The sequence below is a fragment of the Streptomyces sp. HPF1205 genome, assembly GCF_020400825.1.
GTDB lineage: Bacteria > Actinomycetota > Actinomycetes > Streptomycetales > Streptomycetaceae > Actinacidiphila.
Genome location: NZ_JAINVH010000003.1, coordinates 115344 through 230686 on the forward strand (window position 1 = coordinate 115344; position 115343 = coordinate 230686).

Consider the following 115343-nt stretch of genomic DNA (forward strand, 5'->3'; position numbering starts at 1 on the left):
TCGGGCCGTTCTTCTGGGCGCAGGCGCAGGCGGGCCAGCCGGTGCCGACCCTCGCCGAACTCGCCCAGCAGCGCGGAGTGCTGCCGGCCGCGGACGCGGGCTCGTACCTCGTCATGGGCAACGACTTCGGGCGCCAACTGTGCGTCCAGTACGGGACCGCGCACATCGTGGCCGTGCCGCTGGAGGCGGGGCCGGGCGGGCAGCCGGCGCCGCCGCAGTTCGTCAACTCCAGCCTGCCGGAGTTCGCCCGCTGCCTGGCGCTGCTGGGCAGGATGTGGCGGCTGCGGATCGGGCTGACGCCGGAGCAGGCCGGGCGCTGGACGGTCGATTTCCAGGCGCAGTTGGCAGCGCAGGACCCGGCCGCGATCGCCTCGCCCGACAACTGGTGGTCGGTGCTGGTCGAGCAGATGTGGGACGGGTTGCTGTAGCGGTTCGCGCGGCAAACGGCGGTGGGCCGGGTGGAAGGCGGAGTCCTTCCACCCGGCCCACCGCCGTTTCCGGGTAGGCGCAGGGTGGGCAGTCGACAGGGCACGGAGTGTCGCGGCCCTTACAATTCCGGCATAAGCGAAAAAATAGGGAGCATATACGGGCGATGATGCGGCCAGGACTCGGAGCGTCCCGACGGCGAGGGGCAGAGGCGATGAGCAATGACACGACGGCTACGGCGGAGCGACGGGACCGGTTCGAGATCGTGCGCGGCCGGGGCTACCGGCCGGAGCAGGTGGACCGCTTCCTGGACGAGCTGTCCGAGGACCGGGACGCGGCGTGGGAGCGGGCCGCCCGGCTGACCGTGCTGGCCAACGAGATGGAGGCGGAATCCGCGGCCGTGCGCAGGCAGGTGGACGCCCTCGGCGCCACGGCCTTCGACCGGCTCGGCCAAGGCGCCGCGGAACTCCTGCGGCTGGTCGAGGAGGAGGCCGCGGCGGTACGCGACCGCGCCGAGACGGAGGCGCAGTACGCGAGGGACGCGGCGGACACCGCGCGGCGCACCCTGCAGGACGAGGCGCGGGCGGCCGCGTCCGCACGGCTGCGGGCGGCCGAGGACGAGGCCGAGGCCGTCCTGGACGAGGCCTGCGCGCGGGCCGCGGAGATCCTCGCCCAGGCGCGGGCCGAGGCGGAGGCCGTGCGCGGCGAGGCCGAGCGCTCCCTCGACGCCGTGCGGCAGCACGCCGGACAGGAATTCGCGCAGGCGCGGGCGCAGCAGCGCGAGCGGATGGACGCGCTGGAGCGGGAGATCGCCGAGCGCGAGGCCGGCGTGGACGGCGGCCTCGGGGAACTGCTCGCCGACGCCGAGCGCCGCCTCGAAGCGGCGCACCGGGAGCGGACCGGGGCGGAGGAGTCGCTGCGGGCGCAGCAGGCCGAGGCCGAGGCGCGGGCATCCGCGATGCTCGCGCAGGCCCGCGTGCACGAGGAGAGGGTGCGCCGCGAGGCGGAACGGGCGTTGCGGGAGCACGAGCAGCACCGGGACGAGATCCGGGCCCACCTCGCCCACATCCGGGCGACGCTGGCCCAGTTGACGGGCCGCGCCCAGTCCCCGGCCCAGTCCCCCGCCGAGGGCTCCCTGCCGGACCAGGGCGTCCCACCGGAACACGGCACGGCGCCGGATCACGGCACCGCGCCGGAGCAGGGCCCCCGGGAAACCGGCCCGGAAGGACGCTGAGGCGCGCGGCGCCACCCGCGGGGCCGGTCACGACGGTCGGGCCGTCGAGGCCGGTCATGACGGTCAATCCGGGCGGGCCGGCCGACCCGTCACGCCGTCGTCCGGCTCTACCGGCCCACCCACGTCCGCCGGCCCAGCCGGCTCCATGGAGTCCGCCAGGCCGGCAGCCCACCCATGTCCGCCAGGCCGGCCGGCTCCACCAGGTCCGCCACGTCCGCCAGGCCGGCCGACTCCACCAAGTCCGCGAAGCCCGCCCAGCCGGCCGGCTCCACCGGCTCGGCCCGCCCGACCCCGGTCAGGCCAGCGGCACCATCGCCGAGACGCGGAAACCGCCCTCCGGGGTGGGCCCGGCGGCGAAGCCGCCGCCGTGGGACGTGACACGCTCCCGCATGCCCAGCAGGCCGTGCCCGCCGCTGGGCAGAGGGGTCGCGGGGGTGCCGTCGGAGGGGCCGTTGGTGACCAGCACGGCTATCTCGTTGTCGCGGTAGGCCAGCCGTACGTGGGCCTTGGCGCCGGCGGCGTGCTTGTGGACGTTGGTCAGTGCTTCCTGGACGACGCGGTAGACGGTGGCCTCGACCGTGCGCGCGCACGGCCGGGAGTCCCCCTCGACGGTGAGCTGGACGCCCATTCCGGCGGCCTGCGACTCCTGGACGAGGTCGGCCAGCCGGTCCAGGCCGGGGCCGCCTTCGGGCTCCTCCGCGGCCGCGGCGGCGACGGCGGACCCGGTCGCGGGCGCGGACCCGGCGGCGGCCGGCCCGGCCGCCGCTCCCTCGGCCGCGGTGCGCAGCACCCCGAGCATCTGCCGCAGCTCGGTCAGCGCCTGCCGCCCCATGTCGCCGAGCAGCTCCGCGCTCGCCGACGCCTTGTGCGGGTCCTTCAGCGCCACCGCCTTGAGCGCGGCCGCGTGCACCACCATCAGGCTCACCCGGTGCGCGACCACGTCGTGCATCTCGCGGGCGATCCGGGTCCGCTCGTCCGCGCGGGCCCGTTCGGCGCGCTCCAGCGCCTTCTCCGCGAGCAGCTCCAGCTCGCGCTCCAGGCCGTCGGCGCGTTCCCGCAGGCTCTCCACCAGCCGCCGCCTGGCGCGTACGTACAGTCCGAGCAGCACCGGCGGGGCGGTCAGGCCGAGCGCCATCAGCACCGAGACGATCACGGTGACCGGCACCGACATGCGCGTGGCGTCGCCGTCGTCGCCCAGGTTGTGCTGGAAGCTGATGAAGGCGACGACCATGGTGCCGACGCCGTTCGTGCCGGCCAGGGCGGCGGTGATGCGGCGCGGCACCTCGGAGGCGGCCAGGGTGTAGAGGCCGACCAGGGACAGCACGAAGGCCATCTGCGCCGGGGTGACCGCGATGCCGACGAGCACCACGGCGACCGGCCAGCGGCGGCGCAGGATCAGCGAGGCGCCGGCCAGCAGGCCCAGCAGCGCGCCCGCGCCCGTCACGATGCCCGTCTTGTGCGCGAAGTCGGCGCCCTCGAACGCGGCCTCCAGCGCGGAGACGGCGGCCAGCGCCGCGTCCAGGAAGAAACTCCGCCGCCTGCGCCACCACCACCAGCCGGACCGGGGCGGTGGTCCGCCTGCCCCGTCCGGTACGCGCTCCCCCGTCGTACTCATGGCGTCCAGACTAAGTGGTGCGCCCCGGCCCGCCGCCGCCCCGTCGGGGTGTCCGCCAGGTGGGCGGCCGGTTTCGCGTTCAGCCCCCCGACCTATCCTGGACCCGTCGGACAGCGCGGTCCGCGAGCACGCCGTCGGTACGCACCCGCGGGCGCCACCACGTCCGGGCCCGAGCGGGACGTACGCCCGTACGGCGGCTGACCGTACACATCCCGTACGCCGCCCGAATGCCGTCGACCACTTCACTGCATCAAGGAGCCGCACCTGTGAGCAGCGCCGACACCGCCCCGGACAGCAGTACCGCCTTGCGAGCCGACATCCGACGCCTGGGTGAGCTTCTGGGCGGCACCCTGGTGAGGCAGGAGGGCCAGGACCTCCTCGACCTCGTGGAGAAGGTACGCGCCCTGACCCGAAGCGACGGGGAGGCAGCCGCCGCCCTGCTGGGCGAGACGGACGTGGAGACCGCCGCCAAGCTGGTCCGCGCCTTCTCCACGTACTTCCACCTGGCCAACGTGACCGAGCAGGTGCACCGCGGCCGCGAGCTGCGGGCCCGCCGCGCCGCCGAGGGCGGCCTGCTCGCCCAGACCGCCGACCTGCTCAAGGACGGCGACCCCGAGCACGTGCGCCAGACCGTGCGGAACCTCAACGTGCGGCCGGTCTTCACCGCGCACCCCACCGAGGCGGCCCGCCGCTCGGTGCTGAACAAGCTGCGCCGGATCGCCGCGCTGCTTGAGGAGTCCGACGGGCAGGCCGGTCACGGCGACCGGCGGCGGGCCGACCTGCGGCTGGCCGAGAACATCGACCTGCTCTGGCAGACCGACGAGCTGCGGGTGGTCCGCCCGGAGCCGGCCGACGAGGCCCGCAACGCGATCTACTACCTGGACGAGCTGCACGCGGGAGCGGTCGGCGACGTGCTGGAGGACCTGGCGGCCGAACTGGAGCGGGTCGGCGTGCCGCTGCCGCCCGAGACGCGCCCGCTGACCTTCGGGACCTGGATCGGCGGCGACCGCGACGGCAACCCCAACGTCACCCCCGAGGTGACCTTGGAGGTGCTGATCCTGCAGCACGAGCACGGCATCACCGACGCGCTGGAGGCGATCGACGACCTGCGTGGCGCCCTGTCGAACTCGATCCGCAACTCCGGGGCCTCCCAGGAGCTGCTGGACTCCCTGTCCGACGACCTGGTGACGCTGCCGGAGATCAGTCCGCGCTACAAGCGGCTGAACGCCGAGGAGCCGTACCGGCTGAAGGCCACCTGTGTGCGGCAGAAGCTGGTCAACACCCGCGAGCGGCTGGCCAAGGGCACCGCGCACGTTCCGGGCCGCGACTACCTGGGCACCAGCGACCTGGTGCGCGACCTGCGGCTGATCCAGGACTCGCTGCGCGCCAACCGCGGCGGGCTGATCGCCGACGGTCGGATGGACCGCACGATCCGCACGCTGTCCGCCTTCGGGCTGCAGCTCGCGACCATGGACGTGCGCGAGCACGCCGAGGCCCACCACCACGCCCTGGGGCAGCTCTTCGACCGGCTGGGCGAGGAGTCCTGGCGGTACGCCGACATGCCGCGCGACTACCGGCGCAAGCTGCTCGCCAAGGAGCTGCGCTCGCGCCGCCCGCTGGCGCCGACGCCGGCCCCGCTGGACGCGGCGGGCGCCAAGACGCTCGGGGTGTTCCACAGCGTGCGCGAGGCGTTCGAGCGGTTCGGGCCCGAAGTGGTGGAGTCGTACATCATCTCGATGTGCCTGGGCTCGGACGACGTCTTCGCGGCGGCGGTGCTGGCCCGCGAGGCCGGGCTGATCGACCTGCACGCCGGGGTGGCCAAGATCGGCATCGTGCCGCTGCTGGAGACCACCGACGAGCTGAGGATCGCCGACAAGCTGCTGGACGAGATGCTGTCCGACCCCTCCTACCGGCGGCTGGTGTCGCTGCGCGGGGACGTGCAGGAGGTCATGCTCGGCTACAGCGACTCCTCGAAGTTCGGCGGCATCACCACCTCGCAGTGGGAGATCCACCGCGCCCAGCGGCGGCTGCGCGACGTCGCGCACCGGCACGGGGTGCGGCTGCGGCTCTTCCACGGCCGCGGCGGCACGGTCGGGCGCGGCGGCGGCCCCTCGCACACCGCGATCCTCGCCCAGCCCTGGGGCACGCTGGAGGGCGAGATCAAGGTGACCGAGCAGGGCGAGGTGATCTCCGACAAGTACCTGATCCCCTCGCTGGCCCGGGAGAACCTGGAGCTGACGGTGGCGGCCACGCTCCAGGCGTCCGCGCTGCACACCGCGCCCCGGCAGTCCGACGAGGCGCTGACCCGGTGGGACGCCATGATGGACGTGGTCTCCGAGGCCGCGCACGGCACGTACCGGGGCCTGGTCGAGGACCCGGACCTGCCGGCGTACTTCTTCGCCTCCACCCCGGTCGACCAGCTCGCCGAACTGCACCTGGGCTCGCGCCCCTCGCGCCGCCCGGACTCCGGGGCCGGCCTGGACGGCCTTCGGGCGATCCCGTGGGTGTTCGGCTGGACCCAGTCCCGGCAGATCGTCCCGGGCTGGTACGGGGTGGGCTCCGGGCTGCGGGCCGCCCGCGAGGCCGGGCTCGACTCGGTGATCGACGAGGCATTCGCCCGGTGGCACTTCTTCCGCAATTTCCTGTCCAACGTCGAGATGACGCTGGCCAAGACCGATCTGCGGATCGCCCGCCACTACGTCGAGACCCTGGTGCCCGAGGAGCTCAGGCACGTCTTCGCGGCGATCGAGGCCGAGCACGACCTGACCGTGCGCGAGGTGCTGCGGATCACCGGCGAGTCCGAACTCCTCGCCGCCAGCCCGGTACTGGCCCAGACCTTCCGCATCCGCGACCAGTACCTCGACCCGATCTCCTACCTCCAGGTCAGCCTGCTGGCCCGCCAGCGCCAGGCGGCCGCCTGCGGTGAGGAGCCCGACCCGCTGCTGTCCCGCGCACTGCTGCTCACGGTGAACGGCGTGGCCGCGGGCCTGCGCAACACGGGCTGACACCGCGAACCGCACGACGCGGCCCCCGCTCCCGCAGATGCGGGGCGGGGGCCGTCGGGCTTACGAGCCGGGAGGGCCCGGAGGCCCGGAAGCCGTCGGGCTCGCGGACCGGGAGGGGCCGCAGGAGCGGGGGTCTGAAATGCTGCCGTGTATGTGTGGGCCGCCAGGCCCGTAAATATACGATTTCAGACCCCCGCGCCGCAGACCACGACCCCTCACGGAAAACCCTCAGTTCTTGCGGTGCCCGATCAGCCGCGGCTCGGTCTCCAGGCCGGACAGCCCGTTCCAGGAGAGGTTGACCAGGTGGGCGGCGACCTCGGCCTTCTTGGGGCGCTGGGCGTCGAGCCACCACTGGCCGGTCAGCGCCACCATGCCCACGAGCGCCTGGGCGTACAGCGGGGCGAGCTTGGGGTCGAAGCCGCGCTGTTTGAACTCGTGGCCCAGGATGTCCTCCACCTGGGTGGCGATGTCGCTGATCAGCGAGGCGAAGGTGCCGGTCGACTGGGCCACCGGGGAGTCGCGGACCAGGATCCGGAAGCCGTCGGTGTACTGCTCGATGTAGTCGAGAAGGGCGAAGGCGGCCTGTTCCAGCAGCTCGCGCGGGTGGCCGCCGGTGAGCGCGCCGGTGACCATGTCCAGCAGCCGCCCCATCTCGCGGTCGACGACGACCGCGTAGAGCCCCTCCTTGCCGCCGAAGTGCTCGTAGACGACGGGTTTGGACACGCTCGCCTTGTGGGCGATCTCCTCCACCGAGGTGCCCTCGAAGCCTCTCTCGGCGAACAGGGTCCGCCCGATGTCGAGGAGCTGCTCGCGCCGCTCCTTGCCGGTCATCCGGACCCGTCGCCCGCGCCGCGCGGCCGGTCCCCCGGCGGCGGCGGTGACGCCGCCGCCTCCCCTGCCGTCTCGTGGGTCGCTCACATCCCCATCATGCCGCTTCTTTGATTTCCTCTTTACGCGGGGCGTCGGTGCGCCGGGACTCGATCCGCGCGGCGTCCGGCCAGCGCACGTCGTACGCCCAGCCGGCCTGCTCGAACCAGCGGATGACGCGGGCGCTGGAGTCGATCTGGCCGCGCATCACGCCGTGCCGGGCCGAGGTGGGGTCGGCGTGGTGCAGGTTGTGCCAGGACTCGCCGCAGGACAGGACGGCCAGCCACCAGACGTTGCCGGAGCGGTCGCGGGACTTGAAGGGGCGCTTGCCGACCGCGTGGCAGATGGAGTTGATCGACCAGGTCACGTGGTGCAGCAGCGCGATCCTGACCAGGGAGCCCCAGAAGAAGGCGGTGAAGGCGCCGTACCACGACATGGTCACCAGGCCGCCGACCAGGGGCGGCAGCAGCAGCGAGACCATGGTCCAGAACCAGAAGTCGCGGGAGATGCGGCGGATGGCCGGGTCCTTGATCAGGTCGGGCGCGTACTTCTGCTGCGGGGTCTGCTCCTCGTCGAACAGCCAGCCCATGTGCGCCCACCACAGGCCCTTCATCAGGGCGGGGACGCTCTCGCCGTACCGCCAGGGGCTGTGCGGGTCGCCCTCGGCGTCGCTGAACTTGTGGTGCCTGCGGTGGTCGGCGACCCAGCGCACGATCGGGCCCTCGACGGCCAGCGAGCCGGCGATCGCCAGGGCGATCCGCAGCGGGCGCTTGGCCTTGAAGGAGCCGTGGGTGAAGTAGCGGTGGAAGCCGATGGTGATGCCGTGGCAGCCGAGGAAGTACATGCCGACCATCAGGCCGACGTCGAGCCAGCTCAGGCCGCGGCCCCAGGCCAGCGGCACGGCCGCGGCGAGCGCCAGGAACGGGATGCAGATGAACAGCAGCAGCGTGATCTGTTCGATCGACCGCTTGCTCTCGCCGCCTCTGGTGGCGAGCGGCACCTGCCCCTCGCCCGAGGGCCCGGGTTCCCGGGACTCCTTGATCACGTCCGTCTGTGTGGTCATGTCTGTCCCTTGTCGGAAGTGGTTGTGGCCAGGTCGGGCCGGTTGCGCCCGGAACCTACGGCTCCGTAAGTATTGCAGTGGCGCGGGCCGCGCAACAGGACCACCTGGGGCGTGGCCCATGAGCGCAGTTCTACCCCGGATCCGGGCGGATCACCGTCGCGGCGACCCCGACTCGTACGGCATGATGGTGCCGTCCAGCCCGCCGGGGCCCGGGAACGGGCCGGACACGCCGGGTTGATCCGCCGTGGTGTAATTGGCAGCACTGGGGCTTTTGGTGCCTTAAGTCCGGGTTCGAGTCCTGGCGGCGGAGCGGAGAACGGCCCCCGGCCGGCAACCGGGCGGCAGGTGCACCGGGCCCCCGGCCCCTCGGTAAGCTGCGGATGTCCAACACCTGAAGCCGAGGAGTCTCCCCCGTGAGCCCCAACCGCCCGGCTGCCGTCGTCATCCTCGCCGCGGGTGAGGGCACGCGCATGAAGTCGGCCACCCCGAAGGTCCTGCACCCCGTCTGCGGCCGTTCCCTGGTCGGCCATGTCGTCGCGGCCTCCCGCGCGCTGGACCCCGAACACCTCGTCGTGGTCGTCGGCCACGGCCGCGAGCAGGTCGCCGAGCACCTCGCCGCCATCGACCCGGACGCGCGGACCGCCGTCCAGCACGAGCAGCTCGGCACCGGCCACGCGGTCCGCACCGCGCTGGACGAACTCGCCCGGCAGGGCGTGGCGCTGCCCGAGCGGGGCACGGTCGTGGTCACGTACGGGGACACCCCGCTGCTCACCACCGCCACCCTGACCGCCCTGGTCGCCGCCCACGAGGCGGACCGCAACGCGGTCACCGTCCTGACCGCCGAGGTCCCCGACCCCACCGGCTACGGCCGCATCGTGCGCGGCGCCGACGGCACGGTCACCGCGATCGTCGAGCAGAAGGACGCCGACGAGGCGCAGCGCGCGATCACCGAGATCAACTCCGGGGTGTACGCCTACGAGGCGGGGCTGCTCGCCCAGGCGCTCGGCAAGGTCACCACGGACAACGCGCAGGGCGAGGAGTACCTCACCGACACCCTGGCGATCCTGCGCGCCGACGGCCACGCGGTGGGCGCCCACACCGCCGCCGACCACCGCGAGATCGCGGGCGTGAACAACCGGGTGCAGCTCGCCGAGGCCCGCCGGGTGCTCAACGACCGGCTGCTGACCGCGGCCATGCTGGACGGCGTCACCGTCGTCGACCCGGCCACGACGTGGGTCGACGCCACCGTGACCTTCGCGCCCGACGCCGTGATCCACCCGGGCACCCAGCTGCACGGCGCCACCTCGGTCGGCGAGGGCGCGCAGGTCGGGCCCAACTGCACGCTCACCGACACCGCGGTCGGGGCCGGCGCGAAGGTGTCCAACACCGTCGCCGACCAGGCCGAGATCGGCGAGGGCGCGAGCGTGGGCCCCTTCGCGTACCTGCGCCCCGGCACCAGGCTGGGCGCCAAGGCCAAGGCCGGCACCTACGTGGAGATGAAGAACGCCGTCATCGGCGAGGGCACCAAGGTGCCGCACCTGAGCTACGTGGGCGACGCCACCATCGGCGAGTACACCAACATCGGCGCGGCCAGCGTCTTCGTGAACTACGACGGCGAGGCCAAGCACCACACCACGATCGGCAGTTACTGCAAGACGGGCTCGGACAACATGTTCGTCGCGCCCGTGAACGTCGGCGACGGCGCCTACACCGCGGCCGGCTCGGTGATCACCAAGGACGTACCGGCCGGTTCGCTGGCCGTCGCGCGCGGCCAGCAGCGCAACATCGAGGGCTGGGTGGCCCGCAAGCGCCCCGGCAGCGCCGCGGCGCAGGCCGCCGAGCGGGCACGCGGGGAGACGTCGCAGGCGGAGTGAGGGTGGTCTCACGGGCGTCCCGAGGTGCACAGGTGCGCCGGATCGGGCGTACCGTGTGTGGTGCACACAATTCCGCCAGCACGCCCGACTCGGGGCGTCGCTGTGTCGAACACCAGTCGAACACATAGGAGACGGTGCAGTGACCGGGATCAAGACGACCGGTGAGAGGAAGCTGATGCTCTTCTCCGGCCGCGCCCACCCCGATCTGGCGGAGGCGGTGGCACGCGAGCTGGGCGTGGAACTCACGCCCACCCGCGCTTTCGACTTCGCCAACGGCGAGATCTACGTCCGCTTCGAGGAGTCGGCCCGCGGGGCGGACTGCTTCCTGATCCAGAGCCACACCAATCCCATCAACCAGTGGGTCATGGAACAGCTCATCATGATCGACGCTCTGAAGCGGGCCTCCGCGCGGAGCATCACCGTGATCGTGCCGTTCTACGGCTACGCCCGGCAGGACAAGAAGCACCGCGGCCGCGAGCCGATCTCGGCGCGGCTGGTGGCGGACCTGTTCAAGACCGCGGGCGCCGACCGTATCCTCACCGTCGACCTGCACACCGACCAGATCCAGGGCTTCTTCGACGGGCCGGTGGACCACCTGTTCGCGCTGCCGATCCTGGCCGACTACGTGGGCGCCAAGGTGGACCGCGCCAAGCTCACCGTGGTCTCCCCGGACGCGGGCCGGGTACGGGTGGCCGACCGGTGGTGCGACCGGCTCGGCGCGCCGCTGGCGATCGTGCACAAGCGGCGTGACCCGAACATCGCCAACGAGGTGAAGGTCCACGAGGTCGTCGGCGACGTCAAGGGCCGGGTCTGCGTGCTGGTCGACGACATGATCGACACCGGCGGCACGATCTGCGCCGCCGCCGACGCGCTGTTCGCCAACGGCGCCGAGGACGTCATCGTGACCGCCACGCACGGCGTGCTCTCCGGCCCGGCCGCCGACCGGCTGAAGAACTCCAAGGTGAGCGAGTTCGTGTTCACCGACACGCTGCCCACCCCGGCGCAGACCGACCTCGACAAGATCACCGTGCTGTCGATGGCCCCGACCATCGCCAACGCGGTGCGCGAGGTGTTCGAGGACGGCTCGGTGACCAGCCTCTTCGAGGACTCGCACTGACGCCCCGGGGCCGCGTGCCCGGGGCCTGATTTTGGTACGGGGCCTCCCCGCCGGTTACGCTGTCCGCGTTGCTCGGCGAGGGAGGCCCCGGCATGTCCGGACCGCCTCCGTTATCGACGCGCTCCTCGTATGTGGTCCTCGTATGCGGAACGGCCCGTCGTGTGGGCCGGGCGACCCCGAGTCCCGCTTTTCCCTCACGAGGAGTTCCGAGCACCATGGCCGAGGTAAAGATCGCCGCCGAGCCGCGCACCGAGTTCGGCAAGGGCGCCGCCCGCCGCGTGCGCCGCGCCAACAAGGTCCCCGCCGTCATCTACGGGCACGGCGCCGACCCCAAGCACGTCTCCGTGCCCGGCCACGAGCTGCTGCTCGCCCTGCGCACGCCCAACGTGCTGATCTCCCTGCAGATCGACGGCTCGTCCGAGCTGGTCATCCCCAAGGCCGTGCAGCGCGACCCGATCAAGGGCTTCCTGGAGCACGTCGACCTGCTGGCCGTCAAGCGCGGCGAGAAGGTCACCGTCGAGGTCCCGGTCGTGACCGAGGGCGAGCTGGCCCCGGGCGGCAACCTGCTGGAGCACATCCTCGGCGCCCTGCCGGTCGAGGCCGAGGCCACCCACATCCCCGAGTCCGTCGCCGTCTCGGTCGAGGGCCTGGAGGCCGGCGCCTCCATCCTGGCCAAGGACATCGAGCTGCCCCGCGGCACCACCCTGGCCGTCGAGGAGGACGCGGTCGTGCTGCAGGTCGTGGCCGCGCAGGCCGAGGCCGTCGAGGAGGCCGAGGAGGGTGCCGAGGGCGAGGCCCCGGCCGCCGAGGCCGGCGCCGAGGGCTGAGCCCTCACCGGCACCTTTCGCGGCGCACCGCGCCGCACCGCGAGCCGCCGCCGTACCCTCCAGGGTGCGGCGGCGGCCGCGTGCCGGACGCACCGCACCGCTCGACGCGGCCGCACCGCACCGCAGCCGCATCCCCCGGACACGGAGATGGTCATGACCGACAACACAGGCCCCTGGCTGGTGGCCGGCCTGGGCAACCCGGGGCCCGAGTACGCGGGGAACCGGCACAACATCGGCTTCATGGTGGCCGACCTGCTGGCCCGCCGCATGGGCGGCACCTTCAAGCGCGCCCAGAAGGCGCAGGCGCAGGTCGTCGAGGGCCGCGTCGGCCCGCCCGGGCCCGCCGGCCGCCGGGTGATCCTCGCCAAGCCCATGTCGTACATGAACCTGTCCGGCGGCCCGGTGACGGCGCTGAAGGAGTTCTACAAGGTGCCGACGGAGCAGATCGTCGCCGTCCACGACGAGCTCGACATCGACTACGGGACGCTGCGGCTGAAGCTCGGCGGCGGCGACAACGGCCACAACGGGCTGAAGTCGATCACCAAGTCGTTGGGCCCCGGCTACCTGCGGGTCCGGGCCGGCATCGGCCGCCCGCCGGGCCGGATGGACGTGGCCGCCTTCGTGCTCAAGGACTTCTCGTCCACCGAGCGCAAGGAGCTGGAGTGGTTCGTCGACCGGGCCGCCGACGCCGTGGAGGCGCTGATCACCGAGGGTCTGGAGCGGGCGCAGAGCACGTTCAACGGCTGACCCGGGCCGCCCACGCGAGCACCCCAGGTTGACCCCGCGGTGTGCGATGGCCAAAGATCGCCCGCATGGCTGAACGGAGCGCCTCGGCGTGGGTCGTGCGGGGTACCCGCGTGTTCGGGCTGGCGTTGCTCGCGCTGCTGATCCTCGTGTCCGGAGGATGGGAGTCGTGGAAGACCGCGCACTACGTGATGCTGACCAAGGGGCGCGAGCGCGGCACCGTGACCCTGGTCGACTGCGGCGACACCAGTTGCACCGGCCCCTTCGCGCCGAAGGACGGCACGGGCACGGCGCGCTCCGAGGTGACCGTCAGTCTGCCGGTGCGCCGCCACGTCGGCGACAAGGTGCAGGTGGTGATGAAGCCCGGTACGCGGACGGCGATCCGCTCCGGCTGGGGCGGGATCCTGTTCGCCTGGGTGCCGCTGGGCGGGGCGCTGCTGCTGGCCGCGGTGGTCGTCGGCGGAGGACTGCGGCTGGCGCGCCCCGCGTGGGTGCTGGCCACCGCGGGGGCGGCGGTGCTGCTGGGGGCGTTCCTGACGCTGTAGGGGCCGTACGGTGCCGTACGGGCGCCGCGGCGCCCGTACGGCACCGCGGGCGCTATTCCCGCGCGTCCTTCAGCGCGACCGGTTCCAGGAACTCCAGGCGGTTGCCGACCGGGTCCTCGGAGTAGAACCGCTCATGACCGGGCAGGTCGTAGTCCCAGACCACCTTCGCGCCCTTGTCCCGCAGCCGCTTCGCGAACTCGAAGATGCCGCTGACGCGGATGCCGGGGTGGGCCTTGCGGGCCGGACGGAAGTCCTCCTCGATGCCCAGGTGCAGCACCGCGCCGCCGGCGGCGAACCAGCACCCGCCGCGCGCCGCGAGCACCGGCGGCTTGTCCAGCTCGGTCATCCCGAGCACGCCCGCGTAATAGGCCCGCAACTCCGGCTCGCTGCCGGGCGGCGCGGCGAGCTGGACGTGGTCGAGTGCGCTGATCACGAGGACTCCCGGGACGTCGCGGAGGCGGTGGGGGCGGCGGGTACGGCGGTGGCAGGGGCGGCCTTGCGGGCCACCGCGAAGATCCGGCGGAAGGGGAAGACGGTGCCGTGCGGCCCTGCCGGGTACGCCTTCCTGAGCAGGTCGCGGTACTGCCCGGTGAACTCCTCGACGGCGGCGCGGTCGTCGCCGAGCGCGGTGAGCACCGGCCGCAGCGCGGTTCCCTTGGTCCACTCCAGTACCGGGTCCTCGCCGTGGAGGAGCTGGACGTAGGTCGACTCCCAGACGTCCACCACCTCGCAGCCCAATTCGGTGAGGCGTTCGAGGTAGTCGGCGGGCTGCAGGATGTGGACGTAGGCGCGGCCGCGGCCGTCGAGCCGGGAGCGCCAGCGCGGCGTGTCGCACAGCTCGGCGAGCAGGGCGTGGCTCGGAGCGGTGAAGTTGCCGGGTACCTGGAAGGCGAAGGTGCCGCCGGGGGCGATGCGGTCCAGCCATATGGGGAAGCGGTCGGCGTGGCCGGGGACCCACTGCAGGGCGGCGTTGGAGACGATCAGGTCGTAGGGCTCCTCGGGCACCCACACCGCCGCGTCGGCGTGGCGGAACTCGATCAGGCCGCCGCCCGGCGTCGGGCCCGCGTACCGCTCGGCGGCCCGGAGCATCTCGCGCGAGCTGTCGAAGCCGGTGATGCGGGCCGCCGGCCAGCGGTCGGCGAGCAGCGCGGTGACGTTGCCCGGCCCGCAGCCGATGTCGGCGATCCGGGGCGCGCCGCCGCCGGGAAGTGCGGTGATCCGGGTGAGTAAGTCGAGGAACGGACGAGTGCGGTGGGTGGAGTGGCGCAGATACTGCTGCGGGTCCCACGTCGGCGCTGCTTGCATCGTTCGTACTCCCTGGGGTGGTGCGGAGTCGCCGCTCGAAGCGGAGGGCCGGATTCTGCCCTGCGCCTCTCAGGCTCCTCCCGGGATATCTTGATGTCAAGAGACTTCATATCGACAGACCTATTACACTGATCGCCATGGAGGACGAGGTCGACCGGCTGGTCGCTGCATGGCGCCGAGAGCGCCCCGACCTCGACGTGGGACCGCTGGAGGTGCTCAGCCGGGTCAGCAGGCTCGCCCGGCACCTGGACCGGGCCAGGCGGCTGGTGTTCGCCGAACACCGCCTGGAGCCGTGGGAGTTCGACGTGCTCACCTCGCTGCGGCGGGCGGGCGCGCCGTACCAGCTCTCGCCGGGGCAGCTCCTCACCCAGACGCTGGTGACGTCGGGGACCATGACCAACCGGATCGACAGGCTGGCCAAGAAGGGGCTGGTCGAGCGGCTGCCCGACCCCACGGACCGGCGCGGGGTGCTGGTCCGGCTGACCCCGGAGGGCCAGGACCTGGCCGACCAGGCGCTGTCCGGGCTGCTCGCCCAGGAGCGGGCCCTGCTGGGGGAGCTGACCGAGCGCCAGCGCGCCGACCTGGCCTCGCTGCTACGACAGCTGACCGCGCCGTTCGACAACGTGCCCGGCTGACGGAAGCTGCTCCACGGGCCCCACCCCGGCCCTGCGGGCCAGCGCGACGGCGGCGAGCGTGGAGTGCACGCCCAGCTTGCCCAGCACGTTCTGCATGTGGGTGCGCACGGTGTGCGGGGACAGGAACAGCCGCTCGGCGACCGCCTTGCGCCCCAGGCCCGCGACCATGCACCGCAGCACCTCCTGCTCGCGCGGGGTCAGCGACTCCACCAGCCGCTCGCTCTCGGTGCGGTGCCGGCGGGCCGCGGTCAGCTCGCGCAGCACCCCCGTCAGCAGCGCGGGCGGCAGGTGCGTCTCGTCGCGCAGCACCCCGCGGACCACCGCGAGCAGCCGCGACAGCGAGCAGTCCTTGGCGACCCAGCCACTGGCCCCGGCCTGCAGCGCGCGGGCCGCCCGCGTCGGGTCGTCGCGCTCGGCGAGCACCACGGTGCGGGTCGCCGGGTACTCCGCGCGGACTCGCTCCACCAGCGCCAGTCCGTCCAGCACGGGGTCGCGCGGCTCCAGCGAGCGCTGCCCGTCCAGCGGCGGAACGGCCTGGAGCGTCTGCGGCCGGGGCCCCGAGCCCAGGTCCGCGTCCACCAGGAGGACGTCGTAGCGCCGGTTGTCGGTCGCCGCCCGGTCCAGGCAGCGCTGGGCGGCGGGGCCGCTGCCCGCCGCCGAGACGTCGACGTCGGGCTCCGCCGCGAGGGCGGCGGCCAGCGACTCGGCGAAGATGCGGTGGTCGTCGACGACCAGTACGCGGATACGTCCCACGGACACCACTCCCGGTGGTTGGCCCATCCCCCTGAGGGGCGTTGCTCGCTTGGAGCCCGGCACCGGGAGCCGGGGACCGCCGTCCCCACCCCAGGTGCCGGACCCCGTGCGTCTCGCCCCCTGATGAGCGCCGGCCCCCACCGGCGCTGTGGGAAAAGCGTAGGGGCTACCGCACGCGGTTGGCGCCGTCTTGCCGGAAGTTTCCTGTCGCGGCCGAGCAATTGCTTCCCGCAGGTGCGGACGGGGTGCGCGCCGGGGCCGCGGCGGTCGCGCGGCGCAGCGGACTCACCACAGCCGGTGCGCGCCCGGGCCGGGGACCGTGACGAACGAGGTGGACCGCGCGAGCGCCCCGGCCACCGCCGCGCCCACCGCGTCCGCCGTGTCGGCCGTGGTCAGCACGATCGCCGAGCCGCCGAAGCCGCCGCCGGTCATACGGGCGCCCAGCGCGCCCGCCGCGACCGCGGTGTCGACGACGACGTCCAGTTCGCGGCAGGAGACCTGGAAGTCGTCGCGCAGCGAGGCGTGGCCCGCGGTGAGCAGCGGGCCGATCTCGGGGGTGCGGCCGGCGTCGAGGAGGGCGATGACCTCCTCGACGCGGCGGTTCTCGGTGACGACGTGGCGCACCAGGCGGCGCAGCCCGTCGTCCGGGAGGGCGTCGAGGGCCGCGTCGAGGTCGTCGAAGGCGATGTCGCGCAGGGCCGGCACGCCGAGCAGGGCGGCGGCGCGCTCGCAGCCGGCCCGCCGTTCGCCGTAGGCGCCCTCGGCGTGCGAGTGCTTGACGTGGGTGTCGACGACCAGCATGGCCAGCCCCTGGGCGGCGAGGTCGAAGGGGACCTGCCGCTGGGCGAGCGCGCGCACGTCCAGGTGCAGGGCGTGTCCGGCCGTGCAGCAGGCCGAGGCGGTCTGGTCCATCATGCCGACGGGCGCGCCCACGTAAACGTTCTCCGAGCGCTGGCACAGCAGGGCCAGGTCCTGGCGGGACATCTCGACGCCGTGCAGCTCGGTCAGGGCCAGGGCCGTGACGACCTGGAGGGCCGCGGAGGACGACAGCCCGCCGCCGACCGGGACCGTGCTGTCGAAGTGCAGGTCGGCGCCGCCGACGGGGTGCCCGGCCTCCCGCAGCGTCCACAGCACGGCCGCGGGGTAGCGGGCCCAGCCGGTGGTGGTGCCCGGCGCGAGGTCGTCGACGCGCAGCTCGACGACGCCGCCGGCCATGTCGGCGGAGTGCAGCCGCAGCAGGCCGTCGTCGCGCCGCGCGACCGCGGCCCGGGTCGTCTGCTGGATGGCGAACGGCAGCACGTAACCGTCGTTGTAGTCGGTGTGCTCGCCGATCAGGTTGGCCCGGCCGGGCGCCGCCCAGGCGCCTTCCGGGGCACGCCCGAAGGCTTTCGTGAAGGCGGTCTCGAACGTCGGGTCGCTCATCGGGCGTTCTCCCCCAGGGACTGTGCGAAGGTCCAGGCGTCGCGGATGATTTCCGCGAGGTCGGTACGGGTGGGCTGCCAGCCCAGCCGCTGCCTGGCGCGCTCGGCTGAGGCGACCAGGACGGCCGGGTCGCCGGGCCGGCGCGGCCGGGTGACGGCCGGGATCGGGTGGCCGGTGACCCGGCGGGCGGTCTCGACGACCTCGCGGACGGAGAATCCGCTGCCATTGCCGAGGTTGCAGATCAGGTGCTCGCCCGCGGCCGCCGCGTCGAGCGCCAGCAGGTGGGCGCGGGCCAGGTCGGCTACGTGGATGTAGTCCCGCAGGCAGGTGCCGTCGGGCGTCGGGTAGTCGTCGCCGTAGACCGCGATCGCCTCGCGCCGGCCCTGGGCGACCTGGAGGACCAGCGGGATCAGGTGTGACTCGGGATCGTGCCGCTCGCCGTGGCTGCCGTACGCGCCCGCGACGTTGAAGTACCGCAGGGAGACCGCGGCCAGGCCGTGGGCGGCGCACTCGGAGGCGATCATGTGGTCGACGGCGAGCTTGGTGGCGCCGTACGGGTTGGTGGGCGCGGTCGCCGCGTTCTCGGTGATGGGGACCTCGGACGGCTCGCCGTAGGTGGCGGCGGTCGAGGAGAAGACCAGGGTGCGCACGCCGGCCCCGCGCATGGCGGCGAGCAGTTCGATCGACCCGGCGACGTTGTTGCGCCAGTACTTCTCCGGGTCGGCGACCGACTCGCCGACCTGGGAGGAGGCGGCGAAGTGCAGCACCGCGTCGTACGAGCCGTCGAGCACCTTGGCGGCGTCCTGGACGCGCCCCTCGACGAACTCCGCGCCGCGCGGCACCCCGGCGCGGAAGCCCGTGGACAGGTCGTCCAGCACGGTCACCCGGTGCCCGGCCTCGACCAGGTGCGCGGCCACCACCGACCCCACGTATCCGGCGCCGCCGGTGACCAGCAGCTTCTTGACGGCGGTGCTCTTCGGGTCGGTCACGCGCTCGCTACCTCTCGCAGTCGCTGGGCGGCGGCCTCCGGGGGGACGTCGTTGACGAAGGCGCTCATGCCCGACTCGGAGCCCGCGAGGAACTTCAGCTTGCCCGACGTGCGGCGGATCGTGAAAAGTTCCAGGTGAAGGGCGAAGTCCCGGCGGTCGGCGCCGCCCAGGGGCCCGGCGCCGAAGGGCGCCTGGTGCCAGCCGGAGATGTACGGGGTGGGCGGCTGGCCGGGGCCGAATATGCGGTCGAACCGGCGCAGCAGCTCCAGGTAGAGGTGCGGGAACTCCGCCCGCGCCTCCTCGTCGAGCGCCAGCAGGTCCGGCACCCGCCGGTTCGGGTAGAGGTGCACCTCGTAGGGCCAGTGCGCCGCGTACGGGACGAACGCCGTCCAGTGCTCGCCGGCCAGCACGACACGGCTTCCGTCGGCCTGCTCGGCGGCGAGGACGTCGTCGAACAGGTTGCCCCCGGTACGGGCCTTGTGCTCGGCCAGGCGGCTGAGCATCAGGCTGGTGCGCGGGGTGACGAACGGGTAGCCGTAGATCTGCCCGTGCGGGTGGCCGAGAGTGACGCCGATCTCCTCGCCGCGGTTCTCGAACGGGAAGACCTGGACCACGCCCGGCAGCTGGGACAGGTCCCGCGTGCGGTCGGTCCAGGCGTCCAGCACCAGCCGGGCCCTGGCGGGCGTGAGGTCGGCGAACGAGGCGTCGTGGTCGGAGGTGAAGCACACCACCTCGCAGCGGCCCTTGTCGCCGGTGAGCGAGGGGAAGCGGTTCTCGAAGACCACGACCTCGTAGTCCGACGCGGGGATCTCGGTGAGCCGGCCGTCGCGCGAGGGGTCCAGCGGGCACTCGTCCGCGGGCGGGTGGTACGTGCGCCCCTGCCGGTGCGAGGCGATCGCGACGGTGTCGCCCAGCAGACGGTCCAGGCGCAGTTCGGAGGTGGTGGCGACGGACTCCAGCGGGCGCAGGTCCGGGGCTTCGCGGACGACCGCGTCGGCGGAGTCGTAGTAGATCAGCTCGCGGCCGTCCGCGAGCCGGGTCGACGTCTTCTTCACCCTCGGGCACCTCACCCAATCACCCCAACAGAACCGCACACAATGAACCACAATGGCACAGCACAGTCAATGCGCGGCGGCCGTGAAGTTTGCGGGCGTCGCTACGGGATCGCAAGGGGCACCAAGGGGTCCCGGCCGAAGAAAACAAAGCCGAACAGAACGGCCCGGCCCGACCGGGAGAAGGGGGCGCGCGGGCGGGGACGCGGGGCGCCGCGCAGGCCGCGGCGGGACGCCGCGCGAGGACGCGGGGACGGGCGCGGGGACGGGGGCAGCCTCGCGCGGGGGCGCCGAACCGCGCGAGGACGCCTCCGGGCCGGGCCCCCGAACCCGGCGTACCCCGCGTACCGCACGGACCCCGCCTGCTCCCGCGTACCGCACGGACCCCGCCTGCTCCCGCGTGCCGTACGGGCCCCCGCGGTGCGCGCCGCGGCCGGCTCAGTCGGCCTCGCCCGACGCCCTGCGCAGCAGCCCGGTACGGGCGGCCAGGGCAGCGGCCTCCAGGCGGGAGCCCACCCCCAGCTTCATCAGGACCCGCTGGACATGCGTGCGGGCGGTGCTGGGGGCGATCCGCATCCCTGCGGCGATGAGCCGGGTGTCCTCGCCCTCGGCGACCCTGACCAGCACCTCGATCTCGCGCGGGGTGAGCATCTCCAGCAGCCGCGCACCCTCGTCGTCGGGCTGCCGGGCCGGGTTGAGCAGTTCGGCGAACGCCCCCTGCAGCAACTGCTGGGCGATCGCCACCTCACCGGCCCGGGCCTTGGCCATGGCCCGCTCGACGCCCTCGATCCGCTCGTCGTGGCGCACGTAGCCCGACGCGCCCGCCGCGAAGGCCGCCGCGATCCCGCGCGGGTCGGGCACCGGCCCGAGCACGATCACCGCGACGCCCGGCCGCTCCCGCTTGATCCGGGCCACCGCCTCGAAGGCGCCGGGCTCGGCCGGCGCGGAGGTGCCGAACAGGCACACCTCGGGCGACCTGCTGAGCACCAGGTCGGCCGCGCCCGCCGCCGGCGCGGCCGCGGCCAGCACGCGGTGCCCGCGCAGCTTGAGGGCCGAGGCCAAAGCCTCGGCCAGCAGCCGGTGGTCGTCGACCACGACGAGCCGTACGCCCATGTCGGGTATCCCCAATCCCCCCGGGGCCGGGAACCGCCACCGGCCCCCCGTCCCCTACGCATACCGCGGCCGAACCGGTCCCAACCGTGCCCCCGCCGCGGCACCGGCCCGCCTCGCGGCGAAGCTACACCGGTCGGTGCAGCGCGTGCGCCCCCAACCGGTGATTCGGCCCGGCAATTGGGGCCGCCCACCGGCAGGGGGCGCACAAGGGTCCAGCCGCGGGAAATCGACGGGAATTCGCCTGATCAGCCGAAGACGATCAGGTACTTCTGATCGCTCTCACCCGCGTAGATGGTCTTGTTGACGACGTAGAACTGCCCGTCGTTCCATACGTAGTAGCTGTGCAGCGACGCCATGTCGAGCCTGTCGTAGGCGTCCTGCGGGAACGCGGCGTACGGGCTGATGGCACCGGTCGCCGGGTCGAGCGTGACCAACTGGCCCTGCACCCCGTAGTCCGGCGCCTCGTAGGCCAGCAGCTTGCCGTCCACGAAGTCGACGCCGGTGATCTCCTTCTTGGCGCCCGGCTTGGCGACCCACTTCGGTTGGCCGTCGCTGAGGTTGAACGCCGAGATGCCGCTGACGTACTGACCGTTGCCCGTCTTGGTGTCCAGCGTCAGGTAGAGGGTGTCCTGGCTGACCAGGACGTTGTGCACGGCCTGCTTCTCGGTGCCGTCGTCGTCGATCCGGTACTTGTCGGTGCCGAGCGAGACCCTGGACTGCAGGCGGCCATCCGCGAGGACCGCCACGTCGGTGAAGGTGGTCTCCTCTGTGCCGAGCAGCACCACCACCGGGTCGGTGGACACGATCGCGTTGACCTCGGTGCCGGTCGGCGCCTCCCAGGTCCACTTCGCGGCGCCGTTCTTGGCCGGGTCGACGACCTGCACCTTGTACGTGCGGTAGTCGCAGTTGACGACGGCGACGAACTGCTTGCCGCCGGCGTAGCCGTCGTCCTCGCAGTTGCCGTTGCCGGACTGCCACAACTTGGTACGGTCGCTGATCCGGTAGCCGATCGAGCCGTCCAGCCAGTCGATGCCGACCGTGTCCCCGCTGATCGCCATCTCGCTGTAGTCGAACTCGGTCTTCCGGCCGGTGGAGCCCGGCAGTTCCTGCGTCCACAGCGGCTTGCCCGCCGCGAGGTCGATCACCATGATCTTGTCGCAGCTCGCGCCGTACTGGATGGCCGTCTTGTTCTGGTACGTGTCGCGGGCCGCCGTGCAGTCGCCGCGCGAGGGCGCGGGGATCGTCCAGGCGGTGGCGCCGGTGGTCCGGTCGTAGCCGACGACCTTGTCGATCTCGTTCTTCACCACGTACTTGTCGGTGAACCAGATGCCCAGCGCGTCCTTCAGGTTGTCCTTCTGCGCCACCGGGTCGGCGGTCTTGTCCCACTTGAACGCCAAGCCGGTGTTGTGGGTGGGCCCGGTGGGCTTGCCGCTGGAGTGCGAACTCGGCCCGGGCTTGGCGTCGTTGTCCTTGCCTCCGCCGCCCCTGGTGGCGAGGAAGACGCCGCCGCCGATGACGAGCACGGCCGCGACCACGGCGGCGACGATGACGACGATCCGGTTGTTGTTCCGGCCGCCGCCGGCCGGGGCGCCCTGGTACGGCGGGGGCTGCTGACCCGGGTAGCCGTACCCGGGAGCGGGCGGCGGGGTCTGCGGGTACGGCTGGCCGTAGGGCTGCTGCGCGTAGGGCTGTTGACCGTAGGGCTGCTGGCCGTACGGCTGCTGCTGGCCGTAGGGCTGCTGCTGCGCGCCCGGGTAGCCGTAGCCGCCGGGGGGCGGCGGCGGGCCCTGCGCGGGTGCGGGCGGGGCGGGCGGGGCGGGCGGCGGCGGCACCGGCGGCTGGGCCGCGGGGAACGCCGACTGGGTCGGCGCCGCGTACGGGTTCTGCGCCGGGGGTACGGGGGCCGCCGGGGGGGCCGTCCAGCCTCCCGGCGGCGGGGGCGGGTTGTCGCCCGCCGGGCCGGGCGCGGGCGCCGGGTAGCCATAACCGCCGGGAGGCGGCGGCGGGTTTCCTGGCGGCGGGGGCGGCTGCGACATGCGGTCCTCTTCGCGCGGTGGAACTGAGTCGGATGAACGGGAATTCTTTCTATCACCCGGGCACCCTTGACCCCGTTGGCCGCGGCTGGACCGTTACCGGCCCGCTACACGTCCTCCGCCAGTTCCAACCACCGTGTCTCCAGGCCCTCGCGCTCCTCGCCGATCGCCCTGAGCTCCGCGTCGAGGGCGGCCACCTTCTCGAAGTCGGTGGCGTTGTCGGCGATCTGGGTGTGCAGCTTGCTCTCCTTGTCGGCGAGCTTGTCCAGTTGCCGCTCGATGCGCTGGAGTTCCTTCTTCGCCGCACGGGCGTCGACCGCCGGCCGCTCCCTGGCCGCGCCCTGCGGCTGCGGTGAGGCCGCGGCCGCCGCCTCGACGGCTTTGCGGCGCCGTTCCAGGTACTCGTCCACACCGCGCGGCAGCATCCGCAGCGTGGCGTCGCCCAGCAGCGCGAACACCCGGTCGGTGGTGCGCTCCAGGAAGTAGCGGTCGTGGCTGATGACCACCAGGGAGCCGGGCCAGCCGTCGAGCAGGTCCTCCAGCTGGGTCAGCGTCTCGATGTCCAGGTCGTTGGTCGGCTCGTCCAGGAACAGCACGTTGGGCTCGTCCATGAGCAGCCGCAGCAATTGCAGCCGGCGCCGCTCGCCGCCGGAAAGGTCGCCGACCGGCGTCCACTGCTTCTCCTTGCCGAAGCCGAACCTCTCGCACAGCTGCCCCGCGGTCATCTCGCGGCCCTTGCCGAGGTCGACCCGCTGCCGTACCGACTCCACGGCCTGCAGCACCCTTTGCTCCGGGTCGAGCTCGGCGACCTCCTGCGACAGGTAGGCCAGCCGTACGGTCCTCCCGACCGTGACGCGGCCGTGCGCGGGCTGCCTGTCGCCCTCGCTGTACGCGGCCTCCGCCATGGCGCGCAGGAGGGAGGTCTTGCCCGCTCCGTTCACGCCGACCAGGCCGATCCGGTCGCCGGGGCCGAGCTGCCAGGTCAGGTGCCGGAGCAGTTCCTTGGGCCCGGCGGTGACGGTCACGTCCTCCAGGTCGAACACGGTCTTCCCGAGCCGGGAGTTCGCGAACCGCATCAGCTCGGCGCTGTCGCGCGGCGGCGGCACGTCCGCGATCAGGGCGTTGGCGGCCTCGATCCGGAAGCGCGGCTTGGACGTGCGGGCCGGGGCGCCGCGCCGCAGCCACGCCAGCTCCTTGCGCACCAGGTTCTGCCGCCTGGCCTCCTCGGTGGCGGCGATCCGCTCCCGCTCGGCGCGCGCGAAGACGTAGTCGCTGTAGCCGCCCTCGTACTCGTAGACGTTGGCGCGCTGTACGTCCCACATGCGCGTGCACACCTGGTCGAGGAACCAGCGGTCGTGGGTGACGCACACCAGCGCGGAGCGCCGCGTCCGCAGGTGCCCGGCGAGCCACGCGATGCCCTCGACGTCGAGGTGGTTGGTCGGCTCGTCCAGCACGATCAGGTCCTGCTCGTCGATGAGCAGCTTGGCCAGCGCGATACGGCGCCGCTCGCCGCCGGACAGCGGCCCGATCACGGTGTCCAGGCCCTGCGGGAAGCCCGGCAGGTCCAGCGCGCCGAACAGCCCGGTCAGCACGTCCCTGACCCGGGCGTCGCCGGCCCACACGTGGTCGGGACGGTCGCCGACGATCTCGTGCCGGACGGTGGCCCCGGGGTCCAGGGCGTCGTGCTGGGTGAGCACGCCCAGCCGCAGCCCGCTGAGGTGGGTGACGCGGCCGCCGTCCGGCTCCTCCAGCCGGGACAGGATCCGGATCAGCGTCGTCTTGCCGTCCCCGTTGCGCCCGACGACTCCGATGCGGTCGCCCTCGGAGACCCCCAGGGACAGGTTCTCCAGCAGCTGCCGGGTGCCGTACGTCTTGTCGACGGCTTCGACGTTGACCAGGTTGACGGCCACTTGCGTTGTTCTCCAGCTCACTCGTGGGTGCGGCGGTCCAGCCTAGTCCGGTCCGGCGGCCGGTCCGCCGGGCTCGGCGTCACGCGACGACGACGGCGGCCCCTGGTGCGGGCGCCGCCGCGACCCGGGCCGCGGGGCCCAGCGTCGTGGCGATCTTGGCGGCGGTGTCCGCGTCGGGCGCGAGGAAGGCGCAGGTGGGTCCGGAGCCGGAGACAAGTGCGGCGAGCGCGCCGGCCCGGGTACCGGCCGCCAGGGTGTCCGCGAGGCCGGGACGCAGCGACACGGCGGCCTCCTGCAGGTCGTTGACCAGGCATCCGGCCAGCGCGTACGGGTCCCCGTCGCGCAGCGCCGCGGCCAGCTCCGGGTCGGCGACGGGATCCGGCACCTCGCCCGCGAGGTCGCCGCCTCCGCCCTCCCGCCGCAGCCGGTCGCACTCGGCGTACACCGCGGGTGTCGACAGGCCGCCGTCGGCCACCGCGAACACCCAGTGGAACGTTCCGCCGACCTCCAGCGGGGTGAGCACCTCGCCGCGCCCGGTGCCCAGCGCCGCCCCGCCGACCAGGGCGAACGGCACGTCGCTGCCGAGGTCCGCGCAGATCGCGAGCAGGTCGGCCCGGTCGGTGTCCAGGCCCCACAGCCGGTCGCAGGCCAGCAGCGCGGCGGCCGCGTCGGCGGACCCGCCGGCCATGCCGCCGGCCACCGGGATGTCCTTGACGAGGTGCAGGCCCACCCGCGGCTCCAGCCCGTGCCGCGCGGCGAGTGCGGCCGCCGCCCGTGCCGCCAGGTTGGTCGCGTCCAGCGGGATCGCGTCGGCGCCCGGCCCCTCGGCGGTGATCCGCAGCTCGTCGGCGGGCGCCGCGGTCACCTCGTCGTACAGTCCCACCGCGAGGAAGACGGTGGCCAGGTCGTGGAAGCCGTCGGCCCGGCGCCCGCCGACGGCGAGCCGCACGTTGACCTTGGCCGGGACCCGTACGGTGACGGCCCCCGTTCCTGACCGCCTGATCGCCGGGGCGGGCGCTGCGGATTCGCTGGGACTCACGGGCGGGGGCTCCTCGGGGCCTGCTGCGGGCGAACGGTGTGCGGGTGCGGGCACGCGTACGGGCACGGGCACACCGTACACAGCGCGGCGGCCCGCGCCCGGCGGTGGCTCACGACGGCCCGTGCTCGGCGATCGCGGCGAACTGCGCCACCGTGAGCGACTCGCCCCTGGCCTGCGGTGAGACGCCCGCGGCCAGCAGCGCGGCCTCGGCGGCGGCGGGCGAGCCGGCCCACCCGGCGAGAGCGGCCCGCAGCGTCTTGCGGCGCTGGGCGAAGGCGGCGTCCACGACCGCGAACACCTCCTGCCGGGAGGCGGTCGTGGCCGGCGGGTCGCGGCGGACCAGCGACACCAGGCCGGAGTCCACGTTGGGCGCCGGCCAGAACACGTTGCGGCCGATCGCCCCGGCCCGCCTGACCTCGGCGTACCAGTTCGCCTTCACCGACGGCACCCCGTACACCTTGCTGCCGGGCTCGGCCGCCAGCCGGTCGGCGACCTCGGACTGCACCATCACCAAGGTGCGCTCGATCGTCGGGAACGCCGCCAGCATGTGCAGCAGCACCGGCACCGCCACGTTGTACGGCAGGTTCGCCACCAGTGCGGTCGGCGGCGGCCCGGGCAGCTCGTCCACCAGCATGGCGTCGCTGTGCACGAGCGTGAAGCGGTCCGCGCGGTCCGGCATCCGTGCCGCCACCGTGTCCGGCAGCGCCGCCGCCAGGACGCCGTCGATCTCGACCGCGGTGACCCGGTCGGCGGCCTCCAGCAGGGCCAGGGTGAGCGAGCCGAGACCGGGACCGACCTCCACCACGACGTCGTCCGGCCGCACGGCGGCGGTCCGCACGATCCGCCGCACGGTGTTGGCGTCGATCACGAAGTTCTGGCCGCGCTGCTTGGTGGGCCGCACCCCCAGCGCGGCCGCCAGCTCGCGGACGTCGGCCGGCCCCAGCAGCTCTGTCGTGCTCACACGGCAAGGCTAACGGTTCGCCGCGAGTGGTCACCGGCGGTGGGCGGGGGTGCGGCCGGGGGGCGGACGAGGGGGCGGACGAGGGCGCGGCCCGAGGAGCGCGGCCGGGGAGCGCGGCCGGGGAGTGCCGTCGGCCCGCCCCGGTCAGTACCCGAAGACCCGCGCGGTGTTGGCCGCGATCGCGCCCGCCAGGGCGTCCTCGTCGACGCCGCGGACCTCGGCCATTGCCCGCAGGGTGAGCGGGATCAGATAGGGCGCGTTGGGCCGCCCCCGGTACGGCACCGGGGTCAGGAACGGCGCGTCGGTCTCCACCAGCAGCCGGTCCAGCGGGGCGACCGCCACCGCGTCCCGCAGGTTCTGGGCGTTCTTGTACGTGACGTTCCCGGCGAACGACATGTAGTAGCCGCGCTCGGCGCACACCCCCGCCATCGCGGCGTCCCCCGAGAAGCAGTGGAAGACCACCGTCTGCGGCGCCCCTTCCTCCGCCAGGATCCGCAACACGTCCTCGTGCGCCTCCCGGTCGTGGATGACCAGCGCCTTCCCGTGCCGCTTGGCGATCGCGACATGCCGCCGGAACGAGTGCTGCTGGGCGGCCACGCCCTCCGGCCCGGTGCGGTAGTAGTCCAGCCCGGTCTCGCCGACCCCCCGTACCTGCGGCAGCGCGGCCAGCGCGTCGATCTCGTCGATCGCGGCGTCCAGCGCCGCCGTTCCCCCCGCGGCTCGCCCTCCCGGCGCTCCCGCGCCCCGGGACGCGCCCTCGGGGTCGCCGTGCACGATCCTGGGCGCCTCGTTGGGGTGCAGGGCCACCGTGGCCCAGACGTTCGCGTACTCCTCGGCCGTGCGCGCCGCCCACCGCGAGCCCACCAGGTCGCAGCCCACCTGGATCAGGGTCTCCACCCCGACAGCGGCCGCCTTCGCCAGGGCCGCCGCCACCGTGCCGCCCTGCATGTCCAGATGCGTGTGGGAATCAGCGACCGCCACCCGCAGCGCCTCGGGCGCCGGCGGTACCGCCTCGCCCTCGCTGCCCTTCTTCTTCGCCATGGCCACGATCCTAAGGACCCCGGGCGCACCGCCCGGTCCTGCCCGGGCCGCAGGGACTCGCGGACCTCAGGGGCTCACGGACCCAGGGGCTCGCGGACCTCAGGGACTCGCGGACCTCAGGACTCCCGGACTCCCGGACTCCCGGACTCCAGGGACGGGGACAGGTCCCTGGTTCCGCGCCCGCCCGCCGCTCGGGCCGGGCGCCGTATCACCTCACCCCGTCACGCGGGTCACGGGGACGTGGGCCGGCCAGGACGCGAGCCCTCGTCCCGCGTCTCGCGCCGCTCCCGCGGTTTGCGGCGCAGGAAATGCAGGGTCGGCCAGTGCCGCGTGCGGTGCACACCGCGTTCGTGGTGCTCCTGCGACCACTGCGCCGCCACCGCGTCCGACACCCGCCCGGGCCGCATGATCCGCACGTGGTGCCCGTCGCAGTTGCCGCACGTCGGTCGGGTCAGGGGCGACGGCACCTTCCGCCCTTCGGCCAGGTACGTGACGTACGGGCTGCCCGCCGGGTCGGTGTGGTGCTCGATCTCGTAGGTCTGCTCCCAGCCGTACCCGCAGTTCATGCAGGCGAACGAGTACGCCTCCCGGCCGTTCGCGCCATTCGCGCTGCCGGTGCCGGTGCCGCTCGTGCGGTTCGTGCGGCTGGTGCGGCCTATGGATCCGTCTGCCCGGCCGGTCTCCGTGCCGGCCTGTGTGAATTCACTCATGGCAGCTCCCGCGTGCCCTCCGGGCACCGTGCCCGGACCGGGACTTCTCACCTTCCAGCGAACGCCCCTTGTCCGCCCTCCACATCCTCCGTGCCCAACCCTTGGGCCACTTTTGGCCTCAATGAGGCGTCTGTGGGAAGGATGACGCCTATTGCTTTACCCTGTCCCAAGTTTAGGCCGCCGGGCGGCGGATCACCCGGCCGCCGGCGGGGCGTGCTTGGCCGCCACGACCGCGTCGAAGACCTCGCGCTTGCGCACCCCCGCCTCGGCCGCGACGGCCGCGATGGCCTCCTTGCGCGCCTCGCCCGCCTCCTCCCGCGCCCGCACCCGGCGGACGAGTTCGGCGGGGTCGAGGCCGCCCGGCTCCGCCGGCGCCGCGCCCTCGACGACGACGGTGATCTCGCCGCGCACCCCCTCGGCCGCCCAGCGGGCGAGTTCGGCCAGCGGCCCGCGCCGCACCTCCTCGTACGTCTTGGTCAGCTCGCGGCACACCGCCGCCCGCCGGTCGGGGCCGAAGACCTCGGCCATCGCCGCGAGCGTGTCCGCGATGCGGTGGGGGGCCTCGAAGTACACCAGCGTGCGGCGGTCGGCGGCGACCTCGCGCAGGCGGGCCAGGCGCTCCCCCGGCTTCCTGGGCGCGAACCCCTCGAAGCAGAAGCGGTCCACGGGCAGCCCGGAGACGGCCAGCGCGGTGAGCACGGCGGACGGCCCCGGCACCGCGGTGACCCTGATCCCGCGCTCGACGGCCGCCGCGACCAGCCGGTAGCCGGGGTCGGACACCGACGGCATCCCGGCGTCCGTGACGAGCACCACCCGGGCCCCGCCGGCCAGCGCCTCCACCAGCTCGGGCGTGCGCCCCGCCTCGTTGCCCTCGAAGTACGACACCACGCGCCCGCGCACCTCGGCGCCGAGCGCCTGCGTCAGCCGCCGCAGCCGGCGGGTGTCCTCGGCGGCGACGACGTCGGCCCCGCTCAGCTCGGCCACCAGCCGCGGCGGGGCGTCGGCCGGGTCCCCGATGGGCGTACCGGCCAGGACCAGTACGCCGCCGCCCCCGGAACCCGGCACGGCGCTCCCGTACGGGCCGCCGGGCCCGGCACCGGGCTCGTCGCCGTAACCGTCGGGGGTGTCGCTCACGGAGTCGCTCACCCGGCAACCGTAGCCGGTGACCGCGGGGGCGCGGCCCGCAGCGCCCCGCACCGCCCCGCAGCGCCCCGCACCGCCCTTCAGCGCCCACGCACGCCCCGACGGCCCGCACCGGCCACGCACCGCTCCGAGAGCCCCCGCGAGCCCCCGCGCGGACCCGTGCGGGGGCGCCGGTCACGGGCATGCGCCGGACAATCTCACCCGGCCCCCGCCGACCTCATCGCTTTCTCAGGCCGTTTCCCTACGATGGCCCGGTGACGAGTGAGACCGCGACGGAGTCGACGCCGGCCCGTACCGACGAGACCGCGCACCCCGAGGTGGCGCACGAGGGCAGCCCGTGGGCGCGGCGGCTTCGCAGGTTCGGGTACAGCGAGCGACCGCACCAGGACACCCGCGAGCGCCTGGTCCCGCCGTTCCCCGAGCCGGGAACCCGGGTCTGGGAGGCGCTGGGCCTGGGGCCCGCCCTGTCCCGCCGCCTGGCGAGGTGGACCGGCTGGCTGGGGCCGCTGCTCGTCTCCGTCCTCGCCGGGGGCCTGCGCTTCTGGCACCTGGGCAGCCCGCGCGCGGTCGTCTTCGACGAGACGTACTACGCCAAGGACGCCTGGGCCCTGCTCAAGCTGGGATACGAGGGCACGTGGCCGGACGGCAAGGTCTCCAACCCGCAGATCCTGGCCCACCCGCAGGTCATCCCGCTGTCGGACGCCCCCGGGTACGTGGTGCACCCCCCGATGGGCAAGTGGGTGATCGCCCTCGGTGAGTGGATGTTCGGCCTGAACCCCCTCGGCTGGCGCTTCATGATGGCGCTGCTGGGCACCTTGTCGGTGCTCATGCTGTGCCGGATAGGGCGGCGGCTGTTCCGTTCGACCGCCCTGGGCTGCCTGGCCGGACTGCTGATGGCGGTGGACGGCCTGCACTTCGTGATGAGCCGGATCGCCCTGCTCGACCTGGTGATCATGTTCTTCGCGCTGGCCGCGTTCGGCTGCCTGCTGATCGACCGCGACTGGGCCAGGGCCCGGCTGGCGGCGGCCCTGCCGGTCGACGAGACGGGCTTCGCCGGCCCCGACCAGCGCGTCGCCGCCCGGACGGGGCTCGGCTGGCGCCCGTGGCGGATCGCGGCCGGCTTCTTCCTCGGCCTGGCCGCGGCGAGCAAGTGGAACGGCCTGTACTTCCTCGTCTTCTTCGCCGCCCTGACCCTCGCCTGGGACATCGGCGCCCGCCGCCTGGCCGGCGCCCGCCACGCGCACCTGACCGCCCTGCGCAAGGACGCCGGCTGGTCGCTGCTGTCGCTGTTCCCGACCGCCGTGGTCACCTACCTGGCCACCTGGACCGGCTGGTTCCTGTCCGACAACGGCTACGGGCGGCACTGGGCGGACGGCCGCGGCGGCACCTGGTCCTGGATCCCGGCGCCGCTGCGCAGCCTGTGGCACTACGAGTACCAGGTCTACCAGTTCAACGTGTCCCTCCACACCCCGCACCCGTACCAGTCCAACCCGTGGAGCTGGATGGTGCTGGGGCGCCCGGTCTCGTACTACTTCGAGTCCCCCAAGAACGGCCAGGACGGCTGCCACGCCGCCACCGGCTGCTCGCGCGAGATCCTCGCGCTGGGCACCCCGCTGCTGTGGTGGTCCGCGTGCTTCGCCCTGCTGTACCTGCTCTACCGCTGGATCATGCGCCGCGACTGGCGGGCCGGCGCGATCGTGGCGGCGGCCGGCGCGGGCTGGCTGCCCTGGTTCCACTACCAGGACCGCACGATCTTCTACTTCTACGCGGTCTCCTTCGTGCCCTACCTGTGCCTGGCCGTCGCCATGATGGTCGGCGCCTTCCTCGGCCCGCCCGGCTCGTCGGAGCCGCGCCGCATGTGGGGCGCGGTCGGCGCGGGGACTCTGGTGCTGCTGATCATCTGGAACTTCATCTACTTCTTCCCGATCTACACGGGCATGACCATTCCGTACCACTCCTGGCAGGCCAGGATGTGGTTCGACTCCTGGATCTGAGGGTCCGGCGGGGCGGGGCGGGGTCGGGCCTGCGGGCGCGGGCGTCGGCGCGGGCGGGCGCGGGCGCTGGCGCGGGCGGGCCGTGCGGTGTCCGCGGGCGGTGCCCTAGGGTCGGGCGCGTGCGCATGCTGATTCTGGGCGGGACGGGACTCATCGGCCGGGCCGTGACCTCACAGGCGCTCGCCGGCGGGGCAGAGGTGACGCTGTTCGGGCGGGGCAGGACGGGCGCCGAACTGTTCCCCGACGTGGCGCGGCTGACCGGCGATCGGGAGAGCGGGGACTACGGGGCTCTGCGCGGGGGCCGCTGGGACGTGGTCGTCGACGTGAGCGGGTTCGTGCCGCGGCACGTCGGGGAGGCCATGGAGGCGCTGGGCGACCGGGTCGGGCGGTACGTGTTCGTCTCCAGCCACGCCGTGTACGCGCGGGAGGGGGCGTCCCCCGGCGCGGACGAGGACGCGCCGCGCAAGCCCCCGGTCCGGTCGGTCCGGCACAAGGCGGACCTGGACGACTCGACGTACGGGCCGTCGAAGGTGGCGTGCGAGGACGACGTGGTGGCACGGTACGGGACGCGGGCGACGATCGTGCGGCCGGGCAAGGTGGCCGGTCCCGGCGACTGGTCGGACACCTTCACGTACTGGGTACGGCGGGCCGCGCGCGGCGGACGGGTCGCGGTGCCGGGCGACCCCGCGCAGCCCGTGCAGGTGGTGGACTCCCGGGACTTGGGCCGCCTGGTGGTGCGGCTGGCCGCCGACGAGCGTCACGGCGCCTTCCAGGCGGTGGGCCCGGCCGAGCCGGTGACCCTCGGCGGGCTGATCCGGACCTGCGCGCGGGCGGCCGGCACCGAGGTCGAGATCGTGCGCGTGCGCCCGCCGCGCGTACCAGCGATGTTCCCGCTGATCCGCGCGGACCGGATCTCCCAGCAGCGCAGCGCCGACCGGGCCCGCGCGGCCGGCCTCACGGCGACCCCGCTGGAGGTGACCGCGGCCGACGTCCTCGCCTGGGACCGCGAACGCGGCGAACCCCCGCTGTCCAAGGGCTGGACCGAGGCGGAGGAACGGGCGGTGCTCGCCGCGTACGCCGAATCCGCCGGCTGACGCGCGGTCGGCGCCCGGGCGGCGCCCGCGACTTGACCGCTTCCTGACCTCACCCTGGCGCGTGACGGCCGCACCGGCCCGGACGTCGCCCGGGCCCGAACGGCTGCGTGCGCGACGCACTTAGTACGCAGCCGTGCCCGGAATGAGACCTTCAGCACCAGAAGCCTCACGTAAGGTGCGATGGGAGCGCGTTCTTTTGAACACGTTCAAAGGGGAGGGGTCCTATCGCATGCCCGTGTCGCGGGGTGTCAAAGCAGGCATCGTCGGAACGGTTTTCGCCGGGATGCTCGGCGTCGCAGGGTTCGGCGCCTACAACGTCTACACCGCTCTGGACGGCGGCGGAGGCGGCGGCGGGAGCGGGAACGGGAACAGCGGGACGTCGTCGGCCGACGCGGCGGCGACACAGGCGCCGCTCACGACGAAGCAGGCCGCCGACACCGCGGACGACTTCCTGGGCGCGTGGACCCGCGGCGACATCGCGGCCGCGGCGAAACTCACCGACGCCGCCGACCAGGCGACCGGAAGCCTCACCGATTTCCGTACGAACGCCCACGTCACCGCCCTGCGGGCGACGGCGAGCACCCGGTCGGCGGCCCAAGTGGCGAGCAACACCGTGCCGTTCACGGTGGACGCGACCGTCACGTACCAGGGGCTGACCGACCGCTGGACCTACGGATCGTGGCTGCAGGTGTCGCGGGGGCCCGACGGCAAGCCCGCGGTGCACTGGGTGTCCGCCGTCCTGCACCCCGGCCTCCAGGACGGCGAGACGATCGTCACGGGGCGGGCCAAGACGCCCGACCTGGAGATCCGCGACCGTGGCGGGGTCGTGATGACGGCCGACAAGTACCCGTCGCTCGCCGGCATCTTCGGCGACTTCAAGGCCCGGTACGGCACGAAGGTGAACGGCGGCACGCCCGGCATCGAGACCTACGTCGAGGACGCGGCGACGGGGACGGAGAAGCAGACGCTCAACGTGCTGCGCAAGGGCAAGGGCGCGCGGCTGGACACCACGCTGGACGCGCACCTGCAGGCGGCGGCGGAGAAGGCGGTGGCCGGCACGAACCAGGCGGGCGTCACCGCGCTGGACGCCGACACCGGGGGCGTCCTGGCCGTGGCCTTCAGCCCGGCCGGCGGATTCGACACCCCGCTGCTGGCCCAGGTGGCACCCGGCTCGACGTTCAAGGTCGTCACCGCGGCCGCCCTGCTGGAGCGGAACATGACTCCGTCGTCCCCCGCGCCGTGCAAGAACGGCGACAACTACCACTACGGGCGCGCTTACCGGAACGACGGCGGAATGAACAACCTGAGCGCCGACCTGGACTGGGACTTCAAGAAGTCCTGCAACACCGGCTTCATCAAGCAGGCGGGGAAACTCGGCGGCAGCGGGCTGGTCGACACCGCCGCGCAGTTCGGCCTCACGCAGAGCTGGAACGTCGGTACCGCGGTGACCGATCCGTCCGTACCCGGCGGGACGGACGACGAGCTGACCTCGGAGATGATCGGCCAGGGGCAGCTCAAGATGAGCCCGCTGATCATGGCGTCGGTGGCCGCGACCGCGCGCACCGGCGACTTCCACCAGCCGCGCTTCGTCAGCCCGGCCCTGATCGGCAAGCCGCTGGCGAAGGCGGCGGGCATCCCGTCCGCCACGTCCCGGCAGTTGCGCACGATGATGCGCGACACCGTCGTCAGCGGAACGGCCGCCGGCCCGATGAGCGGCTTCGGCCCCGACTCCGGCGCGAAGACGGGCTCGGCGGAGATCGACGGCGCCGCCAACCCGAACGGCTGGTTCCTGGCCTACTCGGGGCACGTCACCGCCGCGGCCCTCGTCGTCGGTGGCGGCCACGGCAACACCTCCGCCGGCCCGATCGTGGCGGCGGTCCTGCGAGCCGCGCACTGACCCACCCCGAAGGCAACCGTACGGGCGGTCATCCCCACGGGACCGCCGGTCGTACGGGACAGGCGGTCGTACGGGACAGGCGGTCGCGGCCGAAGGACGCGGCGGCGCGCGGGAGGCGGGTGCGCGGGTTCCGGGGGTGCGCGGCGCGCGGCTGCCGCCAGGCCGGGGCCCGGCCAATCGGCCGCACCGTGAGAGGTGAGCGGCGGGGACGGGGGCGACGGGCGCGGCCGGGCCCGCGGTCTCACTCGCCCCGCAGCGCGTCCATGAACGCCGGGTTGCTGACCAGGACGCCGCCGTCGACCGGCAACGTCACCCCGGTGATCCAGGCCGCGTCACGCGAGGCGAGGAAGGTGATCGCAGCGGCGATGTCCTCGGGCTCCCCGACCCGGCCGAGCGGATACGCGCCCGCCGCCGCGTCGAGCACCGCGTCGCGGCCGGCCCAGGCGGGTGTGCGCACGGTACCCGGCGCGACCAGGTTGCAGCGCACTCCGTCGGGCGCGGCCTGTACGGCCAGGCCGCGGGTGAGGGACACCAGGGCCGCCTTGGCCGCGCTGTACGCGTGGTTGCCGAAGTACGAGAGGCCGTTCACCGAACCGACGTTGACGATCGCGCCACGCCGGCCGGGAGCGGCCGCGAGGTGCGGCAGCGCGGCCCGCGCGCAGCGCATGGCGCCCACCAGGCTCACGTCCAGGTCCTGGTGCCAGTCCTCGTCGGACTCGTCGGCGAAGTCGGCCGGGTGCACGCTGCACGAATAGGCGTTGTTGACCAGGACGTCCAGCGTCCCGAAGGCGGCGACGGCCCGTTCGACCGCCGCGTCCACGGAGGCGCGGTCCGCCACATCGCACTCGGCTGCCTCCGCGCGCCCGCCCGCCTCCCGAATGGCCGCAGCGGTGGCCTGCGCGGCCTTCCCGTCCCGGTCCGCGATCAGTACGGCCGCCCCCTCGGCGGCGAACCGCCGCGCCGTCGCCTCCCCGATCCCGCGCGCGGCACCCGTCACCACCACCCCGTACCCGGCGAACCGCCCACCCGCCCCTCCACCTCCCCCGAGCCCCGCGGCTCCACCCACTCCAGCACCCCCACCGGAGCCCGCCCTCGCTCCTCCACCCGGCCCCGCAACTCCACCCACCCCGTCCCCCGCGGCTCCACCCACTCCAGCATCCCCACGGGAGCCCGCCCTCGCCCCTCCACCCGGCCCCGCAACTCCACACACCTCGGCAGCCACACCTCCACCGAGCCCCGCGGGTGCATCGCTCTCCGCAGGCCTGGCCCGGCCCGCTCGTGCGCTCAGCCCTGCCGGCTCATCCGTCCCACCCGCACCCGCGGTTTCCTCACGTTCCGTCATCGGCTCAGCGTAGGCACTCCCGAACAGCCCTGACCAGGGCCTGGGCCCGCGGGTCCGCCGTGACGTTCTTCTGCATGCCGTTGGTGACGTAGCCGAAGCCCGTGCCGCTTTCCGGGTCGGCGAAGGCGAGGCTCCCGCCCCGCCCGGGGTGGCCGAAGGAACCCGGGCCCAGCAGCGGGGAGGCCGCGCCGTGCAGCATGTAGCCCAGGCCGAAGCGGGTGTTGACCACCAGGACGCGGTCGGGGCCGTCGGACTCGACCGTACGGGCCGCGGTGAGTGTCGCGGGCACGAACAGCCGCCTCCCACCGCCGTCCACGTCACCCACCAGCGCGGCGTAGAAGCGGGCCAGCCCGCGGGCGGTGGCCGTCCCGCCGGACGCCGCAAGCTCACCGGCCCGGTACGCCGGGTCGTTCTCGTCCGGCGGCGGGGATATCGCCGCGAAAGCACGGCGGGTGAGCGAGTCGGGGTCGGCGTAGGCGTCGTGCACCGACTGCTTGGTCCGCGCCCGCAGGCTCCCCGAGACCCGCACGTCCGGCACCGCGACGTCCCCGATCCGCCCCACCCGGTGCGTCTGCGACCGCGGCAGCCCCAGCCACAGTTCCAGGCCCAGCGGGCGGGCGATCTCCTCGGCGACGAACCGCCCTATGGTCCGCCCGCTCACCCGCAGCACGAGCTCGGCCAGCAGCCAACTGAAGGTCTGGGCGTGGTAGCCGTGGGCGGCTCCAGGCGGAAAGAGCGGCGCTTGGGCGGCCACCGCGCGCGGCCCGGACACCCCGTCGAGCGCCTGGGCCGGTGTCAGCGGCGTGTCCAGGGCGGGGACGCCGGCCCGGTGCGCCAGCACGTCCCGTACCGTGACGCGCTCCTTTCCGCGCGCCTTGAACTCCGCCCAGTAGGCTCCGACCGGCGCGTCCAGGTCGAGCTGGCCGCGCTGGTGGAGCAGCAGCAGGCAGGCGGCGGCCACGCCCTTCGTCGCCGAGCGGACGGTCTGCGCGGTGTCCTGCCGCCACGGGGGCCCGCCGTCGAAATCGCTGGTGCCCGCCCACAGGTCCACCACCTTGCGGCCCTGGTGGTAGAGCGCGAACGCGGCACCCCGGTCGCCGCGCCGCTCGAAGTTGCGCGCGAAGGCGTCGCGGACCGGCTCCCAGCCGTCCTCCGCCGTCCCGTGGACGTCCCCGTGGTCCATGAGTGGTGCCTCCCGCGCCGTGCCCGCTGACCGTACGGCCCGTGCGGACCGATGAGTCCATGGTGCACGACCGGCACGACAGCGCGTCGGGCGTTATCCACAGGCCCGGCTCGGCCCTCCTCCGCCCTGCTCCCCCCGCTCGGTTCCGCTCCGTCGGTCCCGGCCCGGGCCCGGTCCCACCGCTGCAAGCGCCCGTCGGACCGGCGCCTCCCGCCCGCCGTCTCCCGGAAACGCGGCGGGCCCGTAACGGAACCGCTGACCTGGCGGGGCCAGGGGCGGTCCGTCACGAGCCCGGTGGGGGGATCCGCTGTCAGGACGTGCTGGGTGTTACGACAGCGGCGGGTATGCGTTCTGCAGGAGCTGGTGGAACTCGGCGGAGAACCAGTGGCCCGCCAGCGGGGCGTCCGGCAGAGCGCCCGTGGGGTTGTTGCCGTTGCGCGCGTTGCCGCCGTAGGTCGGGTCGCACATCTGGTCGAAGCCCTTGCCCTCGTCGTTCGAGATGGCCTGGCTCGCGCCGTCCGACTCGCCCGGGGGCTTGATCCACACGTAGGCGTCGAGACCAGCTGCCGGGCTCGCGGTCGGCCTGGCGCCGATGCCCGCACCGGTCTGGTTGCACCAGTTGCCGGCGTGGATGCGGCGGTCGATCCGGCCACCGTTGACGTAGGTGTCGACACTGGTCGTGGCGCCGGGGCCGGTGGGACGCGCGGAGCCGCCCCAGCCGTTGCGGCCGGTGTCGATCAGCATGCCGATGGACGACGGGAAGCCGTCCGAGATCAGCTGGTTGCGCAGGCCCTGCGCGTACGACTGCTCGTCGACGTACTGGTTCCAGTCGATCCACTTGGACTGGCGCACCGTGGTGCCGTTGACCGAGTCGGTGATCTTGACGTACGGCTCGACCGTGGCGCTGTAGTTGGCCGTGTTGGTGATGAAGCCCGCCACGTCGGACAGGCTGGCGCCGTTGGTCGTGGCGACCTTGTAGAACTCCTGGGCGGCGGGGCCGAGGTTGGTGTCCCAGCCGAGCCAGGCGTGGTGACCGGCGTCGAGGTAGTTGTAGGTGTTGGACAGCGCGCCCAGCTTGGACAGGGCGTAGCTGACACCCTTCTCGTAGTTGCCGTTCTGCTTCATCGTCGCGCACGCCGCCGTCGCGCCGGACTGGCCGTCCGCGTTGGTGACGAGGTTCGGCAGCGAGTCGGGCTCGATGATGTTGACGATGCGCAGCGACGAGTACTTCGAGTTGCCCTCGAGCGCGGTGATCGGGTCGATGTACTGCGACTCGTACTTGTCGATGTCCGTCGGGCCGAGCTCACCGTTGGAGGCGAGGGCGGAGCAGTCCCGGCCGGGGAGGTCGTAGATGACGAACTCGACGGTCAGCGGCTGGCCACCCGCCTGCTGCAGCGCGGCGTCCAGGTGCGCCTGCAGGCCCATTCCGCCGTTCACGCCCTGGATCGCGGCGATCCGGTCCAGCCAGACGGCGGTGGACTGGTTGGCGATGGCCTGGCCGCCGTCGGCGGCCGCTTCCTTGGACCACTCGGGGTTGACGTAACCCTTGGCGCCCACGTACGGGTTGTCGACCTTCTGGCCGGGGCCGGTCGTCCCGCCGGTCGTCCCGCCGGTGGTGGTGCCGCCGGTCGTCGTGCCACCCGTGGTGGTGCCGCCGGTGGTGGTGCCTCCGGTCGTGGTACCGCCCGTGGTGGTGCCACCCGTGGTGGTGCCTCCGGTCGTCGTGCCACCGGTCGTGGTACCGCCCGTGGTGGTGCCGCCGGTCGTCGTGCCACCCGTGGTGGTGCCGCCGGTCGTGCCGCCGGTGCCGCCGCAGGCCACGCCGTTCACGGTGAAGGCCGTGGGCACGGCGTTCGTGCCGCTGTAGGAGCCGTTGAAGCCGAAGGTCGTCGAACCGCCGGTCCCCAGCGATCCGTTGTACGACATGTTGGCCGCGGTCACCGACTGCCCGGACTGGGTGATGGTGGCGTTCCAGCCCTGGGTGACCTTCTGGTTGCCCGCGAAGGTCCAGCCGACATTCCAGCTCGAGATCGGGTTACCGGTGTTGGTGACCGTCACCGTCACGCCGAAGCCGGTGTCCCACTGGTTGTCCAGGTGGTATGTCACCGAGCAGCCGGCGGTGGCCGCCGAGGCCGAGGTGGTGCTCATCGCAGCGGTCACCGCGCCGGACGCGACGACCAATGCGCCTGCGGCCAGAACGGCTGTTCTGCGTCGGACCGTGGGTATTGCCATGTGCGAACGACCTCCATATGGGGGGAAGGACCTCGCTCCGGTTCGAGAGGTCAAGGGAGGTGGTGCGGTGGTTCAGTATTCGGTTACACGCTCTTAACGTGGGAGCGCTCCCATAGTGCGGAGCCAGTCGCACCCTGTCAATGCTTGAAACAGCACGGGCTTTGATGAGGCTCCGTCAGCCGGCTTCCCCTGTCCGCCGTACAGGTCGCGGACTCGCCCGCCGGGGCGCTCGCACCGTGCCCCCTTGAAGCCGCGGACGGCGGCGACCGACTCCATGGCCGCGTCGACGGCCCCCGGCCTCCGGACGACGGCCTGGACCGCGGTTCGGCCGCCGCCCTGAGCACCGGCCGCGCCCGGGGCGCTGACCTGCGGCGCGGGGGCGCGTAACGTGGCCGTCCGATGCGGCTACCGACGAGTTGACCGGAGAGTAGGTATGGACGCGGACGTCGTGGTGGTGGGAGCGGGGCTGGCCGGACTGGTGGCGACCGCCGAACTGGCCGAGGCGGGGCGGAAGGTGATCCTGGTCGACCAGGAACCGGAGGCGTCGCTGGGCGGACAGGCGTTCTGGTCCTTCGGCGGCCTGTTCCTGGTGGACTCCCCGGAACAGCGGCGGATGCGGATCAAGGACAGCGCCGAGCTGGCGCTCCAGGACTGGAGGGGCACGGCGGGCTTCGACCGCCCCGAGGACCACTGGCCCAGGCGCTGGGCGGAGGCCTACGTGGACTTCGCCGCGGGCGAGAAGCGCTCCTGGCTGCGGGCGCACGGGGTGCGCTTGTTCCCGGTGGTCGGCTGGGCCGAACGCGGCGGGTTCCTGGCCACCGGCCCGGGCAACTCCGTGCCGCGCTTCCACATCACCTGGGGCACGGGACCGGGTGTGGTCGCGCCGTTCGAACGCAGGGTGCGCGAGGCCGCCGCGCGCGGCCTCGTCGAGATGCGCTTCCGGCACCGCGTCACCGCGCTGACCACCACCAACGGGCGCGTCGACGGCGTGTCCGGCGAGATCCTGGCGCCCAGCGGCGTGTCCCGCGGGCAGGCCAGCTCCCGCGACAAGACCGGCGAATTCACCCTCGGCGCCCAGGCGGTGGTCGTCACCTCCGGCGGCATAGGCGGCAACCACGACCTGGTACGTGCGGCCTGGCCGGACAGGCTCGGCACTCCCCCGAAGAAGCTGTTGTCCGGGGTGCCGGCGCACGTGGACGGCCTGATGCTGGGGGTGGCCGGCAAGGCGGGCGCCAGCCTGGTCAACGGCGACCGCATGTGGCACTACACCGAGGGCATCGAAAACTGGGACCCCATCTGGGCCAGGCACGGCATCCGCATCCTGCCCGGCCCCTCCTCGCTGTGGCTGGACGCGACGGGCAGGCGCCTTCCGGTCCCGTACTTCCCCGGCTTCGACACGCTCGGCACGCTGGAGCACATCATGTCCACCGGGCACGAGTACACCTGGTTCGTCCTCACCCAGCGGATCATCGAGAAGGAGTTCGCGCTGTCGGGCTCCGAGCAGAACCCGGACCTCACCGGAAAGAGTGTGCGGGAGGTCCTCAAACGTGTCCTGCCGGGCGCGCCGGGGCCCGTGGAGGCGTTCAAGCGCAGCGGCGCGGACTTCGTCGTCGAACGCGAACTGGGGGCGCTGGTCCGCGGCATGAACGCCCTGACCGGCGAGGGGCTGATCGAGGAGGACGCGCTGCGCGGCGAGATCGAGGCGCGCGACCGCGAGACAGCCAACCCGTACACCAAGGACCTGCAGATCACGGCGATACGGGGAGCGCGCAACTACCTCGGCGACAAGCTGATCAGGACCGCCCCGCCGCACCGCCTGCTGGATCCGAAGGCCGGACCGCTGATCGCGGTCCGGCTGAACATCCTCACCCGCAAGTCGCTGGGTGGTCTGGAGACGGATCTGGAGGGGCGTGTGCTGCGCCCGGTCCCGCCGGGCGCAGCCGAGCGCGGAGAACCGCTGCCGGGCCTCTACGCGGCGGGTGAGGCGGCCGGCTTCGGCGGCGGCGGGATGCACGGCTACCGGTCGCTGGAGGGCACCTTCCTGGGCGGCTGCCTGTTCTCCGGGCGTACGGCGGGGCGGGCGGCGGCCCGGGCCACGGGTTGAGGCGCCCGCGTCACTGGTTGCGGCGGCGGAGGTTCCGGGAGTGTGCGGCACCCGCCCTTCGGGCAGCCGAAGGGCGGGCGCCGCGGGAGGCGCTCCCGCGGCGCTCTCGCAGAGTGCCGCTGCGGGAGCGTCAACGGCGCACGCCGGGGCCATAGTTCCGGGTCAGCGGCCCGGTGTCGTCACGGTGTCGTCACGTTGTGTGAGCAGAGGACGCGCGTGCCGTCTCGTCCGCTGCCCCGCCGCGGCCCACGAGTCCCCGCCGCACTCCCGCGCCCCGCGCCAGAGCCGGTTCCGCTCGCCGCATCTCGCGTCGTGCGAGCGCTCCGCCGAGCAGCGACGGCAGGTAGCCGCGTATCGGTTGCATTCCGCGCAACCACCACTGCGCGTACACGTGAGGCGATCGTCGTACGATCCCGCTCACCAGCCGCTCCACGGCCGGATCCAGCGGGTACGTGCGGTTGGCCGGCCACGGCAGCCGTCCCCGCATCGCCCGCAGCGCCTCGTCCTCGTCGGCGCCCCGCACCATGTCGGTATCCGTCCAACTCAGGTACGCCACGCCCACCCTGACGCCCTTGTGGCCGACCTCCGCCCGCAGACTGTGCGCGAACGCCTCCACACCCGACTTGCTCGCACAATAGGCGGCCATCAGGGGCGCGGGGGTGATCGCGGCCAAGGACGCGATCTGCAGCAGGTAGCCGCGTGAGGCCATCAGGGCGGGCAGGAACGCCCTCGCGGTGGAGACGCTGCCCAGCAGGTTGACCTGGATCACCCGATCGAAGGCGACGGGATCGGAATCGAGGAACGGCCCCCCGGTGGCCACCCCTGCGTTGGCCACCACAGTGTCGACCCGGCCGAAGTGCGCGCTCACCTCTTCGGCGACGCGTGCCATCGCCTCCCTGTCGGTCACGTCAGCCGTCCAGGTGACCGCCTCGGTGCCGAGTGAACCCGCGACGCTCTTCATCTCATCGGGTTCCAGACCGACCAGCGCCAGCCGGGCTCCGCGCGCGGCGAGTTTACGGGCAAGCAGCGCGCCCACACCGCGGGCCGCACCGGTGACGACGACGACCTGACCGTCCAGCGATGATCCGCTCATGCGCTCTTCTCCTCTCCGGTGGCGCGGGTGACCGTCGCGTCCGTCATGTTGACGTCGCCCGCACCAGTGATGCCGGTGGTGGCGGCGGTGTGCTCGGCCTTCGTGGAGGAACGATCCTGCGTCCGCTGGGCCGGCATGCGCAGCCCTTCCTCACGCACGGTCAGGTGGTCTGCGACCAGTTGCCGTATGACGGCGGTCACCGCCGGTGCGTCCTCTATGGGTGTCATGTGGCCGAGGCCCGGCAGCTCGTGCAGACCGAGGCAGTTGGGAAGGGCGTCAACCATCTCGTAGGCGTGCTTCTTGGGAGTGAGTTTGTCGGCGGTGCCGACGAGGACCGCGGTGGGTGCCACGAGTGCGGCGAGTTCGGCGTCCAGGTCCAGCACGGCGAGCACCCTGCCCCACGCGGAACGCCGGCTCGCCCGGCAGGCGTGCACGATACGCGCGGTGAAAGCCACCTGTTCGGGTGACGCACCCTTGGCCAGGACCCCGTACTTCAGTGCGGCCTTCGACAGCGGTGTCACCGGTCCGAGTGGCAGGCGCGATACGAGGAGTTGACGGTGGAGGAATCGCCGCAACCGTCGTGAGCTGAACCGCGGCGGCAGCACCTGGGTCGAGCCGAGCAGGCGACCGCTGCCGGTGCTGGCCAGGAGTACCGCGGCGGTGCGATTGCGGACTGACGCCCGCCCGGACGCCGCCATGATCGTCATACCGCCCATGGAGTGACCCGCGAGCACCGCATGTTGACCGTCGGGAACGGTCGCCTTCAGTACGGCCTCCAGGTCATCGGCCAGGAGGCCGGTGCCATAACCCTTGCGGGTGGCCGGCGAGCCGCTGCGACCGTGACCGCGCTGGTCGTACGCGATCACCCGGTGATCGGCGGCAAGTGCGCGGACGACCGGCGCCCAGAACAGAATGGAGCACGTCCACCCATGCGACAGTACGACGGTCGGACCGTCGGGCCGCCCGTACTCCTCGACATGTATCCGGGTGCCGTCCGCGGAGACCACCGTCAACTCACGGCGTGCCGGGACCCTTTCGTACTGCGAGCTCATGCGACCGCCTCCGGGGCACGGGCGAGGTCGCCGGCCGGCACGAGCACGTCGTACTCCGACAGCTTCACCTGCCGGGTCGCCCTCCGGAACTCCGCGGTGGTCCCCGGCCAGGCGGTGGTGTTGCGGCCGTTCGCGTCGAGGTACCAGCTCTGGCAGCCTCCTGTGTTCCACACCGTCCGCGACGCCCGCCGCTGCATCTCCGCGTTCCAGGCCGCGACGGCCTCCGCCTTGGCGTCCAGGGCGGCGGCACCGGTGCGTTCCAGCGTGCGCAGATAATCGGCCATGTAATTGAGGGACGATTCGATCATCAGGATCATCGAGCTGTTCCCCAGGCCCGTGTTGGGTCCGATGATGAACAGAAGGTTCGGGAAGCCGTCGACCGCGCAGCCGCGCAGTGCGGCCATGCCGTCGCTCCAGTGCTCGCTGAGGCTGCGCCCGTCGACGCCGAACACGCGGTCGCCGATGGGCATGTCGGTGACGTGGAAGCCGGTTCCGAAGATGATCGCGTCGACCTCCCGTTCGGTGCCGTCACCCGTCACCACCGACGAACCTCGCACCTCGGTCAGCGCCGAGGTGACGACTTCCGTGTTCGGGCGGGTGAGCGCCGGATAGTACGTGTTCGACAGCAGGATGCGTTTGCAGCCGATGACGTAGTCGGGAGTCAGCCGTGCCCGCAGTTCCGGATCCGGGATCGAGCGTCGCAGGTGATTGCGGGCAATCCGCTCCGCCGCCTTCATCAGCTTCGGCTGCCGTACGAAGGCACCGACCTGGAACTCCCTGATCAGCCACAGCAGCCCCCGCCGCGCCCGCGCCGTCGCGGGCACTTTGGCGTGCAGCCACCGCTCGGCGGCGCCGATCGGACGGTCCATCCGCGGCATCACCCAAGGCGGCGTGCGCTGGATGACGGTGAGCCGGTCCACCTCCGGCTGGATCGACGGCACGATCTGAATCGCCGAGGCACCGGTGCCGACCATCGCCACCCGCTTGCCGCGCAGGTCGTAGCCGTGGTCCCAGCGCGCGGAGTGGAACACCTTCCCGGGGAAGGACTCCAACCCCGGGATGTCGGGGATCTTCGGGTCGGACAGCGGCCCTGTCGCCGAGACCACGACATCCGCCGCCAGGTCGCCGGCCGTGGTGCTCAGGCGCCATTGCCGCGCCTCGGCGTTCCAGCGCGCCTCCTTCACCTCCGCGCCGAACCGCAGATGCGGCCGCAGCCCGAAGGTGTCAGTCACCCGTTCGAGGTAGCTGCGGATGTGCTCCTGGCCGGAGAAGGCGCGCGGCCATTCCGGGTTGGGCGCGAAGGAGAACGAGTACAGGTGCGAAGGCACGTCGCAGGCGCACCCCGGGTAGCTGTTGTCGCGCCATGTGCCGCCGACGGCGTCGGCGCGCTCCAGGACCACGAAATCGGTGATCCCCTCCCGTCGCAGCCTTACGGCGGCCCCCAGACCGCCGAACCCGGAGCCGATCACCGCCACCCGTACGTGTTCGAGGTCGTCGTCCATGACACCGCCTTCTGGATGCGAATCGCGCCAGCAATCACTGGCACAGTCGGACTCTAGGGCACACGGGTTACCTGCGGTAGGGGGTGGGTGGAATAATTACCGACCAGTAGACCGCCCGCCGCAGCGGCCCGCTGCCGTGCCTTCCGGCACCGCGGGTCCCACCGCATAGGCTGACGTCGTGGACGACAACGGCACCCCAGGGCGCGAGTACCGCATGGAGGAGCTGGCCGAGGCGGCCGGTATCCCCGTAAGGACCCTGCGCTTCTACCGGGAACGCCGCCTACTGCCGCCACCTCGCCGCGACGGCCGTATCGCCTGGTACTCCGACGACCACCTTGCCCGCCTGCGCACCATCACCGCGCTCCTGGACCGCGGCCACACCCTGGGTGGCATCGCCGAGCTCATAGGCGCCTGGGAGAACGGCCGCACCCTGGACGGCGTCGCCGAACTCCTCGGCCTGGAGGGCGCCCTTACCTCTCCGTGGTCCGACGAGACGCCGGTAAGGCTCACCCCCCAGGAGCTCGCCGATTACTTCGGCGAAGAGGTGAGTGCCGAGAACCTGACCGCGGCCTTGGACATCGGCTACATCGTGGTCGACGGCGAGGACGTCGTCCACATCAGCCGCCGCCTCCTGGAGGCCTCCGCCGCCTTGGTGCGCGAGGGAATTCCGCTGTCTGCGGTCCTCGACGCCGGCCGGGCGGTACGCGACCACGTCGACGCCATGGCCGAGGTCTTCACTCAGGTGATCAAGGAACACGTCCTCGTACCGCACCAAGGACCGCTGTCCGGCGAGGACCATCCCGCGGCCGAAACCCTGGACCGCCTCCGCCCCTTGGCCAAGAACATCGTGGACGCCGAGATGTCGCTCGCCATGGACCGCAGGATGCGGGCGGAGACCGACATCTGGCTGCGACCGCGGGCCGCGACGGGGGCGGCCGCCGACGGCGCCGTAGGAGCGGACCGGGAGGTCGGCGAGGCGTCGGCCCCATGCCGCGCGCCACGCGGCGCGACCTGCGAGAGTGGAGCCGTGGAATCCGATTGGGGAGGCACCCGTGCAACAACCGAATGACGCCAGCGCCGAACACGCCATACTGGGTCGCATCAGCAGGATGGTCGCCGACGAGAAGTCCCTGCGCGAACTGCTCGCGCACGGCGACATCGACGGCGAGACCGAGCGCGAGCGGCTCATCGCCCTGGAACAGGAACTCGACCAGTGCTGGGACCTGCTCCGCCAGCGCCGCGCTCTGACCGAGGCCGGTGAGGACCCGGGCGCCGCCCGTGTGCGCCCCTCCTCCACCGTCGAGGGCTACCGCTCATGAGCACCGCACGAGAAGTCGCCGTCACCGATGTCCCCCACGACCACCGCTACGAGGCCCGCGTCGGCGAGGAAGTGGCCGGTATGGCGTCGTACATCCGCACCCCCAAGCTGATCGCCTTCGTGCACACCGAGGTCGACGACGCCTATGAGGGCCGCGGCATAGGCTCCGCGCTGGCCCGCGCGGCCTTGGACGACGCCCGCGCCCAGGGAGTGCGTGTGCTCGCGATCTGCCCCTTCATCAAGGGCTGGATCGCCAAGCACCCCGAGTACCAGGATCTGGAGTACGAACCGGTCAGCCAGGTCACCGACTGACAGCCCTGGCGGCGGGCGACGGAACGCGGCGGGTTCCGGCGTAGAGCCGGGCCCGGCCGCCCGTCCGAGGACCTGCCGGAGACCTGCCCGAGGGCCATGTCGGATTCCCGCCAGACCGCCCGCGTGACGTGGGCGATGCTGGTGGGGTGCATACGGACTTCGAGGCCTGCGTACGCGCCGTGCGATCCAAGGACGCCCGTTTCGACGGATGGTTCTTCACCGCGGTGCTCACCACCCGCATCTATTGCCGTCCCAGCTGCCCCGTCGTGCCGCCGAAGGCCGAGAACATGACCTTCTACCCGAGCGCGGCGGCGGCGCAGCAGGCCGGCTTCCGGGCCTGCAAACGGTGCCGTCCCGACGCCGCTCCGGGCTCTCCGCGGTGGAACGAACGCGCCGACCTCGTCGCCCGGGCGATGCGGCTGATCGCCGACGGCGTGGTGGACCGCGCCGGCGTGCCCGGCCTGGCCGCCCGCCTCGGCTACAGCGCCCGCCAGATCGAACGGCAGCTGCTCGCCGAGCTCGGCGCGGGCCCGCTCGCCCTGGCCAGGGCCCAGCGCGCGCAGACCGCCCGGCTGCTGATCGAGACCACCACCATGCCGATGAGCGAGGTCGCCTTCGCAGCCGGTTTCGCCAGCATCCGGACCTTCAACGACACCGTCCGAGACGTCTTCGCCCTCTCCCCCGGCGAACTACGCGAACGGGTCGCGAAAGGCCGCCCGTCGGCCGCCAGCGGCACCCTCGCACTACGGCTGCCGTTCCGGCGCCCTCTCACCCCCGACAACCTCTTCGGACACCTTGTGGCGACCGCCGTGCCCGGCGTGGAGGAGTGGTACGAGGGCGCGTACCGGCGCACCCTGCGACTGCCGCACGGCACCGGCATCGTCGCGCTGAGCCCCCATCCCGACCACATCGCCTGCCGGCTGTGGCTGACCGACTGGCGCGATCTGACCCAGGCGATCAGCCGCTGCCGGCGCATGCTCGACCTGGATGCCGATCCGGCCGCCGTGAACGCGCTGCTGTCCGCGGACCCGGTGCTCGCCCCGCTCGTCGCAAAGGCGCCGGGCCGCCGGGTTCCGCGGGTCGCGGACGGCCCGGAATTCGCGGTCCGCGCCGTGCTCGGCCAGCAGATCTCGACGGCGGCTTCCCGCACACACGCCGGGCGCCTTGTACGTGCCCACGGCGAGCCCGTCGCCGACCCGGTCGGCGGCCTCACCCACCTCTTCCCCTCGCCGGAAGGCCTCGCCGGCCACGACCCCTCCGCGCTGGCCATGCCGCAAAGCCGCCGGACCACACTGGCCGGACTGGTGAACGCCTTGGCCGCAGGCGACCTCGACCTGGACGTGGGCAGCGACTGGCAGCAGGCCAGGGCGCGCCTCGCCGCCCTACCGGGCTTCGGCCCCTGGACGGTCGAGACGATCGCCATGCGAGCGCTCGGCGACCCGGACGCCTTCCTGCCCACCGACCTCGGCGTACGTTATGCGGCCCGCTCCCTGGGGCTGCCTGCCACGCCCGCCGCCCTGACCCGGTACGCGAGCACCTGGCAGCCGTGGCGGGCGTACGCGACGCAATACCTGTGGGCGACGGGCGATCATCCGATCAACGTGATGCCGGGTGGCGGCTCCTTGACGTCCAGCGCCCTGGCGTCGGCTCCCACTCCCTCCGCGCCACCGTCCGACCACCCGCCGCATGTGGCTTCGATCACGGACCGATGAACGTGTTGCCAGGTGACCACATGAACCGACCGACCTGAAAGGCATTTCACGATGACGACCACCGTCCACACGGTTGTGGACAGCCCCTGCGGACTGCTCACCCTGGTGGGACGCGACAACGCGATCTCCGGCCTCTACATGACCGATCAGCGTCACCGGCCCGCACAGGAACGCTTCGGGCCGCGCGACGACGCCATGCCCGTCTTCGCGGAAGCCGCCGCGCAACTCACCGCCTACTTCGCCGGTGACCGCACAGGCTTCGACCTTGACCTGGCGATGGACGGCACGCCGTTCCAAGTGCGCGTCTGGGCGGCACTGCGCGAGATCCCCTACGGCGAGACCGTCTCCTACGGCGAGCTCGCCGAGGCCATCGGCCGACCGGGCGCCTCGCGCGCGGTGGGGCTGGCCAACGGGAAGAACCCGATCGGCATCATCGTGCCCTGCCACCGCGTGATCGGTGCGAACGGCAGCATGACGGGCTACGGAGGCGGCCTCGACCGCAAACGCTGGCTGCTGGCCCTCGAAGGCGCGTCGATGCAACCGATGCTCGGCTGACCGCGGCGCACCAACGGCTGCCGGACCGTACCCTTCGCGCCCCCTGAGCATCGGCTCGGGTGACCGGCATCCGCGTCCCGGGCGGCGCCCGACGTCAACACACAGCCGCGAAAGTCACCCTGCCGGATTCCGTGCCGCCAACTCGGCCACCGCTGGGCCCCCTTCGACGGGCGCGCCTGGGGCGCCGCCGGCCTCGCGCCGCCGCGTGCGCCACCACCCGTAGGCCGCCAGTGCTGCCACTCCCAGGAGTGATGCCCCGCCGACCGCCTCCCCGGCGTGCAGTCCGGGCGGCGTGAAGGAGCACGAGACACCGGCCGCGCGTCCGTCGAGCGGAACCGCCAGGAGGCCGAGGTACTCCTGCGCGGGGCCCGAGGCGCCGTGGTCGGTCCTGCACGTCCACCCGGTGATCGCGGGCGTGGCGATCACCGCGAAGCCCCGCGAACCTGCCGGGAGCCGCGCGCTGATCCCGTCGTCCGTGACGTGCACCTGTGTGGCGGCGCCGGCCGCGATCCGCCGCTCGGCGGCCGCCAGGCGCCCGCGATCGAGGCACCCCACACCCCCGGGGTCGAGCCACCCGGGCTCGAACACCCGCACCCAGGCGGTGAACTTCCCGCCCCGAGGGGCCTTCCCGAGCCGCTGCATAGGCGCCCGGTGCGTAGGCCAGCGCCCGATGTAGGTGACCGGCTGCTGTCCCGCCAGATGGACATCGACCATCGCGTACGGCGCCCAGAAGTACACGTCGCTGCCGACCGGACACGACGACTCCAGCCGGTACGTGCTGCCCTTCCAGTCGCCGCGGTTCCCCGTGATGTGGAAGCCGCCCGCGTCGGCCCGCATCGGACGTCCTTGCGGGTCCCACATGCGCATGGTGCTCATGGTGTAGACCCGGCTGCCGAGCAGCATCTCCTGGTTCGCGTACGGCGACGTCCCGTAGCCCCCGGCCGGCGCCCGGCGAACGGTGACCAGGGGTGGTACCTGTTGCCTCGTGACCGTCGGCGGACCGGCCTGCTGGGGGGCGTTGCGCCGGTTCGGCCCAGGCGGCGAGTGAAGACGCGCACCGACCGAGAACAGGACGTCGGTGACCGGGTTGTCGAGGCTCTGCAACGACCGCCCGCGCGACGTCCAGCCGCCGCCCAGCGAGGACAGAGTGCGCGTCCAGACGTCGGGAGTGAGGCTGCTGTAGTACTGCGCGCCCTGTCCGCCGACAGACAGGGGATCGTTGCCGACCGTCTGCTCGCGCCCTGGGTCGGTGCGGTACGCCGGCCAGCCGTCGGCCGCCTCTATGGTGTCGCGCTGCCAGGTCTGGCGCTGGCCCCAGACCGGATACTTGTCGAACGCGGCGACCCTCTTGCGGTCGATCCACGCGTTGCTGAAAGCCGACTGCCCCCCCTGGGTCGCGAGCAGCACCCCGATCGCTATTGCGGCGGGCAGGGTACGGCGCAGCCTTTCGGCGCGCAGCAACAGGAGCAATGCGCCCACGGCGGCGGCCAGGCCGGCAATGACACCTGGATACGCTCCTGGTCCGGCCAGCCCCCTGTCCGCGCTGACCGCCGCTGTGGCGACCATGGCGGCCATCACCCCCGCGCCATAGGCGACCTGGCGCGGCCTTGGCAGCTCATGCGCGATCGCCAGCCAGGCGGCGATCACGAGCATCCCGCTGAGGACGAAGGTCTGTCGGTACGGGCTTCCGTTGGGCGTCGCGAAGGCGTGCCACACCAGGTGGGTCGGCTTCCACTGGAAGGACGCCGCCACGGCGAGCACCATGGCCGTCCACACCGTACGAGTGCGGCGCGGCACAGCTGGGTGGAAGGGCAGCACGAAGGCGAGCAGCAGCGCGGCGGTGTCCACGTAGAGCGAGGGCGTCGAGAACCCGTAGGTGCCCGGCAGCAGCCGCACCAGCATGTCCGACCAGGGCGTGGGCTGGAAGTTCCTCACCAGCCCGGGGTAGGCGAGACTGGTGCCCTTGACGATGGTGAGCAGCAGGGGCGCGGTCAGCCCCACACCCAGGACGACGCTCATCGCGGCGCGGCCGATCACGAAGAGCTTGTCCCGGAGAGCCGACCCGAGATCGACGCCAGAGCCGCTGTCCGTGATCAATCGTGCGACGAGTACCAGTGTCGCCCCTATGGTGGCCATGTAGGCGGTGTAGAAGTTCGCCGTCCAGCACAGAGCGACGACGACGACAGAGACGATCGGCCGCCTGCTGTGTCTGGCCCACTCGCCCACCAGGCACAGCATCGGGAAGGCGATGAGGCCGTCGAGCCACATGGGGTTGTACGAAGCCTGCATGAGCGTCCAGCCGCACAGGGCGTACGACGTGCCGAGCAGACCGGCCGCCCACCAGCGCCCTGGACGCAGCGCGAGCAGCAGGCACGCCATCGCCGCGGCGGCTGCGGCGGTCTTCGAGACGGTGACGACATATACGGCGAGGTCGATTTGGTCGCGCGGGAAGAGCCCCACAAGGAGTGCGAAGGGGCTCGACACATAGGTGCCGAGGTCCGGCAGGAAGCTGGTGCCGTAGCCGGACTGCCAGTTGAGCAGCAGACCACCGTCGGCCTTGCCGTGCAGCAGGTCCCACAGGTGGGCGTGAAAGGGGACGAACTGGTTGCCGAGGTCGTTGACGTCCCGGGTGCGGAACCCGAACGGGTACTGCCGCGCGATCGCGTCACCCGCGCAGAAGGTGACCGCGGTGACACAGGCGGCCAGGAGCGCCGCACGCAGCCTTGCGACGGCGCCCGGGGGAAATGTTTTCGGTGCCATCGGTTTTCCCCCGGTGTACATGATTCCCGTGATGTCGCCAGATGTTATGCCGATCTTCAATACGGAACGGTGTATGCCGATCGACCGCGAGGTGAACGTGCCGTTCCCTGCTGGTAATTGACCTGGCTGCGCGATAAACGATGCCCAACAGAAACGGGGTGAGGGGAACCGGCGGCCGCCGTACCGCCTCCGGCCCGGCGAATCCCGGCGCCGTGGAAGGTCCTCCGGGATCCTGAGCACCATGGATGAGGTCACGGTCGTCGCCGGCGGATGAAGCGCCGCCGCCGCGTGACGCCACCTCGACCGCTGTTGCCTTCGGTGGTGACAGCGGCAAGCAGGATGGGGCGCGCCTCGCTGATCAGGTGGTGCTCAGGGGACAAAACCCCTGAATACCGGCCCCTTACGCGAGCCCGAGTGCGGGAATGACCACCGCGTCGACGTAACGGTGGCTGTACTCCGGGTCCGGGTCGACCCCCTCGATCATGGGGCGGGCGAGCGCGGCGCCGAAAAGCAGGTGCGGGATGAACTCGCGTGCCGGATTGTCCGCCGCCAGTTCGCCGCGGTCCACCGCCCGCTGCACCAGGGTGCCGAAGCTCTCCAACTCCGGTTCGATGAGCAGCTCGCGCAGGGCACGGAAGAGGTCCTCGTTGCGAAACGCGGCGTGCGCCAGCCCGCGCATCAGCTCCTGGTCTCGCTTGGTGTCGTTCTCGTCATGGGCCCGGATGAGCGCATGCAGGTCGCCCGCGAGCGATCCGGTGTCGATATCGGCGAGCGAGACCTGCTTGCACCGCTGCAGCGCGGTGGCGACCAGTTCCGGCTTGCCCTTCCACTGCCGGTACAAGGTGGCCTTGCTGGAACGGGTCCGGGCGGCGACGGCGTCCATGGTGAGCGCCTCGTAGCCGACCTCGCGCAGCAGCTCGACCACTGCCTCGTACAGCTCCTGCTCGCGTTCGGGAGTCAGGCGCGAACGGCGCGCGGGGGGCGTGTGCGTCGCCATGCCCTCTCCTCCGTTCCTGCTGGTCACGTACGCGCCAATCGCGTGGGCGCTGATCGTGCTGGTCGGCAGTCCGCGAAACGCTGTCGTACACCCGCAAGGGTAGTTCGCCGTCGATCGAAACGCTACCGTTTCGATAGTGGACCGCATCACTTCCACGGCACGACCCCTGGTGGTGCGCCTTACCTGGCGGTGACCGCCAGGTAAGTCTGCCATCTCAGCCATCCCGCGCGTGGACGAACCGTGGCCAGAGCGTCGACCCCGGGCCGCAACTCTCCGGCTCAGGCAGGTAGCGCCAGTGAGTGGCCGGTGTGCTCCACCTTGGCACGCAGGTAACGGACGTTGGCAGTCGACATGTGGACACCAGTGGGGACCCGCTCGGCGATGGTGACGCCAAGGGCGGCGAGTTGACGCGCCTTGTCGGGGTTGTTGCTGAGGAGGTCGATCCGGTCGGCACCGAGTACGGCGAGCATCTGAGCGGCGGCGGTGTAGTCGCGCTCGTCCTCGCCGCGCCCCAGGGCGCGGTTCGCCTCATAGGTGTCCAAGCCCTCGTCCTGCAGCGCATAGGCGTCGAGCTTCGCGTACAGGCCTATGCCGCGGCCCTCCTGGCGCAGGTAGAGCAGATAGCCGCCCTGCTCACTGATGCGCTCCACCGCCTCCCGCAACTGCGGCCCGCAGTCGCAGCGCTCCGACCCGAAGACGTCACCCGTCATGCACTCGGAGTGCGGCCTGACCAACGGCACGTCGGCCCCCGCATAGTCGCCGAGTCCGAGCGCCAGGTGCTCCTTGCCGTCCACCAGCCCGGTGAACGTGAACACGTCGGCCGTCGTCCCCCAACCATCGGGGAACCTCAGCGGGACACGCACCTTCGTACGGATACCGGCGGCAGCGGGAGCCGTAATCGCGTCAACCGTCATGGGTGACCCCCTCGTAAGATCTTGAAACCTCAAGCTCATACAGGGATGGAAGTATTTCCGGCCAGGCGACGATGTGCGTCACGTCACACGAGCAGCTCAGCCGGATTCGCTCACGGCGAACCAGGCACCCGATCGAGTGAAGCCGCACCCTGACCGCCCGCGGCTGGGACCCGCGCCGTCGACGTCCCGACGGGACGCTCGCGACCACGATCACTGGCGGAGTTGCCGGGCGGCGGCATCCACCGTCTGTTCGAGCAGGACGGCGATCGTCATCGGCCCGACACCGCCGGGGACGGGCGTGATGAGCCGTGCGCGGGTACGAGCGGCGTCGAAGTCGACGTCACCGACATTGCCTTCGTTGTAGCCGGCGTCGATCACCACCGCGCCCGGCTTGACGGCGTCGCCCCGAATCAGCCGCGGCCGCCCCACGGCCGCCACCACGATGTCCGCCTCCCGTACGATCGCCGCCAGGTCGGCGGTCCGGGAGTGGCAGTACGTCACCGTCGCGTCCCTGCCCAGCAGGAGCATTCCGGCCGGCTTGCCCAGGATCGCGCTGCGCCCGACCACGACCGCGTGCTTACCGGCGAGCCCGACGCCGTACTCGTCGAGCAGCCGCATGATGCCGCCGGGGGTGCACGACACGAAACCGGGCAGTCCGAAGCCCATGGCGGCGAACGAGTGAGTGGTGACGCCGTCGACGCCCTTCTCCGGCGCAATGGCTTCGAATGCCGCCCGCTCGTCGACGTGCGGGCCGACGGGATGCTGCAGGAGGATGCCGTGAACCCGGGGGTCGCGGGACAGCGTGGTGATCGCTTCCACCAGTTCAGCGGTAGTGGTGGCGGCGGGCAGACCGACGTGCCGGGACGCGATGCCCGCCTTCGCGCTGCGCGCCTGCTTCATGCGTACGTACGTGACCGACGCCGGATCCTCACCCACCAGAACGGTGGCCAGGCAGGGAACGACGCCTGTGCGTCGGGTGAGATCCGCAGCCTTTGCGGCGGTTTCCTCGCCGATGCGCCGGGCGAGAGCCGCACCGTCCATGAGCTGTGCCGTCCGTGTCGGGGACATGATGCCTCCCAGGCGTCGTCGATCACTCGCCCAGGCACACGGCATCGGCGGTCCCCGCCAGGCCGCTCCCCGGTGGTGCTCCACCTCAGCGCCAGTCACGACCCACCCCGCACTCTAGTGGCGAGAGCAGGCACCCGGGATCGCCGACTGCCCCTGGCCGAAAGCACCGTCAGGACCCATGTCTGCCGGGCAACTTGCCAACGGGGCTGCGCGACCGCGTCCAGGGCGTCGATCGCCCCTACGAGTCCGGGCCGCCACCGCCGCCCGGTGCATCCTGTGCCGGGAGTCACCCGGAAACGACAAAGATCCCGTCCGATCACGATGATCGGCGGGATCTTGCCAACCGTCCCCAAGCCGAGTGGAAGACAGCCTCAATATGTACTGCTTGCGGTGGACCTGAGGGGATTCGAACCCCTGACCCCCTCGATGCGAACGAGGTGCGCTACCGGACTGCGCCACAGGCCCTTGCAACGAGGGAAACTCTAGCATCCTGGTGCGGGTGGTCGTGAACGCTATAGCGGCGGCCACCTGAGGAGTGACCACTCGATCACTCGTTGGCGGCGCGGGGGCGGTCCGGGTCGGCGTACTGGTCGAAGAGGGGCGTGCGCGCCCCCCGGGGGCGCCGTGCGGGCGGTTGCTGGTCGGCGTGCCGTTCGGAACCGCGCTCGGAGGCCTCCCGGCGGGGGGCGGGCGGCTCGGTCGGGGTCGTACCGGAGCGCGCGGAACTCCAGGTGTCAGGGGCACCCAGGTCGAGGCTTCCGGGGTTGCGAGGGGCGACGGGCGCCGTGACGTACGTGGGCAGCGGTACGGGGACGGGGTCCCAGCCGTCGTCCGCCGACTGCTGCGCACGCTGCTGGTCCACCCACTCGGCGTGATCCGTCTGCTCCACGAGGGCGCGGCGGTCGGCAGTACGCGGCGAGGGCGCGGGCGGGGAACTCGCAGCAGGGGGTGTTACGACGGGCTCGGTCGCCGGGCGCTCACGCTCCCTGGGCGCGCTCTCCGGAGCGGGCGCCGCCGCCTCGGAGCGGGCGCGTAGCCGGCGCGCGGCCTCGGCCGCGCGCCGCTGATCGAGCCGGACCTCGTAACGACGCCGCTCTTGCCGTCGCATCTGGCCGATGTAAAGGGTGAGCAGAACCGCGGGGACGGCAGGCGCCCACAGCAGCGCGACCCCGCCGACGGCCGCGGCAATGGCGCCGATGGTGAAGGCGAGGAAGAGCAGCGTAGTGGTACGGCGGCGGCGCGCGAGGAGCTTGGCGCGAGGGCTGGGAACGGGCGTTTTCGTGTTCCCGTTCCCGTTCCCGCCCCCCATCGCGGGAGTCGCCGCCGGGGCATGAGCGGGGCGTGCGAGGGGGTGCCGTACCTCGGTCACGGGGACGGCAAGGCTGCGGACGTCCACGGCCCCGGCCAGGTCGATGTCGTCCTCGGCTGTGATGTCGGCATCGGGCTCGACGCTCTCGCCTCGCGCTTTCGCGACACGCCGCTCCATCGCCGCCCGCCCGGACAGGAGCCGGATGGCGGTGCTGAAGCGTTCCGTCGGACGCGCTTCGTTGAGCTCGTCCTGCCTACGGAGCCACATCGGCACCAAGTAGGCAGCCCAGGCCCCGACGATGACTGCGTAGATGAGGCCGCTACTGCTCACCCGGTACACGGTAGGGGTGATCGAGACACGCCATACGGAATTTGGCCCGGTGTGTCGCACGATCCGGCTGATATGCCGAGAATTTTGTGCGACCACAGGCCGTATTTCGAACAATAGTTTTATTCAGGTGGTGCGCTGGGCACGAGCCTGGTGCCAGCGGTGCAGCAGGCCCTCCGGCACCTCCTCGGCCGTCAGCGCGTAGACCAGGTGGTCGCGCCAGCCGCCGTCGATATGCAGATAACGCGGCCGCAACCCTTCTTCGCGGAAGCCCAGTTTTTCCACCACCCGGCGGCTGGGGCCGTTCTCGGGGCGAATGCACACCTCGACGCGGTGCAGGCCCACTCGGCGGAAGCAGTGGTCGACGGCGAGTGCGACGGAAGTCGGCATCACCCCGCGGCCGGCCACCGCCTCGTCGACCCAGTAACCGATGTGCGCGGAGCACATGGAGCCCCAGGTGATTCCCGCAACGGTGAGTTGACCCGCCAGCCGCCCCTGGTACTCGATCACGAACGGCAGCATGCGGCCCGCGCCGGCCTCCCGGCGCAGATGCCGGACCATTTGCCGGTAGGTGGGACGCTGCGCCACATGCCCGGGCGGTGCGGGAGGCACGGTCGCCTCCCAGGGGCGCAACCACTCGCGGTTGCGGCGGTTGACCTCGCGCCAGGCGCGCTGATCGCGCATCCGGATCGGGCGGAGGGTGATGTCACCGTCCACCAGCTCAGCCGGCCAGGACCCGTTCAGCTCGGTCTCCCCGTGACGGAATTCGGATGGTGCTTCGTCGGATGATCGGTCGTGCGATCGTCCGCTCGCTCTTCCGGGTGATTGTGCGGGTGGTCAGCCTGCTGATCGCCCGCTTCTTCGTTCGGGTGATCTCCCCCGCGGATCTGATCGATGGCGTGCGCAACCAGAGGCGAGAGTACGGCCAGGCCGTCCTTCACTCCTCCGGTGGAACCGGGAAGGTTAACCACAAGAGTGCGTCCACTCACCCCCGCGACGCCACGGGACAGCACAGCGGTCGCCACCTTCTGACGCCCTGCCGCGCGGATCGCCTCCGCGATCCCGGGTACCTCGTAATCCAGCACCTCGCGGGTGACCTCCGGGGTCCGGTCGGTCGGCGAGATGCCGGTGCCGCCGGTGGTGACCACGAGGTCGTATGCCGCCTCGACCGCCTCTCGCAGCACCTGCCCGACGGGGTCGCCGTCAGGCACGACTCGGGGCCCGTCAACCTCGAACCCGAGCTCTCGCAGCGCGGCGACGATCAGTGGCCCACCCCGGTCCTCGTAGACTCCGGCGGCCGCGCGATTGGAGGCGGTGACCGCCAGCGCCCGCATCGTGCGCGGCCGGCCGTTCATGACCGGCGCCAGTCGCCGGACTGACCGCCGGTCTTCGCTTCGACCCGGACATCGGTGATGACCGCACCCTTGTCGAGCGCCTTCACCATGTCCACCACAGCGAGCGCGGCGACGCTCACCGCGGTCAGCGCCTCCATCTCCACCCCGGTGCGGTCGGTGGTCTTCACGGTGGCAGCGATCTCGACGGCGTCATCGGCCACCGCCAAGTCGACGGTGACGCCCGACAGAGCCAGCGGATGACACAGCGGGATCAGCTCCGAGGTGCGCTTGGCGCCCATGATTCCCGCGATCCGCGCGGTGGCCAAAGCATCGCCCTTGGGGACACCCGCGCCACGGAGCAACTCCACGACGCGTGGTGCCACGAGGACGCGTCCCGTGGCACGCGCTGTGCGCGCGGTGACGTCCTTGGCGGAGACGTCGACCATTCGGGCCGCGCCGGCCTCGTCGATGTGGGTGAGGTGGTCCTGGGCGCTGCTCATCGTTCTCCCGGTGCGGTCTGTTGGGCAGACACCGTACCGGCACGTGCCCGCCCCGGGACGGCCGGTACGGGGTCGCGGATCACGCGCTTCACTGGTCGAGCAGGATCACGTCCACTTCGGCACCCGCGGCCACGGAGGTGTCGGCTTCCGGTACGACGATCAACGCGTCGGCGTGCGCCAGAGCCTTCACCAGGTGCGAGCCGGAGCCACCCACAGGAGTGACCGTACCGGTCATACGATCGTAATGCCCGCGGAGGTACTGTCGCTTCCCGGACGGTGACTCCTCGATGCCGACGACGCACACGGCTCGTACGACCTCCCGATGAACGGTCGCTGCGCCCATAAGTGTGCGGATCGCCGGTCGTACGAACAGCTCGAACGACACATAGGCGCTCACCGGGTTGCCCGGCAACGCGAACAACGGGACACGGTCGGGGCCGATACGCCCGAACCCTTGTGGTTTGCCCGGCTGCATGGCGAGCCTGCGGAACTCCACGAAGCCCGCGCTGTCCTCCGCCTGGTCCCCGAAGGAGCCGCCGAGCGTCGACAGCGCCTCCTTGACCACGTCGTACGCGCCGACGCTCACTCCGCCGCTCGTGACGATCATGTCGGCGCGGATGAGTTGATCCTCGATCGTGGCGCGAAGCGTCTCGACCTCGTCGGTGACGGCACCCACTCGGTACGCGATGGCACCGGCCGCTCTCGCCGCGGCCGTGAGCGCGAAGCTGTTGGAGTCGTAAATGCTGCCGGGACGAAGCTCTTCGCCGGGCTGTACGAGTTCGCTGCCGGTGGACAGCACGACGACGCGCGGCCGCGGCCGGACCGCCACGGTGCCTCGTCCGATGGCCGCCAGCAGCCCGATCTGCGGGGGACCCAGCACGGTCCCCGCGGCCAGTGCCAGTTCGCCGGCGGCCGCGTCGCTGCCGCGGGCACGTACGAACTGTCCGGACTGCGCGGGCCGGTGCACCCGCACCTCGCCGCTGGCCCCCCTCGGGTCCGAAGCGCGCGGCGCCATGGCGGCGGCCGGGCCGCCGCCAGTGCCCCCGTCGGTCCACTCGACGGGCACGACCGCCTCGGCCCCCGGCGGCAAAGGGGCGCCTGTCATGATCCTGGCAGATTGGCCGGGCCCCACCGTCGGCAGCTCGCCGGCGCCGGCAGCCACGTCGCCGATCACGTCGAGGACGGCGGGGTGCTCCCGGGTGGCCGCGGCGACATCGGCGGTCCTCACCGCGTACCCGTCCATGGAGCTGTTCTCGAAGGGCGGGAGCGCCACCGGCACCGTCACGTCCTCGACCAATACGCATCCTTGCGCATCAAGCAGTTGCAGCTCGATCCGCTCCAGCGGGGCCAGCCGGCCCAAGACGCTGTTCAGGTGCTCGGTGACGGACCACACACGGTCGGCGCCCTGGCTCACTCTTGCATCTCCTCGGTGACGTAGGACCGCAGCCAGCTCCGGAATTCCGGACCCAGGTCATCACGTTCGCATGCCAGTCGGACAATCGCACGCAGGTAGTCGCCGCGGTCACCGGTGTCATAGCGGCGCCCTCTGAAGACGACGCCGTGCACAGGCCCACCGTGGACGTCGCGGCCCGACAGCTCACGCAGGGCGTCGGTGAGCTGGATCTCGCCGTTCCTGCCGGGCTCGGTCTTCTTGAGCACCTCGAAGACGGCGGGGTCGAGAACATACCGGCCGATGACCGCATAGGAAGACGGCGCCTGGCCTGTGTCGGGTTTCTCCACCAGATCAGTCACCCGAACGACGTCACGGTCGCCGGTCGGAACTATGGCGGCGGATCCGTACATGTGGATCTGCGCGGGGTCGACCTCCATGAGGGCGATGACACTGCCGCCATGTTGCTCCTGCACGTCGATCATGCGGGCGAGCAGTGGATCACGGGGATCGATGAGGTCGTCACCCAGGAGAACGGCGAAGGGCTGGTCGCCTACGTGCGGTTCGGCGCAGAGGACAGCGTGGCCCAGCCCCCTGGGGTCACCCTGGCGTACGTAGTGGATGGTCGCCAGGTCACTGGATTCGCGCACGCGGGCAAGACGCGACTCGTCACCTTTGCGAGTGAGTGCCTCCTCCAGTTCGTAGTTGCGGTCGAAGTGGTCCTCGAGGGGGCGCTTGTTGCGTCCGGTGATCATCAGAACGTCCGACAGTCGCGCGGAAACAGCCTCCTCGACCACGTACTGGATCGCCGGCTTGTCGACAACCGGCAGCATCTCCTTGGGCGTCGCCTTCGTCGCCGGGAGGAAGCGCGTGCCGAGACCGGCCGCGGGGATGACGGCCTTGCTGATCCGTGTACGTGAGTGCGTCATGCCGTGCACCATAGCCGTCGAGTATGTGCAGAAGATGAAGAACTGGTTGATTATGGCTGATAGGCGACGATTGTGCGTGGTATGAGCGAAGCACGGGCACAGAAGGCGGAATTGCGGCGGCAACTGCTGGAGTCCAGAGGCAGGTTGAGCGCCGATGAACGCAAGGCGGCGGGTAGGGCGCTGGGGAAGAGAGTACGTGACCTGCCGGAGCTGGCAAGCGGTGGGACCGTTGCCGCCTACATCTCCATGGGCACGGAGCCAGGCACTCAGGAGATCGTCGAGTCCATGCGGAGTGCCGGCACCCGCGTCCTGCTGCCCGTCCTCCTGCCCGACAACGACCTCGACTGGGCCGAGTACGACGGCCCCGCGGCCCTGGAACGCACCCGGCGCGGTCTTCTGGAACCCACCGGCCCGCGGCTCGGCCCGCAGGCGGTCACCGCGGCCGACGCAATCCTGCTGCCCGGCCTCGCCGTGGATGTCCATGGCGTCCGGCTGGGTCGCGGTGGCGGCTCGTACGACCGGGTCCTGGCGCGACTACGCGTGGCTGGTGTGCACCCGCCGCTCATGCTGCTGCTGTACACGCACGAGGTGGTCGGGTCCGTGCCAAGGGAACCTCACGACCACCTCGTGGACGTCGCGATCACCCCTGAGGGTGTACATCGCTTCCCACGCTGACGTCATCCGCCGCCTAGGGTGCGCCTCTAAGGGCCGCTAAGGAGTGAGCGCCATCTTCTGCTTCGCGGCCTTGTCCACCTGGGCGTCGGAGAAGTACCACGGCAGCAGCTCGCCGGCCGCCCATTTGCCGGTCTGGTCGGTGTAGTGCGCGTTGTAGGCGTGGCCGGAGGCGCCGGTGAGGTTGATCCAGCGGGACTTGTCGAAGTCCTGCAAGTTGACGATCATCCGCATCGAGGGCACCCAGACGACGTCGTAGCCGCCCGCCGCGTCCCACCCGGTGGCGTCGACGGCCGCCTCGCCGCCGCTGAGCTGCCAGGAACCGCGGTTGAGCATCCATTTGACGATGCCGGGGCCGTCTGTCCCCAGGGTCTGGTTCTTCAGCGTCAGCTTGTGCAGCCTGCCCCAGCTCCAGGTGTTGATGTCCTTGCCGAGCTTGGCCGTCAGCTCGTAGCGGGCGTCCTTCATGGCCTGCTCGAGCAACTGGTCGCGGGTGCTGTGGTGCGCCTTGCCGGGATCGCCGCTGAAGAAGGCGGTGGTGGACAGTGTCCACCACGGGTTGTTCGCGTCGGGGAGGATCTTGCGCACAACCTCGAACCAGCGATCACTGCCGTCCGGCTGGGCCTCGTCGGGGTCGCGCTCTCCGCATTCGCGCACTGTGCCGCTGCTGCCGTCCAGGTTGTCCACGGGACCGGTCTGGCCCGCGGGCGGCACCCGCAGGCATTGACCCTTGGGCCTGAGCTCCTTGGGCAGTTTGTTGCCGAAGGCGAGTTTGAGCACATTGCGCCAGACCGCGTTGAAGTATGCGGCTGCCGCCGAGTCCGAGTCCTGGTTGTAGTCCCATCCTTCGAGTAGCTGTTGTGCGTGACGTACGTAGTCGCCCTTGTCGTTCCTTACGTCGACTTTCAGCAGATAGGGCACCAGGAGCTTGGCGATCTCGCTGCTGTCGTCGTTCTGCATCGACTGCATGTCGTCCATGGAGATCTTGCCGTTGTCCTGGATCTTCGACTGGATGAGGTCGTTGATCCGCTGGCTGCGGGTGCCGTATCCCCAGTCGCTGGTCAGGAGGTACGGGTACTTGCTCTGGTCGATGACCGCCTGGTTCGCTGTGACGATGTAGCCGCGCTTGGGGTTGTACTCGTACGGCATCGCCTTGAACGGGATGTACTTGGTCCAGGTGTAGTGCGAGTCCCACCCAGGCACTGGATAGGCGCCGTCGACGCCCTTGGCGCGGATCGGGATCTGACCGGGCGCCTGGTAGCCGATGTTGCCCTTGGTGTCGGCGTAGACGAGGTTCTGTGACGGTACGGCGAAGTCGGCGGCGGCCGATCGGAACTCGCGGAAGTCCTGGGCCCGGTCGAGTGCGAAGACGGAGTCCATCGTCTTCGAAGGGGTGAGTGCCGTCCACTTCAGGGCGACGGCGTAACCACTGTTGACGCCACCCGGCGCATCGGTCACCGGTGCCGTCTGCCCGACCTCGCGGATCTGGTCGTCGCGGTCGGAGATGATCGGACCGTCGTGGGCGGTCTCGCGAACGGTGATGGTACGGGGCTTGCCGCCCGCCACCTTTATGGTCTCCTGGCGAGTGGTGAAGGGGACCTGCTTGCCGTCGTACAGGTAGGTGTTGGCGGTCACCTTCTCGAGGTACAGGTCGGTGACGTCGGCGCCCAGGTTGGTCATGCCCCAGGCGATGTCCTGGTTGTGGCCGATTATCACACCCGGCATTCCGGAGAAGGTGTAGCCGGCGACGTCGTACGGACACGCGGCGCCGACCGTACGACAGTGCAAACCCATCTGGTACCAGATCGAAGGAAGCTCCGGCGCCAGGTGGGGGTCGTTGGCCAGCAACGGCTTGTGGGTGGTCGTGTACTTGCCGGACACCACCCAGGCGTTGGAACCGATGCCACTGCCGTTCGGACCGAGGAGTGCGGGCACCTGGTCGACGATCCGGGAGATTCCCGCCAGCTGGCTGTTCACCGCGCTGCTCAGGCCCTGCGGCGCGCTGGATCCGGCCGGCCGGTACGTCCTCGTACTCGGATCGACGGACCCGGCGTCGACGATCGGACGGTGCCGGCTGTACGGATACGCCGGGTACAGCTGCTTGATCTGCGCCTGGCTGAGGCGGCTGGTCATCAGGGAACGGTCGATCTCGTCCTGCATGTTGCCGCGCAGGTCCCACGCCATCGCCTTGAGCCAGGCGACCGAGTCGACCGGTGTCCACAGCTCCGGCTTGTAGTTGTTGCGGAACGACAAGGCGGCGTACTCCAGCGAGAGGGCCGCGCCGCTGTGGTCCTGCAGATAGGCGTTGACGCCGGCGGTGTACGCCTGGAGGTACCGCTTGGTCGTCGGGTCCAGCAGGTGGTCGTACTCCTGCTGCGCGACGCCGTGCCAGTCGAGCGTGCGCAGGAAGGCGTCGGTCTCCACCTGGCCCTTGCCGAACATCTCCGACAGTCGGCCGGAGGTGAGGTGGCGGCGCACGTCCATCTCGTAGAAGCGATCCTGCGCCTGGACGAATCCCTGGGCGCGGAAGAGGTCCTCCGGCGTGTCCGCGTAGATCTGCGGGATGCCGTTGGCGTCACGCTTGACGTCGACCGGCCCCTGCAGCCCCTTGAGCTTCAATGAGCCCGAGGTCTGCGGGAAGGACGCCCGTACGGTGCTGACGCTCCAGTACGACCCGTAGCCGAGACCTCCCACCAGCAGCAGCACGATCGTGATCACGATGAGGCGTACGCGGCGGGACTTCTTCCGTGCGGGCATCGCTGTCCTTCGAGGGGGCAGGGCGGACCGGTGATCCAGGTGCTCGTTGTGCAAGGGCAACCTTAGGCGCAGTCGCCAGGTGCGTCGGACGCGGCTTCCCCTGGCTGCGAGGTGGACCAAGCAACGTCAAGGGAGGGTAAAATATTAGACAAGGAAACGAAGTTGAAAGGACCGCGCCCTGACAGTCCACCACCTCAACGAGATCCTCCTGATCGGCGCCGCTGTGTTGCTGGTGGCCGTCGTCGCCGTACGTCTGGCCTCGCGCAGCGGACTGCCCACCCTGTTGATCTACCTCGCCATCGGTGTGGTGATTGGACAGGACGGCCTGTTCGGCTTCACCTTCGACGACGCGCAACTCACCGAGGTGCTGGGATACGCGGCACTTGTGGTGATCCTGGCCGACGGTGGCCTCGGCACCAAGTGGCACGAGATCAAGCCAGTGGTGCCGGCCGCGGCCGTACTGTCCACTGTGGGGCTGCTGGCGAGTGTGTTCGTTACCGCCGCGGCCGCGCATTGGCTGGTGGGACTGGAGTGGCGTCCGTCGCTCATCATCGGCGCCGTGGTGTCGTCCACGGACGCAGCGGCGGTGTTCTCCGTACTGCGAAACGTTTCGCTTCCCAAACGGGTGACCGGCGTCCTGGAGGCGGAGTCGGGGTTCAACGACGCCCCAGTGATCATCCTCGTGGCCGCCTTCGCCACCACAGGCCCGGTCCACCAGTGGTACAGACTGATCGGCGAGATGGCCGTGGAACTGGCTATCGGCGCCGCGCTCGGCGTTGCGGTGGGTTGGATCGGCGCCTATGGCCTCAAGCGGGTGGCGCTACCGGCGTCAGGTCTCTATCCGATTGCCGTGCTGGCGATCGCGGTCGCCGCATATGCGGTCGGCGCCCTGGCGCACGGTTCCGGCTTCCTTGCCGTCTATCTCGCCTCGCTCGTCCTGGGCAACGCCAAACTCCCGCACCGGCCCGCCACGCGCGGCTTCGCCGAGGGGCTGGGCTGGATCGCGCAGATTGGCCTGTTCGTGCTCCTGGGCCTGCTGGTCACTCCGCACGAACTGGGCGACGACATCGTGCCCGCGATTGTCATCGGCCTGTTCCTCACCTTCGTGGCACGTCCGGCGTCGGTTGTGCTCAGCCTCACGCCCTTCCGCACGCCTTGGCGCGACCAGGCGCTCATGTCGTGGGCGGGACTGCGGGGAGCCGTGCCGATCGTGCTCGCGACGATTCCCATGGTGTCGGGGACAGCTGACAACAAGCGGATCTTCAATATCGTTTTCGTACTCGTGATCTTCTACACATTGGTGCAGGGTCCGACACTCCCCTGGCTGGCCCGCTCCCTACGGCTCGGCGAGGCCGGACTGGGCGACGCGGCCGACCTCGGCATCGAGTCGGCGCCTTTGGAGCGGCTGCAGGGTCACCTGTTGTCTGTGACAATTCCCGACGGCTCGCGTATGCACGGCGTCGAGATCAACGAGCTACGCATGCCTGCGGGCTCGGCCGTCACTCTTGTGGTCCGCGAGGGGTCCAGTTTTGTGCCGTCGCCGACAACCGTCCTGCGGCGAGGTGACGAACTGCTGGTCGTGGCCACCGACCCGGTACGGGACGCGGCCGAGGACAGGCTGCGGGCGGTGGGCCGCGGTGGAAAGCTCGCCGGTTGGCTGGGAGAGCAGTGACCCGCTTGCCGGACGAGGTGCAGACGCCCGGGCGCTCATCCGCGTGCACGGTTTCGTATGCTGGTCCAGTAATTGTCGAGTACAACCTCTGCCTGACGCAGGGCCGGCGCGGTTTCCCGCGCTGAGCGGACGGCCCTCGGCGCAAAGGCGTACGGCATGTCCGTGCCCGCCCGTCACGCGCTACCAGGCGGCAGAAAGTTCATTTCGTGGCAACCGAGGTGCCGACCGCTTCGTCGTCCACCGATCCCCGAGCCGTCACCCTTGCGCCGAAGGCCGGCTATCGGCAACTGCTGACCACGCCCGGTGTGTGGGCGTTCCTGCTGCCCGGCTTCCTCGCCCGGTTGCCGTTCGCGATGCTCACCATCAGCCTGGTGCTGCTGGTCGAGAACACCACTGGTTCTTACGGCACGGCGGGTACGGTCGCGGCCGTAACCGGCGTGTCGATGGCTTTGTGTGCGCCGCGGGCCGGACGCCTTGCCGACAGATTTGGGCAGCGCGCGGTGTTGGTCCCCGGAGTTGTGCTGCATGCGGTATCCGTCGCCGTACTGGTCACGCTGGGGGTGACCCACGCGCCAGCGTGGGCGCTGCTCGTCGCTGCCGTGCCCACGGGCGCAACCGTGTCGCAGATCGGGCCGATGGTGCGCTCCCGCTGGGTAGTGGCGCTGCAGGAAGAACGCCCGTCCCTGATGACCACGGCGGCGGCCTTCGAATCGGTGACCGACGAGTTCACCTTCGTGATCGGCCCGGTACTCGCCACTGCGCTGTGCGCGGGCCTACATCCGGCAGCAGGCATGATCACCGAGGGTGCGCTCACTCTGATGGGTGGCATCCTTTTCGCGGCCCGGCGCGGCGGCGCACCGGCCCCGTCCCTCCGCGCGCCTCGCACGGACGCCGTGCGTTCCAGTGCTCTTTCGGTTCCTGGGGTGCGCGCCCTGGTCGTGGCCTTCCTGGGCATCGGAGCCGTGTTCGGCGGGCTGCAGGTCTCGCTGACGGCCTTCACTCACGCGATCGGCCGGCCGGGCATCAACGGTGTGCTGTACGGCGCCTTTGCCGCCGGCAACATGGTCGCCGGCGCAGTGTACGGCGCTGTCGGATGGCGTCGACGGCCGCAAGGGCGACTCCTTGGCGCGTACGCGGCCCTGACGCTTGCCTGCGCGCCGTTGTGGGCCATGCGCACCGTTCCGTCACTCGCGGCGCTGGGTCTGGTCGTGGGCCTGTGCATCGCTCCCGCCCTGATCACCGGTTACACGCTCATCGACACCCTGGTGCCCGCCGCCATCCGAACGGAGGCATTCACCTGGCTGACGGGTGCAGTCGCGTTCGGTCAGGCTGCGGCGGTCACAACCGCAGGCGCGCTCATCGACCGGGCGGGATTCCACGCTGGTTTTGCGGTGCCGTTGGCCGGGACGGCGTTGGCTTTGACCTGGCTGTCCTTGCTGCGGAGGCACTTGGTGTCGCCCGCGGCGGGGACGGCGGGGACAGGTGTGGTCGGTCACCCTCCCGCCGTCACGGTGGACTGACGGCGGGAAATACTGCACTATGGAGCGTCGTTAGCACTCAATGAGTGAGAGTGCCAGGAGGAGCAAGTGCCGACGTACCAGTACCAGTGCACCGAGTGCGGCGAGGGCCTTGAGGCGGTGCAGAAGTTCAGCGACGACGCGCTGACCGAGTGCCCCAAGTGCGGCGGACGCCTGCGCAAGGTCTTCTCGGCCGTGGGCGTGGTCTTCAAGGGCTCCGGTTTCTACCGGACCGACAGCCGCGGTTCGTCCTCTGGCAGCGCCCCGGCCGCCAAGAGCAGCAGCGGTTCCGACACCAAGTCCGCCGACAGCGGGAGCAAGTCGTCGAGCACGTCGACGGCCGGCTCCTCCTCGTCGACGACGAGCAGCACCTCAGCGGCCTGAGCGCCGCTGGTCGCTTCTCCAGAAACAGAAGATCTTACGAACCCCCGCCGCTTTGGCTGCGGGGGTTCGTGCGTCGGCGCGCCCCCATTAGGGTCGAGGCCATGGTGACCAGCAGCGGAACACAGGCGCAGGCCGACATCGGCATCATCGGCGGTTCGGGCTTCTACTCCTTCCTCGATGATGTGATTGAAATCACGGTCGACACTCCCTATGGACAGCCGAGCGACTCGCTGTTCCTCGGCGAGGTGGCCGGCCGCAATGTCGCCTTCCTGCCGCGTCACGGCCGCAAGCATCACCTGCCGCCACACAAGATCAACTATCGGGCCAATCTGTGGGCTCTCGCCTCCGTCGGCGCCCGGCAGATATTGGGGCCGTGCGCGGTCGGAGGGCTGCGGGCGGAATACGGACCGGGCACCCTGCTGGTGCCGGACCAACTCGTGGACCGCACCAAGGCACGAACCCAGTCGTACTTCGACGGCGAGGCGCGCCCCGACGGCCAGGTGCCGAATGTGGTGCACGTCACCTTCGCTGACCCATACTGCCCCGTGGGGCGGCGCGCGGCCGTCGAGACGGCGCGGGCGGGGGGCTGGGAGGCGGTGGACGGGGGGACTTTGGTCGTCGTTGAGGGGCCGCGCTTCTCCACCCGCGCGGAGTCGCTGTGGCATGCCGCGCAGGGCTGGTCGGTGGTGGGGATGACAGGACACCCGGAAGCCGTCCTGGCACGGGAGCTCGGGCTCTGCTACACATCGCTGAACTTGGTCACCGATCTCGACGCCGGCGCGGACACCGGTGATGGCGTTTCGCACGAAGAGGTCCTGGAGGTCTTCGCAGCGAACGTGGGCCGGATGCGGAACGTCCTTTTCGATGTGGTCCGCGCGCTTCCGGACAACGGCGTCCGCGATTGTCTGTGTGTGAGCCCGCTGGGCGGGCAGGATCCAGGGATCGCACTACCGTAATCGCCGCACGTATCCAAGGAAGTGGAATACCAAACGCTCTTTCATTCGCACGGTGGATCTGGTTTTCCACAGCGTCCCGGTTATCCACAAGTCCCCCGGAGTGCGGCCGCGATATGCGGGATGGTGGGCAGGTCGGCTGAAACGGCCGGCCCTGTCCACGTCTGGCGGTGTTTCGCTTGTCCACGTCCACATCGGTTTCTTTCCCGTCTCCCCTCCCCTCGCCGTCCCGGGGAGCCTCAGCCCGGTCGGACGGCCCTCCATCCGCCCCGGCCCCCTCGGCTCCGCTGCCGTACACGCCGCCGCGCTGCGATGTCCCGTTGTTCCCGCCGATCAGTGTCGGGCGCCGCGGTGGCAGGCGTCCTTTACGGCGAGTGATGCGGCGCAGACGACGGACCCTTGCTGCCGGCCTTGCGGCCGCCGCAGCTGCGCTGGCGGCGTCAGCGGCAGCCCATGAGCCGCCGCCACCGCACGCCTTTCCCGTACCCCGTGGTGCAGCCACCGCCGCTTCCCGCCGGGTCCCTCCGAAACCCGTCAGGGACCCGATCCGGATCGCGGACGCCGCAGTCGCGGCCCTCCTGCGCCCGGGTGACCGGGTGGACGTGCTTGCGGGCGCCCGCATCGTAGCCAGGTGTGCCGATGTGCTCGCCGTTCCGGAACGAGCTCAGGCGTCGCCTGCGGGAGCCGTTCCCGACGGCGGGGGGCCGGGCGGTGGGCTGGTGATTGTGTCCGTGGTCCGTCCGACGGCCGCCGCGTTGTCCGGCGCTGCCGCGGTGTCACCATTGGCGGTGACGCTGTGCTGAATCACTCGTTCGTGGTAGGCGATTGGACACCTCCCTCGCAGACTGCCTTGGATGGCGGAATCCATCATCCCGCCATACGGGTGTCAGGGAAGAGGTATCCGGGTGACCGAGGCGAGCAGGCCAAGCGCGCTGACGGGCTTCAAGGCGTTCGTCATGCGAGGGAACGTGATCGATCTGGCGGTGGCCGTGGTCGTCGGCGCGGCGTTCACGAACATTGTGAACTCCGTCGTCAACGGGGTGATCAACCCGCTCGTAGGAGCCTTCGGTACGAAGGAACTCGCTGGGTATTCGTCCTGTCTCAAAGGCCCGTGCGCGATGAACGACAAGGGCGAGGTGGTCAGCGGTATCCGAATCCTGTGGGGGTCGGTGGTGAGCACGGCCTTGACTTTCCTGATCACGGCCGCGGTGGTGTATTTCCTGATGGTCCTACCGATGTCTCGGTTCCTGGCCCGTCAGGAGACCAGGCGGACGACAGCGAAGGCCGAGGAGGAGCCACAAGAACTGCCGGCGGTCGAGGAGATCGCCTTGCTACGGGACATCCGCGACGCTCTGGTGGCGCCACGGGGTGGCGACGGGCACTGACCGGCGCGATCGGCGACTCAAAACCGGTGCACGCCGGCATGGTGTCCCTCATCGTTCACCGGGGTGCCGAACGCGTTCAGATGTGGTGCGGCGGCCTTTCGTTGAGGAAGCGGGTGAAGTCGTCGTTCGCCGCGTCCAAGGGCCCTTCCCCCCAGCCTCGGTCCGTTTCGTCCGGCGAGGGGCGGTCCAGCGGATCGTCGAAGATCAACGCTGAAGAGGGGGACGGCCGAGAGGCTGGACCCGCGCTCCCGGAGTCGCATCGGCCACCGGTATCCGCGCGGGTCCCGACGGCTCCCGAGCCGCTGACGGCCCCGGCGGCATCCGGCTCTCCCCGATCGTCCGTACGGGACGAGGTCCCGCCCTCCGGGACCCGGCCAGGCTGGGGAACTGTGCTCATGCCTCAAGAATATGGGGTAGCCGGCAGACCGGTCCCGCCGTCCGCGCCCAAGCAGATGCCGGGGGTTACCCAAAGCGTCGGTATGAGGGAATCAGCCGGATATACCTGGCCTCATGCACACACCCGAGCCGAGCCCGCTCCCCGGCCATCTGCCCGCGACGGCGGGGGAAGCGGACATCGACCGAAGCGACCCCGCGTACCGCCGGTGGTTGAGCGAGGCTGTGGCGAAGGTCAATGCCGACGCCAACCGGTCCGCCGATACCCATTTGCTGTCGATTCCACTCCCCGCGGACTGGGGCGTGGACCTCTACCTCAAGGACGAGTCGACACATCCGACGGGATCCCTCAAGCACCGGCTTGCCCGTTCGCTGTTCCTGTACGCGCTGTGCAACGGATGGATCCGTCCAGGGCGCCCGGTGATCGAGGCCTCCAGCGGGTCGACGGCGGTCTCGGAGGCGTACTTCGCCCGACTGATCGGTGTCCCCTTTGTGGCCGTTATGGCCAGCGGGACGGTGCGGGCGAAGGTGGAACTGATCGAGTTCCAGGGCGGCAGGTGCCACCTGGTCGACGACCCGGGCGAGGTGTACGAGGCAGCGGCGCGGCTGGCCCGGGAGACCGGGGGGCACTACATGGACCAGTTCACCTACGCGGAACGGGCGACGGACTGGCGAGGCAACAACAACATCGCGGAGTCGATCTTCCGGCAGATGGCGGCGGAGCGGCACCCCGTCCCGGCGTGGATCGTGGCGACGGCGGGAACGGGCGGCACTTCGGCGACGCTGGCCCGCTACGTCCGGTACGCGCAGGCGACGACAGGGATCTGCGTGGCCGATCCGGAGAATTCGGCGTTCTTCCCGGGGTGGCGCGACAGCGACCCCGAGGTCACCACCCGCACGGGCTCGCGGATCGAGGGGATCGGTCGACAGCGAGTGGAGCCGAGTTTCGTACCGACCGTCGTCGACCGGATGATGCGGGTGCCGGACGCGGCGTCGATCGCGTCCGTCCGCGTCCTGGAACGCCTCCTGGGGCGCCGGGCGGGCGCCTCCACCGGAACCGGGCTGTGGGCGGCGTTCCGGATCATCTCGGAGATGCGCGACCGCGGTGAACACGGGAGTGTGGTCGGCCTGTTGTGCGATCCAGGCGAGCGCTACACGGAGAAGTACTACTCCGACGACTGGCTCGTCATGCAGGGACTCGACATCGAGCCGTACGTCAAGCGTCTGGAACGCTTCCTGAACACGGGGACGCTCGATGGCCCGAAGACCGTGCGGGGCTGGCTGTGACCTGCCTGACGCCGCCGCTGCTGCGGCGGCGTCAGGCGCGTTGGGCTGCGCCGGGTAGGTGCACTGGCCCAAGGTTGCCTGCATGAGCGATCCCTTGGGCGCGTCCCGCTCTGCTGTCCGGGCGAGCGGCGTGCTGCGCACGATGACGGCGCGAAGTCGTGGTGAGGCGCATCGGGTGTCCACACCTTTGGAGCTGTTCTTCGACCTGTGCTTCGTGGTCGCGGTGGCACAGGCAGGCGGGCGGCTGGTGCACGCTGTGGGCTCCGGGCACCCGGGGCACGGGGTAACGGGTTACCTGATGGTCTTCTTTTCCATCTGGTGGGCTTGGATGAACTTCTCGTGGTTTGCCTCGGCCTATGACACCGATGACGTGCCCTATCGGGTGACGACGCTGGTGCAGATCGTGGGATCGCTGATTCTGGCGGCGGGAGTGCCCCGGGCCTTCGACGACGGCGACTTCCGTGTGACACTCCTCGGCTACGTGGTGATGCGGCTTGCGCTTGTGACGCAGTGGCTGCGGGCCGCCCGGTCGGAGAGTGATGGGGCGCGCGTCACGGCGTTGGTCTACGCGGTTGGGGTCGTCATTTGCCAGGTGGGGTGGGCGGCGTTGTTGCTCCCGTACGGGGCGCCGCCGGCGTGGGCATTCGTCCTGCTGGCCGCTGCGGAGTTGTCTGTGCCGGCCGTGGCCGAACGGTCGGCGCCCACCACCTGGCATCCTCATCACATCGCCGAGCGGTACGGGCTTTTCACGCTCATCGTGCTGGGCGAGTCGGTTTCCGCGGCGACGGTGGCCGTGCAGTCGGCGCTCGACGAGCACAAGGCGCTCGGGGAACTGGTGCCGATCGCCGTCGGCGGGCTGCTGATCGTGTTCTCCGCCTGGTGGATCTACTTCGCCGTACCCATCCATGGTCACCTGGCTTCCAGCCGTGTGGCGTTCTTGTGGGGGTACGGGCACTACGCGGTGTTCTCATCGGCCGCAGCGATCGGCGCCGGGCTGGAGATCGCCGTGGAGCAGGCAGTCGGCGCGACCGGCATCTCGGGGCGGGTGGCCACGGCAGCGGTCGTGATCCCGGCGGCGATCTTCCTGTTCACGGTGTGGGGGCTGCACGCCCGGCACCACAAGCGCGGCGTGACGCAGCAGCTCGTCCTGCCTGTCGCGGCGATCGCGGTGCTGGCGTGCGTGTTCACGGGCTCCCATGCGGTGCTGTGGGCGGGCCTGGTGTGCGCTGCCGCCGTCGCCCTGGAAGTGACTTTGCAGGTGCGGGGCGCGGCTCAGACGCCGGTCGCGCCGAGCAGGGCTCCGACCGCGTAGGTCACCGCCATGGCGATGGCGCCGCCTGCCGCGTTGCGAATGACGGCGGGACGCACGGGCGCGCTGCCGAGGCGGGCGCTGCCCCAGCCGCAGCCAACGAGCGCGATGAGCACCGAGACGACCGTGATGCCCAGCCGCCAGTCTCGCGGCGGCAGGACGATCGCCAGCAGCGGCAGCAGGGCGCCGACGGTGAACGACAGGAAGCTGGCCCAGGCGGCATGCCATGGATTGGCGAGTTCATTCGGGTCGATCCCCAGTTCCACCCGGGCGTGGGCGCCCAGGGCGTCGCGGGCGGTGAGTTGCTCGGCGACCTCACGGGCGAGGTCGTGGCTGATGCCGCGATCCTGCAGGAGGCCGGTGAGTTCGTCGAGCTCGGCCTGCGGGGTGGTGGCGAGTTCTTCGCGTTCCAAGGCGAGAGCGGCCTGCTCGGAGTCACGCTGGGTGCTGACCGAGACGTACTCGCCCGCGGCCATGGACAGCGACCCTGCGAGCAGTCCGGCAAGGCCCGCGGTGAGGAGCGCGGAGCGGGAGTCCGTGGCACCGGCCACGCCGACGACCAGACCGGCGGTGGAGACCACACCGTCGTTGGCACCGAGGACGGCGGCTCGCAGCCAGTTCAAACGGGTGCCGAAGTCGTCACGGTGCGGCTCGTGCGGATGGGGTCCGGCACCGTCCCGGCCGTCCGCCGCACCATGGTCGCCGCCTTCGTCTGCGCCCGGGGGCGGGGGCTCGTCGTTCATGAACGGCAGCGTCTCACCTTGGCGGCCGCGCCGGGTAGGCGGACAGGCCGAACCCCGGCGCGGGGGGGGATGCACCGGGGTTCGGGTCAGCGGGCCCCACACGGGCCGGCGGCGCTCAGGCCGCTTCGTAGTCCAGGCCGGTCGCGCGCGCCATGCGCTTGAGGTCGGCGAGGGCGTGCTTTTCGATCTGGCGGATGCGCTCGCGCGTGAGGCCGTGCTCCTTGCCGACTTCGGTGAGGGTGCGCTCCCGGCCGTCCACGATCCCGTACCGGGCACGGATGATCGAGGCGGTCCGGTCGTCGAGGCGGTCGATGAGCCCATCGAGTTCCTCGCGGCGGAGCATGACCAGCACCGAGTCCTCGGGCGACGGGGCGGCGCCGTCCTCGACCAGGTCGCCGAATTCGGTCTCGCCCTCGGCGTCCACGGACATGTTCAGCGACACCGGGTCGCGGGCCCAGTCCAGGACGTCGGTGACGCGCTCGGCGGTGGATCCGAGTTCCGCGGCGATCTCCGCGGGTTCGGCGTCACGGCCGTTCTCCCGGCTGAACTCGCGCTGCACCCGCCGGATACGGCCCAGTTCCTCCACGAGGTGCACCGGCAGCCGGATGGTACGCGACTGGTCGGCGATGGACCGGGTGATGGCCTGCCGGATCCACCATGTCGCATAGGTGGAGAACTTGAAGCCCTTGGCGTAGTCGAACTTCTCGACGGCGCGGACCAGCCCCGCGTTCCCCTCCTGGATCAGGTCGAGCAGTGGCAGGCCGCTGCGCGGGTAGCGGCGCGCGACGGCGACGACAAGCCGCAGGTTGGACCGGATGAAGATGTCCTTGGCGCGCTCGCCGGCGGCCACGAGGGCCTCCAGTTCCTGGCGAGTGGCGTCGCCGCCAGCTCCCTCGGGCAGGTCGATGTCCGCCGCCAGTACGCGCTCGGCGTAGACGCCGGCCTCGATGTCCCGGGACAGCTCGACCTCCCGGGCGGCGTCGAGCAGCGGTGTCCGCGCGATCTCGTCCAGGTACATGCCGACGAGGTCGCGGTCGGCGACTTCCCCGCCTGCGGCGCGAACGCTGTTGCTCCCGCCTTCTTGACGACGGGCGACGGCACGGGTTGCCATGCGTGCTCCCTTACGAAGGTGCGGTGGTCTTCGGTCGGATCGGGCGGGGGTGGTGGCCGCTTCCATTGACGGCTGCTGCCTGTTGTGCTCCCTGCCTTGCGGCTGCCCCATCCGATCTGGATAACGACTGGAATCCGGACACAATTCCCATGTCGTCACCTGTTTTTTATGATCATGCAGTACCCTGTGCCGCCACAAGCGAGGTCACACCATGTCGGACCGTATGAATGTCCAGGTCAGCCCGGGAAAAGAGGCCGATCTGGATGCGCTCACCGAGATCTACAACCACTACATCCGTGCGACGCCGATCACGTTCGACGTAACGCCGATCACCCCCGTCGAGCGCCGCCCATGGCTGCTCTCCCATCCGGAAGACGGCCCTCACCGCCTCTTGGTTGCCCGGGCGCCCGGTCCGTCGGGGGGAATTCTCGGTTACGCGACCAGCAGCCCGTTCCGCGCCAAGGCCGCGTACAGCACTTCGGTGGAGACGAGCATCTACCTCGCGCCCGGTGCCGGCGGCCGGGGCGTGGGGACGTCGCTGTATGAGGCGCTGTTCACCACTCTGGAGAGTGAGGACGTTCACCGTGCGTACGCGGGGGTCACTCTTCCGAACGAGCCGTCCATACGCATTCACCGGCGCTTCGGTTTCCGGCAGGTGGGGGTGTACGAGCAGGTGGGACGCAAGTTCGGCGTCTACCACGACGTGGCGTGGTTCGAGAAGCGGCTGAGGTGACGGATGGCGTCGGCACCGTATGCTTGAAATTTCAAGGAGGTCCCGACGATGACCACGGCACCTGAGCGCATGCCCGCGCTCTACCTCTCGCATGGAGCCCCGCCACTCGCGGACGACCCCGTATGGCCGGGAGAACTCGCCGCCTGGGCGGCGGGTCTACCGCGCCCGAAAGCGATCCTGGTCGTCTCCGCGCACTGGGAGGAGGCGCCGCTGGCGATCGGCACCACCACGACGGTGCCGCTGATGTACGACTTCTGGGGCTTCCCCGAGCACTACTACGAGGTGCGGTACCCCGCTCCCGGCGCCCCGGCGCTCGCCGAGGACGTACGCAAGCTGCTGCGCGGCGCCGGGCGGCCGGTGCAGGACGTGCCGGACCGCGGGCTGGATCATGGGGCCTACGTACCGTTGGTGGAGATGTTCCCGTCCGCCGACATCCCGGTGCTCCAGGTGTCGATGCCCACCCTGGAGCCCGAGCGGCTGCTGGAGGTCGGGCGGCGGTTGGCGCCGCTGCGGGACGAGGGCGTACTGATCATCGGCAGCGGCTTCTTCACCCACAACCTGGCGGCGCTGCGGCATGCCGGCCACGGCGCTCCGAGCTGGTCGATGGAGTTCGACGACTGGGGGCGCCAGGCGCTGGACTCGCAGGACCTCGACGCGCTCATGGGCTTCGAGCACACCGCGCCCGCCGGGCGGCTGGCCCACCCGCGGACCGAGCACTTCGCCCCGCTGTTCGTTACGCTCGGCGCCGCGGAGTCCGATCTCGGCAGTCAGCGCAGCATCATCGACGGATTCTGGATGGGTCTCGCCAAGCGTTCCATCCAGCTCGGCTGAACAGGAAGTCCCCCCTCATGCAGAAACGACGCCTCGCGATCGCCGCGGCTGTTCTTGTCGGCGCGGTGAGCCTGGCCGGCTGCGGCTCGCACAAGAAGGACGCGGGGAGTTCCGGTTCCCCCTCACCCACCGACAACAAGCCGACGGTCGCCGCCGTCTCGTGGCCGGCACCGTCCGACGCCACAGCGCAGGCGAAGGCCGCCGGGCTGCCGATGCTGGGGCAGGAGGGTCAAGTGCTGCACATCCACAGTCACCTGGACGTGTTCGTGGACGGCAAGCCAGTGACGGTGCCGGCGGAGATCGGCATCGATCTGGCCAAGCAGCAGATCAGCCCGCTTCACACCCACGACACCTCCGGCGTGGTGCACATCGAGTCGCCGGTGAAGCGGGACTTCACCCTCGGCGAGTTCATGACCGAGTGGAACGTACCGATCAGCAAGGACGCACTCGGCCAGCTGAAGACGGGCGGCGGCAAGGAGCTGCACGTGTACGTCAACGGCAAGGAGAAGACCGGCGACCCGGCGGCGCTGAAGCTGGACGCGCACGACGAGATCGCGATCGTCTACGGCACGGCGAGCGAGAAGGTTCAGGTGCCGACGTCGTACAACTGGCCGAAGGGATTGTGACCCGCGTCCTGGAGTGACGTGCGGGGTGGCCGAGACGACGCCTGTACGACGAAGGGCAGGCCATCACCCCTCCGGGTGACCGGAGGCGTGATGGCCTGCCGTTGTGCGCTGATCGTACGTAGAACCTGGCCGGTATACGTACGATCATCGTTTCGTCAGTGCGCGATGACCGGCACCGCGAGGTCGGCGTCAGCGCCCTCCACGTGCTCGGAGGAGTTCTGCACCTCCGCGTTGACCAGGACGAAGGCCAGGATCGCGGAAAGCAGAAGGATGCCCATGCCCCACCAGATGGCGACGACGTAACCGTGCACCGCGGCCTTGTGGACGAACAACTGGTTCTTCAGGTCGGCCGAGTTCTTGAGGTGCGAGCCGATCCACGAGGTGGTGGCGCTGGCGGCCAGGGTGTTCAGCAGGGCGGTGCCGATGGAGCCGCCGACCTGCTGCGAGGTGTTGACCATCGCCGAGGCGACGCCCGCGTCCTCCGGCCGTACTCCGTGGGTGGCCATGCTCATGGCCGGCATGAACGCGGTGCCCATGCCGAGGCCCATCAGGATCAGGCCGGGCAGCAGGACGGCGGCGTAGCTGGAGTCGACCCTGATCTGGGCGAGGATCGCCATGCCGATCGCGGCGACCAGGAAACCGGGGGCCATCAGGTAGCGGGGGCGGACCCGCAGCATGAGCCGGGTACCGATCTGGGTGGAGCCCACGATCATGCCACCGACCATCGGCAGGAACGCGAAGCCGGACTTCAGCGCCGAGTAGCCCATGACGATCTGCAGGTAGAAGGTCAGGAACAGGAAGAGGCCGAACATCGCGATGACGGCCAGACCCAGCGACAGGTAGACACCGCCGCGGTTGCGCTCGGTCACGACGCGCAACGGCAGCAGGGGGGCCTGGACCCGGCTCTCCACGACCGCGAACGCCACCAGGAGCACCGCGGAGGCGACGAACAGCCCCAGGGTCATGCCGGCCTTCCAGCCGTCGGACTGCGCGCGGCTGAAGCCGTACACGAGCGAGACCAGGCCGGCGCTGGCCAGAACCACGCCGGGGATGTCGAGACGGTCGCGGTTGCGGCCCTGCTCGGGCTCGCGGATGTAGGCCAGGGCCCCGATCGCGGCAATGACAGCGAAGGCGATGTTGACGAACAGCGCCCAGCGCCAGTTCAGGTACTGGGTGAGCACGCCGCCGAGGATGAGGCCGACGGCCGCGCCGGCACCGGCGATCGCGCCATAGATGCCGAACGCCTTGGCGCGCTCCTTGGCGTCGGTGAACATCACGGCGAGCAGCGACAGGGCTGCGGGCGCGAGAAGGGCGCCGAACATGCCCTGCAGGGCGCGGGCCCCGAACAGCATGCCCTGGTTGGCGGCGGCGCCGCCGAGGGCCGAGGCCGCGGCGAAGCCGAACAGGCCGATGATGAAGGCGTTCCTGCGTCCCCACAGGTCGGATATGCGGCCGCCGAACAGCAGCAGTCCGCCGAAGGCCAGCGTGTAGGCGGTGACGACCCACTGCTTGTTGCCGTCGGAGATGTGCAGGGCACGCTGGGCCGACGGAAGGGCGATGTTCACGACCGTGGCGTCGAGCACCACCATCAGCTGAGCGATCGCGATGAATATAAGCGCCGTCCAGCGCTTTGGATCGGGCTGGAGCGTTTCAGGCATGAGTGGTCTCACTAATGGGTGCGGAGTGACAGGACGTGGGGACGTGTGTCAGCGCGCCGGGTCCGGCCGTGGATCGGGGTCAGGGATCCGGTGCCGGCGTCCGGGAGACGAGCGGTCTTCTGCGACGTCGGTTGTTTCGGGATCGGGCTCGGGTCTCTGGGGTTCCGCCCGGGCGTCGCGTCCGTCGCTCCGGCTGATCCCGGTGCGAGCTGGGCGGACTGGACGAATTTGCCTACGCTACAACCCGACTCATCGAATGTGCGATCTATTTATTGCGGGTCTCTCAGGTCCTCCAGGGTCGCGGCGGTTCCCACGAGCACTGACCTGGCGGGTGCGCGCAGCCCGTCGAGGAACAGTTGCAGGTGGCGGTGGGCGTAGCGGTCGAAGCCCGCGCAGCCGGTGCCGGGCAGAGGCCGGCTGAGCTGGGTCAGCGCGACCATCACGTCACCGGCGGCGATGTCGGGACGCAACTGGCCGGAGCTTTGACCCCGGCCGATGATCGCACCGACGGCCTGGTTGAGCCGCTCGGTCTGTTCGGCGACCGCGGGGTCCTGGCGGTCGAAGACGTCGGAAAGCAACGGGCAGAGGGCGCTGACGCGCTCCTGTGCGGCCTCGAACACGAAGCGGGACAGCGCCGAGAAGGCGTCGGGTTCCTCGGCGAGCGCGTCCTGCGCCAGCCTTGTTGCGTGCGCCATCACCGCGAGGGTCACCTGGCGGATCAGGTCACCGCGGTCGGCGAAGTGGCGGTAGAGCGTCGCGTTGCCGACTCCGGCCCGGCGGGCCACTTCGTCCAGCGGCACCTCGGGGCCGCACTCGACGATGGCTTCACGGGCCGCAGTCACGATGCGCTCGCGATTACGGGCGGCGTCCGCTCGCGGACGGTGCGCACGCACCCTTGCGGCGGGGGCTGCATCGACGGTCACGGCGGCCTCCCTCCCCTGCCCCTCGTGCGGCAACGAGAACTCGGGCCGACCGCGTCGGCTGACCCGAGCGGGAAGCGGAGAGCTACTCCCCGCTTCCTTACTTCAGACTAAACGGGGAGTGGTTCCCCGGTATTTCGGGATCGGGTAGTGATGTATGTCACACTGACTTCTGCATGGTCGCTTGAAGTTTCAAGTAGTGCTCGTACGATGAACGCATGGAATGGCTGACGGAGCAGGAGCAGGCCACCTGGCGGGCGTTTCTTGCCGCCACCACGCTGCTGGAGGACCATCTCGACCGTCAGCTGCAGCGCGACGCGGGGATGCCGCACATGTACTACGCACTGCTGAGCACGCTGTCGGAGACGCCTGGGCGCCGGATGCGGATGACGGACCTCGCCGAGCGGACGAAGATCACCCGTTCGCGTCTGTCGCACGCTGTCGCGCGGCTGGAAGGCAACGGCTGGCTGCGGCGGGAGAGCTGCCCGACCGATCGGCGCAGCCAAGTGTGCGTGCTCACCGACGCGGGTTACGAGGAATTGGTACGGACCGCGCCCGGCCATGTCGCCGCCGTACGGGCCGCGATCTTCGACCGACTCACGCCGGAGCAGACCGCGCTGCTCGGTGAGATCTCGCGGATCATCGCCGACGGTCTCCACCAGCCGCAGGGAGCGGATCTGCCGTGGCTGCGGTGAGGCGCGTCGGTCACTCGTACAGGTGAGTGGAGGGCGGCGGTACGGCGGAGTGACGCCGTGTTCCGCTCCGTGGGGATCGTTAAGGCGGCGCCAGGCGGCGTTGTTGCAGCGGAACTGAACGATCGGCCCTCAGCCGCGACCCGAGCGGGCCAGCCAGCGCCCTTGGTGCCGGCTGACCTCGATGGGGCGGCCGAAGCAGGCGGTCATGTGCTCGCCGGTGAGGACGTCGGCCGCCGGTCCGGAGGTGAGGACGCGACCCTCCTTGAGGACGAGGACGTGGCCGATCGCGGGCGAGAGTTCCTCCAGATGATGGGTGACGGTGATCGTGGACAGCCCCGTACGGGTGACCGCCAGGCGATGCATGGCGTCGATCAGGTCCTCCCGGGAGGGGAGGTCGAGCGCGTTGAACGGCTCGTCCAGAAGGAGCAGCGAGGGATCGGCCATCAGCGCTCGCGCCACCAGGACGCGGGCGCGCTGGCCGCCGGAGCAGACGCCGTACGGGCGCTCGGCCAGTTCCTTGATCTCCAGCTCCGCGAGCAGCGCGTGGGCCCGGTCACGGACCTCGGAGTCGTACTTGCGCCACAGCGGTTGCACGGTGCCGGTGTGGCCGGTGAGCACGACCGTGTGGGCGGTGGCGTCCTGGGGAACCTTCTGGGCGGACGACACCAGGCCGATACGGGCTCGCAGCTCCCGCATGTCGACCCGGCCAAGATGGTGGCCGAGGACCTCGACCGTCCCGGTGGTGGGGTGCATGAGCGCGCCGATGAGCCTGAGGACGGTCGTCTTTCCGGCGCCGTTCGCGCCCAGCAGCGCCCAGTGCTCGCCGGGCCGTACGGTCCAAGAGACGTCGTCGAGGATGACCTGATCGGTGGTGAGGCGCCGCACGCTCACTCGATCGAGTGAGGCGACGGCATCAGGTGTCCCGCGCACCTCACCCGTGGGAGAACCGGAAGCGTTGGTGAGACCCGTTCCGTTGGCTGTCATGCGGCGAACGATAGCTGTGCCCGCCATGTTTTCGCCGCCGGATTCCGCGTTGTGGTTACCCGCTCACATCGCGGCTCGTGCGGGCGCCTCCTCGGCCGATGCTTCGGAGGTGCGTGGGGCGCCGGGCCGGAAGAGCAGGAAGGTGATCAGGAAGCCGAAGGCGAAGAAGGCGGCGGACCACCAGTACGCGACGTCGTAACTGTGCAGCTGGGCCTGCTGGAAGAGTGCCGGGGAAGGACGCCTGCCCGCCAGGTAGCTGCTGGCCGCACTTGTCGCGAGGGTGTTGAGCAGGGAAGTGCCGACCGAGCCTCCGACCTGCTGGCTGGTGTTCACCATGGCGGAGGCGACACCGGCGTCGTGGGCTTTCACACCGGCGGTGGCGAGGTTCATGGACGTGGCGAAGATCAGGCCCAGGCCAAGGCCCAACAGGAGCAGGGGCGGCATGACGTGCGCGGCATAGGAGCTGGAGCCGTTCAGGCCGGTCAGCCACGCCATGGCGCCGCCGGCCAGCAGCATGCCGGTGGGCACCACCGGTTTGGCGCCGAACCGCGGCACCAGCACGTTGGTCGTCATCACAGAGGTCACGACGAGCACACCGACCAGCGGCAGGAAGGCGACGCCGGCCTTGACGGGCGAGTACAGCAGGATGCGCTGCATGTAGTACGTCAGGAACAGGAACACGCCGAACATGCCCGCCCCGGACAGGAACATCGCCAAGAACGAGGCCCCTCTGTCGCGGTCGCTCACGACACGCATCGGAAGCAAAGGATGCCGGGCACGCTGCTGCCACCATCCGAAGACGGCGAGCAGGACGGCCGCGGCGAGCAGGAACCCCCACGTGCCGCCGGCGCTCCAACCGTGGCGCTGGGCGTTGGAAAAGCCGTAGACGACGCAGAACAGGCCGGAGGAGACGAGGAGCGTGCCGGGGATGTCGAGGTCGGGCCGATCGGGCGCGGCGCCCGGGCGAAGCAGGCGCAGGCCGCCCAGGAAGGCGACCGCCGCGAACAGAAGGTTGACGTACAGGCACCAGCGCCAGTCGAGGTACTCGGTGAGGATGCCGCCCAGCAGGAGGCCGACGGCCGCTCCCGCGCCCGCGATGGCGCCATAGATGCCGAAGGCCTTGGCCCGCTCCCTGGCGTCGGTGAAGGTGGTCGTCAGCAGCGACAAGGCGGCGGGCGCGAGGATCGCGCCGAAGGCGCCTTGGAGGGCGCGAGCGGTGACCAGGACCTCGAAGCTGGGCGCGGCACCGCCCACCGCCGATGCCACGGCGAAGCCGACGAGGCCGACGAGGAAGGTGGCCTTGCGCCCGACCAGGTCCGCCAGACGGCCGCCGAACAGCAGGAGCGAGCCGAACGCCAAGGCGTACGCCGTCACGATCCACTGGCGGTTGCCATCGGAGAAACCGAGGTCCCGCTGGGCGGACGGAAGCGCGATGTTCACGATGGTGGCGTCCAGAACGACCATGAGCTGTGCGAGGCCGACGACGCACAGGACGAGCCAGCGGTGGTCGGACCCGCTGTCCGGGCCGGTTCCGCCACGGCGGCCGACTGATTCGGCGCCGGCGGGCGTTCCGTGGTTGCTGCGGACCATGACGTCGGTCTCCCTTGGCGCGAATGCGCGCCCCCCTCTTCACCGCACCCACGCTAGGCGCAACCCCACAGGTACGCCATGCGAGGGAAAAGCGGTGCGGGCGGCTCCCGGAACTGCCCCGTGAACAGGGGAAAGGACCGGCGCCGGACTTGTGGTCCGGGGCCGGCCCCTTCGGGCGCGCGGCTCGCATCGGTTCGGCGGCGGCGCGGGTACGGGACGGGCGGGGTGAGCGGGATGAGCGGGGCGGGGCACCGACCGGTGGCGGCGGGCGCGCCGGGAGGCCGCCGGTGCCCGGTCCCCGCACCGAGCGCCGGCGGCAGCCCTCCGTACCTGAGCCGCGACCTGATCCGGTCGGGTCACCGGACGAACCGACCGCGACCGTCATCGGACGACCGTCCCTGGTGGCGATGACGGTCACGGGGTTACCGGGAATGCGGCACCAGCACATCGATCAGTAACCGCATGCTCGGTATGGATAACACACTGTCACTCGTTCGGCGCGAGTCGATGGTATGCCTCTACGAACGGGTGTATTCCGGCGTGCGCGGTTGACCTACATGATCCGAAAGAGTGGGTTCGCGAGCCGCGCCTTGACGCTCGCGACGAGTGTCAAGGCGCGGCTCGGAAAGTCACCCCTCCGCCCCCAGGGCCGCCAGCTGCTGTGCGAACGGGACCACCTCTTCCCGGTCACCGGACCCGCCGGTCACCCGTACGGGTGACCGCGCCCCCATCAAGGCTGCGAGTTCGGCCGCCGCCCGGTCGATGCGGCCGGCCAGCGGGTCGTCGCCGCCCGTCCCCCAGTCCTCGGAGGCCGCGTACACGGCGGTCGGCACCACGACCGAGCGCAGGTAGGCGAAGAGCGGGCGCATCGCGTGTTCCAGGACCAGCGAATGCCGCGCCGTACCGCCGGTCGCCGCGATCAGCACCGGGGTGCCGCCCAGCGCGTCCTTGTCGACGACGTCGAAGAAGGACTTGAACAGCCCGCTGTAGGAGCCGGTGAAAACGGGGGTGACCGCGATCAGACCGTCGGCGGACGTCACCGCGTCGATCGCGTCGCGCAGCGCGGGACCGGGGAACCCGGTCACCATGTTCCGCGCGACATCGTTGGCCAGCTCCCGCAACTCGATCACCTCGGTGACGAGCTCGCCCTGGCGAACGTCACCCACGCGGGCGTCGCTCTCACGGGCGTCACTCCCCTGGACGTCACCCACGCGGGAGTCACTCCCCCGAGTGAGGTGACGCCGCGTGGCGTCCGCCAGGCGGTCGGCGAGCAGCCGTGTGGAGGACGGCCGGCCGAGGCCCGCGGTCACCACCACCAGCTTCCGGACGGCCGTCGCGGCAGCAGGTGTCGTGGCTGCCGTAACCGTGCCGGCCGCGGTGGTCAGCGACGTGGAAGTCGTGGTCATGCGTCCACCTCCCGCAGGTCGGCCCCGCGCCGGGCCACCAGTGCCTGGTGGGTGGGCCCGTCGGGGACGTGGGCCGGACGGCCCTTGGCGAACTCCTCACGCAGTACGGGCACGACCTCCTCGCCCAGGAGGTCGAGCTGCTCCAGCACCGTCTTCAGGGGCAGCCCCGCGTGGTCCATCAGGAACAGTTGCCGCTGGTAGTCGCCGAAGGACTCGCGGAAAGTCAGCGTCTTGTCGATGACCTCCTGGGGCGAGCCGACGGTGAGCGGTGTCTGCTCGGTGAAGTCCTCCAGCGACGGGCCGTGCCCGTAGACGGGGGCGTTGTCGAAGTACGGCCGGAATTCGCGCACCGCGTCCTGCGACTTGCGACGCATGAACACCTGCCCGCCCAGACCGACGATCGCCTGGTCACGGGTGCCGTGGCCGTAGTGCTCGTACCGGTCGCGGTAGAGGTCGATGAGCCGCTGGAAGTGCTCCTTCGGCCAGAAGATGTTGTTGGCGAAGAAGCCGTCGCCGTAGTAGGCGGCCTGTTCGGCGATCTCCGGGCTGCGGATGGAGCCGTGCCAGACGAACGGGGGCACGCCGTCCAGCGGACGGGGCGTGGACGTGAAGGACTGCAGGGGCGTACGGAACTTTCCGGACCAGTCGACGACGTCCTCGCGCCACAGCTTGTGCAGCAAGGCGTAGTTCTCGATGGCCAGCGGGATGCCCTGGCGGATGTCCTTTCCGAACCACGGGTAGACCGGGCCGGTGTTGCCGCGTCCCATCATCACGTCGACGCGGCCCTGCGCGAGATGCTGCAGCATCGCGAAGTCCTCGGCGATCTTCACCGGGTCGTTGGTCGTGATGAGGGTGGTCGACGTGGACAGGATCAGGCGATCGGTCCGCGCGGCGATGTAGCCGAGCATGGTCGTGGGCGAGGACGGCACGAACGGCGGGTTGTGGTGCTCGCCGGTCGCGAAGACGTCCAGACCCACCTCCTCCGCCTTCTCGGCGATCCTGACCATCGCCTTGATCCGCTCGTGTTCGCTCGGCGTCCGGCCCGTGGTCGGATCCATGGTCACGTCTCCGACCGTGAAGATCCCGAACTGCATCGCTTCCACCACCTTGGTTGAGTGTTCAACCACACCTAACATACGGCATCACGGGCCTATTCCGGGGCCGCCCCGGCGCGCCCCGCCCCCGCGCCCGCCCGCCCCTCCGCCCCGTCCCCGCCCGTGCCCCCGGCCCCCGTTCCGCTGAACCCCGCCCCGGTACCCCCCGTCCCACCCGCTACACTGTCCGCGGCGGAACGACCCCGCAGGGCACACGGCCCCCGGGAGCGCACGTATTCCCACCACATCCCCGCCCCAGTAGCTCAGGGGATAGAGCACGGCTCTCCTAAAGCCGGTGTCGCAGGTTCGAATCCTGCCTGGGGCACACGACAGCACGGCCTCGGACCCTTCGTCCGAGGCCGTTCGCGTGGACAGCCGTTCGCCCATGGAGACGGACAGGAATGTGCGCCCGTACGGGGGCGTCCGTCGGCGCGGCCTATGCGGCTAGTAGCCGCTCGGGGTGACCAGCCGGTTCGCCGCCTGGGCGCGGGCCACCTGGAGGGCGGAGAGCAGGACTTCCTTGCTCGACCGGCGTTCGCGCACGTCGCACAGGACGACCGGCGTGGTCGGTTCGAGATCCAGTGCCGTCTGCACCTGCTCGCTCGTGCAGTCGCAGTTCCCGTTGAAGCAGTTGACCGCCACCGCGAACGGGATGTTCCGCGACTCGAAGAAGTCGATGGAGGCGAAGGACGTCTCCAGGCGCCGCGTGTCGGCCAGGACGACGGCCGCGAGGGCGCCGGTGGCCAGGTCGTCCCACATAAACCAGAAACGGTCCTGGCCGGGCGTGCCGAACAGGTAGAGGACCAGTTCCGGCGTGATGGTGATACGGCCGAAATCCATGGCGACAGTGGTGGACGTCTTGCCCTCGATGCCCGAGAGATCGTCGATTCCCAGGCTCTTGACGGACATGCTCTCCTCCGTCTGCAGCGGAGGGATTTCGCTGACCGAATTCACCAGGGTTGTCTTGCCCACGCCGAAGCCTCCCGCGATGACGATCTTCAGCGCGACCGGCATGATCGGCTCAGAGCCGGCTACGGAGGCCATCCATGACCCTTTCGATGAGTTCCAGGCTGGGTTGGGTCTCTGGCCCGGGAGGCGCTTGGACCAAGATGAGGGAGTCGTTTAACAGGTCGCCGCAAAGGACCTTCACCACACTGACGGGCAGGTCCAGTTGCGCGGCGATCTCGGCCACCGCCACGGCGCGGTTGCGGCACAGTTCGAGGATCTGGTGCGCCTCCGGCTCGAGTTGGTCATTCTCGAGCCTGTCCTCGGACCGCGCCGCAATCAGCGTGATCAGGGCGAAGGTGTGGCGACTGTGACGGGTGCGCCCGCGCGTGATGGCGTACGGCCGTAGGTGACGCCCGGTCTCCATCGGGTTCAGGCATCCTGGGCGCGGCCGCTTGGCTGCACCTGGGTGCGGGGCGCCGCGCTGAGATACTGGCCGACCTGCTTGACGATCGTGGCCATCTCGAACGCCATCATTCCCACATCGACCCCTTCCGAGGCGATGGCGGCCAGTCGCGCGCCCCGGCCGGCGGCGGTGACGAAGAGGTATGCCTTCTCCATCTGGATGACCGTTTGCTGGACTTCGCCGCCCTGGAAATGCCGGGCCGCCCCGCGGGCGAGGCTGTGCATGCCCGAACCGACCGCGGACAGGTGCTCGGCGTCGTCCCGGCGCAGGTCCTTGGACTTTCCGATGAGGAGGCCGTCCCCGGACAGGACGATGGCGCAGCGGATCTCGGGAATGCGGCCTACCAGGTCATCGAGAAGCCAGTCCAGTTGCGGACCGGAATGTACCTGCTCAGTCATTGCGTAATATTCCCTCACGGTTGATTGGCACCCGGGCCCCCCGATTCCGGTTGTCGTCCCCCCGCTTCGGGCTGGTCGGCCCGAGACGACTGGGCCCGCTGCAGCCCCTGCTGAATGGCGCTGAACGCGCGGGCAGACGCGACCGGGGAGATCAGGCCGTCGTCCCCGTCGCCGGCCGATCCGCCCTCCGCCTGTCCCGCTTCCATGCGTAGCTGTCTGGCGAGGCTCGCTCCTCTGGTCCGCTGCGGCAGTTTCGCCGGGGTGGTCAGTGGCTGGTGGGGGTCGCGGGTGGGCGCGCCGCCCCCGGCACCGCTTCCGGGGCCGCCCGCGGCCGAGGGCCGCACGGGCGCGGGCTGTCCCTGTCCCATGGCGCCCTGCGCACCCGGGTACCCGGGAACCGCCTGCGGCACTTGCACCCCTTGTGCCGCCTGCCTGCCGTACTCGGCCTGCGCCGCCGCCCCGTAGCCCTGCTGCGGCATGCCACCGACGGGTCCGCCGGCGGTGCCACCCATGGCTCCGCTGACGGCGCCACCGAGCGGCCCCGCCCCGGCGGCCTCACGACTCGGGTAGTCCTGCGGTACGGGATGCCCCTGCGCCCGCGCCCACTCGGGCGGCCCGGAGGGCGCGGCTGCGGAGGGCGGTGCCGAGGGGTCGTCCGACGCGGGGGGCAACAGGCCTGCACCTCCGTACTCGGGAAAGCCGCTGTAGTCCAGGAGACGCGTGTGGGTGACCGACTGGGGCTCGGCCGGCGCCGCCGCCGCCAGGTCGCGCACCCCGTCCGCGACCGATGCCGCGACCTGGGGGCGGGCCTCCTCCGCGGCAATGGCGCCGCCCGTCGCGGCCGAGGCCCTGAGCTGGTCCAGAACGGGTGAACCGACCTGCTCCAGCAGTTCCGAGGGCAGCAGGACGACGGCCAGGGTGCCGTAGACGGACCGGCGCAGCTCCACCTTGATCTTGTGCCGCTGGGCCAGCCGCGCGACGACGAAGTGCCCTAGGCGCGGGTCCTCGCTCAACGTGGTCATGTTGAGCTGCGGCGGGTTGGTGAACAGCTCGTTCGCCCGGTCGAGGGCCTCCGGGGCCATGCCCAGGCCGTGGTCCTCCACGTGTACGAGCAGGCCGCCGAGCGCCTTGGTCGCGCTGACGGACACGTGGGTGTCCGGCGGCGCGAAGTTCGTACCGTTCTCGATGAGCTCGGCGAGCAGGTGGGTGACGTCGGCGACGGCCCGGCCGGCCAGGCCGAGGTGCCATTCGGCCGGGAGGTTCTTCACCTTGACGCGGGTGTACTTCTCCGTCTCGGCGACCGCGCTGCGCATCACGTCGACGATGGAGACGGGCGCCGTGATGCGGGGGTTGGACGGCGCGCCGCTGAGGATCACCAGGTTCTCGGCGTGCCGCCGCAGGCGGGTGGCGAGGTGGTCGATCTGGAAGAGATCCTTCAGCAGGTCCGAGTCCTCGTGCTTGCGCTCCAGGTCGTCGAGCAGCGAGATCAGCCGGCCGATCAGCGTCTGCGTACGGCGGGTGAGCTGGGCGAAGACCTTCTCGGTGCCTTCGCGGCCCTTGGATTGCTGCACCAGGGACTCGGCGGCGACGTGGCCGAGCTGGTCGATGGCCGCGGCCAGCCGTTCCACCTCGTCGGTCGCCTGGCGCCCCTGCGGTACCAGGGCGACCGGGGCGACCTGCTCGCCGCGCTGTATTCGGGCCAGGAGCTGGGGCACCCGCACGCCGGACAACTCGTCGGCCCGGGCCTGCAGTTCCGTCAGCCGGCTCAGGATCGCCTGCTCGTCCCGCCGGCTCGCACGTCCGCGCCGTAGGGCGATCAGGACGGCGGCGGCCACGGCGGCCAGCGTGCCGGCCGTACCGAGCAGAAGGCGCACGAGCGCGTCGTCGCCGCGGCTGGAGGCGCTGTCGGCGAGGCCGCCGAGACCGTCCGCGCTCAGCCGCTGCAGATCGCCGGTGACCTGGTCCGCGGCGGTCGGCCAGGCGGCCGCCACCGAAGGCACCGACGGGCCCTGGCCGCCGGCCACCGCGTCCTCGACGCGGCCCACGGTGGTGAACTGCGCGCTGCCGGTGATCCGGCCGTACGTCGCGGCCCCGCCGCCCGGCAGGTCGCTCGCGGTCAGGCCGGTGCGCAGTTGCTGCTGGACGCCCGCGTACTCGGTGAACAGGGTGCGGGTCGCGCCGGACCACCGGTGGACGGAAAGGGCGCCGGCCATCAGGGCGTCCTCGCGCGAGAGCATCTCGGTGATCTGCTCGGCCGAGCTGACGGCCGTGCCGCCGCGCGCGAGGGTCCCGTCGTCGCTGCGTACGGCCGCGGTGAGCAGGGTGACGCCCTGGGAGATGGTGTCGGTGAAGTACTGGAAGGCTCCTGTGGCCGACAGCGCGGAGGCATCGATCGCGTTGCGGCGCTCGGGCAGGAACACCAGGGCGTTGTTCAGCGACGTGGCGGAGGCGGCGAGCGTCGAGTTCACGCCTCCGGGGTGCGAGCGGCCGCGGTAGTCCCGGACGGCGGCGTCGGTCGCGCGGCGCGCCTCGTCCAGCGCCTTGCGGTTGGCGTTCGTGCGGCTCGCCTGCCACACCGCCGTCAGGCGGCGCTCGTTCTGCAGCCCGCTCAGCACGCTCTGCGCCGGCCGCGCGACGGACGAGGTCCGGTGCGCCTCGGCGTGCAGGCGGCTCTGGGTGCCGACGAGCCCTGTCGCCGCGTATCCCCACAGCGCGCACAGGCAGGCCGCAGGCACCGCTAAGGGCAGGATCGAGGGGAATCGCTGCGATCTACGCGGTTGCGACCGATGACGTGTCCGCCCTTCGCGGGTGCCTGGCATCTGATTCCTCGTACGGCAGCGGAGCGCTGGTATCAGTAGGGGGCAGCGTCGACTGCCCGTCTTTTCTCCGGCGCGGCGACTTGACTCACCGTCATCGAAGTCTCGGCTACGGGTGACTGTATCAGGATCATGGAGAGGCGTCAGCGCATGCTTGTGGCAACTGCGCTTTGTTCCTGCGGGTGTTGCGGAGGTGGCTGCCAGTGCGGTACCGGACCGTCAGCGCCCCCTGGCGGCGGTTCCCGCGCCGCCGTGCGTACGCCTTCCGTGCCGCCGTACGCACCCGTCCGGACCGCGCGCCGGTCGGCATCTTGGCTGCTCTCGGGTCGGCATCCTGGTTGCGAGGCCCGGGTCGGCATCCTGGTTGCGCCCTGGCCCGCATCCCGTGCCGCGCCCCGACCTTCCCCCGGCCTCACAGCAGGGAGAGCAGCTTGGGCGTGTAGAGGGAGCTGGCGGTTCCGATGCCGGCGACCATGTCGAAGTAGATCGAGGTGAGTTCGGCGTCCGACTGGACCGCCCGCAACAGGGAGAGCCGCTGCTCGTGAGGGGTCAGCCGGGCGACCGCCAGGGTGGATTCGTATCCCGGCTTCAACGCCCGGTCGCGTTCGTCGGCGAACTCCTTGAGCGCCGAGTCGAGTTGCTCCGGGTCGTCGCCTATGCGGCCGCCGAGGAGGCGCACCAAGGTCTCGGCCTGGAGGAAGGCGTCGCTTATGCCGCGGGCGGTGATCGAGTCCTTGTGGTGCCCCGCGTCCCCCACCAGGGCCCAGCCGGGCCCGGCCGCCTGGCGGAAGTAGTTCCGCTGGTCGCCGGTGCCGCGTAGGCGCTCGGCCGGTTCCTTGCCGCCGAGGCGCTCGTACAGGGCGGGAGCGGTGGCCATGATCCGCTTCAGGTGGGCACCATAGGCGTCGCGCCGTATCTCCTCGAAGTCGGGCTGCGGGAAGTACGTGAGGACCAGCGTCAGACCGTCGTTGGTCGGCACGGCGGCGGTCCAGCTCCCGGGCCCCTCGTACAGTTCCAGGCCGGCCGGCACGTCCTCCCAGTACGTGTAGTACGCGCAGGTCAGCCGCGGATCCTCGACGGTGTACGGCGCCTGGACCAGGCGGGCGACCGTGGAGCGCATGCCGTCGGCGCCGATCACCAAGTGCGCCCGTTCGGTGAAGGCGCGGTTCCGGTGTGTGCCCTCGACGCCTATGACGCGGCCGGTGTCGTCGCGCAGCAGGCCGGTGACGGCGCACCGGTCGCGGAACTCCACGCCGGCCGCCACGGCCGCGTCCGCCAGGATGGGGTCCAGGACGTGGCGCCTGGGGGCGAACCCGGCGCGCTGGCCCTCCACGCCGCGCGCGCAGCCCTCCAGGCGGATGTCGGCTGTCTCGTAGCGCACCCGGTCCAGGGGCGGGCACCCGGAGGCGCGCACCCGTTCCAGGAGCCCCCAGCGGGCGAGAGCGGCGACGCCGGGCTGGTGGATGAGGTGGGTGGACAGGGTGTCGGTGCCCTGGGGTGCCTTGTCGAGCATGAGCACCCGGTATCCGGCGCGGGCCAGGAGCATGGCGGCGGGCGCTCCCGCGCACCGCGCGCCGATCACTATGGCGTCGAACATGTGGCGTTGCCTCACAACAGGCGTCTCGGGGTGGGTTTGCGGGGGGAACGGGCGGGCGGGCACGGTGCGGACGCCGTGGCCGACCGCGGTTCAGCCGGCGTATCCGAGGTGTTTGAGCAGGGCCGGGCGGTCGATCTTGCCGTTGGTGTTGAGCGGCAACTGGTCGAGGACGGTGATCCTGCGGGGGCGCATGTATGGCGGCAGCCGGTCGGCCAGGGCGGCGTACAGCCCATCGGGCTCGCAGCCGGGGCCGGTGACCGCGGCCTCGACCTCCTGCTCGCCGTCGGAGGTCGCCACGGTGACGACGATCGCCTCGCGCACCCCGGGCTGCCGCCGCAGCGCGGCCTCGATCTCGCCGAGTTCGACCCGGTGTCCGCGCAGTTTGACCTGGTGGTCGGTCCTGCCCAGGTGGACCAGGACGCCGTCGAGCACGGCGACCCGGTCGCCGGTCCTGTACCAGTGCCGGTCGGTCACCGGCCCCTCGTCGGTGGGCCGCTGGTCCGGCGTCAGGAACCGTCCGGCGTTGTTCGCGGCGTCCTGGTAGCCGGGGAACCGCAGCGGGCCGCGCACGCACAGTTCGCCGACGTCCGCGGGCGCACCCGCGTCGTCCAGCAGCACGAAGTCCATCCCGGGATGACAGGCGCCGATCGGCGCGGTGCCGTTCGGCGTCTCCGGCCAGGCGGCCGGGTCGTCCGGGAGGCGGTACGCGGTGCAGGAGATGGTGAGCTCCGTCGGCCCGTACAGGACCTCCATGCGGCTGCCGGCGGCGGCCGCCCGCCATTCCCGCGCGGCGGCCAGCGTGAGCGGCTCGCCGCCGAAGACGCTCCACCGCAGGGTCGGCATGGCGCCCGGGCGCAGCGTGCCGAGCCGGGAGGCGAAGGAGATCAGCGACGGTACGGAGAACCAGTGCGTCAGCCGCAGGTTGTTGACCGCGTGGACCGGGGAGAGCAACTGGGCGCGGGTGGGCACCACAAGTGTGGCGCCGCCGGCCCAGGCGACGAAGAGGTCGTGCACGGACCCGTCGAAGGTCAGCTCGAAGGTCTGGGACATGCGGCTGCCGGGCCCGATGTCGTACCGGGGGGCCAGACGGCCGATGTAGGCGGAGATGTTGCGGTGCGGGATGGGCACTCCCTTGGGGGTGCCGGTGGATCCCGAGGTGAAGATGACGTACGCGATGTCGTCCGGGCCGGCGGGCCCGAACGGCAGGTCGGGCACCGGCTCCCCGGCCAGGGCGGCGCGCTCCTCGGGGCCGACCGCGAGCACGGGCACCCCGAGGTCCGCGCCGGCCCCGGGCGTGTCGGTCAGGACCAGGTCAAGACCGGCCGAGGCGGCGATGGCGGACGTGCGCGCCGGCGGATGGTCGGGGTTCAGCGGTACGACGGTGGCGCCGGCCCGCAGGATCGCCAGATAGCCGGCGTAGGCCGTCACCGAGCGGCCGGCCAGCAGCCCGACGGTACGCGGCGGGGCGCCGCCGGCGGCGTCGGCCAGGCGGCCGGCGAGCCGCTCGGCGAGGTCGCGCAGCTCGCCGTAGGACAGGTGCTCCCCGCCGACCTCCAGCGCGGTGACGTCGTAGCCGTACGCGGCGGCCGAGCGGGCGAACCAGTCGTATGCAGTCTGCGGGGCGTTCACAGGGCCGCGGCCTCCAGCGCCTGGGTCCACTGGCGCAGCTCGCCGACCGTGCGCAACTGCCCGAACTCCTCCGGGTCGACGTCCCGGCTGGTGGTCTTGGCGAGTTCGACCAGGATCCGCAGCCTGGCCAGCGAGTCGATGCCGATCTCGGTGAGCGTCGAACTGTCGTCGAAGCCGGTGCGCGCGTGCTCGCGCAGCATCCACTCCGCCAGGTCGCCGCCGGCCTGGTGTTCCTCGCCGGGCCAGTAGCGCTTGGTCTGCCAGGGGTAGCGGGGAAGGGGCACGAAGCGGCCGGGCTCGCCGTACGTCGTCTCCCAGTCGGGGTCCCGGCCCTCGTAGTAGCCGCGGGCGGCCGGGGGCAGCGGCAGGGAGCCCCACTCCGTGAAGGCGGTCAGAGCGGCCGCCAGTTCCTCGTGGTCGGCGCCCTCGACGGCCAGCCGGTGGTCGTGGTGCTGGCGGCGGGTGGTGGCGGAGAAGCAGATGTCCCGCAGCGCGTACCCGGCGCCCTCGCCGCCGGGGCGGAGGTAGGCGGCGTACGCGCGGGCCAGCGCCCGCAGGGCCGCGGGTCCACGCGCGGAGAGTGGCAGCAGGTACGGGACACCGGTCGGCGCCGCGGACGCCGGCGCCGGGCGGTCGGCCTGGCGGACCACGACGTGGGCGTTGAGGGCGGAGGACCCCTGCGCGCACACCCCGGCGAGGGCCGGCCGCCCCCGCTCGGGCAGTTCGTGGAGGGTACGGGGCACCACCAGCGGCAACCGGTCCCAGTCGACCTGGGGGTTGGGGGTGGCCAGGTGGAGGCTGGCGGGGACCTGGCCGTGTTCCAGGCAGAGCACCGTCTTGATCAGCCCGGCGAGCCCGCCGGCCGCCTCGGCGTGACCGATGTTGGTCTTGACCGAGCCGACGAGCAGCGGCCGGTCGTGGGGGCGTCCCGCGCCGAGCACCGTGCCGAGCGCGGACAGTTCCAGCGGGTCGAGCGCCGGGGAGCCGGAGCCGTGCGCCTCCACGTAGTCGACGTCCGCGGGGCTCACGCCGGCGTCCTCGTAGGCCCATCGCAGGACTTCGAGCTGCCCTTCCAGGGACGGGTTGAGGACGGTGTCGCTGGTGCGGCCGTCGTTGCCGATCGCGCTGCCCTGGATGACGGCCCGGATGCGGTCGCCGTCGGCGAGGGCGTCGGAGAGCCGTTTGAGGACGACGACGGCCACCGCGTCGCTGGGGGCGTGGCCGTCGGCCTTGGCGTCGCCGAACTTGCTGCGGCCGTCGCCCGACATGCTGCCGGCCTGGGACATCACGACGCCCTCGTCGGGGCGCAGGGTGATGTTCACGCCCGCGGCCAGCGCCACCGGGCACTCGCGGACCCGCAGGCTCTGCACGGCCTGGTGGACGGCCACGAGGGAGGCGGAGCAGGCCGTGTCCACCAGGACGCTCGGCCCGCGGAAGTCGAAGGCGTGGGACACCCGGGCGGGCAGCAGGGAGCGGAAGTTGTTCAGTTGCGCCGCGGTCGCGTTCTCCAGGCCCTGGCGCAAGGCCAGTTCGAGGTAGTCGGCGCGGGCGTTGCCGACGAAGACGCCGGTGCGGCTGCCGGCGAGCAGGTCGGGGCGCTGGCCGGCGTCCTCCAGCGCCTCCCAGGCGGTCATCATCAGCAGCCTCTGCTGCGGGTCCAGTTCCATCGCCTCGGTGGCCGACATCCCGAAGAACTCGGCGTCGAAGTCGGCGACGCCGCCCAGGTAGCCCGCCCGGCGGCTGGCGATCCTGCCCGGGCCCGGGACGTCGGAGTGCAGCGCGTCGACGTCATAGCGTTCACGAGGCGTCTCGGTGGTGGCGTCCACGCCGTCCCGCAGGAGGGTCCACAGGTCGTCGACGCCCGGGGCACCGGGCAATCGGCAGGCCATACCGACCACTGCTACAGACCGTTCGTCCACGTCCGACCTGATCACGGGATAGCTCCTTAGATGCTTCACCACTGTGCTTACGCGATGGCGTAGTTGACCTTGCCGCATGGCTCGGGAGCGGCGACAGGGGGCCCGGCTGTCGGCCGTCCGCCCCCTGTGTGCCGGCCGGCCCGCGGATACGGGGGCCGGCCGGCACACAGGGGGCGGAGGGGCAGGGCTCGGGTGCGGGCGGTGCCCGCCCGGGGGTACCGCGGCGGCCCCGTGATCCGCCGGGCCGGTTCCCCCGGGTGAACGCCTCGCCCGACCGCGCAGGTCGGCGCTCGCCTCATGTGAGCGTGGGACGCGGGTGCGGCGCGGGCCCCGCTCTTGCCACCCACCGGCTCTCCTTCTGAACAACTTCGGACAACACAACGGAACGTCGGGCAACACGACAGGCGGTGGCATCCTCCCCCGGTACGCGACTGTTCGTGCCCGCCGCGTCACGGGATGCCAGGACACAGGCCGGTCGAGACCGCCGCTGATGTGTTCGAAGCGGACGCCGCGGCATCGAATTCCGGCCCACCGCATGATTGTCGTACGCATAGTCGCGGGTGCTCGATTCCCGCTCAAGGAATGGCCTGAAGTGATCGCCGCATGGTGAAACCTGCAGATATTTGGACAGACTCTGATGTTGAGCCCTGATGAGTTGCCGTCCGCAAGCAAACGGTCTCAAACGAACGCGAGTTGAGCACTCTCCGTATCGAAGCTGTCGCTCATGAGGCGAGTGGGGGCAAACGATACGGACAAATACCGGAGGGGCGCTCCGCCGGGCCCGGGATTCTGATTTGATCTGATCTCATGACTGACTCGTCCTCCGAACAAGCCCGGATCGCGGGCAAGCAACGGAAGCTGCGGCTGCAGGTGCTCGGCCTCGACTCCGCCGACGCGGAGGCCACGTTCGACCGCATCGCCCAGCTCGCCGCGCGGTTCACCCAGTCTCCCCTGGCCATGGTCAACTTCCACAACGACCAGCGGCAGATGTTCCGCGGCATGTACGTCCCGCCGGCGCCCTCGGAGGACGGTACGAGCGGTGAGAGCACCGGGATCGTCTTCGACCTGAGCAACGTCACCCGCGAGGCGCCCATCGACTACGGCTTCTGCCCCCACGTGGTGGCCCAGGGATCGCAGCTCGCGCTGGACGACGTCTTCGACTACCCGCGCTTCCGCGGCAACCCCCTGGTCAGCGACATGGGCGTCCGCTCGTACCTGGGCACGCCGCTGGTGGACAACAGGGGCCTGATCCTCGGCACCGTGTGCGTCGCCGACACCAAGCCCCGCACCTGGGACCGCGAGCTGCGCGAGGGCATGAAGGAGCTCGCCGAGACGCTGCTGGCGGAGTTCAAGCTGCGCGACAGCCTCCTCGCCCAGCAGCAGGAGCTGTTCGCGGTGTTCGACGGAGCACCCTTCCCGATCATGCTCACCCAGGGCGCCGACCACCTGCTGCGCTACGCCAACCGCGCGCAGGGCGAGGCCTTCGGCAAGGTCAACCAGTTCAGCCCCGGCCGGCTCGTGCTGCCCGCCTTGGACGCGATCGGCCTCTTCCGCACCATGGACCAGGCGTTCCACACCGGACACCCCATCCCGCTGGCCGCGACGGTCGCGACGTACGACCGCCCGTACCCGCAGGACTTCGACTTCCTGTGCACCCCCGTGCGGACGTCTCCCGAGTCGGCCATCAGCGGCGTGCTGACGGTGGCGATGAACCCCTCGGCGCACGGCTACCACAGCTCCGAGCAGCAGGCGTTCGCGCAGAACGTCCAGCAGCAGTTCGAGCAGCTCGGCACGGGCGCCCTGCCCGGGTCGGTGGCGCAGTACCCGCGCTGAGTCCTCCCGCGACGGTCGCCGCCCGGCGGCCGCGTGGGGCGCCTCGTAGGTTGTACGGGGTCGGTTGTAAGGGGGCCGGGGCGCGGCCGGTTGTACGGGGGCGGGGCGCGTGAGCCGGTTCTGCGCCGGGTGGGCACACGGGCGGGCGGGTGGCGTCGTGGCCGTGCGACGGTCGGCGCCCGCCGCCGGGCGGGGCTCGGCCCGGACAGGGGGGCGTGCGTCGGCGACCAGCGATTCCAGCCGGTAGTCACGGCCCAGCGCGTCCGGGCTTTGCCATAACGCGGATCGTGCGGACCCGGGCGAATGTCGCCATGCCGCCGGGGCGAAAGATTCACGCCATTTTTCGGGCCGCTCGGGCGTGCCGAGGGAGGCGGTGGATCACGTCGAAAGGGAATCACAAGGCCGAACACGCCTCCTGCGACAGGCACGTTTTCAGCCGCTCCAACAGCCTCGGACGTACTGCGGGGGGGCGGGGCGCCGGGGCACGGGGTGCCGGGGCCGGTTGTCGGCGCGCCGGGGGCGGCGGCGGGCGGCGGGCGGCGGGCGGCGGGCGGCGGGCGGCGGGCGGCGGGCGGCGGGCGGCGGGCGGCGGGCGGCCAGGATGCCGGCGTCCTGACGCGGTCGACGCCTATGTCGCTGGCGGCGCCCTATGCCGTCAGCGTCCTATGCCGTCAGCGCCCTATGTCACCGGCGTCCTTGTCGTCGGCCTCCTACTCGTCGCCGTCCTATGCTGCGGGCCCATAGGCGGCCCGCCTCCTATGCGGCGGGGCGTCAGGCTACGCCGTACAGCCGTCGCGGCTCCGTTCGGGACGGCCCGGATGATCGGCCGTCAGCCAGACGGCTCCGGGGGCCTGTCGTCCCGACGCGCCGTATCGGCCGGGCCGGCCCCGTCGGCCGCACGTCTCGTACCGGGGTTGCGTGCGTCCGTGCCCCTGGCACCCGCGTCCCGGCCGGGGCCGCCGCCCGAGCCGCTCGCCTCCCGGCCCCCGCCCCCATCGCCGTGCCCGTCACCGTCCTCCTCCTGTGCCGAGGGACTTCTCGGCAGGGCCAGCAGGGCGAACAGCGCCGCGGCGGCCGCGACCGCGGCGGCCGTCATCAGGCCGAGGTCCATGCCGCTCACGAAGGCACTACGCGCGGCCCGGGCCAAAGCGGCGGCCGCGGGCGGCCGCAGATGGGCCGCGACGCCCAGCGCGCCGCCGAGGGACTCGGTCACGGCGTGGTGGATCGCGGCGGGCAGGTGCAGAGGGCTCAGGGAGGCGGTGAGCCGACCCGTGTAGCGGGTGGACAGCAGACTGCCGACCACTGCCACCCCGAGGGCGCCGCCGACCTGCAGAAACGTTCCGTTGGTAGCTGATCCCACCCCGGTGTGCTCGCGCGGCACCGAACCCATGACCGACCCGGTCGCCGCGGGCAGCACGAGACCGGTACCGACACCGATCAGGACCAGGCCGGCCAGCGTGTCCCCGTAGGTGGCCGCGGTCGAGACGCGCGAGATCGCGTACAGCCCGCCGGCGATCGAGGCCAGCCCCGCGGTGGCCGTGACCTTGGTGCCGAGGACACGGACGAGGACTGCGGAGAAGGGGGCGCACACGGCGATGGCGCCCGCCGTCGGCAGCAACCGCACGCCGGCCTGCAACGGGGTGTAACCGAGGTCGAACTGCAGGAACTGCGTCAGGACGAACATCCCGCCGAACAGCCCGAACGCCGTGGGCGCCACCGAGCACACCGCCGCCGAGAAGCTGCGCCTGCGGAAGAAGGAGAGGCGCAGCATAGGGTGCGAGGTCGTCCGTTCCCATACCAGGAAGGCGACCAGTACGGCTAGGCCGGCGCAGCCGACGCCGAGCACCCGCCCCGAGCCCCAGCCGTGCACGGGCGCCTCGATGATCGCCCACAGCACCGCGCCGAGACCGGTGATGGACAGCAGGCCGCCCAGGACGTCGGGGCGACTGGCACGCGGGTTGCGGGAGTTGGGAACCAGTGCGAGCGCCGCCAGCAGCCCGGCGGCGGCGATCGGCAGGTTGATCAGGAACACCGATCCCCACCAGAAGTGGTCGAGCAGCAGACCGCCGATGATCGGCCCGAGCGCGATGCCCAGCCCGCTGGTCGCCGACCAGACGCCGATCGCCTTCTGCCGGTCGCCCAGGTCGGGGAACATGTCGGTGATGATGGCCAGCGTCGACGGCATGATCATCGCGCCCCCGACGCCCATTCCCGCCCGCGCCGCGATCAACACACCGACCGAACCGGAGAAGGCCGCCCAGGTGGACCCGCCGGCGAACACCACAAGGCCCGCGAGGAAGGTCCACTTGCGCCCGATCCGGTCGGCCAGGCTCCCGGCGACCAGCAGCAGACCGCCGAAGACGAGCGCGTAGGAGTCGACGACCCACTGCAGGTTGTTGGTACTGGCGTTGAGATCGCGGACGAGCGTCGGCAGCGCGACGTTCAGGACCGTGTTGTCCAGGCTGACGATCAGCAGCGACACGCAAAGGACGGCCAGGGCGGCCCACGGCCTGCTGGGCCGGCGCGCCGTCCGCACGGCCCGGGCATCAGCCGAGGGGGGTCGCGTGGTGACGCCCATGGGTCACGCCGTCCTCTCGAAGGGGCGGAAGAGGAGAGGCGTCGGCGTGGCCCGCTCGCCCTCGGGGCAGGGCCGAACCAGGCCGCGGAAGCCGGCCGTGATGGACCGGCGGGGCGCGCGCCGGGCCGACCCGGTCGCCGCCGAACGCCGGCGCGGCTCCTCCGCCTCGTCGCGCGGCTGTTCCCGCGGCGCGGCCGCGGGTGAGTGGCGGCCGAGGCGGCCGGCCCGGTCCGGCGGCGGCTCGACGGCCGCGTCGAGGGGGGAGCCTTCGGGGGGCGGCTCGACGAGCGGAGCCGGACAAGCCTTCCCTCGGAGTCGGACGGCGGTGACGCTCACGGCGACCTCCCGGCAGGTGGGCGGTTCGGTCCGGGCCAGCCCCTCGCCTACCCGGGCCACCGGCCCTCACGCCAGGGCGGCGCGCGATGCCCGCTCCCGCACGGCGACGCGGCGAGCGGCGGTGGGCATCGGTGAACGCAGGAGGTCGACGTCATGAGGTAAACGCAACGAGGTCGACGTATGAGGTGAACGCACGACCGGTGGCGCACCGCCCGGGTACGCCCGCGCCCTCACGTAGCCTGAGGCCACGGCCGTAAGAGGATGCCTGGTGGACGCGGTGGAAATGAGGTGAGGGCACGGTGGCGCGTAGGCCCGGCCCGAAAGCGCCGCCCTCACCGCTCGGACAGCGCTCCGGGGTGGACCCCGTACGCGTCCGGCTGCCCGGTGACGGCATGTGGCCGAGCATTCGAGCCTTCCTCCTGGCGCGATACGGCGACGCTCTCGGCGCGGCACGTCTCGACGCCATGCTCGCGCAGGGGCGGTTCGTCGCCGAGCGCGGCCCGGTCGCCGCGGAAAGCCCCTACGTCCCCGGCTCCTGGCTCTGGTTCCACCGGGACTTCAGGCCCGAGCCCGAGGTCCCGTTCCCGCTCGGCGTCGTGTACCGGGACGAGCGGATCGTCGTCGCCGACAAGCCGCACTTCCTGGCCACCACTCCGCGCGGCAGCCACGTCACGGAGACGGCGCTGGCCAGGCTGCGGCGCGACCTCGGCCTGCCGTCGCTGTCGCCCGCCCACCGGCTGGACCGGCTGACCGCGGGCCTGGCCCTGTTCGTCGTACGCCCCGAGTTCCGCGGCGCCTACCAGACCCTCTTCCGCGACCGCCGGGTCCGCAAGGAGTACGAAGGGGTCGCGCCCTACGACCCGGCGGTGAACCTGCCGCGCACGGTACGCAGCCGCGTGGTGAAGGATCGCGGCAGCCTGGCGGCCCGGGAGGAGCCCGGCCCGCCCAACGCGGTCAGCCGCGTCGAACTGCTGGCGCACCGCGGCGGCTTGGGCCGCTATCGCCTGCTGCCCGCGACCGGCCGCACCCACCAGCTGCGGGTCCACATGAACGCCCTCGGGCTGCCGCTGCTGAACGACCCCTTGTACCCGGAGGTGCTTCCCGAACCCGCCGCCGAGGACTTCTCCCGCCCGCTGCAGCTTCTCGCCCGCGCCCTGGAGTTCACCGACCCGGTGACGGGCCGGGCGGTGCGCTTCGAGAGCGGACTCGAACTGTCGGCCTGGGTGGCGCCGCCGGACGCCGGCGGGGCCCTGGCACCGTAGGACCCGGGCCGCGCGGTGATCAGGCGCCGCGAACGTCGGGCCACGCGCGCCGCCGCGGTCAAGCCCTCGGTGAGCCACTGGCTCGGCGCTCGGTCAGGCCATGGACTCCTCCGGTGTCAGGACGGCGAAGAACGCTCCCTCCGGGTCACGCAGCAGGGCTATTCGCCCCACCCCTTCCAGGTCGGTGCCGGGCATGAGCACGCCGGCGCCCCTCTCGGCCGCTTTGGCGACGGCCGCGTCGACATCGGAGGACGCGAAGTACGGCTGCCAGTAGCTCGTGCCTTCCGGAAGCATGTCGCGGCCGAGCTGCATGATGCCGCCGTGCGAACCCTCCTGACCGCCGCCTGCCCGGGAGATCACGGTGTAGGTGCCGCCCGGACCGCCGTCCGGGCCGGCGGGCAGCGGGATGTCCTCGATGTCCCAGCCGAAGACGGTGGTGTAGAACCGCTTCGCCCGAGCGGCGTCCGTCGTGTACAGCTCGGTCCAGCACAGGGCGCCGGCTCCGACCCGGTCCAGTCCCCTGTTGGTGCCGGGCTGCCATATCGCGAACTCCGCGCCGTCCGGATCGGTGTAGCCGGCGAGCCGGCCCTGGTCGGCGACGTCCATCGGCGGGAAACGGACAGTGCCGCCGGCTTGTTCGACGGTCTTGGTGGTGGCGTCGGCGTCGTCCGACGCGAAGTACACGGACCAGGCAGGCCGCGCGGTCTCCTCCAAAAGCGGGCCGAGCGCGGCAACCGTCTGGCCGGCGAGCTGGAACATGCCGTAACCGCCGGAGTCCGGGCCCGCGGACCGGAACTCCCAGCCGAACAGCGCCCGGTAGAAGGCGGCCGCCGTCGCGGTGTCGCGGCTGCCCAGGTCCACCCAGTTCGGGGCGCCGGGGACGTAGTCGTTGGTGAGCATCGTGCCGTCCTCCGTCAGCTATGGGGTTTCGCCGGATCTTCCGGGATTTCGGTCGACGTGTCCTCTCTCACATTCAGCATGGCAGCCGCCACTGACAACCGCCGTTCGCGGCGGATCCGCCGCAGGTCAGGGCTGGTTCGGAGGTCGTACAAGGGTCTGCGAGGCCCGATCACGGAGTCGCCTTGGGTGGCCGGCCGGGCACGCTCGGTCGCAATCCGGTTCGGGATTGTCGGTGGGTCGGTCTAGGCTGATTTCCATGTACGGGGGAAGTCTCGATCAGGCGAACGCCGCCCTGCGCGCGTATGTGCGGGAGCACGGCGACCGGCCGTGGACGGCCGAAGAGCTCGCGGAGCTGGCGCGGCTGCGCGCCGAGTGGACCGCGGCCGCGCGTGGCGTTCGCGTGCAGATACGCCCGGCGACCGGTCCGGTCGGCGGGGCCGCGGTGGTGACCGCGGCGTAGCCGGAGGACCGGCCGCGCCAAGGCGTGCCTGATCGGCGTGGATGGTCGCAGCTGATCGCAGGTGGTCTCAGACGCGCGCGGCCGCGTGCGGGGGCCGTACCGTGTCCGTGCCGGGGGCGGGCTCCGCGGCGTCGTCACCCAAGGCCACGATCCGGTTGGCGGCGTCGACATGAACGACGGCGGGCAGCAGCGTGCGGGCCTCCGCGTCGTCCACCTGCGCGTAGCTGATGAGGATGACCAGGTCGCCGGGGTGGACCAGGTGGGCGGCGGCGCCGTTGATGCCGATCACGCCGGAACCGCGTTCGCCCTCGATGACATAGGTCTCCAGGCGCGCGCCATTGGTGATGTCGACGATGTGGACCAGTTCGCCAGGCAGCAGGTCGGCGGCGTCCATGAGGTCGCGGTCGACGGTCACGGAGCCCACGTAGTGCAGATCGGCCTGGGTCACGGTGGCCCGGTGGATCTTGGACTTGAACATGGTGCGCAGCACGGTGCAGCCCTTCCGGTGAGCAGGTCGCGTCCCTGCCGGGTACGCGCCGACGCCCTCCAGGGTAGGGCCCGCCCGGAAGCGAGGTGCGCCCGGAGTGCGGAAGATCTCAGCCGGCGGTGGCCGTCGGCGCGGCGGAAGCGGGGGAGGAAGTGGTCGGTACGGGGACGGGTGGCGCTGGAAGGCGCTCGTAGAGGTCGGCCAGACAGGAGTTGAGCCTGGCCAGGTACGGCGGCGCGATGCGGGCCGGCCGGGGCGGGGTGGCGTCCGGCCGGTGGCCGAGGCGGCGCCGCACCTGCCCGACATTGAGCGCGGTCAGACCCAAGTGGTCGCGCACGGTGGCGAGTTCGTCGGCTTCTTTGCCGGCCAGGGCGCGGGCGGCGTGCGCGCAGGCGGCCAGGGCGTCGGCCCAGTCGGCGGCGTGGGCTGCGGCCGGCGCGGGCCCGGGATGCGGGGCGGGCAGGACGGGGAGGACCGGTGCCTGTGGGCCTGGCGGCAGTGCCGGCCGCGGGGCCGGCACTGCTTCCGGCAGGTGGCTCGGGCGGGCCGCCGAGGAGGCGGCGCCACGAGCGGTCCCGCTCCGGGCGGGACGCGGGGAACTGGGGAAACGGATCGAGGAGGTGCGGGTGGTTCGGCTGCGGATGAGCTTCAGACAGCGGTGGGCGCGGGCCGGGGCGGCGGCTTCGGCCAGGTCGCGGGTCGCGCGGTCCAGGGCCCGGGCCAGTCGGTGGACGGCGGCCGGTTCGGGCTGGGGCTCGCGGGCGGCGCCGACGAGGTCCTGGAGCACGTGCAGGGCGCCGGCGGCGCGAGCCCGCATCACGGTCTCCGTGCGCAGCGGCAGCACGAAGCAGGCTGCGGCGATCCCGCAGGCGGAGCCGAGCAGGATGCCCTCAGGGCGCTGAATCAGGAGGGCGGAGCCGGTTTCGCCGTCCAGTGTGTAGAGGACAGCGAGGAGGCTTGTGACGCAGAAGGCCCAGATCGCGTAGTTGAGCTCGCGCAGCCAGAGGCCGGCCAGGAGATAACCGAAGATGACGGTGACGGCGAGGACAGGTGCGCCCGCCACGAGGTGGGCGACCAGTGTGCCGGTCAGCGCCCCGGTGACGGCCCCGCACACCCGCAGGCCGCTGCGGTGCACCACGTCGCCCCTGCTCCGGGCGGCGCCGCACACCACGAACGCGGTGATCACCGTCCAGGTCCAGCGTTGGTGGAAGGCCACGTGACCGACCGCGAAGGCGGCACCCATGGCGGCGGCCAACTGCAGGGACAGCCGCGCCTGGGGTTGGGGGTTCCGCCACCCGCCGGGCCTGCGATGAGGCGCGGGCGCGGCCTTGGCGGCGGCTTCCCGGGCACGAAGGGCCCGAAGCGCTCGCGCCCTTCGCCGCACCTCGTCGAGGGCCGCGTCCAGCGCCGCGTCCCGGGGGTCGCGGGAGACCCGGGAGTCGCGGGAGACCCGGGGCTCGTCGGAGGGGGCGCGGACGGAGGCGCTGTGAGGGGAGGTGGCGAGGACCTCCGCGCGCAGAAGGGCCGTCGACAGGGCGGCCAGGGGCGCGCGGTCGGGCAGGAGGGCGGCGTCGAGGCGGTCCTCGGTGACGAGGGCGACGTGGTGGAGGGTGCGTTCCACGCGGGTATGGCGGCGGGTGCCCGGCGGGAGGGTCCGCAGGTGGTGGGCGGTGCGCACGAAGTCCTCGGCGGCGCGGGCGGCCTGGCGGGCGGGATCGGCCGGGAGGAGGGTCTGGACGGCGACCACGCACGCGACGGCGATCAGGCCGGCCAGACCACCCCAGAACGGCCCGGTGGCCTTGGCCGCGCTGGGCGGGATGGGGACGACCATGACCGAGATGAGGGGGGTGAGGGCGAGGCGGCCGAGATGGCGTACGGTCCCGCCGAAGCGCATGACGTAGCGCGAGGCCCAGACGGCGGCCACATAGAGGGCGGCGCCGAGCCAGGCGTGGCTGACCATGAAGCGGCCGGTGAAGGCGGCGAGGATGCCGATCACGGGCACTGAGGCGAGCGCGGAGAGCCGGTGCGCGAGGCTGGTCCCGTGCAGGGAGCGCGAAACCATGACGGCGACGACGGTCGCGATCACCGTCATGCCGCCGGGCAGATGGGCGGCGTGAGCGACCTTCCCGGCGACCAGGAGGGCGGCCACGGCGGCGATGATCGTACGTATGGCCTCCCACAGCCTCACCCGCCCGGGGTCGAGCGCGCGCAGCAAACTCGGCATTCCTGTCCCCCTCGCCGGGCCCAAGGGCCCCCGTTCGGCCATGTCACCCTCCGCGGGCCCGGCGCCGCCCGGTCGGCGGTCTGTGACCCTGCGGCGCTCCGGTCACCCGCAATCCGTACGCCTTGCGTACGACCTGTACCCACGATTGTCCCGCAGTTGCCGAATCAGCTGCCGAAGAACCGCCTCAGAATAGTACGCCTTGCTTAAGAAATGGGCCGCCATGTTTCCTCCTCCGCCCCTCGATGACGCCGCCGTGGTGCGGCGCGCGGTGAACCGGCTGGGCCGCCGCATGCGCGCCGAGCGACTGCCGGACGGGCTGCCGACCGGCAAGCTGGCCGCGCTGGCTCACCTGTACAGGTCGGGGCCGGGCACCGCGCGAGCGATGGCGGCCGCCCTGCACGTACAGCCGCAGTCGCTGACCAGGACGCTCGCCGCGCTTGAGGAGGAGGGGCTGGTGACGCGGGTGCGGGACACGGAGGACGGACGGCAGTACCTGATCGAGCTGACATGGCGCGGTTTCGAGGCGATGGCCCGCGACGTGGACCACCGGGACGCGTGGCTGCGCCGGCGGATGGCCACGGAGCTCAACGACACCGAGCGGGAAGTGCTGCGGCTGGCCGCCGGATTGCTGGACCGCCTGGCGGCGGACGAAGAGTGAGGAGTGATGACACAGCCGGGGGTCGATCCCTCCCCATACCCCTAGGGGGTATAAGCTGGTGATCGGTGGACGGAAGACCGTCCCTTCACACGCGCGGGTGACAAGCGGAAGCACGTGCGACGTCCCTTCGCGCACCCATGAAGGAGCAGGAAATGAGCGAGACCGTCTACTCCGTCTCGGGTATGAGCTGCGGCCACTGCGAGTCGGCCGTCACCAAGGAGGTCACGGCGATCCCCGGGGTCACGTCCGTGACCGCCGAGGCGCAGACCGGACTGGTGACCGTCGCCTCCGAGGGACCGCTGGACGACGAGGCGGTGCGCGCGGCGGTGGACGAGGCCGGTTACGAACTCGTCGGCCGCGCCTGACGCCTTGGCGCCCCGCCGCACGGGCGGCCAAGCCCGCCGTCCGCCGCCATGGAACCCGGTGATCCGGATGGGGTCCAATGGAGTATGAGCGGAGCGGAGCGGCGGATCAGCCGTAAGGAACGGATCGCACGGATCGCGGCGCGGCACTTTCTGGCCGAGGGGCGCCTGGCGGACACCGCGGACGAGGTGGCGGGTCGGCTGGTCGCGCTCCACGCCACCGACCCGGCGAGCGTGTACCTGTCGGTCGCGGCAAGGCTGCGGGAGCCGCGGACGGCGTTCGAGGGTCTGGACGAGGCCCTGTATGGCGAACAGCCCACGTTGACGCGGATGCTGGCGATGCGGCGCACGATGTTCGTCCTCACCCGGCAGACGGCACCCGCCGCCTATGCGGCGGCCGGCCGCCACATCGCGGCGCGCGAGCGCAAGGGGCTGCTGACGTTCCTCGCCGAGGGCGGCGGCTGGGACGAGCGGTGGCTCGCCGAGGTGGAGACCGAGGTCGAGGAGGCACTGGCGCGGCACGGGGAGGCCGGCGGGGTCCGGCTGGGCCAACTGGTGCCAAGGCTGCGCGAGAAGGTCGTGGTGGCGCGCGGCAAGCCGTACGAGGCCACGCAGCATGTGGCGAGCCGGATCATCCGCACGATGGCCGCCGAGGGCAGGATCGAGCGGCGCAGGCCCGCGGGGTCGTGGACGAGCAGTCAGTTCCGGTGGGCGAAGGCGCGGCCGCTGCCGCCGGTGCCCGTGGACGAGGCGCGGGCCGAGGTGGTCGGGTCGTGGCTGGCGGCCTACGGTCCCGGGACCGAGGCCGACGTCAAGTGGTGGACCGGATGGTCACTGGGAGAGGTCCGCAAGGCCCTCGCGGCGGTCGGCGCCGAACCGGTGGCCCTGGACGAGGGACCCGGCTGGGTCCTGCCCGGCGACCTCGCCACGGACGGGGCGATACCCGCGTCAATGGATGCGGATGCGCGACCCGCGGCCAGGCTGCTGCCCGCCCTCGATCCGACGCCTATGGGGTGGCAGAACCGGGAATGGTTCCTGCCCGGTCCGCACCGGGCCGCTCTCTTCGACCGCACGGGCAATGTGGGGCCGACGGTCTGGTGGGGCGGCGAGGTGATCGGCGGCTGGGCACAGCGCGCGGACGGCACCGTCGTCTGGCGCCAGTTGACCGACCGCGGCAAGGAGGCGGCCGACGCCGTCGACGAGCGGGCCGCCCACCTGACCGGCCTGCTGGGCGAGGTGCGGATCACCCCGCGCTTCCGTACCCCGCTGGAACGCGAGTTGTCGGCGTGAAGAAGGAGCGGGAAGGCGACGGGGTGAAAAGTGAGGGGGCGGCCCGCGCGAGCGCGCGGACCGCCCCCTCACTCCCTGGTCGCCCGTGACCGAGCGGGCCGGGCAGGACCGTCAGCCCAGCCGGGTCAGCTTCTTCCCGAACGATGGTTGGTGCAGGTCGCCCTGCAGGACCACGGGGACCGAGGTCTTGGCGGAGCCCGAACCGAAGGCGACCGTGCCGACCTGGGTGCCGGATGCGGCGCTGTGCGGGACTCCGGCGGACCCGGCGGTAAGGCTCAGGGTGGTCTTCATGCCCGGCCAGCCGATCGCCACGAGATCCTTGGCAGCGGCCACCGGCGTGCGCCCGCCCAGACCGTCGTCCACATAGCCGACGACTTGGCCCTTCTTCACTATCGTCGCCTGGGTCAGGCCGCCCTGGATGGCGTCGATCATCTTCTGGCTGTTGGCCAGCGCCAGGTCGAGCATGGCGGAGGGGGTGGTGCGGCCGCCGCGCTGCTGCAGCACGACGCCCAGGATGAGCTGCTGCTTGCCGTTTATCGTCCGGTGCGCGGCCCACATCAAGGCGCCGCCGGCCGGGGTGCTGGAACCGGTCTTGACGCCGACGACGCCCAAGTGCACCAGGTCGTTGTTGTTGTTGTAGATGACGCCGACGCCGGGGATGTTGATGTTCGGCAGGGCGACGACCGACCGGAAGACGTCGTTCTTCATCACCTCACGGGCCAGTTTGAGCTGGTCGACGGCGGTGCTGACAGTGGTCTCCTCGAAGCCGCTGGCACCCGTATAGGTGGTGTGGGTCATCCCGAGGGCGGCCGCCTCCGCGCGCATCTTGGCGACGAACGCCTCCTGGGTTCCGGCGTCCCAGCGGGCCAGCAGCCGCGCGATGTTGTTGCCGGACGGGATGAGCAGCAGCTGCAGCATCTGGCGTTCGGTGAACCGCTGCCCGGCCTGCACATGGGCGGTGGACTCGTCGGTCGACGCCGACTCCCTGGCCGCCGTGGCGTCGACGGTGATCGTCGGGCCGTTCTCCTTCCCCGCCAGCGGATGGTCACGGAGGATCACGTACGCCGTCATCACCTTGGTCACGCTGGCGATCGGTACGGGCGTCTGGGCGCCGCGCACGCCGAGCGAGCCGAGCCCCTCGACCTCCGCGACCGACTGGCCCTCGCTCGGCCAGGGCAGCGAGGCGGGCAGCGGCGTGCCGGCGAAGGTGTACGTAGGGGCCGCGGTCAGCTTCAGCCCGGGGGACGGCAGCGGGCGCAGCGCCTGCACCACCACGAAAGCGACGGCCAGCAGGGCGACGAGCGGCGTCCAGATCTTGAACCGCCGCATGATGCTGCGCAGCAGGGTCTGCGGCGGGGGCGGGGTATTGGTCAGCTCCGCCAGCAGCTTGAGCGGGTCCCTGGGCTCCTGGCCGGACGTCGGCTCCGGCGGCATCGGCAGGTCGAGGGTGCCTTCGGGCCCGATCGCCCCGCCCCCGGCCGCGTCCGCGGGCTTCACCGGGGGTACGGGACCGGGCGGAGCTGCGGGCGGCAGTGGCGCCGGGGCGGCCCCGGACGGCGCCTGGGAGGGCGTACGCGCTCGCACGGGCGTGCCCGGCGTCCCGAAGGCCACCTGGGCCCGCGGGCCCGCCGCACCGCCGCCGGAGGCCCCCTGGGGCCGCACCGGCAGGTCCGACACGAGCGGTTTGAGGACGCGCGTGGAAGCGGATGTGGAAGCGGAGGCGGGGCCGGCCACCGCGCCGTCCGCGCCGTCGGTTCCGTCCGCGCCGTGTCCGCCGTCCGTACGGCCTTCGGCGTTGATGCGATCTTCAGCGCCGGCCGCGGTGTCTTTCGCCGCGCCCTTGGAGTCCGCCCCGGCTTCGGGGTCCGCGCCAGCCTCGCGGTCCCCACCAGCCTCGCGGTCCGCACCGGTCTCGCGGTCCGCACCGGCCGCGGCACTTGCGGCCACGTCCTTCGCGGCGCCCTTGCCGTCGGAAGCGCCCTTGCCGCCCGCGGCGCCGTTCGCCTGCGCCTTGCCGCCCGCGGCGCCCTCGCGGGTGCCGTCCTCGTTCTCGTCGCCGTCCTTCGTCGCGCCGCCCTTGCGCGGCCTTCCTTCTCCCTCGTCCGCGATCGTGCCGTGCGGCGTGGCGTCCTCCGGCGCCGCGGGCTGCCCGCTCCCGGCGCCGGCGATCTCACCCGGCGGGCCGCCCGCCGTTCGAGCGCCGCGTTCCGCCACCGGAGTGCGCTCCGGCGCGTCAGGAACCGGATCGGAAGCCGCGTCCGTGGAAACCCCGTCTGCCACACTCGCCACACTGCCACCAGAGGACACCGCTGCCCCACTCTGCGGATCACGATTCGATTCCGCTTTCACGGGCCCGGGGGCCTCGGCACGGGGGGAGGGAGAGGTCACCGAGGGGGTGCCGGGCGCAGCCGGGGTGGTTCGGGCGTCTACCGGCGGTACGTCATCCGCCGTATTCGCCGCCGCGGAGGGGGCGGACGCCTGAGCGGAGTGGAGGCGCGCGCCGGACCCGTTCACCTCCGCCTTCCCGGGGGCGCGCCTCGGCGCGGCGGCACCGGGCGACGCCGGGCGACGCTCGCGTACGTCTCCCGTCGCACGCGCCTCACGCGTCTCACCAGGCGTCCGGAACACCGCCAGCCTCGGGTCGGGGGCGACCTTGTCGGCCGGCTCCCCCGACGTTCCCTGCCGCTGCTCCCTGCCGGGGGACTCGCCCGCCACGCAGACCTCCTTCTGGTTTCGCACACATCGTCACAGGTCGTACACGCATAGTGAGGGGCGTGAGTGCGCTGGCGCTCCCAGCCGTCCGGACCGACACCCGCAAGTGTCCCGCGACGGGCCCGCGGCCCGTCGACTGCGACACCCCGCCCACCCCGTAGACGAGAACGACATACCAGCCGGTTCCCGCCGATAAGGCGAAGGCGCTCTCGACAGGCCGGTGTGAGAGGCGTCACCCTGTCATTCATCCACGCGGGGAGGCATGGATGGGCAAGAGCCGCAGAACAATTCCGGAAGAGCTGTTGCTGCTCGCCCTGGACCCGACGACCGGGACCACGGCGCAGCCGCAGTCGCTCGACCTCGGCCTCGCCGGGGCACAGCTCGTCGAGCTGGCCCTGGCCGGACGGATAGCCCCTGACGGGGATCGTATCGCCGTGGTGCACCCACGGCCGACTGGAGATCCGACCCTGGACTCCGCGCTCGAACTGCTGCGACGCCGTGGCAGTCCGGTCCGCGCCGTCCACTGGATCGGCGGGCCCCGGCTGGGGCTGCGCCAGACGTATCTCGCGCACCTGGAGCGGTGCGGCATGGTGCACGCCGTGCCGGGTCAGATGTGCGGGGTGCTGCCGACCACTCGTTACCAGGCGACCGACAGCGCGGTCAGCCGGGAGATAAGGGCCCGGCTCGACAGCGCGATCCGCACCGGCGTGCCGCCGGACCCGCGGACCGCCGCGCTCGCCGCGCTCGCTCACTCGGTGGGGCTCGGCAAGCACCTGTACCCGGGCAACGAGGGCCGGTCCTCGCGATCGCGCCTGCGCGACCTGATCAGGTACGACCCGATGGGCGGCCTCGTGGCGCACGCGGTGATGGATGTACAGAACGGGGTGGCGGCGCAGCCGAAACGGCCGCCGGCCCAGGCGCAGCGTACGGCGGGCCACAGCACGATGGCCCGGGCCGGCGCCCGCTGAGCGACGCGACCCGCAACCAACCGCGACCGCGACGGCGACATCGGCGGCACACGGCCGCAACCGCGGCCACTGCCGCGATGCCGGCAGCGGGCAGCGGAGAGCGTCAACGGACACAGCGCCGAAGGACAGCACCAGCGGACGGCACCAAGCGTGCCATCCGGCACGTCAGCACCGCGTAAGGCCGGGTGACCTTCGCGCCACCCCGTTCGCGGCACCACGCGTCGGCCGCGGCGGCGGGCGCCAGGGCGCCGAGAGCACCGAGGCACAAAGGCACCGACAGCACAGGCGGTCGGACAGCACCAACGGCATGAACGGCATCAACAGCACCGAAGTCACCGACCGCACCAACCTCGCAACACCACGCACCACCCCGTAGCACAGGGCGGCGCCGGTGTCCGCCGGCAGGGACCGGACACCGGCTGGGATACGGCCGTCCATGCGACCCGGTTCCGGGAGCCGCTGTGACGCGCGGGGCGGCGGCCTGCGGACGCACCCGGGTTCCCGGGCGCGCCGGCCGGCCCGCCGCCCCGCGCGTTCCATTTGAACGGACAACCTTGTTCCGCGTATTCGCCAGCGCGGTGATGACCGGTAGTGGCAGGCTGCTGACCATCAGTAGGATCAGCGTGGAGGTGCAGTACCCGTGGTCGCCAACGTCAACCCCACCGTCAGGCGCCGCCGTCTGGGTTCGGAGCTGCGCAAGCTGCGGGAGCAGAAGGGGATGACGGCCGAGGAGGTCGCGGCCCGGCTGCTGGTCTCGCAGTCGAAGATCAGCCGGCTGGAGAACGGCCGCCGCAGCATCAGCCAGCGCGACGTGCGCGACCTGTGCAACGTGTACGGCGTGGAGGACGTGCGCATCGTCGAATCCCTGATGCAGATGGCCAAGGAGTCGCGCCAGCAGGGCTGGTGGCACGCCTTCGGCGACATCCCGTACAGCGTCTACATCGGTCTGGAGACGGAGGCGGCCTCCTTGCGGGTGTTCGAGCCGCAGGTGGTGCCGGGCCTGCTGCAGACGCCTGAGTACGCGTCCGCGATGATCGCCGGCAATCTGCCGGAGGCCACGCCCGAGCAGGTGGAGAAGCGGGTCAGCGTGCGGATGCGGCGGCAGGACCGGATCACCGACACTGAGTCACCGCTGCGGATGTGGGCCGTGGTCGACGAGGCGGCGCTGTGCCGCAAGGTCGGCAACGAGGAGATCATGCGCGGCCAGCTCGCCAGACTGGTCGAGATGAGCCGGCTGCCCCATGTGACCGTGCAGGTGCTGCCGTTCGAGGCGGGCGCCCATCCGGGGCTGAGCGGGCAGTTCGCGGTCCTGGAGTTCACCGACGCCACGGACGCGACGGTGGTGTACCTGGAGGGCGTCAACAGCGACCTGTATCTGGAGAAGGACACCGACGTGCAGGCGTACAGCGTGATGTACGAGCACCTGCGCGCCCAGGCGCTGGGGCCGGAGCAGACCCGGCAGTTCATCACGGAGGCGGCACAGCGGTACACCTGAGGACTCGGCACTCCGGAGAAGGCCGCAGATTACACCCCGGCCCGCCCATCGGTGAAGAGTTGCCGGGTATATGCCATCCAGTCGAGTGAAGTGCCCCCCGCCTGCGCGATGTTGCCGGGTAGCGTCGAGGACAGTCACCAAGGCGCGCTGGCACCCAACGCGCCGCCTCACCAGCACACACCGGAGCAGAGATGGCAATCAAGCTGGGCAGCACCCCTTCGTGGGTCAAGTCCTCGCGGTCCACCGGTAACGGGGCCTGCGTGGAAGTGAAGTCACCGGTCGCGGAGGCGGTCGTCGTCCGCGACTCCAAGGACCCGCACGGTCCCGTCCTCAGCTTTTCCCCCGAGGCGTGGTCGTCCTTCGTCGCCGACGTGGAAAGCGGTTCGTTCGACCTGCGCTGACGTGCCGCTGTCCGGGCGGCGGGCGCGCCCGTCCGCGGGACGTCCGTACGATCGGCAGTGACCACAGAGCCCTCTCGACTGGCCGCCGTCCTGGCCGAGGGGGCTCCCCGCTGCCCGCATCCTCAAAACTAACTGTACGCACCAATCACATGTCCGTAGAGTTCCGCCATGACGACGACGCCGCTTCGAGCCGCCCTGCCCCCGCTCGCCGCACGTGCCCAGGCGGTGGGCGCGTCGCCGGTACGGGAGATCCTGGCGCTGACCGCGCGGCCCGAGGTCATCTCGTTCGCCGGGGGACTTCCGGCACCCGAACTGTTCGACGCGGAGGGGATACGGGCGGCGTACGACCGGGTGCTCGCCGAGCGGCCCGGGAAGGTGCTGCAGTACTCGACGACCGAGGGCGACCCGGCGCTGCGGGAGGCGGTCGCGGCCCGTCTTACGGCCCGGGGTCTTCGCACCGGAGCCGGCGACCTGTTGGTGACCGGCGGCTCGCAGCAAGGGCTCGCACTGCTGGCCACCGCGCTGCTGGAACCCGGTGACACGGTACTGGTGGAGAACCCGACGTACCTGGCGGCCCTGCAGTCCTTCGGCTTCGCGGGCGCAAGGGTGGTGCCGGTGCCGACCGACAGTGACGGGGTGGTCCCGGAGGCCCTGGAGGAGCTGGTGGCCGCCGAGCGGCCCAAGCTGCTCTACCTGATCCCGAACTTCCAGAATCCGACCGGCCGCACACTGCCCGCGGCCAGGCGCCGCGCCGTCGCAGAGGTGGCGGGGCGGCACGGCCTGTGGATCGCGGAGGACGACCCGTACGGCGAGCTGCGCTTCGAGGGCGGCTACGAGCCGTGGATCGCCGCCCAGGAGGCGGCCGCGGATCGGACGGTGCTGCTGGGCAGCTTCTCGAAGGTCATGGCGCCCGGCATGCGGCTCGGCTGGATGCGCGCGCCGGCCGGGCTGCTGCGCCCCTGCGTCATCGCCAAGCAAGCGGCCGACCTGCACACGTCGACCGTCGACCAGGCCGCCGCGGCCCGCTATCTGGCGGACCGCGACTTGGACGCGCACCTCGCACGGGTGCGCTCGGCCTATCGTGAGCGCCGCGACGCCCTGCTCGCGGGCCTGGCCTCAACGCTTCCGGCCGGCAGCACCTGGAACCGCCCCCAGGGCGGCATGTTCGTGTGGGTCCGGCTGCCGGACGGCTATGACGCGACCGAGCTGCTGCGAACGGCCGTGTCGTACGACGTCGCCTATGTGCCGGGGGCGCCCTTCTTCGCCGCCTCCCCCGATCCCGCCTCCTTGCGCATGTCCTTCACGACGCACACCCCCAGGGAGATCACCGAGGGGCTGGCGCGCCTGGCAAAGGTGTTCTGACCTCGCCCTTCCTTTCCTTCGCCGGTCCTCCTCCCCGGCGCCGCCAGGGTCCCGCATCCCAGGCGGCCGCCCGTCGTGGCCGCGGCACGGCGCACGTCCAGCGAAGTGCCCGCTCATCGTGGGTTCGCGCTCTTGGTCATCACATTGCCAAGCGCAAGATGCCGTGGTGGCTGTCGGGCATCTCGCACCACATGTCGGGCTGCAGCGCGGTGATGTTCACCGGCTACGCGGGCATCGCCTACACCTTTGGCGTCACCTCGTACGTCACCTGGTCGTTGCCCATCGCGATCGGCGTCGCCATAGGCGCGAGGCTGTTCGCGCCCCGGCTGAACAGGACGCGGTCCCGGCTGTGCGTGGCCTCACCGCTGGAATACCTCAAAGCCCGCCACAACCTCACCGCCCAGCAGGCCCTCGCGTGATCCGGGGTACTGCTGAAAGTCGTGGACATCGGCGCGAAATGGGCGGCCATCGCCGCCTTGCTGTCGGTGTTCACCGGGGCGACCCTCACCCAGGGCATCCTGATCACCGGCGGAATCACGGCGGTGTACTGCACGGTCGGCGGCCTGTGGGCGGACTCGCCGACCGAACTGGGGCATCGGCCTGGTGGTGGTCGGCTTCTTCTCGCACACCATGGCCCTGTGCTCCTCGGACGCCGACGCCATCACCGCCGTCGTCACGCGGGACATCGCGCCCGCGTTCTCGCGGACCGCCCGTGCGTGGAGCGCCCGCGTCGGCCTGGTCGCGGCCCGTGTCACCGCACTCGCCTTCCTCGGCCTGTCCCCTGCAACGGGGCTGCGGGGGCCGTACAGGCCGTGTCGGGCCGGTACGGGGTCTTTCCGGCGCCGGTACGGGTCCGGGCACGGCGGTGGGTCGTTCGCGGCTCACGCGGCCGGATAGCGCTCCAGCCAGGCCGGGCTGGCCCCGGAGGGCCCGTGCAGGGCGGGCGCCTGGGTCATCTCCATGGCGAAGTCGTCGGCGAGCTGGAGGATCGTGCTGCGGCCCTCCAGTTCGGCGATCCAGGCGGGCGGCAGGGCGGTCTCGCCGTGCTGCACACCGAGCAGGTTGCCGCAGACGGAGCCGGTGGAGTCGCTGTCACCCGAGTGGTTGACGGCGAGCAGCAGCCCGTGGCGCACGTCCTCGGCCACCAGGGCGCAGTACACGCCGATGGCCAGCGCCTCCTCGGC

General features: G+C 71.6%; 97 protein-coding genes, 3 tRNA genes and 1 pseudogene (2 of these 101 cut by a window edge). 43 read left to right on the plus strand and 58 right to left on the minus strand.

Features of this window, described 5'->3' with window-relative positions:
* Together K7G61_RS04570 and K7G61_RS36290 are read left to right on the plus strand one after the other, a co-directional pair.
* Window positions 1-428 carry the 3' portion of an SUKH-4 family immunity protein gene (locus K7G61_RS04570; RefSeq protein ID WP_225845288.1) on the plus strand. The gene continues 2167 nt to the left of window position 1, outside the view, so the window shows 428 of its 2595 coding nt (coding positions 2168-2595); its start codon lies off the left edge, out of view; its stop codon occupies window positions 426-428.
* 212 nt (window positions 429-640) lie between these two features.
* Window positions 641-1660, plus strand: coding sequence for a DivIVA domain-containing protein (locus tag K7G61_RS36290; protein WP_263983890.1), 1020 nt, complete (start codon window positions 641-643; stop codon window positions 1658-1660).
* 107 nt (window positions 1661-1767) lie between these two features.
* Here the strand turns inward: K7G61_RS36290 and K7G61_RS04580 are convergent, their stop codons facing one another.
* Both K7G61_RS04580 and K7G61_RS04585 read right to left on the minus strand, forming a co-directional pair.
* Window positions 1768-1932 carry a hypothetical protein gene (locus tag K7G61_RS04580; RefSeq protein WP_225845588.1) on the minus strand — a complete coding sequence of 55 codons (165 nt, stop codon included), beginning with the start codon at window positions 1930-1932 and terminating at the stop codon, window positions 1768-1770.
* A gap of 23 nt (window positions 1933-1955) precedes the next feature.
* Window positions 1956-3275 (minus strand): sensor histidine kinase, encoded by a 1320-nt coding sequence (locus K7G61_RS04585; RefSeq protein WP_225845289.1) that lies wholly within the window; start codon window positions 3273-3275, stop codon window positions 1956-1958.
* A 266-nt stretch (window positions 3276-3541) separates the two neighbouring features.
* Here K7G61_RS04585 and ppc point away from each other — a divergent pair, with 266 nt between their 5' ends.
* Complete coding sequence (gene ppc / locus K7G61_RS04590) at window positions 3542-6280, plus strand: phosphoenolpyruvate carboxylase (RefSeq protein ID WP_225845290.1); 2739 nt, start codon at window positions 3542-3544, stop codon at window positions 6278-6280.
* 228 nt (window positions 6281-6508) lie between these two features.
* Here the strand turns inward: ppc and K7G61_RS04595 are convergent, their stop codons facing one another.
* Both K7G61_RS04595 and K7G61_RS04600 read right to left on the minus strand, forming a co-directional pair.
* Window positions 6509-7111 carry a TetR/AcrR family transcriptional regulator gene (locus tag K7G61_RS04595; protein ID WP_225845559.1) on the minus strand — a complete coding sequence of 201 codons (603 nt, stop codon included), beginning with the start codon at window positions 7109-7111 and terminating at the stop codon, window positions 6509-6511.
* A 94-nt stretch (window positions 7112-7205) separates the two neighbouring features.
* Window positions 7206-8210: an acyl-CoA desaturase gene (locus K7G61_RS04600; RefSeq protein ID WP_225845291.1), complete on the minus strand. Its 1005-nt coding sequence runs from the start codon at window positions 8208-8210 to the stop codon at window positions 7206-7208.
* Between the two features lie 238 nt (window positions 8211-8448).
* On the opposite strand from K7G61_RS04600, the gene K7G61_RS04605 reads away from it, so the two are divergent.
* The 6 genes from K7G61_RS04605 to K7G61_RS04630 all read left to right on the plus strand — a co-directional run bounded on the left by K7G61_RS04605 (window position 8449) and on the right by K7G61_RS04630 (window position 13317).
* Window positions 8449-8520: transfer RNA gene (locus K7G61_RS04605), tRNA-Gln, on the plus strand.
* A 103-nt stretch (window positions 8521-8623) separates the two neighbouring features.
* Complete coding sequence (glmU, locus tag K7G61_RS04610) at window positions 8624-10084, plus strand: bifunctional UDP-N-acetylglucosamine diphosphorylase/glucosamine-1-phosphate N-acetyltransferase GlmU (protein ID WP_225845292.1); 1461 nt, start codon at window positions 8624-8626, stop codon at window positions 10082-10084.
* 139 nt (window positions 10085-10223) lie between these two features.
* Window positions 10224-11201 carry a ribose-phosphate diphosphokinase gene (locus K7G61_RS04615; RefSeq protein WP_225845293.1) on the plus strand — a complete coding sequence of 326 codons (978 nt, stop codon included), beginning with the start codon at window positions 10224-10226 and terminating at the stop codon, window positions 11199-11201.
* A gap of 215 nt (window positions 11202-11416) precedes the next feature.
* The gene (locus tag K7G61_RS04620; protein ID WP_225845294.1) at window positions 11417-12028 is read left to right on the plus strand and encodes a 50S ribosomal protein L25/general stress protein Ctc; all 612 of its coding nucleotides are present in this window, start codon (window positions 11417-11419) and stop codon (window positions 12026-12028) included.
* Between the two features lie 153 nt (window positions 12029-12181).
* Window positions 12182-12775 carry an aminoacyl-tRNA hydrolase gene (gene pth, locus K7G61_RS04625; protein WP_225845295.1) on the plus strand — a complete coding sequence of 198 codons (594 nt, stop codon included), beginning with the start codon at window positions 12182-12184 and terminating at the stop codon, window positions 12773-12775.
* 65 nt (window positions 12776-12840) lie between these two features.
* Window positions 12841-13317 (plus strand): hypothetical protein, encoded by a 477-nt coding sequence (locus tag K7G61_RS04630; protein WP_225845296.1) that lies wholly within the window; start codon window positions 12841-12843, stop codon window positions 13315-13317.
* Window positions 13318-13369: 52 nt separating this feature from the next.
* Here K7G61_RS04630 and K7G61_RS04635 read toward each other — a convergent pair whose 3' ends face one another.
* Together K7G61_RS04635 and K7G61_RS04640 are read right to left on the minus strand one after the other, a co-directional pair.
* Complete coding sequence (locus K7G61_RS04635) at window positions 13370-13750, minus strand: VOC family protein (protein WP_225845297.1); 381 nt, start codon at window positions 13748-13750, stop codon at window positions 13370-13372.
* A complete protein-coding gene (locus K7G61_RS04640; RefSeq protein WP_225845298.1) occupies window positions 13747-14622 on the minus strand; it encodes a trans-aconitate 2-methyltransferase in 876 nt (291 codons plus the stop codon). The genes K7G61_RS04635 and K7G61_RS04640 overlap by 4 nt, the downstream gene beginning before the upstream one ends.
* Before the next feature lie 137 nt (window positions 14623-14759).
* Here K7G61_RS04640 and K7G61_RS04645 point away from each other — a divergent pair, with 137 nt between their 5' ends.
* Entirely contained in the window at window positions 14760-15257 is a 498-nt protein-coding gene (locus tag K7G61_RS04645; RefSeq protein ID WP_225845299.1) for a MarR family winged helix-turn-helix transcriptional regulator, read from the plus strand.
* On the opposite strand, the gene K7G61_RS04650 is transcribed toward K7G61_RS04645, so the two are convergent.
* From K7G61_RS04650 to rsmI, 12 genes are all read right to left on the minus strand, one after another.
* On the minus strand, window positions 15216-16010 hold the full coding sequence (locus tag K7G61_RS04650; RefSeq protein WP_225845300.1) for a response regulator transcription factor: 795 nt from the start codon (window positions 16008-16010) through the stop codon (window positions 15216-15218). The two genes, K7G61_RS04645 and K7G61_RS04650, sit on opposite strands and share 42 nt — an antisense overlap.
* A gap of 285 nt (window positions 16011-16295) precedes the next feature.
* Entirely contained in the window at window positions 16296-17432 is a 1137-nt protein-coding gene (gene galK / locus K7G61_RS04655; protein WP_225845301.1) for a galactokinase, read from the minus strand.
* Entirely contained in the window at window positions 17429-18421 is a 993-nt protein-coding gene (gene galE, locus K7G61_RS04660) for a UDP-glucose 4-epimerase GalE (protein WP_225845302.1), read from the minus strand. Before galE ends, galK begins: the two co-directional genes overlap by 4 nt.
* A complete protein-coding gene (gene galT / locus K7G61_RS04665) occupies window positions 18418-19476 on the minus strand; it encodes a galactose-1-phosphate uridylyltransferase (RefSeq protein ID WP_225845303.1) in 1059 nt (352 codons plus the stop codon). The genes galE and galT overlap by 4 nt, the downstream gene beginning before the upstream one ends.
* Window positions 19477-19911: 435 nt before the next feature.
* Window positions 19912-20586 (minus strand): response regulator transcription factor, encoded by a 675-nt coding sequence (locus tag K7G61_RS04670; protein WP_225845304.1) that lies wholly within the window; start codon window positions 20584-20586, stop codon window positions 19912-19914.
* A gap of 245 nt (window positions 20587-20831) precedes the next feature.
* Window positions 20832-22622 carry a PQQ-binding-like beta-propeller repeat protein gene (locus K7G61_RS04675; RefSeq protein ID WP_225845305.1) on the minus strand — a complete coding sequence of 597 codons (1791 nt, stop codon included), beginning with the start codon at window positions 22620-22622 and terminating at the stop codon, window positions 20832-20834.
* Between the two features lie 104 nt (window positions 22623-22726).
* The gene (locus K7G61_RS04680; RefSeq protein ID WP_225845306.1) at window positions 22727-24529 is read right to left on the minus strand and encodes an ABC-F family ATP-binding cassette domain-containing protein; all 1803 of its coding nucleotides are present in this window, start codon (window positions 24527-24529) and stop codon (window positions 22727-22729) included.
* A 79-nt stretch (window positions 24530-24608) separates the two neighbouring features.
* The gene (locus K7G61_RS04685) at window positions 24609-25568 is read right to left on the minus strand and encodes a 4-(cytidine 5'-diphospho)-2-C-methyl-D-erythritol kinase (RefSeq protein ID WP_225845307.1); all 960 of its coding nucleotides are present in this window, start codon (window positions 25566-25568) and stop codon (window positions 24609-24611) included.
* A 109-nt stretch (window positions 25569-25677) separates the two neighbouring features.
* On the minus strand, window positions 25678-26529 hold the full coding sequence (rsmA, locus tag K7G61_RS04690) for a 16S rRNA (adenine(1518)-N(6)/adenine(1519)-N(6))-dimethyltransferase RsmA (RefSeq protein WP_225845308.1): 852 nt from the start codon (window positions 26527-26529) through the stop codon (window positions 25678-25680).
* A 144-nt stretch (window positions 26530-26673) separates the two neighbouring features.
* A complete protein-coding gene (locus K7G61_RS04695) occupies window positions 26674-27570 on the minus strand; it encodes a TatD family hydrolase (RefSeq protein ID WP_225845309.1) in 897 nt (298 codons plus the stop codon).
* Between the two features lie 230 nt (window positions 27571-27800).
* Window positions 27801-28280 carry a hypothetical protein gene (locus K7G61_RS04700; protein ID WP_374204053.1) on the minus strand — a complete coding sequence of 160 codons (480 nt, stop codon included), beginning with the start codon at window positions 28278-28280 and terminating at the stop codon, window positions 27801-27803.
* A gap of 192 nt (window positions 28281-28472) precedes the next feature.
* Window positions 28473-29345 carry a 16S rRNA (cytidine(1402)-2'-O)-methyltransferase gene (rsmI, locus tag K7G61_RS04705; protein ID WP_225845562.1) on the minus strand — a complete coding sequence of 291 codons (873 nt, stop codon included), beginning with the start codon at window positions 29343-29345 and terminating at the stop codon, window positions 28473-28475.
* A gap of 332 nt (window positions 29346-29677) precedes the next feature.
* Here rsmI and K7G61_RS04710 point away from each other — a divergent pair, with 332 nt between their 5' ends.
* The 3 genes from K7G61_RS04710 to K7G61_RS04720 all read left to right on the plus strand — a co-directional run bounded on the left by K7G61_RS04710 (window position 29678) and on the right by K7G61_RS04720 (window position 34408).
* Window positions 29678-31417 carry a dolichyl-phosphate-mannose--protein mannosyltransferase gene (locus K7G61_RS04710; protein WP_374204054.1) on the plus strand — a complete coding sequence of 580 codons (1740 nt, stop codon included), beginning with the start codon at window positions 29678-29680 and terminating at the stop codon, window positions 31415-31417.
* 125 nt (window positions 31418-31542) lie between these two features.
* Entirely contained in the window at window positions 31543-32511 is a 969-nt protein-coding gene (locus K7G61_RS04715; RefSeq protein WP_225845565.1) for an NAD-dependent epimerase/dehydratase family protein, read from the plus strand.
* A 283-nt stretch (window positions 32512-32794) separates the two neighbouring features.
* The gene (locus tag K7G61_RS04720; RefSeq protein WP_225845310.1) at window positions 32795-34408 is read left to right on the plus strand and encodes a penicillin-binding transpeptidase domain-containing protein; all 1614 of its coding nucleotides are present in this window, start codon (window positions 32795-32797) and stop codon (window positions 34406-34408) included.
* A 241-nt stretch (window positions 34409-34649) separates the two neighbouring features.
* Here K7G61_RS04720 and K7G61_RS04725 read toward each other — a convergent pair whose 3' ends face one another.
* From K7G61_RS04725 to K7G61_RS04740, 4 genes are all read right to left on the minus strand, one after another.
* Window positions 34650-35411, minus strand: coding sequence for an SDR family NAD(P)-dependent oxidoreductase (locus K7G61_RS04725; RefSeq protein WP_225845311.1), 762 nt, complete (start codon window positions 35409-35411; stop codon window positions 34650-34652).
* Window positions 35402-35572, minus strand: a complete 171-nt coding sequence (locus tag K7G61_RS04730; protein ID WP_225845589.1) for a hypothetical protein — start codon at window positions 35570-35572, stop codon at window positions 35402-35404. Before K7G61_RS04730 ends, K7G61_RS04725 begins: the two co-directional genes overlap by 10 nt.
* 182 nt (window positions 35573-35754) lie before the next feature.
* Window positions 35755-36933, minus strand: a complete 1179-nt coding sequence (locus K7G61_RS04735; RefSeq protein WP_225845312.1) for a serine hydrolase domain-containing protein — start codon at window positions 36931-36933, stop codon at window positions 35755-35757.
* 327 nt (window positions 36934-37260) lie between these two features.
* Window positions 37261-39081, minus strand: coding sequence for a glycoside hydrolase family 6 protein (locus K7G61_RS04740; protein WP_225845313.1), 1821 nt, complete (start codon window positions 39079-39081; stop codon window positions 37261-37263).
* Window positions 39082-39598: 517 nt separating this feature from the next.
* Here K7G61_RS04740 and K7G61_RS04745 point away from each other — a divergent pair.
* On the plus strand, window positions 39599-41269 hold the full coding sequence (locus K7G61_RS04745) for an FAD-binding dehydrogenase (RefSeq protein ID WP_225845314.1): 1671 nt from the start codon (window positions 39599-39601) through the stop codon (window positions 41267-41269).
* A gap of 190 nt (window positions 41270-41459) precedes the next feature.
* Here the strand turns inward: K7G61_RS04745 and K7G61_RS04750 are convergent, their stop codons facing one another.
* The 3 genes from K7G61_RS04750 to K7G61_RS04760 are packed head-to-tail and all read right to left on the minus strand — an operon-like array spanning window position 41460 to window position 44916.
* Window positions 41460-42362: an SDR family oxidoreductase gene (locus K7G61_RS04750; protein ID WP_225845315.1), complete on the minus strand. Its 903-nt coding sequence runs from the start codon at window positions 42360-42362 to the stop codon at window positions 41460-41462.
* Window positions 42359-43414: an alpha/beta fold hydrolase gene (locus K7G61_RS04755; RefSeq protein WP_225845316.1), complete on the minus strand. Its 1056-nt coding sequence runs from the start codon at window positions 43412-43414 to the stop codon at window positions 42359-42361. Before K7G61_RS04755 ends, K7G61_RS04750 begins: the two co-directional genes overlap by 4 nt.
* The gene (locus tag K7G61_RS04760) at window positions 43411-44916 is read right to left on the minus strand and encodes an NAD(P)/FAD-dependent oxidoreductase (RefSeq protein WP_225845317.1); all 1506 of its coding nucleotides are present in this window, start codon (window positions 44914-44916) and stop codon (window positions 43411-43413) included. The genes K7G61_RS04755 and K7G61_RS04760 overlap by 4 nt, the downstream gene beginning before the upstream one ends.
* A 214-nt stretch (window positions 44917-45130) precedes the next feature.
* Between K7G61_RS04760 and K7G61_RS04765 the strand changes: the two genes are divergently transcribed.
* The 5 genes from K7G61_RS04765 to K7G61_RS04785 all read left to right on the plus strand — a co-directional run bounded on the left by K7G61_RS04765 (window position 45131) and on the right by K7G61_RS04785 (window position 48813).
* Complete coding sequence (locus K7G61_RS04765; RefSeq protein ID WP_225845566.1) at window positions 45131-45985, plus strand: MerR family transcriptional regulator; 855 nt, start codon at window positions 45131-45133, stop codon at window positions 45983-45985.
* Between the two features lie 40 nt (window positions 45986-46025).
* The gene (locus K7G61_RS04770; RefSeq protein ID WP_374204069.1) at window positions 46026-46235 is read left to right on the plus strand and encodes a DUF2630 family protein; all 210 of its coding nucleotides are present in this window, start codon (window positions 46026-46028) and stop codon (window positions 46233-46235) included.
* Complete coding sequence (locus K7G61_RS04775; RefSeq protein ID WP_225845319.1) at window positions 46232-46546, plus strand: GNAT family N-acetyltransferase; 315 nt, start codon at window positions 46232-46234, stop codon at window positions 46544-46546. Before K7G61_RS04770 ends, K7G61_RS04775 begins: the two co-directional genes overlap by 4 nt.
* Before the next feature lie 146 nt (window positions 46547-46692).
* Complete coding sequence (locus tag K7G61_RS04780) at window positions 46693-48258, plus strand: AlkA N-terminal domain-containing protein (RefSeq protein ID WP_225845320.1); 1566 nt, start codon at window positions 46693-46695, stop codon at window positions 48256-48258.
* A 51-nt stretch (window positions 48259-48309) separates the two neighbouring features.
* Entirely contained in the window at window positions 48310-48813 is a 504-nt protein-coding gene (locus K7G61_RS04785; protein ID WP_225845321.1) for a methylated-DNA--[protein]-cysteine S-methyltransferase, read from the plus strand.
* Between the two features lie 114 nt (window positions 48814-48927).
* Here the strand turns inward: K7G61_RS04785 and K7G61_RS04790 are convergent, their stop codons facing one another.
* The 11 genes from K7G61_RS04790 to K7G61_RS04840 all read right to left on the minus strand — a co-directional run bounded on the left by K7G61_RS04790 (window position 48928) and on the right by K7G61_RS04840 (window position 60341).
* Window positions 48928-51573 carry a YfhO family protein gene (locus tag K7G61_RS04790; RefSeq protein WP_225845322.1) on the minus strand — a complete coding sequence of 882 codons (2646 nt, stop codon included), beginning with the start codon at window positions 51571-51573 and terminating at the stop codon, window positions 48928-48930.
* Between the two features lie 400 nt (window positions 51574-51973).
* Entirely contained in the window at window positions 51974-52570 is a 597-nt protein-coding gene (locus tag K7G61_RS04795; RefSeq protein WP_225845323.1) for a TetR/AcrR family transcriptional regulator, read from the minus strand.
* A 278-nt stretch (window positions 52571-52848) separates the two neighbouring features.
* On the minus strand, window positions 52849-53484 hold the full coding sequence (ribA, locus tag K7G61_RS04800) for a GTP cyclohydrolase II (protein WP_225845324.1): 636 nt from the start codon (window positions 53482-53484) through the stop codon (window positions 52849-52851).
* Between the two features lie 210 nt (window positions 53485-53694).
* Entirely contained in the window at window positions 53695-54552 is an 858-nt protein-coding gene (locus K7G61_RS04805; RefSeq protein ID WP_225845567.1) for a bifunctional 5,10-methylenetetrahydrofolate dehydrogenase/5,10-methenyltetrahydrofolate cyclohydrolase, read from the minus strand.
* A 391-nt stretch (window positions 54553-54943) separates the two neighbouring features.
* Window positions 54944-55017 (minus strand) — tRNA-Ala (locus K7G61_RS04810).
* A gap of 82 nt (window positions 55018-55099) precedes the next feature.
* Window positions 55100-56191 (minus strand): hypothetical protein, encoded by a 1092-nt coding sequence (locus K7G61_RS04815; RefSeq protein WP_225845325.1) that lies wholly within the window; start codon window positions 56189-56191, stop codon window positions 55100-55102.
* A gap of 123 nt (window positions 56192-56314) precedes the next feature.
* Complete coding sequence (locus K7G61_RS04820; protein ID WP_225845568.1) at window positions 56315-56932, minus strand: GNAT family N-acetyltransferase; 618 nt, start codon at window positions 56930-56932, stop codon at window positions 56315-56317.
* Window positions 56929-57543: a molybdenum cofactor biosynthesis protein B gene (locus K7G61_RS04825; protein ID WP_225845326.1), complete on the minus strand. Its 615-nt coding sequence runs from the start codon at window positions 57541-57543 to the stop codon at window positions 56929-56931. The genes K7G61_RS04820 and K7G61_RS04825 overlap by 4 nt, the downstream gene beginning before the upstream one ends.
* Complete coding sequence (gene moaC, locus K7G61_RS04830) at window positions 57540-58022, minus strand: cyclic pyranopterin monophosphate synthase MoaC (RefSeq protein ID WP_225845327.1); 483 nt, start codon at window positions 58020-58022, stop codon at window positions 57540-57542. Before moaC ends, K7G61_RS04825 begins: the two co-directional genes overlap by 4 nt.
* Before the next feature lie 88 nt (window positions 58023-58110).
* A complete protein-coding gene (glp, locus tag K7G61_RS04835) occupies window positions 58111-59436 on the minus strand; it encodes a gephyrin-like molybdotransferase Glp (protein ID WP_225845328.1) in 1326 nt (441 codons plus the stop codon).
* Window positions 59433-60341: a UTP--glucose-1-phosphate uridylyltransferase gene (locus K7G61_RS04840; RefSeq protein WP_225845329.1), complete on the minus strand. Its 909-nt coding sequence runs from the start codon at window positions 60339-60341 to the stop codon at window positions 59433-59435. The genes glp and K7G61_RS04840 overlap by 4 nt, the downstream gene beginning before the upstream one ends.
* 81 nt (window positions 60342-60422) lie before the next feature.
* On the opposite strand from K7G61_RS04840, the gene K7G61_RS04845 reads away from it, so the two are divergent.
* Window positions 60423-61016, plus strand: coding sequence for a 5-formyltetrahydrofolate cyclo-ligase (locus K7G61_RS04845; RefSeq protein ID WP_225845330.1), 594 nt, complete (start codon window positions 60423-60425; stop codon window positions 61014-61016).
* A 36-nt stretch (window positions 61017-61052) separates the two neighbouring features.
* On the opposite strand, the gene K7G61_RS04850 is transcribed toward K7G61_RS04845, so the two are convergent.
* Entirely contained in the window at window positions 61053-63770 is a 2718-nt protein-coding gene (locus K7G61_RS04850) for a penicillin acylase family protein (RefSeq protein ID WP_225845331.1), read from the minus strand.
* 178 nt (window positions 63771-63948) lie between these two features.
* Between K7G61_RS04850 and K7G61_RS04855 the strand changes: the two genes are divergently transcribed.
* From K7G61_RS04855 to K7G61_RS04885, 7 genes are all read left to right on the plus strand, one after another.
* Entirely contained in the window at window positions 63949-65442 is a 1494-nt protein-coding gene (locus K7G61_RS04855) for a potassium/proton antiporter (protein WP_225845570.1), read from the plus strand.
* A gap of 206 nt (window positions 65443-65648) precedes the next feature.
* Window positions 65649-66962 (plus strand): MFS transporter, encoded by a 1314-nt coding sequence (locus tag K7G61_RS04860; protein ID WP_374204055.1) that lies wholly within the window; start codon window positions 65649-65651, stop codon window positions 66960-66962.
* Window positions 66963-67028: 66 nt separating this feature from the next.
* Complete coding sequence (locus K7G61_RS04865; protein WP_225845332.1) at window positions 67029-67343, plus strand: FmdB family zinc ribbon protein; 315 nt, start codon at window positions 67029-67031, stop codon at window positions 67341-67343.
* 101 nt (window positions 67344-67444) lie between these two features.
* On the plus strand, window positions 67445-68299 hold the full coding sequence (locus K7G61_RS04870) for an S-methyl-5'-thioadenosine phosphorylase (protein WP_225845333.1): 855 nt from the start codon (window positions 67445-67447) through the stop codon (window positions 68297-68299).
* A 902-nt stretch (window positions 68300-69201) separates the two neighbouring features.
* A complete protein-coding gene (locus K7G61_RS04875) occupies window positions 69202-69681 on the plus strand; it encodes an MscL family protein (protein WP_225845334.1) in 480 nt (159 codons plus the stop codon).
* 510 nt (window positions 69682-70191) lie between these two features.
* Window positions 70192-71361 (plus strand): PLP-dependent cysteine synthase family protein, encoded by a 1170-nt coding sequence (locus K7G61_RS04880; protein WP_225845335.1) that lies wholly within the window; start codon window positions 70192-70194, stop codon window positions 71359-71361.
* A gap of 82 nt (window positions 71362-71443) precedes the next feature.
* On the plus strand, window positions 71444-72673 hold the full coding sequence (locus K7G61_RS04885; RefSeq protein WP_225845336.1) for a low temperature requirement protein A: 1230 nt from the start codon (window positions 71444-71446) through the stop codon (window positions 72671-72673).
* On the opposite strand, the gene K7G61_RS04890 is transcribed toward K7G61_RS04885, so the two are convergent.
* Both K7G61_RS04890 and K7G61_RS04895 read right to left on the minus strand, forming a co-directional pair.
* Window positions 72634-73413, minus strand: coding sequence for a VIT family protein (locus tag K7G61_RS04890; protein WP_225845337.1), 780 nt, complete (start codon window positions 73411-73413; stop codon window positions 72634-72636). The genes K7G61_RS04885 and K7G61_RS04890 overlap by 40 nt on opposite strands.
* Window positions 73414-73528: 115 nt before the next feature.
* Entirely contained in the window at window positions 73529-74524 is a 996-nt protein-coding gene (locus K7G61_RS04895) for an RNA polymerase sigma factor RpoD/SigA (protein ID WP_225845338.1), read from the minus strand.
* A 223-nt stretch (window positions 74525-74747) separates the two neighbouring features.
* On the opposite strand from K7G61_RS04895, the gene K7G61_RS04900 reads away from it, so the two are divergent.
* Genes K7G61_RS04900 through K7G61_RS04910 form a run of 3 tightly spaced genes read left to right on the plus strand, consistent with a single transcriptional unit; the run spans window position 74748 to window position 76714 of the window.
* Window positions 74748-75257: a GNAT family N-acetyltransferase gene (locus K7G61_RS04900; protein ID WP_225845339.1), complete on the plus strand. Its 510-nt coding sequence runs from the start codon at window positions 74748-74750 to the stop codon at window positions 75255-75257.
* Between the two features lie 48 nt (window positions 75258-75305).
* Window positions 75306-76088: a dioxygenase gene (locus tag K7G61_RS04905; protein ID WP_225845340.1), complete on the plus strand. Its 783-nt coding sequence runs from the start codon at window positions 75306-75308 to the stop codon at window positions 76086-76088.
* A gap of 17 nt (window positions 76089-76105) precedes the next feature.
* A complete protein-coding gene (locus tag K7G61_RS04910; protein WP_225845341.1) occupies window positions 76106-76714 on the plus strand; it encodes a hypothetical protein in 609 nt (202 codons plus the stop codon).
* 155 nt (window positions 76715-76869) lie between these two features.
* Here the strand turns inward: K7G61_RS04910 and K7G61_RS04915 are convergent, their stop codons facing one another.
* The gene (locus tag K7G61_RS04915) at window positions 76870-78372 is read right to left on the minus strand and encodes an MFS transporter (RefSeq protein ID WP_225845342.1); all 1503 of its coding nucleotides are present in this window, start codon (window positions 78370-78372) and stop codon (window positions 76870-76872) included.
* 269 nt (window positions 78373-78641) lie between these two features.
* Complete coding sequence (locus K7G61_RS04920) at window positions 78642-79295, minus strand: TetR/AcrR family transcriptional regulator (RefSeq protein WP_225845343.1); 654 nt, start codon at window positions 79293-79295, stop codon at window positions 78642-78644.
* Between the two features lie 215 nt (window positions 79296-79510).
* Here K7G61_RS04920 and K7G61_RS04925 point away from each other — a divergent pair, with 215 nt between their 5' ends.
* Window positions 79511-79987 (plus strand): MarR family winged helix-turn-helix transcriptional regulator, encoded by a 477-nt coding sequence (locus K7G61_RS04925; RefSeq protein ID WP_225845344.1) that lies wholly within the window; start codon window positions 79511-79513, stop codon window positions 79985-79987.
* 129 nt (window positions 79988-80116) lie between these two features.
* On the opposite strand, the gene K7G61_RS04930 is transcribed toward K7G61_RS04925, so the two are convergent.
* From K7G61_RS04930 to K7G61_RS04945, 4 genes are all read right to left on the minus strand, one after another.
* On the minus strand, window positions 80117-80971 hold the full coding sequence (locus K7G61_RS04930; protein ID WP_225845345.1) for an ABC transporter ATP-binding protein: 855 nt from the start codon (window positions 80969-80971) through the stop codon (window positions 80117-80119).
* Between the two features lie 63 nt (window positions 80972-81034).
* Window positions 81035-82561: an MFS transporter gene (locus tag K7G61_RS04935; RefSeq protein ID WP_225845346.1), complete on the minus strand. Its 1527-nt coding sequence runs from the start codon at window positions 82559-82561 to the stop codon at window positions 81035-81037.
* 629 nt (window positions 82562-83190) lie between these two features.
* Window positions 83191-83967 carry an FMN reductase gene (locus K7G61_RS04940; RefSeq protein WP_225845347.1) on the minus strand — a complete coding sequence of 259 codons (777 nt, stop codon included), beginning with the start codon at window positions 83965-83967 and terminating at the stop codon, window positions 83191-83193.
* Window positions 83964-85061, minus strand: coding sequence for an LLM class flavin-dependent oxidoreductase (locus K7G61_RS04945; protein ID WP_225845348.1), 1098 nt, complete (start codon window positions 85059-85061; stop codon window positions 83964-83966). Before K7G61_RS04945 ends, K7G61_RS04940 begins: the two co-directional genes overlap by 4 nt.
* Window positions 85062-85313: 252 nt before the next feature.
* On the opposite strand from K7G61_RS04945, the gene K7G61_RS04950 reads away from it, so the two are divergent.
* A tRNA-Arg gene (locus K7G61_RS04950) sits at window positions 85314-85386 on the plus strand.
* A gap of 119 nt (window positions 85387-85505) precedes the next feature.
* Here the strand turns inward: K7G61_RS04950 and K7G61_RS04955 are convergent.
* From K7G61_RS04955 to K7G61_RS04985, 7 genes are all read right to left on the minus strand, one after another.
* A complete protein-coding gene (locus K7G61_RS04955) occupies window positions 85506-86105 on the minus strand; it encodes an ATP/GTP-binding protein (RefSeq protein WP_225845349.1) in 600 nt (199 codons plus the stop codon).
* Window positions 86083-86433: a DUF742 domain-containing protein gene (locus K7G61_RS04960; RefSeq protein WP_225845350.1), complete on the minus strand. Its 351-nt coding sequence runs from the start codon at window positions 86431-86433 to the stop codon at window positions 86083-86085. Before K7G61_RS04960 ends, K7G61_RS04955 begins: the two co-directional genes overlap by 23 nt.
* 5 nt (window positions 86434-86438) lie before the next feature.
* Window positions 86439-86870: a roadblock/LC7 domain-containing protein gene (locus tag K7G61_RS04965; protein ID WP_225845351.1), complete on the minus strand. Its 432-nt coding sequence runs from the start codon at window positions 86868-86870 to the stop codon at window positions 86439-86441.
* 14 nt (window positions 86871-86884) lie between these two features.
* Window positions 86885-89605 carry a nitrate- and nitrite sensing domain-containing protein gene (locus tag K7G61_RS04970; protein ID WP_225845352.1) on the minus strand — a complete coding sequence of 907 codons (2721 nt, stop codon included), beginning with the start codon at window positions 89603-89605 and terminating at the stop codon, window positions 86885-86887.
* A 493-nt stretch (window positions 89606-90098) separates the two neighbouring features.
* Window positions 90099-91283 (minus strand): NAD(P)/FAD-dependent oxidoreductase, encoded by a 1185-nt coding sequence (locus tag K7G61_RS04975; RefSeq protein WP_225845353.1) that lies wholly within the window; start codon window positions 91281-91283, stop codon window positions 90099-90101.
* A gap of 90 nt (window positions 91284-91373) precedes the next feature.
* Window positions 91374-92912 (minus strand): amino acid adenylation domain-containing protein, encoded by a 1539-nt coding sequence (locus K7G61_RS04980; RefSeq protein WP_225845354.1) that lies wholly within the window; start codon window positions 92910-92912, stop codon window positions 91374-91376.
* The gene (locus tag K7G61_RS04985) at window positions 92909-94846 is read right to left on the minus strand and encodes a beta-ketoacyl synthase N-terminal-like domain-containing protein (RefSeq protein WP_225845355.1); all 1938 of its coding nucleotides are present in this window, start codon (window positions 94844-94846) and stop codon (window positions 92909-92911) included. Before K7G61_RS04985 ends, K7G61_RS04980 begins: the two co-directional genes overlap by 4 nt.
* Window positions 94847-95638: 792 nt before the next feature.
* Between K7G61_RS04985 and K7G61_RS04990 the strand changes: the two genes are divergently transcribed.
* Window positions 95639-96664: a GAF domain-containing protein gene (locus tag K7G61_RS04990; RefSeq protein WP_225845356.1), complete on the plus strand. Its 1026-nt coding sequence runs from the start codon at window positions 95639-95641 to the stop codon at window positions 96662-96664.
* 829 nt (window positions 96665-97493) lie between these two features.
* Here the strand turns inward: K7G61_RS04990 and K7G61_RS04995 are convergent.
* The gene (locus tag K7G61_RS04995) at window positions 97494-99200 is read right to left on the minus strand and encodes an MFS transporter (protein ID WP_225845357.1); all 1707 of its coding nucleotides are present in this window, start codon (window positions 99198-99200) and stop codon (window positions 97494-97496) included.
* 677 nt (window positions 99201-99877) lie between these two features.
* On the opposite strand from K7G61_RS04995, the gene K7G61_RS05000 reads away from it, so the two are divergent.
* Window positions 99878-100840 (plus strand): pseudouridine synthase, encoded by a 963-nt coding sequence (locus tag K7G61_RS05000; RefSeq protein WP_225845358.1) that lies wholly within the window; start codon window positions 99878-99880, stop codon window positions 100838-100840.
* A gap of 93 nt (window positions 100841-100933) precedes the next feature.
* On the opposite strand, the gene K7G61_RS05005 is transcribed toward K7G61_RS05000, so the two are convergent.
* Window positions 100934-101740, minus strand: coding sequence for a VOC family protein (locus tag K7G61_RS05005; RefSeq protein WP_225845359.1), 807 nt, complete (start codon window positions 101738-101740; stop codon window positions 100934-100936).
* Between the two features lie 256 nt (window positions 101741-101996).
* On the opposite strand from K7G61_RS05005, the gene K7G61_RS05010 reads away from it, so the two are divergent.
* Window positions 101997-102200 (plus strand): hypothetical protein, encoded by a 204-nt coding sequence (locus K7G61_RS05010; RefSeq protein WP_225845360.1) that lies wholly within the window; start codon window positions 101997-101999, stop codon window positions 102198-102200.
* Window positions 102201-102267: 67 nt separating this feature from the next.
* Here the strand turns inward: K7G61_RS05010 and panD are convergent, their stop codons facing one another.
* Window positions 102268-102690 (minus strand): aspartate 1-decarboxylase, encoded by a 423-nt coding sequence (panD, locus tag K7G61_RS05015; RefSeq protein WP_225845361.1) that lies wholly within the window; start codon window positions 102688-102690, stop codon window positions 102268-102270.
* 106 nt (window positions 102691-102796) lie between these two features.
* The gene (locus K7G61_RS05020) at window positions 102797-104911 is read right to left on the minus strand and encodes an FUSC family protein (RefSeq protein ID WP_225845362.1); all 2115 of its coding nucleotides are present in this window, start codon (window positions 104909-104911) and stop codon (window positions 102797-102799) included.
* Window positions 104912-105131: 220 nt separating this feature from the next.
* Between K7G61_RS05020 and K7G61_RS05025 the strand changes: the two genes are divergently transcribed.
* The 3 genes from K7G61_RS05025 (at window position 105132) to K7G61_RS05035 (ending at window position 107221) form a co-directional block, all read left to right on the plus strand.
* Complete coding sequence (locus K7G61_RS05025) at window positions 105132-105569, plus strand: MarR family winged helix-turn-helix transcriptional regulator (RefSeq protein WP_225845363.1); 438 nt, start codon at window positions 105132-105134, stop codon at window positions 105567-105569.
* Window positions 105570-105706: 137 nt separating this feature from the next.
* Entirely contained in the window at window positions 105707-105934 is a 228-nt protein-coding gene (locus tag K7G61_RS05030) for a heavy-metal-associated domain-containing protein (protein WP_374204056.1), read from the plus strand.
* Window positions 105935-106018: 84 nt separating this feature from the next.
* Window positions 106019-107221, plus strand: coding sequence for a winged helix DNA-binding domain-containing protein (locus K7G61_RS05035; RefSeq protein ID WP_225845365.1), 1203 nt, complete (start codon window positions 106019-106021; stop codon window positions 107219-107221).
* A gap of 111 nt (window positions 107222-107332) precedes the next feature.
* Here K7G61_RS05035 and K7G61_RS36850 read toward each other — a convergent pair whose 3' ends face one another.
* Window positions 107333-109501, minus strand: a complete 2169-nt coding sequence (locus tag K7G61_RS36850; RefSeq protein ID WP_225845366.1) for a D-alanyl-D-alanine carboxypeptidase — start codon at window positions 109499-109501, stop codon at window positions 107333-107335.
* A 698-nt stretch (window positions 109502-110199) separates the two neighbouring features.
* On the opposite strand from K7G61_RS36850, the gene K7G61_RS05045 reads away from it, so the two are divergent.
* From K7G61_RS05045 to K7G61_RS05065, 5 genes and pseudogenes are all read left to right on the plus strand, one after another.
* Window positions 110200-110901 (plus strand): GPP34 family phosphoprotein, encoded by a 702-nt coding sequence (locus tag K7G61_RS05045; RefSeq protein ID WP_225845367.1) that lies wholly within the window; start codon window positions 110200-110202, stop codon window positions 110899-110901.
* A gap of 640 nt (window positions 110902-111541) precedes the next feature.
* Window positions 111542-112396 carry a helix-turn-helix transcriptional regulator gene (locus K7G61_RS05050; RefSeq protein WP_225845368.1) on the plus strand — a complete coding sequence of 285 codons (855 nt, stop codon included), beginning with the start codon at window positions 111542-111544 and terminating at the stop codon, window positions 112394-112396.
* 191 nt (window positions 112397-112587) lie between these two features.
* Complete coding sequence (locus K7G61_RS05055) at window positions 112588-112797, plus strand: DUF397 domain-containing protein (protein ID WP_225845369.1); 210 nt, start codon at window positions 112588-112590, stop codon at window positions 112795-112797.
* Window positions 112798-112965: 168 nt separating this feature from the next.
* Window positions 112966-114159 (plus strand): PLP-dependent aminotransferase family protein, encoded by a 1194-nt coding sequence (locus K7G61_RS05060; protein WP_225845370.1) that lies wholly within the window; start codon window positions 112966-112968, stop codon window positions 114157-114159.
* A gap of 155 nt (window positions 114160-114314) precedes the next feature.
* A pseudogene (locus K7G61_RS05065) lies at window positions 114315-114945 on the plus strand (hypothetical protein); the annotation flags it as partial.
* A gap of 95 nt (window positions 114946-115040) precedes the next feature.
* Here the strand turns inward: K7G61_RS05065 and K7G61_RS05070 are convergent.
* Window positions 115041-115343, minus strand: partial view of an ADP-ribosylglycohydrolase family protein gene (locus tag K7G61_RS05070; protein ID WP_225845371.1) — the final stretch only. Its footprint extends 801 nt past the window's final position; the window shows 303 of its 1104 coding nt (coding positions 802-1104); its start codon lies beyond the right edge, outside the window; the stop codon is at window positions 115041-115043.

Coding starts and splice junctions, on each gene's coding strand:
- K7G61_RS05025 (WP_225845363.1), top strand. CDS start 105,132: ATGTTTCCTCCTCCGCCCCTCGATGACGCCGCCGTGGTGCGGCGCGCG.
- K7G61_RS04585 (WP_225845289.1), bottom strand. CDS start 3,275: ATGAGTACGACGGGGGAGCGCGTACCGGACGGGGCAGGCGGACCACCG.
- K7G61_RS04695 (WP_225845309.1), bottom strand. CDS start 27,570: ATGGCGAAGAAGAAGGGCAGCGAGGGCGAGGCGGTACCGCCGGCGCCC.
- K7G61_RS04960 (WP_225845350.1), bottom strand. CDS start 86,433: ATGGAGACCGGGCGTCACCTACGGCCGTACGCCATCACGCGCGGGCGC.
- K7G61_RS04940 (WP_225845347.1), bottom strand. CDS start 83,967: ATGACCACGACTTCCACGTCGCTGACCACCGCGGCCGGCACGGTTACG.
- K7G61_RS04790 (WP_225845322.1), bottom strand. CDS start 51,573: ATGGCACCGAAAACATTTCCCCCGGGCGCCGTCGCAAGGCTGCGTGCG.
- K7G61_RS04910 (WP_225845341.1), top strand. CDS start 76,106: ATGCAGAAACGACGCCTCGCGATCGCCGCGGCTGTTCTTGTCGGCGCG.
- galK (WP_225845301.1), bottom strand. CDS start 17,432: ATGAGCGACCCGACGTTCGAGACCGCCTTCACGAAAGCCTTCGGGCGT.
- K7G61_RS04825 (WP_225845326.1), bottom strand. CDS start 57,543: ATGAACGGCCGGCCGCGCACGATGCGGGCGCTGGCGGTCACCGCCTCC.
- K7G61_RS04755 (WP_225845316.1), bottom strand. CDS start 43,414: ATGAGCTCGCAGTACGAAAGGGTCCCGGCACGCCGTGAGTTGACGGTG.
- K7G61_RS04945 (WP_225845348.1), bottom strand. CDS start 85,061: ATGCAGTTCGGGATCTTCACGGTCGGAGACGTGACCATGGATCCGACC.
- moaC (WP_225845327.1), bottom strand. CDS start 58,022: ATGAGCAGCGCCCAGGACCACCTCACCCACATCGACGAGGCCGGCGCG.
- K7G61_RS05045 (WP_225845367.1), top strand. CDS start 110,200: ATGGGCAAGAGCCGCAGAACAATTCCGGAAGAGCTGTTGCTGCTCGCC.
- K7G61_RS04885 (WP_225845336.1), top strand. CDS start 71,444: ATGAGCGATCCCTTGGGCGCGTCCCGCTCTGCTGTCCGGGCGAGCGGC.
- K7G61_RS04765 (WP_225845566.1), top strand. CDS start 45,131: ATGGAGGAGCTGGCCGAGGCGGCCGGTATCCCCGTAAGGACCCTGCGC.
- K7G61_RS05055 (WP_225845369.1), top strand. CDS start 112,588: ATGGCAATCAAGCTGGGCAGCACCCCTTCGTGGGTCAAGTCCTCGCGG.
- K7G61_RS04595 (WP_225845559.1), bottom strand. CDS start 7,111: ATGACCGGCAAGGAGCGGCGCGAGCAGCTCCTCGACATCGGGCGGACC.
- K7G61_RS04975 (WP_225845353.1), bottom strand. CDS start 91,283: ATGTTCGACGCCATAGTGATCGGCGCGCGGTGCGCGGGAGCGCCCGCC.
- ribA (WP_225845324.1), bottom strand. CDS start 53,484: ATGACGGTTGACGCGATTACGGCTCCCGCTGCCGCCGGTATCCGTACG.
- K7G61_RS04770 (WP_374204069.1), top strand. CDS start 46,026: ATGGTCGCCGACGAGAAGTCCCTGCGCGAACTGCTCGCGCACGGCGAC.
- K7G61_RS04930 (WP_225845345.1), bottom strand. CDS start 80,971: ATGACAGCCAACGGAACGGGTCTCACCAACGCTTCCGGTTCTCCCACG.
- K7G61_RS04925 (WP_225845344.1), top strand. CDS start 79,511: ATGGAATGGCTGACGGAGCAGGAGCAGGCCACCTGGCGGGCGTTTCTT.
- K7G61_RS04740 (WP_225845313.1), bottom strand. CDS start 39,081: ATGAGCACCACCTCGGCCTCGGCGGCCACCGCCGGCTGCTCGGTGACA.
- K7G61_RS05010 (WP_225845360.1), top strand. CDS start 101,997: ATGTACGGGGGAAGTCTCGATCAGGCGAACGCCGCCCTGCGCGCGTAT.
- K7G61_RS04640 (WP_225845298.1), bottom strand. CDS start 14,622: ATGCAAGCAGCGCCGACGTGGGACCCGCAGCAGTATCTGCGCCACTCC.
- K7G61_RS04670 (WP_225845304.1), bottom strand. CDS start 20,586: ATGGGCGTACGGCTCGTCGTGGTCGACGACCACCGGCTGCTGGCCGAG.
- K7G61_RS04720 (WP_225845310.1), top strand. CDS start 32,795: ATGCTCGGCGTCGCAGGGTTCGGCGCCTACAACGTCTACACCGCTCTG.
- K7G61_RS05030 (WP_374204056.1), top strand. CDS start 105,707: ATGAAGGAGCAGGAAATGAGCGAGACCGTCTACTCCGTCTCGGGTATG.
- K7G61_RS04775 (WP_225845319.1), top strand. CDS start 46,232: ATGAGCACCGCACGAGAAGTCGCCGTCACCGATGTCCCCCACGACCAC.
- K7G61_RS04935 (WP_225845346.1), bottom strand. CDS start 82,561: ATGGTCCGCAGCAACCACGGAACGCCCGCCGGCGCCGAATCAGTCGGC.
- K7G61_RS04620 (WP_225845294.1), top strand. CDS start 11,417: ATGGCCGAGGTAAAGATCGCCGCCGAGCCGCGCACCGAGTTCGGCAAG.
- K7G61_RS04870 (WP_225845333.1), top strand. CDS start 67,445: ATGGTGACCAGCAGCGGAACACAGGCGCAGGCCGACATCGGCATCATC.
- K7G61_RS04745 (WP_225845314.1), top strand. CDS start 39,599: ATGGACGCGGACGTCGTGGTGGTGGGAGCGGGGCTGGCCGGACTGGTG.
- K7G61_RS04785 (WP_225845321.1), top strand. CDS start 48,310: ATGACGACCACCGTCCACACGGTTGTGGACAGCCCCTGCGGACTGCTC.
- K7G61_RS04850 (WP_225845331.1), bottom strand. CDS start 63,770: ATGCCCGCACGGAAGAAGTCCCGCCGCGTACGCCTCATCGTGATCACG.
- K7G61_RS04990 (WP_225845356.1), top strand. CDS start 95,639: ATGACTGACTCGTCCTCCGAACAAGCCCGGATCGCGGGCAAGCAACGG.
- K7G61_RS04760 (WP_225845317.1), bottom strand. CDS start 44,916: ATGGACGACGACCTCGAACACGTACGGGTGGCGGTGATCGGCTCCGGG.
- K7G61_RS04845 (WP_225845330.1), top strand. CDS start 60,423: ATGAGCGAAGCACGGGCACAGAAGGCGGAATTGCGGCGGCAACTGCTG.
- K7G61_RS05035 (WP_225845365.1), top strand. CDS start 106,019: ATGAGCGGAGCGGAGCGGCGGATCAGCCGTAAGGAACGGATCGCACGG.
- K7G61_RS04890 (WP_225845337.1), bottom strand. CDS start 73,413: ATGAACGACGAGCCCCCGCCCCCGGGCGCAGACGAAGGCGGCGACCAT.
- K7G61_RS04805 (WP_225845567.1), bottom strand. CDS start 54,552: ATGTCCCCGACACGGACGGCACAGCTCATGGACGGTGCGGCTCTCGCC.
- K7G61_RS04715 (WP_225845565.1), top strand. CDS start 31,543: ATGCTGATTCTGGGCGGGACGGGACTCATCGGCCGGGCCGTGACCTCA.
- K7G61_RS04675 (WP_225845305.1), bottom strand. CDS start 22,622: ATGTCGCAGCCGCCCCCGCCGCCAGGAAACCCGCCGCCGCCTCCCGGC.
- K7G61_RS04700 (WP_374204053.1), bottom strand. CDS start 28,280: ATGAGTGAATTCACACAGGCCGGCACGGAGACCGGCCGGGCAGACGGA.
- K7G61_RS04915 (WP_225845342.1), bottom strand. CDS start 78,372: ATGCCTGAAACGCTCCAGCCCGATCCAAAGCGCTGGACGGCGCTTATA.
- K7G61_RS04840 (WP_225845329.1), bottom strand. CDS start 60,341: ATGACGCACTCACGTACACGGATCAGCAAGGCCGTCATCCCCGCGGCC.
- K7G61_RS04900 (WP_225845339.1), top strand. CDS start 74,748: ATGAATGTCCAGGTCAGCCCGGGAAAAGAGGCCGATCTGGATGCGCTC.
- K7G61_RS04630 (WP_225845296.1), top strand. CDS start 12,841: ATGGCTGAACGGAGCGCCTCGGCGTGGGTCGTGCGGGGTACCCGCGTG.
- K7G61_RS04955 (WP_225845349.1), bottom strand. CDS start 86,105: ATGGCCTCCGTAGCCGGCTCTGAGCCGATCATGCCGGTCGCGCTGAAG.
- K7G61_RS04795 (WP_225845323.1), bottom strand. CDS start 52,570: ATGGCGACGCACACGCCCCCCGCGCGCCGTTCGCGCCTGACTCCCGAA.
- K7G61_RS04645 (WP_225845299.1), top strand. CDS start 14,760: ATGGAGGACGAGGTCGACCGGCTGGTCGCTGCATGGCGCCGAGAGCGC.
- K7G61_RS04905 (WP_225845340.1), top strand. CDS start 75,306: ATGACCACGGCACCTGAGCGCATGCCCGCGCTCTACCTCTCGCATGGA.
- K7G61_RS05060 (WP_225845370.1), top strand. CDS start 112,966: ATGACGACGACGCCGCTTCGAGCCGCCCTGCCCCCGCTCGCCGCACGT.
- K7G61_RS04600 (WP_225845291.1), bottom strand. CDS start 8,210: ATGACCACACAGACGGACGTGATCAAGGAGTCCCGGGAACCCGGGCCC.
- pth (WP_225845295.1), top strand. CDS start 12,182: ATGACCGACAACACAGGCCCCTGGCTGGTGGCCGGCCTGGGCAACCCG.
- K7G61_RS04895 (WP_225845338.1), bottom strand. CDS start 74,524: ATGGCAACCCGTGCCGTCGCCCGTCGTCAAGAAGGCGGGAGCAACAGC.
- K7G61_RS04735 (WP_225845312.1), bottom strand. CDS start 36,933: ATGGACCACGGGGACGTCCACGGGACGGCGGAGGACGGCTGGGAGCCG.
- K7G61_RS05005 (WP_225845359.1), bottom strand. CDS start 101,740: ATGCTCACCAACGACTACGTCCCCGGCGCCCCGAACTGGGTGGACCTG.
- K7G61_RS04750 (WP_225845315.1), bottom strand. CDS start 42,362: ATGAGCGGATCATCGCTGGACGGTCAGGTCGTCGTCGTCACCGGTGCG.
- K7G61_RS05020 (WP_225845362.1), bottom strand. CDS start 104,911: ATGCCGAGTTTGCTGCGCGCGCTCGACCCCGGGCGGGTGAGGCTGTGG.
- K7G61_RS04880 (WP_225845335.1), top strand. CDS start 70,192: ATGCACACACCCGAGCCGAGCCCGCTCCCCGGCCATCTGCCCGCGACG.
- K7G61_RS04965 (WP_225845351.1), bottom strand. CDS start 86,870: ATGACTGAGCAGGTACATTCCGGTCCGCAACTGGACTGGCTTCTCGAT.
- K7G61_RS36290 (WP_263983890.1), top strand. CDS start 641: ATGAGCAATGACACGACGGCTACGGCGGAGCGACGGGACCGGTTCGAG.